The organism is Blautia hansenii, assembly GCF_013304445.1.
GTDB lineage: Bacteria > Bacillota > Clostridia > Lachnospirales > Lachnospiraceae > Blautia.
The window spans coordinates 1-115,343 of record NZ_JAAITA010000007.1; the positions used below are offsets into that span (position 1 = coordinate 1).

General features: G+C 44.1%; 100 protein-coding genes and 2 pseudogenes (1 of these 102 running past the window's edge). 82 read left to right on the plus strand and 20 right to left on the minus strand.

Annotation, left to right across the window (positions count from 1 at the left end; genetic code table 11):
* The first annotated feature begins 84 nt into the window (after nucleotides 1–84).
* From G5A70_RS07145 to G5A70_RS07205, 13 genes and pseudogenes are all read left to right on the plus strand, one after another.
* Complete coding sequence (locus G5A70_RS07145; protein WP_226853548.1) at nucleotides 85–2,013, plus strand: tyrosine-type recombinase/integrase; 1,929 nt, start codon at nucleotides 85–87, stop codon at nucleotides 2,011–2,013.
* On the plus strand, nucleotides 2,000–3,496 hold the full coding sequence (locus tag G5A70_RS07150) for a tyrosine-type recombinase/integrase (protein WP_004613099.1): 1,497 nt from the start codon (nucleotides 2,000–2,002) through the stop codon (nucleotides 3,494–3,496). The genes G5A70_RS07145 and G5A70_RS07150 overlap by 14 nt, the downstream gene beginning before the upstream one ends.
* Entirely contained in the window at nucleotides 3,486–3,908 is a 423-nt protein-coding gene (locus G5A70_RS07155; protein WP_118724014.1) for a DUF6262 family protein, read from the plus strand. Before G5A70_RS07150 ends, G5A70_RS07155 begins: the two co-directional genes overlap by 11 nt.
* Nucleotides 3,909–3,929: 21 nt before the next feature.
* Nucleotides 3,930–4,283 carry a DUF6262 family protein gene (locus tag G5A70_RS07160; protein ID WP_004613097.1) on the plus strand — a complete coding sequence of 118 codons (354 nt, stop codon included), beginning with the start codon at nucleotides 3,930–3,932 and terminating at the stop codon, nucleotides 4,281–4,283.
* Nucleotides 4,284–4,298: 15 nt separating this feature from the next.
* A complete protein-coding gene (locus G5A70_RS07165; protein ID WP_009244225.1) occupies nucleotides 4,299–4,706 on the plus strand; it encodes a DUF6262 family protein in 408 nt (135 codons plus the stop codon).
* Complete coding sequence (locus tag G5A70_RS07170) at nucleotides 4,678–5,055, plus strand: DUF6262 family protein (RefSeq protein ID WP_009244224.1); 378 nt, start codon at nucleotides 4,678–4,680, stop codon at nucleotides 5,053–5,055. The genes G5A70_RS07165 and G5A70_RS07170 overlap by 29 nt, the downstream gene beginning before the upstream one ends.
* Before the next feature lie 162 nt (nucleotides 5,056–5,217).
* Nucleotides 5,218–5,319 (plus strand): annotated as a pseudogene (locus G5A70_RS16115) (Flp1 family type IVb pilin); the annotation flags it as partial.
* 12 nt (nucleotides 5,320–5,331) lie between these two features.
* Nucleotides 5,332–6,702 (plus strand): DUF5702 domain-containing protein, encoded by a 1,371-nt coding sequence (locus tag G5A70_RS07180; protein WP_173748981.1) that lies wholly within the window; start codon nucleotides 5,332–5,334, stop codon nucleotides 6,700–6,702.
* Complete coding sequence (locus G5A70_RS07185) at nucleotides 6,692–7,558, plus strand: TadE/TadG family type IV pilus assembly protein (RefSeq protein ID WP_226853550.1); 867 nt, start codon at nucleotides 6,692–6,694, stop codon at nucleotides 7,556–7,558. Before G5A70_RS07180 ends, G5A70_RS07185 begins: the two co-directional genes overlap by 11 nt.
* On the plus strand, nucleotides 7,555–8,004 hold the full coding sequence (locus tag G5A70_RS07190; protein WP_173748982.1) for a prepilin peptidase: 450 nt from the start codon (nucleotides 7,555–7,557) through the stop codon (nucleotides 8,002–8,004). The genes G5A70_RS07185 and G5A70_RS07190 overlap by 4 nt, the downstream gene beginning before the upstream one ends.
* The gene (locus G5A70_RS07195) at nucleotides 7,989–8,411 is read left to right on the plus strand and encodes a hypothetical protein (RefSeq protein ID WP_226853552.1); all 423 of its coding nucleotides are present in this window, start codon (nucleotides 7,989–7,991) and stop codon (nucleotides 8,409–8,411) included. Before G5A70_RS07190 ends, G5A70_RS07195 begins: the two co-directional genes overlap by 16 nt.
* An 18-nt stretch (nucleotides 8,412–8,429) precedes the next feature.
* Nucleotides 8,430–9,710, plus strand: a complete 1,281-nt coding sequence (locus tag G5A70_RS07200) for a DUF6382 domain-containing protein (RefSeq protein ID WP_173748983.1) — start codon at nucleotides 8,430–8,432, stop codon at nucleotides 9,708–9,710.
* Nucleotides 9,711–9,806: 96 nt separating this feature from the next.
* Nucleotides 9,807–10,469: a rhomboid family intramembrane serine protease gene (locus G5A70_RS07205; protein WP_173748984.1), complete on the plus strand. Its 663-nt coding sequence runs from the start codon at nucleotides 9,807–9,809 to the stop codon at nucleotides 10,467–10,469.
* A gap of 6 nt (nucleotides 10,470–10,475) precedes the next feature.
* Here the strand turns inward: G5A70_RS07205 and G5A70_RS07210 are convergent, their stop codons facing one another.
* The gene (locus tag G5A70_RS07210) at nucleotides 10,476–11,174 is read right to left on the minus strand and encodes an ATP-binding protein (protein WP_173748985.1); all 699 of its coding nucleotides are present in this window, start codon (nucleotides 11,172–11,174) and stop codon (nucleotides 10,476–10,478) included.
* A 156-nt stretch (nucleotides 11,175–11,330) separates the two neighbouring features.
* Between G5A70_RS07210 and G5A70_RS07215 the strand changes: the two genes are divergently transcribed.
* Both G5A70_RS07215 and G5A70_RS07220 read left to right on the plus strand, forming a co-directional pair.
* A complete protein-coding gene (locus G5A70_RS07215) occupies nucleotides 11,331–11,738 on the plus strand; it encodes an HIT family protein (protein WP_173748986.1) in 408 nt (135 codons plus the stop codon).
* A gap of 16 nt (nucleotides 11,739–11,754) precedes the next feature.
* On the plus strand, nucleotides 11,755–12,315 hold the full coding sequence (locus G5A70_RS07220) for an RNA polymerase sigma factor (protein ID WP_173748987.1): 561 nt from the start codon (nucleotides 11,755–11,757) through the stop codon (nucleotides 12,313–12,315).
* Between the two features lies 1 nt (nucleotide 12,316).
* Here G5A70_RS07220 and G5A70_RS07225 read toward each other — a convergent pair whose 3' ends face one another.
* Nucleotides 12,317–13,384: an undecaprenyldiphospho-muramoylpentapeptide beta-N-acetylglucosaminyltransferase gene (locus G5A70_RS07225; protein ID WP_173748988.1), complete on the minus strand. Its 1,068-nt coding sequence runs from the start codon at nucleotides 13,382–13,384 to the stop codon at nucleotides 12,317–12,319.
* A gap of 86 nt (nucleotides 13,385–13,470) precedes the next feature.
* On the opposite strand from G5A70_RS07225, the gene G5A70_RS07230 reads away from it, so the two are divergent.
* From G5A70_RS07230 to G5A70_RS07240, 3 genes are all read left to right on the plus strand, one after another.
* On the plus strand, nucleotides 13,471–14,403 hold the full coding sequence (locus tag G5A70_RS07230; protein ID WP_173748989.1) for a DUF4367 domain-containing protein: 933 nt from the start codon (nucleotides 13,471–13,473) through the stop codon (nucleotides 14,401–14,403).
* A 15-nt stretch (nucleotides 14,404–14,418) separates the two neighbouring features.
* Complete coding sequence (locus G5A70_RS07235; protein WP_173748990.1) at nucleotides 14,419–14,892, plus strand: DUF6147 family protein; 474 nt, start codon at nucleotides 14,419–14,421, stop codon at nucleotides 14,890–14,892.
* 177 nt (nucleotides 14,893–15,069) lie between these two features.
* Nucleotides 15,070–16,677: an MBL fold metallo-hydrolase RNA specificity domain-containing protein gene (locus G5A70_RS07240; RefSeq protein ID WP_173748991.1), complete on the plus strand. Its 1,608-nt coding sequence runs from the start codon at nucleotides 15,070–15,072 to the stop codon at nucleotides 16,675–16,677.
* A gap of 72 nt (nucleotides 16,678–16,749) precedes the next feature.
* Here the strand turns inward: G5A70_RS07240 and G5A70_RS07245 are convergent, their stop codons facing one another.
* The gene (locus G5A70_RS07245) at nucleotides 16,750–18,111 is read right to left on the minus strand and encodes an MATE family efflux transporter (protein WP_173748992.1); all 1,362 of its coding nucleotides are present in this window, start codon (nucleotides 18,109–18,111) and stop codon (nucleotides 16,750–16,752) included.
* 91 nt (nucleotides 18,112–18,202) lie between these two features.
* On the opposite strand from G5A70_RS07245, the pseudogene G5A70_RS07250 reads away from it, so the two are divergent.
* Together G5A70_RS07250 and G5A70_RS07255 are read left to right on the plus strand one after the other, a co-directional pair.
* Nucleotides 18,203–19,423, plus strand: a pseudogene (locus G5A70_RS07250) (endonuclease Q family protein); the annotation flags it as partial.
* Nucleotides 19,424–19,493: 70 nt separating this feature from the next.
* Nucleotides 19,494–20,234 (plus strand): hypothetical protein, encoded by a 741-nt coding sequence (locus G5A70_RS07255; protein ID WP_173748994.1) that lies wholly within the window; start codon nucleotides 19,494–19,496, stop codon nucleotides 20,232–20,234.
* Nucleotides 20,235–20,284: 50 nt separating this feature from the next.
* Here G5A70_RS07255 and G5A70_RS07260 read toward each other — a convergent pair whose 3' ends face one another.
* Nucleotides 20,285–20,530 (minus strand): TIGR03905 family TSCPD domain-containing protein, encoded by a 246-nt coding sequence (locus G5A70_RS07260; protein WP_173748995.1) that lies wholly within the window; start codon nucleotides 20,528–20,530, stop codon nucleotides 20,285–20,287.
* A 145-nt stretch (nucleotides 20,531–20,675) separates the two neighbouring features.
* On the opposite strand from G5A70_RS07260, the gene G5A70_RS07265 reads away from it, so the two are divergent.
* The 13 genes from G5A70_RS07265 to G5A70_RS07325 all read left to right on the plus strand — a co-directional run bounded on the left by G5A70_RS07265 (nucleotide 20,676) and on the right by G5A70_RS07325 (nucleotide 32,033).
* The gene (locus tag G5A70_RS07265) at nucleotides 20,676–21,374 is read left to right on the plus strand and encodes a 5'-methylthioadenosine/adenosylhomocysteine nucleosidase (RefSeq protein WP_173748996.1); all 699 of its coding nucleotides are present in this window, start codon (nucleotides 20,676–20,678) and stop codon (nucleotides 21,372–21,374) included.
* A 199-nt stretch (nucleotides 21,375–21,573) separates the two neighbouring features.
* Complete coding sequence (locus tag G5A70_RS07270) at nucleotides 21,574–22,317, plus strand: hypothetical protein (RefSeq protein WP_173748997.1); 744 nt, start codon at nucleotides 21,574–21,576, stop codon at nucleotides 22,315–22,317.
* A gap of 60 nt (nucleotides 22,318–22,377) precedes the next feature.
* Nucleotides 22,378–23,727 carry a glucose-6-phosphate isomerase gene (locus G5A70_RS07275; protein ID WP_173748998.1) on the plus strand — a complete coding sequence of 450 codons (1,350 nt, stop codon included), beginning with the start codon at nucleotides 22,378–22,380 and terminating at the stop codon, nucleotides 23,725–23,727.
* A 120-nt stretch (nucleotides 23,728–23,847) separates the two neighbouring features.
* On the plus strand, nucleotides 23,848–24,546 hold the full coding sequence (locus G5A70_RS07280) for an N-acetylmuramoyl-L-alanine amidase (RefSeq protein WP_173748999.1): 699 nt from the start codon (nucleotides 23,848–23,850) through the stop codon (nucleotides 24,544–24,546).
* Nucleotides 24,547–24,608: 62 nt separating this feature from the next.
* On the plus strand, nucleotides 24,609–25,658 hold the full coding sequence (locus tag G5A70_RS07285) for an L-threonylcarbamoyladenylate synthase (protein WP_173749000.1): 1,050 nt from the start codon (nucleotides 24,609–24,611) through the stop codon (nucleotides 25,656–25,658).
* Nucleotides 25,659–25,669: 11 nt separating this feature from the next.
* Complete coding sequence (gene rpiB / locus G5A70_RS07290; protein ID WP_173749001.1) at nucleotides 25,670–26,098, plus strand: ribose 5-phosphate isomerase B; 429 nt, start codon at nucleotides 25,670–25,672, stop codon at nucleotides 26,096–26,098.
* Between the two features lie 42 nt (nucleotides 26,099–26,140).
* Nucleotides 26,141–26,770 (plus strand): uracil phosphoribosyltransferase, encoded by a 630-nt coding sequence (upp, locus tag G5A70_RS07295; RefSeq protein ID WP_173749002.1) that lies wholly within the window; start codon nucleotides 26,141–26,143, stop codon nucleotides 26,768–26,770.
* A 12-nt stretch (nucleotides 26,771–26,782) separates the two neighbouring features.
* Nucleotides 26,783–27,268: a deoxycytidylate deaminase gene (locus G5A70_RS07300; protein WP_173749003.1), complete on the plus strand. Its 486-nt coding sequence runs from the start codon at nucleotides 26,783–26,785 to the stop codon at nucleotides 27,266–27,268.
* A gap of 133 nt (nucleotides 27,269–27,401) precedes the next feature.
* Nucleotides 27,402–28,706: an O-acetylhomoserine aminocarboxypropyltransferase/cysteine synthase family protein gene (locus tag G5A70_RS07305; RefSeq protein ID WP_173749004.1), complete on the plus strand. Its 1,305-nt coding sequence runs from the start codon at nucleotides 27,402–27,404 to the stop codon at nucleotides 28,704–28,706.
* Between the two features lie 71 nt (nucleotides 28,707–28,777).
* Nucleotides 28,778–29,212 carry an RrF2 family transcriptional regulator gene (locus G5A70_RS07310; RefSeq protein ID WP_173749005.1) on the plus strand — a complete coding sequence of 145 codons (435 nt, stop codon included), beginning with the start codon at nucleotides 28,778–28,780 and terminating at the stop codon, nucleotides 29,210–29,212.
* Between the two features lies 1 nt (nucleotide 29,213).
* On the plus strand, nucleotides 29,214–30,041 hold the full coding sequence (locus tag G5A70_RS07315) for a DNA-3-methyladenine glycosylase family protein (protein ID WP_226853553.1): 828 nt from the start codon (nucleotides 29,214–29,216) through the stop codon (nucleotides 30,039–30,041).
* Nucleotides 30,038–30,964, plus strand: a complete 927-nt coding sequence (locus G5A70_RS07320; RefSeq protein ID WP_173749006.1) for a DUF2156 domain-containing protein — start codon at nucleotides 30,038–30,040, stop codon at nucleotides 30,962–30,964. The genes G5A70_RS07315 and G5A70_RS07320 overlap by 4 nt, the downstream gene beginning before the upstream one ends.
* Nucleotides 30,965–30,989: 25 nt before the next feature.
* On the plus strand, nucleotides 30,990–32,033 hold the full coding sequence (locus G5A70_RS07325) for a GNAT family N-acetyltransferase (RefSeq protein ID WP_173749007.1): 1,044 nt from the start codon (nucleotides 30,990–30,992) through the stop codon (nucleotides 32,031–32,033).
* A gap of 8 nt (nucleotides 32,034–32,041) precedes the next feature.
* On the opposite strand, the gene G5A70_RS07330 is transcribed toward G5A70_RS07325, so the two are convergent.
* On the minus strand, nucleotides 32,042–32,791 hold the full coding sequence (locus G5A70_RS07330) for a helix-turn-helix domain-containing protein (RefSeq protein ID WP_173749008.1): 750 nt from the start codon (nucleotides 32,789–32,791) through the stop codon (nucleotides 32,042–32,044).
* Between the two features lie 149 nt (nucleotides 32,792–32,940).
* Here G5A70_RS07330 and G5A70_RS07335 point away from each other — a divergent pair, with 149 nt between their 5' ends.
* Together G5A70_RS07335 and G5A70_RS07340 are read left to right on the plus strand one after the other, a co-directional pair.
* Nucleotides 32,941–35,223: a glycoside hydrolase family 3 C-terminal domain-containing protein gene (locus G5A70_RS07335; protein WP_173749009.1), complete on the plus strand. Its 2,283-nt coding sequence runs from the start codon at nucleotides 32,941–32,943 to the stop codon at nucleotides 35,221–35,223.
* A 157-nt stretch (nucleotides 35,224–35,380) separates the two neighbouring features.
* Complete coding sequence (locus tag G5A70_RS07340) at nucleotides 35,381–37,021, plus strand: Na/Pi cotransporter family protein (RefSeq protein WP_173749010.1); 1,641 nt, start codon at nucleotides 35,381–35,383, stop codon at nucleotides 37,019–37,021.
* Nucleotides 37,022–37,172: 151 nt separating this feature from the next.
* On the opposite strand, the gene G5A70_RS07345 is transcribed toward G5A70_RS07340, so the two are convergent.
* From G5A70_RS07345 to G5A70_RS07360, 4 genes are all read right to left on the minus strand, one after another.
* Entirely contained in the window at nucleotides 37,173–39,707 is a 2,535-nt protein-coding gene (locus tag G5A70_RS07345) for an ABC transporter permease (protein WP_173749011.1), read from the minus strand.
* Nucleotides 39,700–40,380 (minus strand): ABC transporter ATP-binding protein, encoded by a 681-nt coding sequence (locus tag G5A70_RS07350; RefSeq protein ID WP_173749012.1) that lies wholly within the window; start codon nucleotides 40,378–40,380, stop codon nucleotides 39,700–39,702. Before G5A70_RS07350 ends, G5A70_RS07345 begins: the two co-directional genes overlap by 8 nt.
* Before the next feature lie 97 nt (nucleotides 40,381–40,477).
* The gene (locus tag G5A70_RS07355) at nucleotides 40,478–41,413 is read right to left on the minus strand and encodes a sensor histidine kinase (protein WP_173749013.1); all 936 of its coding nucleotides are present in this window, start codon (nucleotides 41,411–41,413) and stop codon (nucleotides 40,478–40,480) included.
* The gene (locus G5A70_RS07360) at nucleotides 41,410–42,090 is read right to left on the minus strand and encodes a response regulator transcription factor (protein ID WP_173749014.1); all 681 of its coding nucleotides are present in this window, start codon (nucleotides 42,088–42,090) and stop codon (nucleotides 41,410–41,412) included. The genes G5A70_RS07355 and G5A70_RS07360 overlap by 4 nt, the downstream gene beginning before the upstream one ends.
* 158 nt (nucleotides 42,091–42,248) lie before the next feature.
* Here G5A70_RS07360 and G5A70_RS07365 point away from each other — a divergent pair, with 158 nt between their 5' ends.
* From G5A70_RS07365 to G5A70_RS07375, 3 genes are read left to right on the plus strand one after another with little or no spacing between them, the layout of a single operon-like run.
* Nucleotides 42,249–43,217, plus strand: a complete 969-nt coding sequence (locus G5A70_RS07365) for an alpha/beta hydrolase (RefSeq protein WP_173749015.1) — start codon at nucleotides 42,249–42,251, stop codon at nucleotides 43,215–43,217.
* Nucleotides 43,218–43,234: 17 nt separating this feature from the next.
* Nucleotides 43,235–44,515 (plus strand): alcohol acetyltransferase, encoded by a 1,281-nt coding sequence (locus tag G5A70_RS15980; RefSeq protein WP_173749016.1) that lies wholly within the window; start codon nucleotides 43,235–43,237, stop codon nucleotides 44,513–44,515.
* 2 nt (nucleotides 44,516–44,517) lie between these two features.
* Nucleotides 44,518–45,183: a DUF6320 domain-containing protein gene (locus G5A70_RS07375; RefSeq protein ID WP_173749017.1), complete on the plus strand. Its 666-nt coding sequence runs from the start codon at nucleotides 44,518–44,520 to the stop codon at nucleotides 45,181–45,183.
* 74 nt (nucleotides 45,184–45,257) lie between these two features.
* Here G5A70_RS07375 and G5A70_RS07380 read toward each other — a convergent pair whose 3' ends face one another.
* The 6 genes from G5A70_RS07380 to G5A70_RS07405 all read right to left on the minus strand — a co-directional run bounded on the left by G5A70_RS07380 (nucleotide 45,258) and on the right by G5A70_RS07405 (nucleotide 51,614).
* On the minus strand, nucleotides 45,258–47,480 hold the full coding sequence (locus G5A70_RS07380) for a sensor histidine kinase (protein WP_173749018.1): 2,223 nt from the start codon (nucleotides 47,478–47,480) through the stop codon (nucleotides 45,258–45,260).
* Nucleotides 47,452–48,165, minus strand: a complete 714-nt coding sequence (locus tag G5A70_RS07385) for a response regulator transcription factor (protein WP_173749019.1) — start codon at nucleotides 48,163–48,165, stop codon at nucleotides 47,452–47,454. Before G5A70_RS07385 ends, G5A70_RS07380 begins: the two co-directional genes overlap by 29 nt.
* Nucleotides 48,166–48,311: 146 nt before the next feature.
* Nucleotides 48,312–49,415: a chorismate synthase gene (gene aroC, locus G5A70_RS07390; protein WP_173749020.1), complete on the minus strand. Its 1,104-nt coding sequence runs from the start codon at nucleotides 49,413–49,415 to the stop codon at nucleotides 48,312–48,314.
* Nucleotides 49,416–49,436: 21 nt separating this feature from the next.
* Nucleotides 49,437–49,709: a DUF1294 domain-containing protein gene (locus G5A70_RS07395; RefSeq protein WP_330489572.1), complete on the minus strand. Its 273-nt coding sequence runs from the start codon at nucleotides 49,707–49,709 to the stop codon at nucleotides 49,437–49,439.
* Nucleotides 49,710–49,718: 9 nt separating this feature from the next.
* Nucleotides 49,719–50,747: an asparaginase gene (locus G5A70_RS07400; protein WP_173749021.1), complete on the minus strand. Its 1,029-nt coding sequence runs from the start codon at nucleotides 50,745–50,747 to the stop codon at nucleotides 49,719–49,721.
* Between the two features lie 3 nt (nucleotides 50,748–50,750).
* Entirely contained in the window at nucleotides 50,751–51,614 is an 864-nt protein-coding gene (locus G5A70_RS07405; protein ID WP_173749022.1) for a class I SAM-dependent methyltransferase, read from the minus strand.
* A 397-nt stretch (nucleotides 51,615–52,011) separates the two neighbouring features.
* On the opposite strand from G5A70_RS07405, the gene G5A70_RS07410 reads away from it, so the two are divergent.
* The 9 genes from G5A70_RS07410 (at nucleotide 52,012) to G5A70_RS07450 (ending at nucleotide 64,549) form a co-directional block, all read left to right on the plus strand.
* On the plus strand, nucleotides 52,012–52,626 hold the full coding sequence (locus G5A70_RS07410; RefSeq protein WP_173749023.1) for an anthranilate synthase component II: 615 nt from the start codon (nucleotides 52,012–52,014) through the stop codon (nucleotides 52,624–52,626).
* Nucleotides 52,607–53,965 (plus strand): aminodeoxychorismate synthase component I, encoded by a 1,359-nt coding sequence (gene pabB, locus G5A70_RS07415; protein ID WP_173749024.1) that lies wholly within the window; start codon nucleotides 52,607–52,609, stop codon nucleotides 53,963–53,965. Before G5A70_RS07410 ends, pabB begins: the two co-directional genes overlap by 20 nt.
* Nucleotides 53,966–54,697, plus strand: coding sequence for an aminotransferase class IV (locus G5A70_RS07420; RefSeq protein ID WP_173749025.1), 732 nt, complete (start codon nucleotides 53,966–53,968; stop codon nucleotides 54,695–54,697). It abuts the gene before it with no gap.
* Between the two features lie 78 nt (nucleotides 54,698–54,775).
* The gene (locus tag G5A70_RS07425; protein ID WP_173749026.1) at nucleotides 54,776–57,367 is read left to right on the plus strand and encodes a cation-translocating P-type ATPase; all 2,592 of its coding nucleotides are present in this window, start codon (nucleotides 54,776–54,778) and stop codon (nucleotides 57,365–57,367) included.
* A gap of 190 nt (nucleotides 57,368–57,557) precedes the next feature.
* Complete coding sequence (locus tag G5A70_RS07430; protein ID WP_173749027.1) at nucleotides 57,558–58,850, plus strand: aminotransferase class I/II-fold pyridoxal phosphate-dependent enzyme; 1,293 nt, start codon at nucleotides 57,558–57,560, stop codon at nucleotides 58,848–58,850.
* Nucleotides 58,851–59,050: 200 nt separating this feature from the next.
* Nucleotides 59,051–60,454 carry a L,D-transpeptidase family protein gene (locus G5A70_RS07435; protein ID WP_173749028.1) on the plus strand — a complete coding sequence of 468 codons (1,404 nt, stop codon included), beginning with the start codon at nucleotides 59,051–59,053 and terminating at the stop codon, nucleotides 60,452–60,454.
* A 46-nt stretch (nucleotides 60,455–60,500) separates the two neighbouring features.
* Nucleotides 60,501–61,529 (plus strand): D-alanine--D-alanine ligase family protein, encoded by a 1,029-nt coding sequence (locus tag G5A70_RS07440; protein WP_173749029.1) that lies wholly within the window; start codon nucleotides 60,501–60,503, stop codon nucleotides 61,527–61,529.
* A gap of 13 nt (nucleotides 61,530–61,542) precedes the next feature.
* Complete coding sequence (locus G5A70_RS07445) at nucleotides 61,543–62,919, plus strand: UDP-N-acetylmuramoyl-tripeptide--D-alanyl-D-alanine ligase (protein ID WP_173749030.1); 1,377 nt, start codon at nucleotides 61,543–61,545, stop codon at nucleotides 62,917–62,919.
* 229 nt (nucleotides 62,920–63,148) lie between these two features.
* Complete coding sequence (locus tag G5A70_RS07450) at nucleotides 63,149–64,549, plus strand: alanine/glycine:cation symporter family protein (protein ID WP_173749031.1); 1,401 nt, start codon at nucleotides 63,149–63,151, stop codon at nucleotides 64,547–64,549.
* Nucleotides 64,550–64,642: 93 nt separating this feature from the next.
* Here G5A70_RS07450 and G5A70_RS07455 read toward each other — a convergent pair whose 3' ends face one another.
* The gene (locus G5A70_RS07455; RefSeq protein WP_173749032.1) at nucleotides 64,643–65,386 is read right to left on the minus strand and encodes a lysophospholipid acyltransferase family protein; all 744 of its coding nucleotides are present in this window, start codon (nucleotides 65,384–65,386) and stop codon (nucleotides 64,643–64,645) included.
* A gap of 192 nt (nucleotides 65,387–65,578) precedes the next feature.
* On the opposite strand from G5A70_RS07455, the gene G5A70_RS07460 reads away from it, so the two are divergent.
* Both G5A70_RS07460 and G5A70_RS07465 read left to right on the plus strand, forming a co-directional pair.
* A complete protein-coding gene (locus G5A70_RS07460) occupies nucleotides 65,579–65,989 on the plus strand; it encodes a protease complex subunit PrcB family protein (RefSeq protein ID WP_173749033.1) in 411 nt (136 codons plus the stop codon).
* Nucleotides 65,990–66,004: 15 nt separating this feature from the next.
* The gene (locus G5A70_RS07465; protein ID WP_173749034.1) at nucleotides 66,005–67,564 is read left to right on the plus strand and encodes a DUF3794 and LysM peptidoglycan-binding domain-containing protein; all 1,560 of its coding nucleotides are present in this window, start codon (nucleotides 66,005–66,007) and stop codon (nucleotides 67,562–67,564) included.
* A 52-nt stretch (nucleotides 67,565–67,616) separates the two neighbouring features.
* Here G5A70_RS07465 and G5A70_RS07470 read toward each other — a convergent pair whose 3' ends face one another.
* Complete coding sequence (locus G5A70_RS07470) at nucleotides 67,617–68,111, minus strand: hypothetical protein (RefSeq protein ID WP_173749035.1); 495 nt, start codon at nucleotides 68,109–68,111, stop codon at nucleotides 67,617–67,619.
* Between the two features lie 519 nt (nucleotides 68,112–68,630).
* On the opposite strand from G5A70_RS07470, the gene G5A70_RS07475 reads away from it, so the two are divergent.
* The 10 genes from G5A70_RS07475 to G5A70_RS07520 all read left to right on the plus strand — a co-directional run bounded on the left by G5A70_RS07475 (nucleotide 68,631) and on the right by G5A70_RS07520 (nucleotide 78,657).
* Nucleotides 68,631–69,623 (plus strand): sensor histidine kinase, encoded by a 993-nt coding sequence (locus tag G5A70_RS07475; RefSeq protein WP_173749036.1) that lies wholly within the window; start codon nucleotides 68,631–68,633, stop codon nucleotides 69,621–69,623.
* Nucleotides 69,620–70,354 (plus strand): LytR/AlgR family response regulator transcription factor, encoded by a 735-nt coding sequence (locus tag G5A70_RS07480; protein WP_173749037.1) that lies wholly within the window; start codon nucleotides 69,620–69,622, stop codon nucleotides 70,352–70,354. Before G5A70_RS07475 ends, G5A70_RS07480 begins: the two co-directional genes overlap by 4 nt.
* A 276-nt stretch (nucleotides 70,355–70,630) precedes the next feature.
* Nucleotides 70,631–71,551 (plus strand): hypothetical protein, encoded by a 921-nt coding sequence (locus G5A70_RS07485; protein ID WP_173749038.1) that lies wholly within the window; start codon nucleotides 70,631–70,633, stop codon nucleotides 71,549–71,551.
* Between the two features lie 231 nt (nucleotides 71,552–71,782).
* Entirely contained in the window at nucleotides 71,783–72,655 is an 873-nt protein-coding gene (gene ispE, locus G5A70_RS07490) for a 4-(cytidine 5'-diphospho)-2-C-methyl-D-erythritol kinase (RefSeq protein WP_173749039.1), read from the plus strand.
* A 1-nt stretch (nucleotide 72,656) separates the two neighbouring features.
* The gene (locus G5A70_RS07495) at nucleotides 72,657–73,316 is read left to right on the plus strand and encodes a GntR family transcriptional regulator (RefSeq protein ID WP_173749040.1); all 660 of its coding nucleotides are present in this window, start codon (nucleotides 72,657–72,659) and stop codon (nucleotides 73,314–73,316) included.
* 122 nt (nucleotides 73,317–73,438) lie between these two features.
* Nucleotides 73,439–74,932, plus strand: coding sequence for a spore germination protein (locus G5A70_RS07500; protein ID WP_173749041.1), 1,494 nt, complete (start codon nucleotides 73,439–73,441; stop codon nucleotides 74,930–74,932).
* 1 nt (nucleotide 74,933) lies between these two features.
* Nucleotides 74,934–76,592, plus strand: coding sequence for a GerAB/ArcD/ProY family transporter (locus G5A70_RS07505; RefSeq protein WP_173749042.1), 1,659 nt, complete (start codon nucleotides 74,934–74,936; stop codon nucleotides 76,590–76,592).
* 26 nt (nucleotides 76,593–76,618) lie between these two features.
* The gene (gene spoIIR / locus G5A70_RS07510) at nucleotides 76,619–77,317 is read left to right on the plus strand and encodes a stage II sporulation protein R (RefSeq protein WP_173749043.1); all 699 of its coding nucleotides are present in this window, start codon (nucleotides 76,619–76,621) and stop codon (nucleotides 77,315–77,317) included.
* 63 nt (nucleotides 77,318–77,380) lie between these two features.
* Nucleotides 77,381–78,202 carry a glutamate racemase gene (gene murI, locus G5A70_RS07515; protein ID WP_173749044.1) on the plus strand — a complete coding sequence of 274 codons (822 nt, stop codon included), beginning with the start codon at nucleotides 77,381–77,383 and terminating at the stop codon, nucleotides 78,200–78,202.
* A gap of 2 nt (nucleotides 78,203–78,204) precedes the next feature.
* Entirely contained in the window at nucleotides 78,205–78,657 is a 453-nt protein-coding gene (locus G5A70_RS07520) for a DUF1934 domain-containing protein (protein ID WP_173749045.1), read from the plus strand.
* A gap of 56 nt (nucleotides 78,658–78,713) precedes the next feature.
* Here the strand turns inward: G5A70_RS07520 and G5A70_RS07525 are convergent, their stop codons facing one another.
* Nucleotides 78,714–79,172 carry a hypothetical protein gene (locus G5A70_RS07525; RefSeq protein ID WP_173749046.1) on the minus strand — a complete coding sequence of 153 codons (459 nt, stop codon included), beginning with the start codon at nucleotides 79,170–79,172 and terminating at the stop codon, nucleotides 78,714–78,716.
* A gap of 159 nt (nucleotides 79,173–79,331) precedes the next feature.
* Between G5A70_RS07525 and tig the strand changes: the two genes are divergently transcribed.
* From tig to G5A70_RS07570, 9 genes are all read left to right on the plus strand, one after another.
* The gene (gene tig / locus G5A70_RS07530) at nucleotides 79,332–80,477 is read left to right on the plus strand and encodes a trigger factor (protein ID WP_173749047.1); all 1,146 of its coding nucleotides are present in this window, start codon (nucleotides 79,332–79,334) and stop codon (nucleotides 80,475–80,477) included.
* A gap of 3 nt (nucleotides 80,478–80,480) precedes the next feature.
* On the plus strand, nucleotides 80,481–82,583 hold the full coding sequence (locus G5A70_RS07535) for a penicillin-binding transpeptidase domain-containing protein (RefSeq protein WP_173749048.1): 2,103 nt from the start codon (nucleotides 80,481–80,483) through the stop codon (nucleotides 82,581–82,583).
* Nucleotides 82,584–82,725: 142 nt separating this feature from the next.
* A complete protein-coding gene (locus G5A70_RS07540) occupies nucleotides 82,726–83,307 on the plus strand; it encodes a TetR/AcrR family transcriptional regulator (protein ID WP_173749049.1) in 582 nt (193 codons plus the stop codon).
* A 13-nt stretch (nucleotides 83,308–83,320) separates the two neighbouring features.
* A complete protein-coding gene (locus G5A70_RS07545) occupies nucleotides 83,321–84,685 on the plus strand; it encodes an alpha-amylase family glycosyl hydrolase (RefSeq protein ID WP_173749085.1) in 1,365 nt (454 codons plus the stop codon).
* A 28-nt stretch (nucleotides 84,686–84,713) separates the two neighbouring features.
* Nucleotides 84,714–86,618 carry a 1,4-alpha-glucan branching protein GlgB gene (gene glgB / locus G5A70_RS07550; RefSeq protein ID WP_173749050.1) on the plus strand — a complete coding sequence of 635 codons (1,905 nt, stop codon included), beginning with the start codon at nucleotides 84,714–84,716 and terminating at the stop codon, nucleotides 86,616–86,618.
* 291 nt (nucleotides 86,619–86,909) lie between these two features.
* Complete coding sequence (locus tag G5A70_RS07555; RefSeq protein WP_173749051.1) at nucleotides 86,910–87,677, plus strand: PP2C family protein-serine/threonine phosphatase; 768 nt, start codon at nucleotides 86,910–86,912, stop codon at nucleotides 87,675–87,677.
* Nucleotides 87,678–87,687: 10 nt separating this feature from the next.
* The gene (locus tag G5A70_RS07560; RefSeq protein WP_173749052.1) at nucleotides 87,688–89,484 is read left to right on the plus strand and encodes a serine/threonine protein kinase; all 1,797 of its coding nucleotides are present in this window, start codon (nucleotides 87,688–87,690) and stop codon (nucleotides 89,482–89,484) included.
* A gap of 133 nt (nucleotides 89,485–89,617) precedes the next feature.
* Nucleotides 89,618–89,884, plus strand: coding sequence for a hypothetical protein (locus tag G5A70_RS07565; protein WP_173749053.1), 267 nt, complete (start codon nucleotides 89,618–89,620; stop codon nucleotides 89,882–89,884).
* Nucleotides 89,881–96,204: a carboxypeptidase-like regulatory domain-containing protein gene (locus tag G5A70_RS07570; protein ID WP_173749054.1), complete on the plus strand. Its 6,324-nt coding sequence runs from the start codon at nucleotides 89,881–89,883 to the stop codon at nucleotides 96,202–96,204. Before G5A70_RS07565 ends, G5A70_RS07570 begins: the two co-directional genes overlap by 4 nt.
* Nucleotides 96,205–96,222: 18 nt before the next feature.
* Here the strand turns inward: G5A70_RS07570 and G5A70_RS07575 are convergent, their stop codons facing one another.
* Nucleotides 96,223–97,272 (minus strand): threonine aldolase family protein, encoded by a 1,050-nt coding sequence (locus tag G5A70_RS07575; RefSeq protein ID WP_173749055.1) that lies wholly within the window; start codon nucleotides 97,270–97,272, stop codon nucleotides 96,223–96,225.
* 53 nt (nucleotides 97,273–97,325) lie between these two features.
* Entirely contained in the window at nucleotides 97,326–98,189 is an 864-nt protein-coding gene (locus tag G5A70_RS07580; protein WP_173749056.1) for an AraC family transcriptional regulator, read from the minus strand.
* Between the two features lie 135 nt (nucleotides 98,190–98,324).
* Here G5A70_RS07580 and dapF point away from each other — a divergent pair, with 135 nt between their 5' ends.
* The 14 genes from dapF to G5A70_RS07650 all read left to right on the plus strand — a co-directional run.
* Nucleotides 98,325–99,164: a diaminopimelate epimerase gene (gene dapF, locus G5A70_RS07585; RefSeq protein WP_173749057.1), complete on the plus strand. Its 840-nt coding sequence runs from the start codon at nucleotides 98,325–98,327 to the stop codon at nucleotides 99,162–99,164.
* A gap of 171 nt (nucleotides 99,165–99,335) precedes the next feature.
* Nucleotides 99,336–100,484, plus strand: coding sequence for a GTP-binding protein (locus G5A70_RS07590; protein WP_173749058.1), 1,149 nt, complete (start codon nucleotides 99,336–99,338; stop codon nucleotides 100,482–100,484).
* Between the two features lie 36 nt (nucleotides 100,485–100,520).
* Complete coding sequence (locus tag G5A70_RS07595) at nucleotides 100,521–101,474, plus strand: GTP-binding protein (protein WP_173749059.1); 954 nt, start codon at nucleotides 100,521–100,523, stop codon at nucleotides 101,472–101,474.
* A gap of 10 nt (nucleotides 101,475–101,484) precedes the next feature.
* Complete coding sequence (pth, locus tag G5A70_RS07600) at nucleotides 101,485–102,075, plus strand: aminoacyl-tRNA hydrolase (RefSeq protein WP_173749060.1); 591 nt, start codon at nucleotides 101,485–101,487, stop codon at nucleotides 102,073–102,075.
* Nucleotides 102,076–102,079: 4 nt separating this feature from the next.
* Nucleotides 102,080–105,634: a transcription-repair coupling factor gene (gene mfd / locus G5A70_RS07605; RefSeq protein ID WP_173749061.1), complete on the plus strand. Its 3,555-nt coding sequence runs from the start codon at nucleotides 102,080–102,082 to the stop codon at nucleotides 105,632–105,634.
* Between the two features lie 86 nt (nucleotides 105,635–105,720).
* Nucleotides 105,721–106,830, plus strand: coding sequence for a peptidylprolyl isomerase (locus G5A70_RS07610; protein WP_173749062.1), 1,110 nt, complete (start codon nucleotides 105,721–105,723; stop codon nucleotides 106,828–106,830).
* Nucleotides 106,831–107,935: 1,105 nt separating this feature from the next.
* Complete coding sequence (locus G5A70_RS07615; protein ID WP_173749063.1) at nucleotides 107,936–108,610, plus strand: RluA family pseudouridine synthase; 675 nt, start codon at nucleotides 107,936–107,938, stop codon at nucleotides 108,608–108,610.
* Nucleotides 108,611–108,656: 46 nt separating this feature from the next.
* Nucleotides 108,657–109,709: an AI-2E family transporter gene (locus tag G5A70_RS07620; protein WP_226853554.1), complete on the plus strand. Its 1,053-nt coding sequence runs from the start codon at nucleotides 108,657–108,659 to the stop codon at nucleotides 109,707–109,709.
* 85 nt (nucleotides 109,710–109,794) lie between these two features.
* A complete protein-coding gene (locus tag G5A70_RS07625) occupies nucleotides 109,795–111,039 on the plus strand; it encodes an ABC transporter substrate-binding protein (protein WP_173749064.1) in 1,245 nt (414 codons plus the stop codon).
* 230 nt (nucleotides 111,040–111,269) lie between these two features.
* Nucleotides 111,270–111,578, plus strand: a complete 309-nt coding sequence (locus G5A70_RS07630) for a hypothetical protein (protein WP_226853556.1) — start codon at nucleotides 111,270–111,272, stop codon at nucleotides 111,576–111,578.
* Nucleotides 111,579–111,617: 39 nt separating this feature from the next.
* Complete coding sequence (locus G5A70_RS07635) at nucleotides 111,618–113,654, plus strand: V-type ATP synthase subunit I (RefSeq protein WP_173749065.1); 2,037 nt, start codon at nucleotides 111,618–111,620, stop codon at nucleotides 113,652–113,654.
* On the plus strand, nucleotides 113,651–114,127 hold the full coding sequence (locus tag G5A70_RS07640; RefSeq protein WP_173749066.1) for a V-type ATP synthase subunit K: 477 nt from the start codon (nucleotides 113,651–113,653) through the stop codon (nucleotides 114,125–114,127). Before G5A70_RS07635 ends, G5A70_RS07640 begins: the two co-directional genes overlap by 4 nt.
* A gap of 40 nt (nucleotides 114,128–114,167) precedes the next feature.
* Complete coding sequence (locus G5A70_RS07645) at nucleotides 114,168–114,767, plus strand: V-type ATP synthase subunit E (RefSeq protein ID WP_173749067.1); 600 nt, start codon at nucleotides 114,168–114,170, stop codon at nucleotides 114,765–114,767.
* A gap of 21 nt (nucleotides 114,768–114,788) precedes the next feature.
* Nucleotides 114,789–115,343, plus strand: partial view of a V0D/AC39 family V-type ATPase subunit gene (locus tag G5A70_RS07650; RefSeq protein ID WP_173749068.1) — the 5' portion only. 423 nt of this gene lie beyond the right edge of the window; only the first 555 of its 978 coding nucleotides appear in the window; the start codon lies at nucleotides 114,789–114,791; the stop codon falls past the right edge of the window.

The window sequence follows — 115,343 nt, forward strand, 5'->3', positions numbered from 1 at the left end:
GAAGAGGAAGCAGTATCAATTTAATATAGCAATTATTTAATATTCGTTATACTAGATACTGAGCATCAAACGGAATTGGCCTATTTGCATGAACAGCTTATAGAGGGAGAACCAGTACAAGACAAGTCATGGAGATATGCAGAAGAATATCTGATGCAGTTAGGAATTTATAATGTGATATTAGTAGAAGAAAATGATGTTCGAAATTATAAAAGGTTTCTGCTTGAGGACAGGGACTGTACGATCAGGGCAGCAAATAGTATGACATCATTTCTCAGAAACAAAAAAGCATACTGGATCGAACAAGAATATGGTGATCTACTGGAAGAAATTCGGCAGTGCGAAGGCATCGAAATGCCATTGACGGGTAATATCAAAAATTTTCTTATTCGGGAAGGGATACACCATATCCGAGAAATCGATTATTCTATCCGAGAAAAATATGAACAGTATCTTATGAAGGAAAAGAAGCCAGAACAGGTACTTCGGTATTTAAAGACATTGGATCGAATCAAGCAATATCATATCAGACAGGAAATGAAACAATTTGCAAACATAAAAAAATTTTATTTGAAATACGAACAGCAGATCCTTTTCCTGCCATATCTGCCAGATCAGAAACTGGCTATGGAATTTGATAAGGTACGTGATAAGACAGAATTGGTATGGGACTTTAGTGTCAAGGCTTCAGAAAAGATGAAACAGCAGATTTTTCAACTACTCATACATATTCTTGAGAATGTAAAGGATCCAAAGGATCGGAGAGTACGATTCCTGCTTCCTATGCAGTGGATGTATCAATATTGCATCAAGCAAGGGATAGTAGATATAGAAACCATAGAACAGGAAGAGATTGAAAAATTAGAAGAGATAGTAAAGCAGAAGGTGGTTAACTATAAAAACTCCATGCAGATTGTGGATAACAGTCGAAAAATTCTCTTTATGAGTGGAAAGCAGATCCACTGGCATGCAAATGTATGGTACATGGAAAGATTCCACCTTGCGCCAGAAAGAGTGAATCCATGTAATCCGGTGAATAGGTTATCTTTTTACCAAGTAGAAAATTTAAACAATAGAAAGCTGCTACAGGAATATGCAAGATATCAGATAGGAATCACAGGTCTGACCATTGGAAATATTCGAAGCCAGCAAAACTATGTGAAAAAATTTCTAAAGTATTTAGGGCCTGACGTATGTGCTCTTGATGTAACTGAAAAACAGATAGGTGCATATTTTAAGGAAATCCAGCAACAAGAAATTCAAGCAGAAACTGTGAACCGGCAGATACTGGATATCACAAAATTCTATGAGTACCTAAAGATAAAAAAACATATTAAGGCAATTCCGTTTCACCCGGAGTACTATGAGCAGAAAGTATATCCTATACATCATGACAGGAGCGTTGATGAAGATATTTATATGGAAATACTTCACAAACTGAATTTATTTCCAGAAGAATTGCGGTTGATCTTCCTGCATCTATGGGCAACAGGGTTAAGGATCAGCGAAGTATGTACGCTAAAAGGAGATGCATACTACTGGGATGGAGAGGATGCCTGGATCAAAGTGTATCAGATCAAAATGAAGGCAGATAAAATGATTCCTGTTCCATTTATGCTGTATGAGGTTATGCAACAATACATAAAGAAAAATCATATTCATGCAAACGATTATGTTTTTCAAGCTGAACAGGGAGGAGCATATAGAATAGGTTCATTTGTAAAACGTTTTCGAACGCAATGTAAAAAACACAAAATAGCAGATTGTGAGTATGTATTTAAAACACATGATTACAGACATACGCTGGCAACCCAATTTTATGATGATGGTGTACCGATACAAACAATTCGTGATTACCTTGGACATGTAGCAGAAGAAATGACTAAACAGTATGTGGACTATATGCCTAAGAAGATTGAAAAAGCAAATGACAATTACTTTGATAAACCAGAAAATAATATTGCTTTGACAATCACACCAAAGAAGCGGAGATATAGACATGAAAAAGGATAGGATACATATTTACGAAATGGAAAGCTATAAGCATGCCTCAGAAGAACAAAGAAATTCTATGAGAATATGTAAGATCCGTTATTTTGATCTGGAAGGGCTACCATCTAAGGAAGTGAAAGAAATCTTAGAAGCCTTTATATGGGAACGGGGGAAGACTTTAGCATTATCGAGCCTTGCTACTGAACTAACCACCTATAACAATATACGGAAGTTTTTGATAGAGAAGAATATAACAGTATTGCAGAATGCTGGTCCAGAAAAGACGGTCAGAATTTTAAAGGGGTGGATGTTAGAAAAGGGATTGGCCTTGTCCAGCATGAAATACCGGGCTGCTTACGATATAACAGCCAGAGAAACACCAGCATTGGAAAGAAAACTGCGTCAGATTCTAAAATTTGCTGAAGTGAAAGATGAACGGGAAGAACAGGAAAAAGATATATGGGAGTTGGAGAAATTTGAATTTCCAATCAGAAGAAATCCCATAAAAAATGTGAAGACCCTTAACTTCACCGATATTTTACAGCCGGATATCAGAGAAGAGGTAAAAAGAACCATATTCTTACATTTAAAATATTCCGCACTTGGCACAATACATTCAGAGATGACTGCAGTAAAGAGATTTAGCCGCTTTTTAAATGTAAGAAAGCCAGAGCTGGAATCATTACAGGAATTGAGTCGAGAAGATATTGAAGACTATTTGATATACTTACAGACGGAGACAACCGAAAGAAAGAACTATCGTTCCGATCTGTATGGCTTAAAACGTGTGATTGAAGATGTGGGGAATATATATGAGAGAAGGCATCTTCTGCAACTTTTCTTAAATAATGATTTTCCAAGTACACCACGATATCAGTTTAAATTTTATTCAGATGCTACAATTAAGCGATTGAATTCCCACATTTTTAATATGGACGAGCAGATAGCCAGGGCATTGATCGTTCACCAGCTTTTGGGAACACGCATTTCCGATACGCTTACTTTAAGAATGGATTGTCTTAGAGAGAAAGAAGGGAGATATTTTGTCCGGATTGATCAAGTGAAATCCATTACTTATGAAAAGGCAGTTAGTAATGAGGTGGGGCGCTTGATTTTAAAAGCCATGGAATATACCAAAGAGCGTTACGGGGAAACAGAATATGTTTTTGTAAAAAAAGATGATCCCACGAAACCATATCAATATGGAATGATCCAGGCACAAGTTATGAGGATGATCCGGCAGAAAGATATACGGGATGATAATGGGGAACTGCTGAAATTCGGGACACATATTTTTAGACACTGTTATGGGAAAAAATTGACCGAGCTTCATATCGAGGATTGGATGATAGCAAGACTACTTGGACATAAAACATTACAGAGTGTCCACCACTACCGGAGAATCGGGAATAAAGTTATGGCTGATGAAACGAGAAAAACCAGAGAAAAAATGGACCTTATATTAATGGACATAATAAAAGGATGGGATGGATATGAATTATGAAAAGATGATAGCCGTGAATCGGATCGAAAGTGAGCAGAAAATTAAGCTGGCCACGATGGCTATAGAACAGTTGATAGAAAGGGGGGAATATCCATCGGTAACTCTGCTGGTGAAAAAAACTGGCTTATCAAGAGGGTTCTTTTATAAAAATCCAGAAGTGAGAAGCAGGTTGGATGCAGCCGTGCAATCGCCCAATGTATCATGTCGAAGAATTTGGAGTGAGAGTAAAGATTCAAAGAATGACAACACCGAGGCACTGCAGATGGATATCATGGAATATAAGGTCAGAAACCGAAGTTTGTCTCAGGAAAACGAGGAATTGCGAGGTCAGATAGAGGAACTTAAGGTTCAAGTGGAGAAACTAAAAAGCAGGATTAAAAAGAAAGAGCTTTCCATGCTGAAAAAATTATAATTAAAGGAAAAGGTATCTGATATGAAGTACGATAAGATTGTAGAGATAAGTAAAGAAAGATCAAGACAGAATACGGAAGTGGCACTTAGGGCAATAGAGGAAATGCTGAGAGAAGGGGAATGGATTACCGTTGCCGAGCTTGCCAAGAGAACAAAATTATCAAGAGCAAATTTTTATGTGAATAAAGACATTAGAAAGTCACTTGATGATGCTAGATACAGGCAACAGCGTATGTTAAAAATAAACTTTGACAGCGTGATGGAAATCGAAGATTTGCAACAAAAATTGCGAAAACTTAATTTGGAAATGGTGAAACTGAGAGTTGAAAATCAAGAACTACAAGTAATCAACCGGAATCTTCAGAAAGAAATATAAGTGAGGATGGACGGCATGAAATACGATAAAGTAGTTGAAATGAATCAGAAAATTGGTAAGCAAAATGCCCGTATCGTGGAAAAAGAGATTGAAAGAATGATAGAAAATGGTGAAAGAGTTACGGTAGCAGCATTACAAAGATATACTGGATTTTCAAATTCATTCTTTTACAAAAATAAACTTGTTCGTGAAATTTTGTATGAAGCAATTCGAAAGCAGAATCAGTGTTATAAAAATAACCTTACTTCGATGTGTACTCAACAAGAGATAGAAGAAAAGATGATAAAACAACAAAAACAAATTTTACAGCTGGAGTTAGAGAAGAGGAAGTTGCTTGAGGAGAATCAAAGGTTGAGAGAGGTGTGTGGGATTTTAGGAAAGGAGAAAAGAGAAAATGAAATACGACAAAATAGTCGCTATTAGTCAAGAAAAAAGTAAGGTTAAAGCTGAGATTGCAAAGCAAGAAATTCAAAATATGCTGGATAGAAAAGAAAAAGTGACAATGGCTGCACTGATAAGAAAAACAGGATTTTCTAAAACACTTTTTTACAGAAATATAGAAGTTAGGACAGCACTAGATAAGGCATATAGGGAACAAGGTGCGTGTTATAATCCGAAGCAGATTATTGTTGATAAAGTTATGGAAGAAAAGTTAAATACATTGAAGATTGCAGTTACCAAGCTTAAGAAGGAAAATATAAAATTAACATTACAAAATGAAGAACTTTTAAAAGAGATTGAAAGATTAAAATTGCAGCTAGAAAAGAAATAAACATATAAAAATAAAATAGAAAATTATGGACAATACGGTGGCTTGATTGGGAAATTAAGGTTGCCGTATTTCTTTATTTAATAGATAAAATGACCAAGGTGCATGCAGGAGGCTGTGGTTACGCCCAGTATCCATGCGGTTTCCAGAGATGGGGCTAGATTTATAGTTATATTAATCGGTCTTGTCATCATCTTTAAAGAGCAGCTCAATAGTCTGGTAAAAAATATTCTTTCAAAAATCACAAAACAAAGCAATAGTATATAAGGCGGTGAAGGCATGAAGCAAAAAGGAAGTATGACAATCGCCATGAGCCTGATGCTTCTGGCCTTTCTGCCCTTGATAGCGGTGACTATCCGTGCGTCGCAGACAGCCTGTGCCAGAGTACAGTCTGTCAATGGAATAGATACAGCTTTGTACTCTCTTTTTTCAGAATACGATAAGGAACTTCTGGAAACGTACAATCTGTTCTTTCTTGACGCCGGATATGGCACCGGAAAACTGGATATCGGACAGATGATTAGTCAGGCAGAGCATTATGCCAAGCCGGTATTATCTTCCGGCATGACAAGGTGCAGTATACAGGCTTGTGGGGCGGAGGGCTTTCGCCTTGCCTCAGACAGAAAAGGCAAAGCGGTAGAACAGCAGATAATTCGGTATATGAAAGGCAATCTTGGAGCTGCAGGTATAGAAAAATTAAAAGATAAATTGGAAGAAAACAGAACAATCCTCCAGCAGCAGGAGGAGATTCAGGCACAGGGCATGGAAGAAACAGTTCCGGAAAATGCTGCACCCATGGAAGGGATTTCAGCAGAAAACAATCCTCTGGAGATTATAAAAAGTTTGAAAAACAATGGATTTCTGGGATTGGTGCTGCCTGCAGATACCCAGGTGTCAGAAAAAGTGCAGCCGCTGGGGGAAGTTCTTTCTCACAGAACCATAGAAACCGGTCAGGGAGATTTTGCTCAGATGGATGTGAAAAGTTCTGTGACGGATAAACTGCTGATACAGGAGTATGTGTTGGAAAAGCTGGGTACTTTTACAGAACCGGGAAAGGAAGGTGCCCTGGATTATCAGGCAGAGTATGTACTAGGTGGAAAAGCAAGTGATAAAGAAAATTTATCCTATGTAGTAAACAGGCTTTTACTCATTCGGGAACCGGCCAATCTGGCATTTTTGTATACGGATGCGCAGAAGCGGGCAGAACTGGAGGCTTGTGCAGCAGCTTTGTCGTTTCTTCTTTTGATACCGGAAGGCATGGAACTGGTGCAGGGTGTGCTGGCAGCAGGCTGGGCTTATGTGGAAAGTTTGTCAGATGTGAGGATTCTGCTGTCTGGCGGAAAAGTGCCATTGATAAAGGATAGCACAGCCTGGAAGACACAGTTGGAAAATCTGAATCAAAATACTTCCATTACAGGTGGAAGAGGGCAGGATTATGAGGAGTATCTTCGCATTTTGTTTACATTTGCACCAAAGGAAAAGAGCCTTATGAGAACTATGGATATGATAGAACAAAATATATGTAAAACAGAAGGACGGGAAAACTTCCGCTTTGATGTTTGTGTGGATGCGGTTTCCTTATCTTTTCTGATAAAAGGTCCAAACAATATGACCTGGCAGGCAGACAGATTTTATACATATGATATGTAAAAGTAAGAAAGAAGGGCAGAGTATGGTGCGGATACGCAGACAGATGAAAATATGGAATGAGGAGGAACGGTTTCTTTGGCGTAAAGGGAGCATCACTGTAGAAAGTGCTTTTATTCTGCCTCTTTTCTTTTTTGCCATAACGATGATTGCCGGAATGTTGGATTTATATCATACAACTGTTCTGGTGCAGACGGCCTTGTGTGAAGGGGCAAAGGAATTGGGTATGTATGCCTATTGTATTTCCGGGGACAGGGAATCTCCGGTAGGTGTGGTGGATGACGGGATTTGTATGGCTTATGGAACCAGAAAAGTCAGAGAAGTGCTGAAAAAGGAATCGTTGCCTCAAATAGCAGGAGGTATACAGGGTATCAGTCTTTTGGGCTCTGCTTATGAAGGGGATATAGTTTCTTTAGAAGCTGTTTTTCTGTATCATATGCCAGCAGATATTTTCAGAAGTTTTCCGGTAAGGATAAAGGCGGAAGGAGCGGCAAGAGCCTGGGTCGGTTACAACGGAGAGAAATATGGAACAGGTAAAAGTGAAGAGATGGTGTATGTGACGGAATGGGAGAGTGTATATCATGAAAGTCAGTCCTGCAGCTATCTGCACCTTTCTCTGGAGCAGGTGTCCAGCGACCGTTTGGAAGAGAGAAAAAATCAGTATGGAGAATCTTATCATAAATGTGACAAGTGCTGGGGCGGAGAACCTGTCCGCGGAAATGTTTATATCACGGAAAGCGGAAGTCACTATCACAGCAGCAGTCAATGCAGTGGGCTTACCAGACATGTAAAACTTATAAAAAAATCGGAGTTAAAAAATCTGAAAGTATGTACCAGATGTGGAGGGGGACATTCATGATGGAAAAATGGATACTGCATATGCTTATGTTGGGGCTGTGCAGCGCAGAGGATTATAGAGAAAAGAAAATTTCCATGTGGAAATTTATATTATATGCAGGAATTGCAGTGGGGTATGGAATATGGGAGTACAGCACTGCAGATAGTCAAAGAAGCGTATGGATGGTACAAAGTGTTTTGGGCAGTCTTCCAGGTCTTCTCATGCTTTGTATGGGGAAATTATCTCAGGAAGCGGTGGGATACGGGGATGGACTTCTGGTACTTATTATGGGAGTATCTATAGGATTTTGGGAAACGATGGGAATTCTTTTTACTGCCAGTATAGGAGCCGGTGCTGCAGCATTGTACACATTGTTGAGGCACAAAGGCGGAAGAAAGAAACAGATAGCTTTTGCGCCTTTTTTATTCCTGGGAATGGCAGGTGGAAGAGTATGGCTGGGAATTTAAAAAACTTTAAGCTGAGAGGAAGCTGCACGGTAGAAATGGCTATGATAAGTGGTGTATGGCTGTTGGTGATTTTTGCATCCCTGCTCTTGGTTGTGGGAAGCATGGAAAAGATAATAAATACAGCGGATGGCGTGGAAGCTGCTGTGTATGGGAGTGGGAAAGCGGTTAGCAGGATTTATGACGGTGTGGGAGAGGCGAAAAGAAAAGGGCAGAGCACAGGAAAGGCATACCGTGTGTCCGGCAGTAAACGGGAAATTACGGTATCGGCGGAAAACAGACTGCAGATACCTTTTCAAAATTTGGAATGGAAGCAGTCAGAGGTGATAAAAAGTAAAGTAGTTCGTCCTGTATTGTTTATAGAAAAAGTACAGAGAGCCAGAAAAATACGGGATACTTTTGAAGGATAGGGAGAGGAGGCAAAGTACGTGGAGGTTTCCTATAAGAGAAGCATGAGTTGCAGCTATCTTGTTCTGCAGGAACCAGATGAAGAATTTCAGAATACATATCAAACCCACATTTTATTGGAAAACCAGATAGTAGGTCTCTGTTCCTGTAAGATACAAAAAATAGACGGAAAGGAATTTTTTTATTATGAAATTACAGGGGGTCAGACCTTGTGTAATTTATTTGAAAATAAAAAGTTTAAGAGAAAGGATTTGGAGGAATTGTTTTTGGCGGTTGTCCGGGTAATGGAAAATCTGGATGAGTATTTAATGAACAGAGATTTTCTGCTGCTGCATCCTTCTTATATATATCGAAATCTGGACAGTGGAGCATATCTTTTTATTTGGTTTCCCCAAGGCAGCAGGATGGCGGATCTGGAATTTCAGAATTTGACAGAATACATTCTTCCGCGCATTGACCATCAGGATGAGGCGGCTGTAACCCTGGGATACGGGGTATATAAAGAATCTGTAGAAAGCGGACTGCGGACAGAAACGTTAAAAACATATATTTATACGGAAGTTCAGGAAAAAAAGGACGAATGGCGGGAAAATCCTGTGTATGAGGAGGAAACTGAGAAAGAAAAGGAACGACAGAAAATTCTGGATGATTTTTATAATACAGAAGAAGAGGAGGAACAGGGGATTTCCTTGAGAGAAAAGGTTCTTGCCTGTACCGGAATGATTCTTTTGATCGTTTTGTTTCTGGCAATACGGAACTTTACAAATATATCTGTGGGATATCTTTGTCTTGGAGCAGTTGCGCTCCTGGCGGTAATAGGAGGGGGAGCAGCAGTATGGTATTTGCTTCGAAAAGGTGTACGGGTGGAAAAGAAAAAAAGTATATCTTCCTGGGAAGGGGAACCGGCAGAAGATGAAGCGGAGAAAATAGAAATGCCGCTGCAGGAAAAAGAAGAGCAGGAAGAAGTGGGAAAAACGGTGGTACTGCATGGGGAAAATGCCGCAGTGCCTTATCTGCAGCAGGATGATAATGAATTTGGCAGACAGTATTTCCTGCAGAAAGAAGTGAACGTAATAGGAAAGAAAAAAGATTGTGTGGATATATGGCTGAATGTTGCCACTATCAGCCGCATTCATGCAAAAATTGTAAGAAAGACGGAAGGGGATTTTCTTATTGACTTAAACTCCAGAAATGGAACTCTTTTAAACGGCAGATATATTAATCCGGAAGAGGAATATCTTTTGGAAGATAAAAGTATCATTGTTTTTGCAGAAAGCCGCTTTTGCTATTATTGCTCATAGTATACTTTGGTATATCTTGCATTGAGAAATAAAAAGTTCTATAATGTTAATACATTAATACTGCAAATGTTTATATAAAACGAAAAGGCGGAAAAAATGGAACAAAATAACAGATACAGGCAGCCGCCTGCGTCAGGGACAGGAGAAGAAATCCGGCAGTTTCTCCGACAAAGAAAAAGAGTGCCGGTTAATACGGGACTTATTATTCTTAATTTGTTGGTATTTCTGGGAGTGGAAGTAACCGGATCAGCGTTAGATACCAATCATATGCTCCGTTGGGGCGCTATGTATGCCCCTGATATTTTTCAGCAGGGAGAATATTATCGTCTGATAACTTCTATGTTTCTGCATTTTGGAATACAGCATTTGGGAAATAATATGCTGGTCCTTCTCTTTTTGGGAGATTGTCTGGAACGTAATGTAGGAAAAGTGCGATATTTTCTGGTCTATTTGCTGGGAGGATTTGGAGCCAACTGTCTTTCTTTATGGTTGGAACTGCAGAATGGAGAATATTTCGTTTCTGCAGGAGCGTCAGGTGCAGTATTTGCCGTTATTGGCGCACTCATCTATGTGGTGCTTATCAATAAAGGAAAAATTGAAAATTTTACGACAAGGCAGCTTTTGCTTATGGCAGCGCTGAGTCTCTACTTCGGTGTTACCAGTACAGGAGTAGACAACGCTGCTCATTTTGGAGGATTTATCTGTGGATTTTTCCTGGGACTGCTGCTTTATCGGAGACCACGAAAACGAGTCTTTTGAGGGGTGTCAGGCAACCGGAAGAAGAATTTCAAACTCGGTTCCCTTGTGAGGCATAGAGGTATAGGAAATGGTGCCGTTATGGGCCAGGACAATACGCTTGCATATGGCTAATCCAAGCCCGGTTCCCTCCTGCTTATGGGTGATGAACGGTTCAAAGAGAGTATTTCGATAGTCATCGGGAATACCTTCACCGGTATCTTTCACGGATATATGTACATTCTTTTCATCGGACTGTAAGGTGCAGATGATGGAGCCCTTTGTACTCATTGCCTCCATAGAATTTCGGAGCAGATTTAAAATGAGCTGCTGGATTTTGGTTTTGTCTGCATATACTAAGGGAATAGGGGAAACTATTTCCAGGGAGATACAGATATCCTGTTTTTGGCAGGCAGGTGTAACAGAAGTAACGATTTCACGAAACAAGGATGTAAGTTCTAATTTCTGCATACGAAGCTTTCCCGAATTATTGAAAGAGGGAAATTCGTCCAGCAGGGTTTTTAAAAAGTCCATATTTTCCATGATTTTATTCCAACAGTAGTCCTGGGAAATTTCCGGATGATGACTTTCCAAAAGCTGCAGAAAACTGTTTATCAGTGCTACCGGGTTTCTGATTTCATGAGAAATTTGTGATAAAGTGAATTGGTGCTGTGCCTGAAGTTCCTGATATAATGTTTTATAATCAGGAGTAGTATTTGGTGAAGACATAAAGTAAAAACCCCTTTCTTTTTTTCAATAGTAGTGTATCACCGATAATTTTAAATAGCAACGAATTTCATGTAACAAAAAAAGTCAAAATTCGACAAAAGAGGAGTAATAATATCCGTTCCAAATTCGGATATATTAGTGAAAGGAGATATAAAAATGAAGGACTGTATTTTTTGCAAAATTGCAAACGGAGAAATTCCATCTGCCACTTTGTATGAGGATGAGGAGTTCAGAGTGATTCTGGACTTGGGGCCGGCCAATAAAGGTCATGCGCTTATCTTGCCCAAAGCTCATTATGAAAACTTATATGAATTACCGGATGAAACTGCAGGACATGCTATGATTCTTGCAAAAAAAGTAATTACGAAAATGAAGGAGGTTGTGGACTGCGACGGTTATAATGTGGTGCAGAACAATGGAGAAGCAGCGGGGCAGACTGTATTCCATTTTCATATGCACCTGATTCCCCGGTACAAGGGAGATAACGCAGGAATTACATGGAACGCAGGCACTTTAACTTCGGAAGATAGAGACGATATCTTGGCGAAGTTTTCTATGAAATAAAGTTGGATATACTGAGATGACAGAGGAAAAATTTCACGAAATCTATCATCAATATTATCAGCTGGTGAAAAAAGTTGTATATAACGTACTGCGGGATGAAGGCTTTTCGGAAGATGTTTGCCAGGAGGTATTTCTCGCTTTCTTGGATAAAGCGGATACCATGGAAGCGAAGTATTATAAACAGTGGCTGTTGGTAAACGGAAAAAGGAAGGCAATAGATTTTTGCAGGAAGTCGTATCAGGTACATGAAACAACAGCAGTACCTTCACAAGATGAAAATGGACTTCGGATAGAAAATGTTCCTTGGATTTCCGACAGAAATGGCATGTACAAGTCTGCGGAAGATGAGGTGACTCGTAGAATGGCATTGAACGAGCTTACAGGGAGACTATTTGAAGATTTGGCAAAAAAGAACAGCACCTGGTACGAAATTGTTATGCGAATGAATGTGGAAGGAGAAAGTGCAGAAGAAACAGCCCGTTCTCTTGGCATCTCTATAGAAAGTCTGAGAGCCAAGAGACACAGGATAAAAGTTTGGATAAACAAATATTACAGAGAACAATTTGAAAATCTCTAGATTATTTGTTCACTGCATTCTCAAATAATTGAACAATCTGCTCGATAGAGTTCTGTTGTTTGCTGGAAGACATGGCCATCATATAAGTTTCGCGGTTTTCATATAAATCGCGAACAGCGTCTAAAAGAGCTTCGTTTGTAAGTTCTTCTTCTTCCAGAACTTTACTGTAACCCAGATGTTCAAAGGAACGTGCATTTAGAATCTGGTCTCCGCGGCTTGCGCGGGCAGAAAGCGGAATCAAAAGATTTGGTTTATTCAATGCGCTGAGCTCGCAGATGGCGTTGGCGCCTGCGCGGGAAATTACAAGATCAGCCAGAGCGAATAAATCGGCCAGTTCTTTTTTGATGTATTCATATTGTACATATCCTTTGGTCTCTTTTAGGGATTCGTCCAGTTTGCCTTTTCCGCAAAGGTGAACAATCTGGAAATCTTTCAAAAGTTCAGGAAGGACAGTCCGTACAGCGTCATTGACAGCAGCGGCCCCTAGACTTCCTCCGATAATCATAATCACTGGTTTATCAGAGGTCAGTCCCGTGAATTTCCTTGCACGGTCAGGGTTTCCGGACAATAATTCCTGGCGGATAGGCGTACCGGTAAGGACAGCCTTGGAAGCCGGAAGGTGCTCTACAGTTTCAGGAAAATTACAGCAGACTTTGGTTGCAAAAGGAATGGAAAGTTTATTAGCAAGTCCCGGTGTCATGTCCGATTCATGAATAAAAGTAGGGATTTTTTTCCTGCTTGCGGCAATTACCACAGGGACAGTTACAAATCCCCCTTTGGAAAATACAACATCGGGTTTTAATTGTTTCATAAGTTTTTTTGCTTCAAGGAAACCTTTCATAACTTTGAACGGGTCAGTGAAGTTCTTTACATCAAAATAACGTCTCAGCTTACCTGAGGAAATGCCATAATAGGGAATTCCCAGTTCTTCGATGAGCTTTTTTTCGATTCCTTCATAAGAACCGATATAAGAAATTTGATATCCCAGTTCTTTTAAACGTGGAATCATAGCTATATTCGGGGTAACGTGTCCGGCAGTACCTCCACCGGTAAGTACGATATGTTTCATGGTGTGCCTCCTGATTGGTTCATAATAGTAACTATAAGATAATATGATACACTTGTCAGGAAAAGTCAAGGAAAGATAGGAGTTTCATGGGTAAATTAAAAGAAAATAAAAACGATAAAATATCTTCTTTACCCCGGGAATTAAGTGATGAGGAGTTTAACCAGTGGATTCATGGACGATTTCTGGAAGAGGCTGCAGATATTGAAAAAGAACTGGACAGTATTCCTGATTCCGAAGACTGGAAGCCGACAGAAGAAAAGTTCCAGCGGTTGATGAGCAAAGCCAGAGAGCAGGGATTTTTTACAGAGGCGGACAATTCTGCAAGCAATGTAAATGTAGATGATAGAGAAAAAAGTACAAAAGAAGAAAAATTAAGAGAAGAAAAACTGAATATGGAAAAGAAGAAAGACAGGAATGTCTACAGGAAAGAAAAAGGATATTGGAGAAGGAGAGTGATGAAATATGCGGCTTATGCGGCTGTGACGTTGATTGGAATTTTCGGCGTCAGCATGAGCAGCGAAGCGAACAGAACTTATGTTATGCAGGAAGTGAATAGGTTAGTTGGGAATGATGTGAGTACAAAAGTTAATAATAGCGATGTTGTTCAGTCTAATAGGACAGAGGCGGAAGCGTTTAAAAATATTGAGGATACTTTTGGTATAACATTGCCACAGTTGTTTTACAAACCTAGCGGATTGAAATACGAAATTTGTAGTATTGATGCGGAAGCTCAAATAGCTATTTTTCAATATAATTATAATGGTGAACTCATAAGCTGGTTGATTTACGCTAGTGATAAGCAATCAAGTAAGCTTTCATCAGGTGATAGTGGAAGGTATGTAGACAGTATCGTTAGTACTTTGACGCCAAATCTTGAGGTGAAGTTGTGGGAAATAGAAGAAAATGATGAGAAAAATACATATATGCTACAATGGAAATATAAAAATGTCTATTATGAGGTATTAGGGAAAATAAGTGTGGAAGAGATGAAAAAAATAGCTGAAAAAATTATGTATTAAGGAAAAGGAGTAAAAATGAAAAGAGTAAAAAAAATAGTAGCACTATTGACTATGGTATTAGTTATGACTAATATTAGTATGAAAGCAGATGTCGTGCAAGCAAAAAGTATAGATGATTCTAAATTGCTTGAAACTCCTAGTTCAACCGTTTCACTTGAAGGCATTACAAGGGGAAAGTTATTAAATAGAGGAACTGCTAGTGTGACAAATAATGGTGGAGGTAGTGTCAATGTATATGGAGCAGTTATAGGAAGTGTTGTTTGTGATAAAATGATTTTAGAGTTAACTTTACAGAGATATTCAAATGGTTCTTGGATAAATGTGAAGTCGTTTTCTAATACTGCATATAATACTTCATTATTAACAAAGAGTTATAATGTATCGGTAACAAAAGGATATTATTATCGAGTAAAGGCAGCATGTGTAGCGCAAAAGAATGGTGCTTCAGAAAGTCAAATGCCGGTTACTGATGGTATTTTAATTAACTAATGGACTTTGTATTTTTAGAGAAATCCACACCCTCTTCGCAAACTGTCTATTAATTCACAACAATTTTAAAACTCAGCTTATTTCTTTCTAAAAACTTAATAAATTTCTGTCAAAACCCTCTTTGTTGGGGTATAATGAGTATAGCAATATTCATTTTACCACAAAGGGGGTTTTCTTATGAGACTGACTTTTATAGGGGCTGCTCATGAGGTGACGGGAAGTTGTTATTACCTGGAAGCAGCGGGGAAGAAATTTATTGTTGACTGTGGTATGGAACAGGGGCCGGACCAGTATGAAAATCAGGATATTCCGGTAGCGTTTTCAGACTTGGATTTTGCACTGCTGACCCATGCGCATATTGACCACTCCGGTGATTTTCCTCTGGCTTATGCAAGAGGATTCAGGGGACCGATTTATGCAACGGCAGCGACCTGTGATTTGTGTGACATTATGCTTCGTGACAGTGCACATATTCAGATGTTTGAGGCAGAGTGGAGAAACCGAAAAGCCAGAAGAAACGGGCAGCCGGAATTTGTGCCGGCCTACACCATGGAAGATGCGTTAGGGGTGATTCAACAGTTCGTTCCATGCAATTACAGTACCGAGATTCAACTGGCAGAGGGAATTAAAGTGCGGTTTACAGATGCCGGGCATTTGCTTGGTTCTTCCAGCATTGAACTTTGGATTCAGGAAGAGGATGAAGAACGGAAACTGGTATTTTCCGGAGATATTGGAAATACAGAACAGCCTTTGATTAAAGACCCGGAATATCTGGAAAGTGCGGATTATGTGATTATGGAATCCACTTATGGAGACAGAAGTCATGGAGAAAAGCCGGATTATGTCAATGAACTGGTAAACATCTTGAGGAAAACGTTTGCAAGAGGCGGAAATGTAGTGATTCCTTCTTTTGCAGTAGGCAGAACGCAGGAAATGCTATACTTTTTCAGGAAAATCAAAGAAGATAACCTGCTCCCGGAGTACGCGGGATTTGAGGTTTATGTAGACAGTCCGCTGGCTGTTCAGGCTACCAGTATTTTTAAGGACCACTACAAAGAGTGTTATGACGAAGAAGCGATGGAGTTAATCAATAAGGGCATCAACCCTATAACATTTCCGGGCTTGAAGCTGTCCATTACCAGTGACGAATCCAGAGCCATTAACTTTAATGAACATCCTAAAGTCATTTTGTCTGCCAGTGGTATGTGTGATGCCGGACGTATCAAACATCACCTGAAACATAATCTCTGGAGACGGGAATCTACGATTTTATTTGTGGGATATCAGGCTATTAATACCCTGGGAAGGGCATTGGTAGAAGGGGCAAAGGATGTCCGTCTTTTTGGAGAAGATATTCATGTCAACGCAGAAATTGTCCGTTTGCCCGGCATCAGCGGTCATGCAGATAATGAAGGATTAATGAAATGGGCGGCGTCTTTTCAAGAGAAACCGCAGAGAGTGTTTGTGGCTCATGGAGATGACCAGGTATGTGACATTTTTGCACAGCGTCTGGAAAACGAACTGGGATATTCGGCTATGGCGCCTTACAGCGGAACGGAAGTAGACTTACTGACCAATGAGATTGTGAAGGAAACCGTGGGTGTTGTGGTAACGCATGCACGGGAGAAAGCCAAAACCAGGAAAGCAGCAGGAGTATTTGCCAGACTTGTGGCAGCAGGGCAGAGGCTTATGGCAGTTATTCGTCACAATGAAGGAGGAAGCAACAAGGATTTGGCGAAATTTGCCGACCAGATTAATACGCTTTGTGATAAATGGGATAGATGAGAAATATAGAGGGCAGCTGCATAAAATAACAGAAAGCAACTACCCTCTTTGTGACTGTTTTTTGGAAAAGATTTAGAAATCTGTCTGTTTTTCCAGTCCGTGAAGCCAGTCCGATTTTACAAAATACAGGATAAAGGCAATGGAGCTTAAAGTCCAGGTGAGGGGATAAGCCCAGAAGATGACTCTTATATCGGGAATAAATTTCACGGCAACGGAAATATAGGTTACGCGGATAATGCACCAGCACACCAGCATAACAAACATGGGAACAGTAGACTTTCCCGCACCTCGCAGAATTCCCGCCATACAGTGGGAAAAGGCAAGGAGAAAATAAAACAGTGTGACCACATGAGCCTGGGCTACACCGTAAGAAACCACCTGCGGTGTAGCGTTAAAGGCAGCAATAAAGTAAGGGGAGAAAAAGTAAATCAGCACACCTACCAGTTCTGCAATGCTGATAGAGCAGATGACGCCAAATACGGCGCCTTTTTTTGCCCGCTGGTATTCTTTTGCCCCAAGATTCTGGCTGATAAAAGTTGTTAAAGCCATGGCAAAGCAGGTAATGGGGAGAAAGCCGAATCCCTCAATCTTAGAATAAGAACCGCAGCCGGCCACGGCCATTTGTCCGAATTTGTTAATGTTGGACTGTACCACTACATTTGCCAGAGAAATGATAGAGTTCTGCAGCCCCGCAGGAAGACCATTGCTGATAATCTGTTTTAACATGAGCCAGTCTATGCGAATATTGGAAAGATGTACCCGGTATTCCCGGGGACTTTTCAAAAGCTGGCGCAGGCAGAGGAAAGCGCTGATAAACTGGGAAATAATCGTTGCCAGAGCAGCCGCGCCCACACCGAAATGAAAACCTGCCACCAGAACCAAATCCAGTACAATATTAATAATAGAAGAAATAATCAAATAAATCAGGGGGTGCTTGCTGTCGCCCACAGACTGTAAAATTCCCACCAGAAAATTGTACATGACAAAGGCCAGTGAGCCGCAGAAGTAAATGCGGAAGTAGGTCACCGAGTTTGGCAGTACGTCAGCCGGTGTTCCCATAAGCACCAGAATCTGAGGAGCGGCCAGAACACCTACGACCGTCAGCAAAAGACCGGATACAATGCCCAGAGCCACAATGGTATGTATGGCTCTCTGCACCATATCAAATTTTTTTGCACCGAAATATTTTGCTACCACGACTCCGGCGCCGATGGCGATACCGTTAAAGAATCCCACCATAAGAAAAATCAGGTTTCCGGAAGAACTGACCGCAGCCAGAGCGCTGCTTCCCAGGAAATTTCCTACAATCAGCGAATCCGCAGTGTTATAAAGCTGCTGAAACAGATTTCCGAAGAAAAGGGGAATGGCAAAGGCGATAATTCTTTTCCAGATAGGCCCGTTTGTCATAAGTGTAGCAGAAGAATTTTTATTCATAATTGTGAAGCCTCCGTTTTGATACTATAATATAGTATAAGAGCAGGAATGAAGAAAAGCAAGATTCAAACATCATAAGGAGAGCATATTCATGTTGATATCAGATTTACATATACATTCCCGGTTTTCCAGAGCCACCAGCAAGGAAAGTGACCTGGAGCATCTGGACCTTTGGGCCAGAAAAAAGGGGATTCACATTATCGGAACCGGAGATTTTACCCATCCCGTCTGGAGAGAAGAACTGAAAGAGAAGCTGGAACCAGCAGAAGAAGGGCTTTACAGGCTGAAAAAGGAATACCGGATACAGGATGAAAATACGCCGGACACCATAGATCCGCGATTTGTATTGTCCGGAGAAATCAGTTCTATCTACAAAAAGAAGGATAAGGTGCGAAAAGTACACAGCCTGCTTCTGCTTCCCGGGCTGGAAGCGGCGGACATGCTGTCTGCCAGATTGGAATTGATTGGAAATATTCACTCCGACGGGCGGCCCATTCTGGGTCTGGACTGCAGAGACCTTCTGGAAATTATGCTGGAAACCACGCCGGAGGGGATTTATGTACCGGCACACATCTGGACTCCGCATTTTGCCATGTTTGGAGCCTTTTCCGGTTTTGATTCCGTAGAGGAATGTTTTGGAGATTTGACGCCCTTTGTCCACGCGGTGGAAACCGGCTTGTCTTCTGACCCGCCTATGAACTGGAGAGTTTCTGGCCTGGATAACTATCAGCTGATTTCCAATTCTGATGCCCATTCTCCCGGTAAGCTGGGACGTGAGGCAAATCTGCTGGAAATAGAACCTTCTTATGCGAATTTGAAAAAAGCCATAGAAACAGGAGAAGGTTTATACGGAACCATTGAATTTTTCCCGGAGGAGGGAAAGTACCATTATGACGGACATCGAAAATGTCATCTCTGTCTGACTCCTGACCAGACAAAGGCTTATGGTGGAAAATGCCCCGTGTGCGGAAAAAAGATTACCATAGGTGTGGAACATCGGGTAGAAGTTCTTGCAGACCGTTCGGAAGGTTATTGGGACAGCAGCAGGAAACCTTTTGAGAATCTTATGCCTCTTCCGGAAGTCATTGCTGAGGCAATGGGATATTCTTCTCCTGGTGTAAAAGTGCAGAAAGAATTTCATCATATGCTCAGAACCCTGGGAACGGAATTTGAGATTCTCAGGAATGTTCCAATGGAGGATATCCAGAGTGCGGCAGGTACGAGGATTGCAGAAGGTATCAGCCGTCTGAGACGGGGGCAGGTGGAGCGTCACCCCGGCTTTGACGGAGAATACGGTACCATCCGCTTGTTTTAGAAGCATAAACTTGAAATGAGGCTGTTTGATTTTCTTTGAGATAATGGAATAAAGGAGAGAAAGAGACATGAAAAAACGGGAATGGACGAAGGTTTTTCTCATCTTATATGGTGTGTTGGCAGCAGCGGGAGTCACGGTTCTTTTCCTTTGCAAAAGCAGGGGGTATCCGTGCAGGCAAATGGCTTCCGCTTTTGGCTATCTTTTGCTGTGTCTGGCAGGGATTTATATAGGGGGTCTGGGTATCAGCAATCTGATTCGGTATAAGGTACGGTATCCGGATAAAAGTATTGCAGGCGGTTTTACGCTGCTGCTTTTTTACGGCATTGCGGCCGTGACGGCTTTGGGATTTACCATTCCCGGAAAAGCAGAGCTGCAGAATCTTCGGACAGAGATTTCCAATGCGGTGCTCTTGGCCGGAGAGGGCAGGAGTTTCACACAGGAAGAAGAGAAACCGAAAGAAGAGCCGAAGCAGGCGGTGCCTTATGAAAAGGTGGAAGATGCCTATGGGAAATTATATGAGGAGGTGCTTTCCATGTATTATCCCTCCTGCACAATGCAGTACAATGCAAAAGGGAATTTTTATGCCACGATGGAGGAAGGAATCGAGACGTACCAGGGAACCGCAGACGTTCCTTATGAGGTAACCGTGGTGTATGACAGGGTTTCTGACGACGGACAGAGCCATATGTTTATTCAGTACAAAATTTACAGTACCTCGGAAGGAACGGTTACGGATTTCGGGCTTCGCTATTATGTGAATATGTACACCGGTGAAGTTCGGGCAGAAGAGGTTCCATGGGGAAATTAGGCAAAAAGATACCGCAGAATGTACCGGGCGGTATCATTCTGCGGCAGCTATTACTGTGCCATTGCTTCTTCCAGCGCTCTGGCCAGCTGATCCGGACATGAAGTGCCTCTGCCGTTACAGTCTGTTCCTTTTAATCTGGTGATGACATCGTCTACTTTCATGCCTTTTACAAGGCTTGCGATTCCCTGGGTGTTGCCATTGCAGCCACCGTTAAATTTTACGGATTTTACCGTATCGTTTTCTATTTCAAATTCAATAGAGCGTGAACATACGCCTTTTGTTTTGTATACAGCCATGCTGATGTCCTCCTTTGTTTTCTTTCAAAAGTTTCCAAAAGCATTATAGCATGGCTGTTTTGAAAGGTAAAGGAAAGTGTAGCCAAAAAAAGAAAAACAGTGTACAATAAGGACATTATGAAATCCAGAAGATGAGGTAAAAGACATGAACAAAATTGGAATTATCGGAGCCATGGAAGAAGAAGTGGCGATTTTAAAAGACAAGATGACAGAAGTTTCCGTATTGGAAAGAGCAGGCATGGAGTTTTTCAGCGGAAAGTTAAGCGGACATGAGGTTGTAGTAGTTCGTTCCGGAATCGGAAAAGTCAATGCGGGTATCTGCACACAGATTCTGGCAGATAAATTTGAAGTGGAAGCAGTTATTAACACAGGTATTGCAGGTTCTCTGAAAGCAGAAATTAACATCGGGGATATTGTATTATCCACAGATACCATGCAGCATGATGTAGACGCAAGAGAATTTGGCTATGCCATCGGTCAGGTTCCGCGTATGGATACCCTGGCTTTCCAGGCAGATGAAGGACTTCGGAAACTGGCTGCAGAAGTATGCCGCAGAGTGAACCCGGAGATTCAGGTGTTTGAAGGAAGAGTGGCAAGCGGGGACCAGTTTGTGGCTGACCGTGAGACAAAAGAAAACATTATTCAGAATACAGAGGGCTTCTGTACAGAAATGGAAGGAGCAGCCATTGGGCAGGCCGCTTATTTAAACAAAATTCCATATCTGGTTATCCGCGCGATTTCGGATAAGGCAGACGACAGCGCGCATATGGATTATCCGGCTTTTGAAAAAGAAGCCATCCGCCACACGGTAAACCTGGTGGAAAATATGATGAAAGAACTGTAAAAAACAGGAGAGATGTCGCAGACACTATGGATTTGTCGACCGATTTTTGTTTTCAAACAGGAGAGGGTGCTATATAATAGTTTCATAGACAAGGGGGATATGGCGTTAAGTATGCAATGGGAAGCTTTTCGATTGCGGCTTAAAGCAAAGTCCCATGTCAGAAAAAGCAGGAAAAACCTGCTGAGAAAGAGGAGGAACTATGGAGCACCTGATTTTCTATTTTGGTGCCTGCCTTATGGGACTGGCAAGTTTCGTAAGTATGCTGGCGGTTTACAACAGTAACAAAAGAGTATTGGGAGATTTGAAAAATCCGTCGGAGACAAAAGATAAATGGTTAAGCGGCTTTGTACAGGAGTATCAGAAGCTGGCAAAAGACAATATAGAGATACATAACCCTTCTGTTTATGTAACGAAACGAATGAGAGGACGAAAGATAGCACTATGGAATATGCGCCAGATAAAGGGCATTTCCTGGGGAACTTTTATCCTCTCTTTTTTATTGATGGGAGTGGAGATTCTGCTTTTGCGGCAGCAGGGCGGCAAAGCGGACCAGTTTTTGGTTCTGGGAAGGGAACTGCCATTGATGAGTGTGGCGGTCTTTACGGGAATCGGCATGGGAATTGTCCTGCTTCTTTGCAGACTTTTGATTGGTACGGGCTATCAGGAGGAGGAACTGGAAACCAATCTTCTGGATTATGTGGAAAACTGCCGAAGTGGGACTGCAAAAATTATCTCTATGGAAAATGCCAGAACTTCCGGAAGCAGGGAAAACCGGGGCAGCAGAAAAAAGGAAAACCAGACAGGAGAGAAGAAAGAAAAAGCGGCCCGGCAGATAGAACAGGGAATCATGGAGGCTGCAGCCACAGACAGCCGTTACAGCCATCTGCTCAGTAAAGAGGAAGAGGAGATTGTAAAAGATGTGGTGAAAGAATTTCTAACTTGATAAACTATTATGAACCTGCTAAACTAAAGAAGAAATCTAAAAGTCAAAGGAGAAGAGAAAATGGGAAATAAAGTTACATTTGACTATTCAAAGGCAGCAAACGTTGTGGGCGCTGAAGAAGTAGCAGCAATGGAAAAAATGGTGGAGACAGCCAAAGAAGTGCTGGTATCCAGAACAGGACTTGGAAACGATTTTCTGGGGTGGATTGACCTTCCTGTAAATTATGATAAGGAAGAGTTTGACAGAATAAAAAAAGCAGCGGACAAAATTCAGAAGGATTCCGACGTACTTCTGGTAATCGGTATCGGCGGTTCCTATCTGGGAGCAAGAGCGGCCATTGACTTTCTGAATCATCCATTTTATAACAATCTGAGCAAAGAAAACCGTAAGACACCGGAAATTTATTATGTAGGAAACAACATCAGCGGTGCCTATGTAAAAGGACTGGCAGAGGTAATCGGCGACAGAGACTTCTCCATTAACGTAATTTCAAAATCCGGAACAACGACAGAACCGGCTATTGCCTTCCGTGTTTTCAAAGAAATGATGGAAGAAAAATACGGCAAAGAAGAGGCAGCAAAGAGAATTTACGCAACTACAGATAAAGAGAAGGGTGCATTGAAAACCCTTGCAACAGAAGAAGGCTATGAAACCTTCGTAGTGCCGGACGATGTTGGCGGACGTTTCTCTGTACTGACAGCGGTAGGTCTTCTGCCAATCGCAGTCAGCGGCGTATCCATTGACAAATTAATGGAAGGCGCAGCGTCCGGAAGAGAACTGGCTTTGCAGGCTCCATATGCAGAAAACGACGCTCTGCAGTATGCAGCAGTGCGCAACATTCTTCACAGCAAAGGAAAATCCGTGGAAATTCTGGCGGATTATGAACCGACTCTGCACTATGTAGCAGAATGGTGGAAACAGCTTTACGGAGAAAGTGAAGGAAAGGACCAGAAAGGTATTTATCCGGCGTCTGTAGACTTTACCACAGACCTGCATTCTCTGGGACAGTTTATCCAGGACGGTTCCAGAATTATGTTTGAGACAGTTCTGGCTATTGAAGAACCGAAAGAAGATGTTGTAATCAAAGCAGCAGAAAACGATTTGGACGGACTGAACTATCTGGCAGGCAAAGGTATGGACTTTGTAAATAAGAGCGCTATGAACGGAACCATTCTGGCGCACACAGACGGAAATACACCAAACCTTATGGTGAAAATTCCGGAGCAGAACGAATTCTATCTGGGACAGCTGTTTTATTTCTTTGAATTTGCATGCGGCGTCAGCGGATACCTTACCGGGGTAAATCCATTTAACCAGCCGGGTGTGGAAAGCTACAAGAAAAACATGTTCGCACTTCTTGGAAAACCGGGATACGAAGAGCAGAGAGAAGAATTGCTGAAAAGATTATAATAGAAAAGAGCAGAACATCGCCGTATGTGGGACAAGCCCTGTGCGGCGGTGTTCTTTTTGTGTTGAACCCTGCCCGGTCTGCATATATTCTATAGACAAGGGGAATTTTTCGGAGAAGTTATGCGGAGAAAGTGGCTGAAAAGAATCATGGCGCTGTGTATGCTCTGCGCCATATATATGCTGGGCAGGGAAGGGGCTGTGCTGGTGGATAAAACAGCGGAAAACAGCAAAGGCGTGATAGTCATTGACAGCGGACACGGGGGCATTGACCCCGGCGTAGTGGGAATCGGAAATCTGGAGGAGAAAGAGGTCAACTTAAAAATTGCCGGATACCTGGCAGAATATCTGGAAAAAGAAGGCTATGAAACCGTGCTCACCCGGAAAACGGACGCAGGGCTTTATGAGGAAAACAGCCGGAATAAAAAAGTGCAGGATATGCAGAAGCGCTGTGCCATTATAAAAGAAACAAAGCCGATTCTTACGGTGAGCATTCACCAGAACAGCTATCCGGATTCGTCGGTGTGCGGGCCTCAGGTATTTTACTATACCAATTCGGTGCAAGGCTCTAAGCTGGCAAACTGTATTCAGGGTGAGTTAAACACACAGTTGGAGGTAAGCAAGCCCAGAACCGAGAAGGCGAACCAGACCTATTATCTTTTAAAACGCAGCGAGGGAATTTTAAACATTGTAGAAACGGGATTTCTGACAAATCCCAGGGAAGCAGAACTTCTGGGAACGGAAAAGTACCAGAAAAAGTGCGCAAAAGCCATTTGCGACGGAATTTTAAATTTTCTAAAAACGGTAGAAAAGGACGCATAAAGTGTGTTATGATAGGAGAGCGTAAGAGAAACGAAACTTATGAAGGAAGAAGAGGGTGCGGATTGAATACAAGAGTAGTCAGGGTAGATAAAGACAACCCGGACAAAACAGTGCTTCAGGAAGTAGGAGAAGTTATAAAAAAGGGCGGTCTGGCTGCGTTTCCCACGGAAACCGTGTACGGTCTGGGCGGTGACGGACTGAATGCAGGTTCTTCACAGAAAATTTATGCCGCAAAGGGCAGGCCTTCCGACAATCCGCTGATTATACATATCGCGGATATGGAAAGTCTGGCGCAGATTACAGAGGACGTACCGGAAAAAGCAAAAAAACTGGCAGAAAAATTCTGGCCAGGGCCTCTGACCATGATTTTCAAAAAGAGTGACCGTGTACCTTATGAAACTACGGGAGGCTTGGAAAGTGTAGCTGTGCGTATGCCCAGTCACCAGACTGCGTTGGCGCTCATTCGGGCAGGCGGCGGTTTTATCGCAGCCCCCAGTGCCAATACCTCCGGACGGCCCAGCCCTACCAGCGCGGCTCATGTGGCTGAGGATTTGACCGGGAAGATAGAGGTGATTGTAGACGGCGGTGAAGTAGGTATCGGGCTGGAATCCACTATTGTGGATTTTACAGAGGAAGTGCCGGTGATTCTGCGTCCCGGTTACATCAACCAGTCCATGATAGAAGAAGTGATTGGTCCGGTTCGCATGGACAGAGGGCTTCTGATTACGGATGAGAAGGTGAAGCCCAAGGCGCCTGGCATGAAATACCGTCATTATGCGCCAAACGCCGAACTGACCATTGTGCAGGGAAGCACAGAAAAAGTGGTGCAGTATATTAATGAGCAGTGTCTTGCGCTGCAGGCTCAGGGAAAGAGAACCGGGGTTATCGGTACAGATGAAACCCGGAAATTCTATCAGGGAACTGTGGTGAAAAGCATTGGCACCAGACAGGATGAAGAGGGAATCGCAAGGCATCTTTTCGGTATTTTAAGAGCGTTTGATGAAGAGAAGGCGGACTGTATTTTTTCGGAATCTTTTGATACCCCCCGTATGGGACAGGCCATTATGAACAGGCTGTTAAAGGCAGCGGGACATCATATTATTTATCTTTAAGGAGGAAAAACATGATAGCATTAGGGTGTGACCACGGCGGTTACGAACTGAAACAGGAGATTATCAAGTATCTGGAAGAGCACCATTTGCCCTATAAGGATTTTGGGTGCGACAGTACAGAAGCAGTGGATTATCCTGTGTATGCAAGAAAAGTAGGAAAAGCCATTCAGGACGGAGCGTGCGATAAGGGAATCCTCATCTGTGGCACCGGAATCGGTATTTCCATTGCAGCAAATAAAATGAAGGGTATCCGTGCGGCGCTTTGTACAGACTGCTTCTGTGCAGAGGCAACCAGAGAGCATAATGATGCCAATGTACTGGCTTTGGGCGGCAGAGTGGTAGGCCCGGGGCTTGCGGTGAAAATCGTAGATACCTTTTTAAATACAGAATTCTCTCATGCAGAGAGACACCAAAAGAGAATTGACCTGATTGAAGAATAAGAAAGAAAACCAACGAGATACTAAACACAAAGGAGAAGAAAAATGGCAAAAACATTAGTTATGGAACATCCGCTGATTCAGCATAAGATTGGAATTATCCGCAGAAAGTCTACAAGCTCAAAAGAATTCCGGGAACTGGTCAGCGAAGTTGCCATGTTCATGGCTTATGAAGCAACCAGAGAATTAAAACTTGCAGATGTGGAAATTGAAACGCCCATTACGAAAACTACCGTAAAAGAACTGGCAGGAAAGAAAATGGCAGTTGTGCCCATTCTCCGTGCAGGTCTTGGTATGGTAGAAGGTATGCTGACCATGGTTCCGGCTGCAAAGGTAGGTCATATCGGACTTTACAGAGACCCGGAAACTTTAAAACCAGTGGAATACTACTGTAAACTCCCGGCTGACTGCGGGGAAAGAGAAGTCTTTGTCACAGACCCTATGCTGGCAACCGGCGGTTCCGCTGTGGCAGCGATTACCATGCTGAAGGAAAAAGGCGTAAAGAACATTCACTTTATGTGTATTCTGGCAGCGCCGGAAGGTGTAAAAGCTCTTTCTGAAGCACATCCGGACGTCGATATTTACATCGGTGCGCTGGATGACCACTTAAATGACCACGGCTACATTGTACCGGGTCTGGGAGACGCAGGAGACCGTATTTTCGGAACCAAGTAAGAGGTGAAGCTTATGAAAGGAAAACGAGACGGTTATATCTCCTGGGATGAGTATTTCATGGGAGTGGCAAAGCTTTCCGGCATGCGTTCCAAAGACCCTCATTCACAAGTGGGAGCCTGCATTGTCAGTCCGGATAATAAGATTTTGTCCATGGGATATAACGGATTTCCTATGGGGTGTTCAGACGATGAATTTCCCTGGGCCAGGGAAGGTGATGAGCTGGATACCAAGTATTTTTATGTGACACACAGCGAACTGAATGCGATTTTAAACTACAGGGGCGGCTCCCTGGAAGGCGCCAAGCTGTATGTGTCGCTGTTTCCCTGCAATGAATGTGCCAAAGCCATTATTCAGGCGGGAATTAAAACGATTGTCTATGAATGTGATAAATATGCGGATTCTCCGGCAGTGAAGGCGTCCAAGCGTATGCTGGATGCAGCGGGAGTTCGTTATTATCAGTACAATCACACAGGCAGAAAGCTAGAAGTAGAAGTATAGAAAAGGAAAGCCAGTTATAGGAAAAAACTATAACTGGCTCTTGTTATTTCATATTAGACAATTGCCTCTTGTCATATTAAAATAACCTTGTAAACAGATAGGAATTATAATGATATGAACCGGAGGTAAGGATATGAGCATAAAGACAAGAGAAGAAAGAAAATTCAGATTTGAGACACTGCAGCTGCATGTAGGACAGGAAAAACCAGACGTGGCAACAGGAGCCAGAGCAGTACCGATTTACCAGACATCCTCTTATGTATTTGAAAACTCCAAACAGGCTGCAGACAGATTCGGTTTATCAGACCCGGGAAACATCTATGGAAGACTGACAAATCCCACGGAAGATGTTTTTGAAAAGAGAATCGCAGCATTAGAGGGCGGTGTGGCTGCTTTGGCTGTAGCGTCAGGCGCAGCAGCGATTTCCTATACATTCCAGAATCTGACACAGGCAGGAGACCATATCGTTTCCGCAAAAAATATTTATGGAGGCACTTATAATCTGCTGGCCCATACACTTCCGCAGTATGGAATTTCATCTACCTTTGTAGACATTTTTAATAAGGAAGAGATACAAAAGGCCATTCAGGAGAATACAAAGGCTATTTTCATCGAAACTTTGGGAAATCCTAATTCAGAGGTAGTAGACATTGAGGAAATTGCAAAAATTGCCCATGCGAATAAAATTCCTCTGGTGGTGGACAATACCTTCGCAACTCCGTATCTGGTGCGTCCCATTGCCTACGGCGCAGATATTGTGGTACATTCTGCAACGAAGTTTATCGGGGGACATGGAACGGCCATTGGCGGTGTGATTGTAGACAGCGGAAACTTTGACTGGGAGGCATCCGGGAAATTCCCGTCTCTGACAGAGCCAAATCCAAGCTATCACGGAATCAGCTTTACAAAAGCAGTGGGAGCAGCCGCATTTGTGACAAAAATCCGGGCTATTTTGCTGAGAGATACAGGAGCAACCATTTCCCCGTTTCATTCTTTCCTGTTCCTGCAGGGGCTGGAAACACTTTCTCTGAGAGTAGAGCGTCATGTGGAAAATGCAGTGAAGACGGCAGAATTTTTAAATAACCATCCATTGGTGGAGCGTGTACATCATCCCAGTGTGACAGAAGAGGAAGAGCAGAAAAAACTCTATAAAAAATATTTCCCAAATGGCGGAGGTTCTATTTTTACCTTTGAAATAAAAGGAGACGCAGCGACTGCGCAGAAATTCATTGATCAGTTGCAGCTGTTTTCTCTGTTGGCCAATGTAGCGGATGTGAAATCTCTGGTCATTCATCCGGCTACCACAACACACAGCCAATGCACAGAGGAGGAACTGGAAAGCCAGGGCATAAAACCAAATACCATTCGTTTATCTGTGGGTACAGAGAATATTGCAGATATTCTGGAGGACTTGGAAGAGGCATTTGCAAACTTATAAGAAGCAATTCTATAAAACATATTGAAATAGTAGGTTAATTTGAGTATAATCAGACGTATGGAGGAAGAAATATGAGAATATCAACGAAAGGAAGATATGCAGTTCGCCTGATGTTGGATTTGGCAACCAATTATTCCGGGAGTCCCATACGTCTGAAGGATGCAGCAGGAAGACAGGGAATCTCTGAGAAGTATCTGGAGCAGATTATCAGCGTCCTGAACAAAGCAGGATATGTGAGAAGTATACGGGGACCTCAGGGAGGCTATGTACTGCAGCGGACACCGAAGGAATATACCGTGGGAATGATATTGAGACTTACAGAAGGAAGTCTGGCCCCGGTAGAGTGTGCAGAGCAGGAGTTCGCTGGCTGCAGCCGTGAAAATGATTGTGTGACGAGAATCCTGTGGAAAAAATTGAATGATGCCATAAACAGTGTAGTCGATGAGGTTACGCTGGAAGATTTAATCAGCTGGCAGGCGGCAAAAGCAGACGAATATATCATATAAGATGATAAAAAAGACATTAAAAAACTTTGATATGAGGCAGATATGCAATTCCGGCCAGTGTTTCCGTATGGAACTGCTGGAGAATGGAAATTATAAGGTTATTGCTGGAGACAAATATCTGGAAGTGGGACAAAAGGGGGAAGACTGCACCTTCTTTTGTCAGGAGGCAGATTTTGATTCGTTTTGGAAAACGTATTTTGATTTGGACAGAGATTATGCTTCCTGTATTTCGCAAATTGCAGTGGAAGATGTATATTTGATGAAAGCAGCCCGGTTCGGCAGCGGCATCAGAATTTTAAAACAGGATTTATGGGAAATGATTGTTTCTTTTTTGATTTCCCAACAAAATAATATTGTGAGAATACGCCGTTGTATTGCGAATATCTGCGAGAAATACGGAGACGAGAAGAGGGACATTCACGGAAATGTGTACTATGGATTTCCGAAAGCAGAGGTATTGGCAAAGCTGGAAGAGGATGCTTTAAAACCATGTAATCTGGGCTACCGCAGCAAATATGTGGTGCGGACAGCCAGAAGCATTGTAAACGGAGAGGTGAACCTGGAAGCCCTTGGAAGTATGAAGTATGAGGAAGCAAAGGCAGAACTTTTAAAGCTGTTTGGTGTAGGAGTAAAGGTGGCAGATTGTATCTGCCTGTTTGCATTGCATCAAATGGAGGCGTTTCCGGTAGATACCCATATCCGGCAGGCCCTGGATGCAAATTATGTGAAAGGATTTCCTATGGAGCAGTATCAGGGAATGCAGGGCATTATGCAGCAATATATTTTTTATTACGAGTTGGAAGGCAAGAAAGAACAGGAGAACACATGAATTTAGAATTTAAACCTATTGATGTTGAGGCCATTGAGGAATTAACCCCTTATTTTTGTAAAAGACCGAATAAAACATGCGACAGTGTGATTTTGGACAGCTATTTATGGAGAACGTATTATCAGGTGCGCTATGCAGTCAGTGACAACAAAGCTATACAGTGGCTGATGGAGCACGAAAATGTGGTGAGCAGTGCTATGCCTGTCTGTGAGGAGCAGGATTTGGAGCATTACTTTGAAGAACTGGTGACATATTTTAATGAAGTGCTTCATAAACCGCTGCTGATTCATCTGGCAGATGAAGAGGCTGTCAAGGCTTTGAAGCTGGAAGAGCACACAGACCGGTTTCTGGTGACAGAGCAGGAGGATTTAAAAGATTATTTGTACGAGGGCGATAAACTGCGGACGCTTTCCGGGAAAAAGCTTCACAAAAAGAAAAACAACCTGAACTACTTCATGAAAAATTATGAAGGCAGATTTGAGTACCGCAGCCTTTGCTGCTCGGACAGAGATGATGTTTGGAAGTTTCTGGACCGCTGGAGAGAGGCAAAAGGAGAGGAAACGGAAGAACATCTGGACTATGAGGTACATGGAATCCATGATATTCTGAAAAACTGTTCCAGTTTTCAGGTACGCATGGGTGGTGTGTATGTGGATGATAAACTGGAAGCGTTTACTATCGGAAGCTACAATTCTTTTGAGGATATGGCCGTGATTCATATTGAAAAGGCAAATCCGGAAATCAGGGGACTGTATCAGTTTATCAATCAGCAGTTTTTGCTTCATGAATTTCCGGAAGTACCGTTGATTAACCGGGAAGACGATTTAGGGATTGAAGGGCTGAGAAAGGCAAAAATGTCGTATTCTCCCCTGGATTTTGCCCGAAAATATGAAGTGAGACAGATTGATTTTCACGAAAGCTGACCTTTACAGGGAAAGGACGGAGAAGATGATACATTATCTGCAAGGAGAAGAGAAAGCGAGAAGCCGGAAACTGTGGGAAGAGGCCTTTCCGGAGGATTCTCAGGCGTTCCGGGATTATTATTATACAGAAAAAACAAAGGATAATGAAATACTGGTCCTGGAGGAGCAGGGAAAAGTGATGTCCATGCTTCATCGAAATCCCTATGACCTGGCCCTTGGAAAGCAGACGGCAAAATGTGATTATATCGTGGGAGTTGCCACAGATAAAGAACACAGAAGAAAAGGGTATATGCGGCAGTTAATGGAACGGGCTTTAAAAGATATGAACGCAGAAAAAATGCCGTTCTGCTTTCTCATGCCGGCCTTTGAAGCGCTTTACCTGCCCTTTGATTTTACCTATATTTATAAAAAGCAGAACCGGGTTCTTACGGATAAAGGTCTCTCTGCTTTTAAAAGCAGAGAAGCAACGCATGGGGAATTAAAGGAAGCTGCCGCTTACATGAACCAATGGCTTGCGAAAAGATATGAAGTGTATGCAAAGAGAGATTTTGCCTACATGGCCCGGCTGAAAAAAGAACTGGAAAGTGAAAACGGCTGCATGGAACTGCTTTACAGTGAAAATACCCTGGCAGGAATCAAAGCCCGATGGGGTATGGAAAAGCCGGAAGAAAGGATGCTGTTCTGTGAAGAAAGTTATGCAAGAAACACAGGAGAAGCAGTTCCCTGTATCATGGGCCGGATTGTAAATTTTGCAGAATTTGTTCGGTCCATCCGGCTGCAAAAGGGTGTGAAGGCAGGGCATGATACGATTCTTTTGGAACTGCAGGATGACATTCTGCAGGAAAATGCGGGACTCTGGCGCTGGACTTTAACCCAGGACGCCTCTGCGGCTGAAAAAATTTCCGGCACGGCCGTTGGGAAAAACGGAGAAAAGGCGGAACCGGATATGAGACTTACGGTTTCGGAACTGACGGCCTGGCTTTTGGGGTATGCCCTGCCGGGGGCAGCAGAAAAGTGGGCCCATGTGGTGCGCCCGCTTACCGGCGTGTTTTTAGACGAAATTGTATAAAGTGCTGCTTAGGCAGAAGTGTGACGATATTTTCCGGGAGACAAACCTGTTGTCTGCCGGAAAATTTTGATAAAGTGGCTTTCACTGGAAAAGCATAAAATGGTACTGATTTCAGAGACGGAATAATCGGTGTAAAGCAGCATATTTTTGGCAGTGTCGATTTTTTCCTGCCGGACATAAGCCATGGGGCTTAGACCTGTCTCCTCCCGGAACAGGTGGGAAAAGCGGCCCGTACTCAGCCCGGAAAGTTCCCCCAGTTCTTTTAACGTGATTTTGTCCTGGACATGGCTCTGAATATAGTTTATTGCTTTTCGGACAGAACGGGAAAAGGCAGGAGAGAGTTTCCGGTGCTTTACTGCATTGGCAAAGTCCCGTATGGCTCTGGTCTGGAGTTTTTGAATCTGTTCCACGCAGGTACAGGACTCAGAGGTCTGAATATAACTGTCACTCATGGCATAAGCCAAATTTTCGGGTACTCCGGCGTCCATAGCTGCCCGGGTAACCTGTGTAGTAAAGGAAATCATGATAATCTGCGCCTGACGCAGAGGGTTTTGGGACAAAGTTCCCGCTTTTCCTGTAGTTCCCATTAAGCGCAGGCGTTCTTCAGCCAAATCAGCGTCGCCCATACGGACGGCTTCCAGCATATTTTTTTCATATAAATAAGGCGTATGGGGGATAAAGGATTCCCTGCTCTCCAGCAATATTTTTCTTGTTTTCTTATCTAAAAAATCAAAAGAATCCGTATTGAAAATTTCCATAAAAAATCCACTCCTTTTTTGTACAGTATACCAGAGAATTATCAGCATGAATATGATAAAAATAGCAAAAAAATAATATTTTTATTTGCAGAAGTGTGTTAAGTTTATTTCATAAAATATCAGTTTATCATAAGGAGCGATGAGACAATATGAAACGTGATGTAAAAGCGATTGTAAAGGAAATGACTCTGGAAGAGAAAGCCGGAATGTGTTCCGGTAAGGATTTCTGGCACTTGAAAGGAGTAGAACGTCTGGGTATTCCGGAGGTCATGGTGAGCGACGGACCTCATGGGCTGAGAAAGCAGGCAGAGGAAGCGGACCATCTGGGATTAAATGAGAGCATTAAAGCCGTATGTTTTCCTACGGCCTGCGCAACGGCCTGCTCTTTTGACCGGGATTTGCTGCAGGAAATGGGAGAGAGACTGGGAGAAGAATGTCAGGCAGAAGACGTGTCTGTGATTTTAGGCCCGGCTGTCAATATCAAACGTTCCCCTCTGTGCGGAAGAAATTTTGAATATTTCTCAGAAGACCCCTATCTGGCTTCTCAGATGGCAGCTGCACATATTAAGGGTGTGCAGTCTAAGAATGTGGGAACTTCTATTAAGCACTTTGCCGCAAACAATCAGGAACACAGGAGGATGTCCTGTTCTTCAGAAATTGATGAGCGTACCTTTAGGGAAATTTACCTGGGCGCTTTTGAGACAGCCATTAAAGAAGCAAAGCCGGACACAGTGATGTGCTCTTACAACAAAATCAACGGAGAATTTGCCTCTGAAAACCATCGGCTTCTCACAGAAATTTTGAGAGACGAATGGGGATTTGAAGGTTATGTGATGTCTGACTGGGGCGCTGTCAATGAGCGGGTAAAAGGTTTAAAGGCGGGGCTGGATTTGGAAATGCCGGGAAGCGGCGGCTATACAGATAAAGAAATTGTGGAGGCTGTGAAAAACGGAACCATGGACGAATCCGTTCTGGATACAGCTGTGGAAAGAATTTTAAATGTGGTGTTCCATTATGTGGACAACCGCCAGGAAGGAACCTTTGACCGTGAGGAAGACCATAAGCTGGCAGCGAAAATCGCAGCAGAGTCCATGGTACTTTTGAAAAATGAGGGAATTCTGCCTTTGAAACCGGAAGGAAAGAAGATTGCCTTTATCGGAAAATTTGCAGAACAGCCAAGATTCCAGGGCGGCGGAAGTTCTCATATTAACTCTTTTAAAATCACCAGTGCATTAGACGCAGTAAAGGAAGTTACAGAAGTGACTTATGCCCAGGGATATGACATAAAGGAAGATAAAACAGATGAAAAGCTTCATAAGGAAGCCGTGCGGGCGGCGAAGGAGGCTGATGTTGCCGTGATTTTTGCAGGTCTTCCGGATGCGTTTGAGTCAGAAGGATATGACAGAACACATATGAGAATGCCCCAGTGCCAGAATACTTTAATTTCAGATATTACAAAAGTGCAGAAAAATGTAGTTGTAGTGCTGCATAACGGCTCTCCGGTAGAAATGCCCTGGGCGGATGACATTCAGGGGATTCTGGAAGCTTATCTGTGCGGAGAAGCCGTAGGACAGGCAGAAGTAGATTTGCTCTTTGGCAAGGCTAACCCGTGCGGTAAACTGGCTGAAACGGTTCCTTATAAGCTGTCAGACAACCCGTCTTACCTGTATTTCCCGGGAGACGGAAAGACGGTGGAATATAAGGAAGGCGTCTTTGTAGGCTACCGTTATTATGATACCAAGGAAATGCTGGTGCGCTATCCTTTTGGATATGGATTAAGCTATACAACGTTTGCATACAGCGATATGCAGATTTCCGCAGAGGAAATCAAAGATACGGATACGCTGAAGGTATCTCTGAAGGTGAAAAATACAGGAAATGTGGCAGGAAAAGAGATTGTACAGCTTTATGTAGCGGATAAGACAGGCGCAGCCAGCCGTCCGGTGAAAGAACTGAAAAACTTTGTGAAGGTAGAATTGCAGCCACAGGAAGAAAAAACCGTGGAAATGGAACTGGATAAGAGAAGTTTTGCGTGGTACTGCACGGAACTTCAGGACTGGTATGCGGCAACCGGAGAATATGAAATTCTGGCGGCAGCGTCTTCTCAGGATGTGCGTCTTAGAAAAACTGTCCGAGTGGTTTCTTCCCAGGAAATACCGCTGCATGTACACATGAACACTACCATCAGTGAACTGATGGAAAATCCAAAAACCAACAGTGTGATTCAGGAACTGGCCAGCAGCCTCATGGAACATATGGGCGGTTCTCAGGACGGAGAAGAAGGAACAGCAGCAGCAGAAGCGATTACCCCGGAAATGTCCATGAAAATGATGGAGAACGCGCCTCTTCGCGCTATGCGCAGTTTCATGGGAATGAATGGAGAGGAACTGGAGGCGTTGATTAAAAAATTGCAGGAAGCAGCGTCAATGTAGCAAAAACGTACTTTTCGTTGTGTCATAATGTTAAATCTATGTAAAATATGTTAAATCTCTGTATAAAATATTGCGGAATTTGCTCATAAAAGGTATAAAAGTAAGGAAGAGATTAATAAAACGTAAAAATTGCATGAATTGCAATGGGAGGAAAAACGTGAAGATTACAGATTTTTTCAGTCTTTTAGGAGGACTGGCATTATTCCTTTACGGAATGCAGATGATGAGCAACGGACTTGAGGCAGCAGCAGGAAACAAGATGAAACAGATTCTGGAAAAGCTGACTGCAAACCGTTTTCTGGGTGTTTTGGTAGGTGCCGGAATTACAGCCGTTATTCAGTCTTCATCAGCCACCACAGTTATGGTCGTGGGCTTTGTAAACTCAGGCATGATGACTTTAAAACAGGCCGTATGGATTATTATGGGTGCCAATATCGGTACCACAATTACCGGACAGTTAATTGCCCTTGATGTCGGTCAGCTGGCGCCGCTTTTTGCTTTTGCAGGTGTGGCTTTGATTGTGTTTGTGAAGAAACAAAAGGTACATCACTATGGTTTGATTGTAGCCGGACTCGGTATTCTGTTTATTGGTATGGAAATGATGAGCGGCGCAATGATGCCTCTTAGAGAGTCTGAGGCTTTCGTCTCTCTTATGACGAAATTCTCCAACCCGGTACTGGGCATTCTGGCAGGTATGATATTTACAGCTCTTATTCAGTCTTCTTCTGCGTCTGTAGGTATTCTGCAGGCCCTTGCATCCAGCGGACTGATTGGACTGCCAAATGCAGTATTCGTACTGTTCGGACAGAACATTGGTACTTGTATTACAGCAATTCTGGCTGCTATCGGCACAAACAGAAATGCAAAACGTACTACAGTGATTCACCTGATGTTCAACATTATCGGTACGACTATCTTTACCATCGTATGTATTCTGACTCCGCTGACCTCACTGGTGGAAAACTGGACACCGGGAAATGTTTCAGCACAGATTGCAAATATGCATACATTATTTAACATTGTAACAACACTGCTCCTTCTTCCATTTGGAACTTATCTGGCAAAACTTGCTGTCAAGATTCTTCCGGAGAAACAGGAAGAAATGGAAGGTGTTATGCACATGGAGTTCATTCATCCAATGGAAACCAAAAGAGATACTCAGATTGGTCTTTCCGCTATTGCGGTTACGGGTATTAAGAACGAACTTCACCGTATGATTGGCATGGCAAAAGAAAATGTAGAAAAGAGTTTTGTATGTGTGAAAGATGGAAAGAGAGAACTCTTAGAGGAAGTCAGAGAGCGAGAGGAATATATTGATTATCTGAACAAAGAGATTTCCAAATATATTTCCAAGGTGCTGGTAAATGAAAGCAATCCGGGAGATTCCCAGTACATCAGCGCGCTTTTTAAAGTGTGCGGAAACGTAGAGAGAATCGGCGACCACGCCATGAATATCTGCGAATATACCAAGATGATTGAAAAACAGGGAATTACCTTCTCTGCAGAAGTAAAAGAAGAAATGGATGAAATGCGTGAAATTTGTGGAAAAGCTTTAGATTTTCTGTCACAAATTGAGGATAACTCCGGAAAGAACATTCAGGCTATCGAAGACTTTGAGCAGAAAATTGACGATATGACAGAGGACTACAGACAGAAGCAGATGGTTCGTATGCAGAAAGGAACCTGCTCAGAGGAAGGCTGTATTATCTACTCTGAAATGCTGACAGATTTTGAACGTATTGGTGACCATATTCTGAACATTGGACAGGAAATGGGCATGGGAAAAGTCGGAGCATAAGAAAACATTTATGAATACCTTGTAAATTAGAGGCTGTGGCATTAAGCACACTATGTGTTTCTTGCCACAGCCTTCATTGCTGACACAAAGAAACCCCTAATTCCCTCAAGATTAAGGGAATTAGGGGAGTTGAATAGGCGAATCCTATTTTTTATTCGCTTGTTCTTATTCTGTCCACCAGACTGCCTGTTTGCATTCTCTTATAAAGCAGTGGTGGAATCAGAGCACAGATTCCAAAGGCTATCATAAAGAGCAGGAGATTTTTTAGGACAGGAACGCAGAACGTCATACCGTAAATGTTCATAAAATGAAAAATCACATATCCCAAAGGCACTCCCGCCAGAAGGGAAAGCAAGACGGAGATTACGCCGTATCCGAGACCTTCTGTCATAAGTACCCGTCTTATTTGCTTTTGCGTCATCCCCAGGCTTTCCAGTACAGCGAATTCTCTGGAACGCTCCTGCACGCTGGCAGTCATCATATTAAAATAATTCATGAGCGTCAGAAGCGCCAGAATCAGTCCCAGGCCATTTCCAAAGACTTTTATTTGAGTTTCCGTTTTTGACATATTTTTATAGGATTCCAGCTTGGATTGGAAACCAACGCGCTTTTCACCTGCGAAGATTTGCTTTATCTGTGCTTCTGTTTCTTTGGAAAAAGGTTTCTCATAATCTGCATAAACTACTTCAATGGGGAACTCGCCTGCAAGTTTTTCCGCAAATTTTTCACTGACTATAATCTGTGGGTTGTAGCCACCGGAAAAAGAGGCGGGAGAATTCGAAAGAGCAGCGATTTTTACAGAATACATCTGCTGGCTTTTTCCGGGAAAGTAAAAAGTCAGATTTTTTCCCACGGCTTCTTTTGGGGATACCCAGTAGTTCTTTTCCAAGAGGGCAATTTTTCCTTCAAGAAACAGGGTTTTATCCAGCGTATTTCCCAGTTCTTCGTTTAATACGTCAAATTCTGTTTCGCTGATACCCACCAGACGGCTTCCAAACATGTTATTCATAGTTTCCGTATCTTTTTTATAGGCGTCCATGGTTTCATTATAATTGCCGCCCGGTGTCATTCTGGACTCAAACAGCCGTTTCAGATACCCTCCCAGTGCCTCTTTCTGATAAGGAATACAGATATCTGTGGTTTTGACTGTTCGTATATTCTTTACACCGGGAACGGATTTTAGCTTCTGCAGTTTCTCAGAGGTAAAAAGCTGTGTTTCATCTTCGCGGAGCATGGTATTATTTTCCAATGCAATATCGCTGTCAGAAATAGTATTCAGTACGCGTTTGGAATCATATTCCATCAAAAGTATACTTACAATCAGAAAAAGCGAAAGCACAAGAAAGAACGAGGTTAAAATAGCAAAGGTCTGTTTTTTTCGACGGAACATATTTCGCCATGCCATGGCTCTTATGCTGTTGCTGCCTTTGGCTTTTGTTCTTTTGGACTGGAATTTTAAATCGGCTTCTGTATAACGTACAGCCTCCATAGGAGCACATTCCCCTACAATTTTTGCAGGTTTTCTGGCACTGATAAAGACAGTAAAAGCAGAGAAAATCCCTGCACACAGACAGATAATTCCATAGAGGAGAGGGGTATGTACGGCTTTTATCCCATCTCCGGGATCCAACAGGCGGATGGCCTGGGGCAGAATCTGATTTAACATAATCAGTCCCAGGAGAAGCCCCAGTGGAATTCCTCCTGCGGCATTCCAGAAGGCTTGAAGATAAACCAGGTGCCGAAGCTGGGGAGTCGTCATGCCAAGAGTCCGTAACTGCCCAAAGTAACGGATATCTTTGGCAATGGAAATATAAAGCGTATTGTAAATAAACAGATACCCTGCGCTGAAAATCATGAAAAGTAAAAAAATGATGCCTGCCGCTGTTTTCAGGTAGTAGAAAATTAAATCCGGGTCCGATTCCAGAATCTGGCGGTCGGACAGATTCAGCTGTTTTTCCAGGGCTGAAATATTTTTCTGGGTATACAGAGAATGTTTTAAGGAAAGGAACAGGTAACCTTGTCCATAGCTTGTCTGGTCAGCGCCCGTAGTTTCGTAAAAAGCTTTTGATACAAACCCTTTGGACTGTCCCGTATAATCTTTGAAATAGCCGGAAAGAGTAAAGGTTTCCGTAAAAATACTCTGGTCTGCTTCCTGGGCAGTCTTTGGCTCTTCTTCTGTAATATTGTAATAGGTGACAGGAATTTTCATGCCAAGGGTGGGATTCTGAATACCCAGTTCCTTCAGGGCGTCTAAAGAGAGCATGATTTCGTCCTTGTTCTTTGGAAAACATCCCTTTACAGATTCAAAAGCAGGAAGAAGCTGTTTTTTCCACCCTTCTTTGTCACTGTAAAACAGTTTCACCATACTGGAATATTGGCCGTTTCCCTGGGTAATCATGGCACACTTCACTTCCAGCCCCGAGGCGCGGATATAATCCAGTTGTTTTACTTTTTCTATCTGGTCAGGGCGGGGCTCTGTCAGGGCGATGTCGTAATCTCTGCCGGACATCATAAGGTTTCGCCTGGAAAGCGCCTGGGTGTACTGGATTCCGATTCCGATAACGGTTATCAACAGGAAGGAAGTCAGAATAATGGCAAGGATGGTAAGGAGGTTTCGCTTTCTGTTTGCCTGATAAGTGGTGCGGGCTATGCGGGAAATGGTCTTTTTATTGTTTACTTTAATCATAAATCCCACCTCCGCAGATTCGTCCGTCTTCCAGCCGGATTATCCGCTGGGACATCTGGGCAATTTCTTCATCATGGGTAATCATGACCACAGTCTGGTTCAATTGTTCCTGGCTGATTTTTAAAAGCCCCAGAACGTCCTGTCCGGTTCGGGTATCCAGATTACCGGTGGGTTCGTCGGCCAGTACAATGGCAGGTTTGGCCGCCAGAGCTCTGGCCAGAGCGGTTCTCTGTTGTTGGCCGCCGGAAAGCTGGCCGGGCATGGCATAGCGCTTTTCAGACAATCCCAGCATGTCCAGAATGTGGTTTACATAATCCTTGTCCGGCCGGATACCATCCAACTGAATGGGAAGCACCACATTTTCATACACATTCAGCAGGGGCAGGAGGTTGTAATTCTGAAAAACAAAACCGATTTTTCTGCGCCGGAAAATGGTCAGGGAATCTCTGTCCATCTGGGAAATATCCTGTCCGTCTGCCAGCACCCGTCCCGAAGTGGGGTTGTCCAGACCGCCCAGCATGTGCAGCAGCGTGGATTTGCCGCTGCCCGATTTACCTACAATAGAGAGAAATTCGCCTTTTTCTACGGAGAGATTGACGCCGTCCAGGGCTTTCACAACCGTGTTTCCCAGCGGATAATATTTTTTCAGATTTTCTGCTTTTAAGATAGTCATAGAAATACTCCTTTCGATTTCTGTATTTTGCATTACAGTAACTATAGCAGAATAATCTTTCCACATTCTGTCTCAAAAGTGACAGTTTTGACAGATTTCAAAAGTATACGGAATTCGAAAGAGCATGTCTGGAAAGAAACACCGAGAAGTCGCTGCCTTTGCCTGGGGAAGAATCCACTTTGATATACCCGCCCTCCTTCGCCAGAATTTCCCTGGCAAGATACAGCCCGATTCCCAGACCTTTTTCTTGAGACACAGAAGGGGAGCGGTAAAACCGCTGAAAAATCATGCCCTGTTCTTTCTCTGAAATTCCCGGTCCCTGGTCCCGGACATGAATACGGATAAAGGAATCGTAGCTTTCTGCAAAAAGCTGAATTTCAGAACCTTTGGGGGCATATTTTACAGCGTTGTTCAGTATATTTCCCAGGGCTTCTGCTGTCCACTTCATATCGAAAAATGCCTGGAAATCTTCGCTAGAAATCTGAAAGGAAATATGTTTTTTCATGGCCTGCAGCTCTTCCGCCTGGCAGACAAGCCCCAGAAGCTCTGCTGTACCGGAAAAGGCGGGATGAAGAGCAAGCATGTCACTTTCCAGATAAGAAGAATGTACCAGTTCTTTCATAAAGAAATCCAGTTTTTCTGTCTGTGCCTGTATTTTCTGCGTCAGGGCTCTGCTCTGGTCATCGATTTCCGCCTCGGCCAGAAGTCCGGTGTACAGCATGATATTGGTCAGGGGAGTACGTACCTGATGAGAGATGTCAGCAATCAGAGATTTTACCACATTGCGCTCTTCATCTGCCTTTCGATAACTGGCATTGGAAATATCTAAAAGACGGTTTATCCGCTCAGAAATGGCAGCATCTGCAGATTCATCAAAAACAGCCAAAGTCTTCTGGCCGTCCAGGGCTCTGTCCAGGATTTCCAGTATATGATTCATTTGTTTGTCCAGATTTTTCCGATACTGAACCATGGCGAACAGGCACACAGACAGCAGCAGAAGCAGAACAAGGATTCCCAAAAGCAATAGTTTCATTTCGCATTCTCCCACATATACCCTTTTCCGTAAATCGTTTTGATGTACTGGGGATTGGAAGGTTTTTCTTCCAGTTTATCCCGCAGTCTGCGGATACCTACAGACAGGGCGTTGTCCTCTACATATTCGGTTCCGTCTTCCCAGACCCATGCCAGAAGCCGCTCCCGGGTGAGGATTTTTCCCTGGTTAAATACGAGAAGATAGAGAATTTTCTGCTCAGTGCGGCTTAATTCTATGGCTTTTCCGTCCTTGTAAAATTCCATGGTGGAAAAGGAGAAGCGAAAAGGTTCCTGCATATACTCTGATTCCTGTTTGGGACTGATTCTGCGCAGCAGCGCCCGAATACGCGCCCGAAGTACCATGGTGCTGAAGGGTTTGGTGATATAGTCGTCTGCTCCGCATTCCAGCCCCCGTACAATGTCCAGTTCCATGTCACGGGCAGTCAGGAGGATAATGGGAACCTTGCTTTCTCTGCGGATGTCCTGGCAGAAGGCGAAGCCGCTGCCGTCAGGAAGATTGACGTCTAAAAGCAGCAGGTCAAAGGTCTGGCTTTTTAAGGCTGCCGCCGCGTCTTTGACTGTGCTGCATACGGTAAAGGAAAAATCTTTGTCTTTTAAAGCCATCTCCATGCCAAACGCCAGTTCCTCATCATCTTCCAGTATCATGATATAGTTCATAGTCCTGTTTTATCCTTTCCCATTGTTCTTGCAAAACGTTGCTCTATTGGGATTATTGTACCTGTCTTGTTGTACATTTTCAAGTGTGTGTGGTATGATTAAGAAACACAAAGCCAAATGCCAGGCTGGCAGACTGAGAAAAATGAGGACAAAAAGACATGAATAAAGCAAAACAGATACTTTTAAAAGCCCTTTCTTCGCCGGATTCCAGGCTGGATGTGGAGAAATCCAGAAAGCTGATGAATCTGAAAGCCTTAGACCCGTTAAAGCCTTTTTACCGGACTTTAGATACAAAGTTTTACCGGGAAGGACGGGAGATTCCCCTTCGGATTTATTTTCCGGACAGTGAATCTTATCAGACTGCAGAGGCAGTGCAAAAGGGCGACATGACGGATAACATTTACCCTGTGCTGCTGTATATTCACGGCGGTGGGTTTGTGACGGAAAGTGTGGATTCCTACAGCCGGGTATGCCGGAATCTTGCAAAGCACACCCGTCATGTAGTGGTAGCTATTGACTATCCCCTGGCGCCGGAACACCGGTTTCCTACACAGGTGGAGGACTGTTACGCTGTGGCAAAAGCGGTTTTTGCGGACAGGAATCTGCTGAATGCAGACCCGGACTCCATTACCATTATGGGAGACAGCGCAGGAGGAAATCTGACTGCGGCTGTGACCTTAATGGCAAGAGACAGAGGGGAGTTTGCGCCGCCCAGACAGATACTGATTTACCCCTGTGTCAACAACAATTACCGGGAGAACAACGGCTTTGCTTCCCTTATGGAGAACGGGCAGGATTACCTGTTGACACGGCAGAATATGGCGGATTATCTGGACTATTACCAGTCTTCAGAGAGGGACAGAGAAAACCCTTATTTTGCTCCCCTTCTGGCAGAGGATTTCACCAATCTGCCGAAAACTCTGATTATTACCGGGGAATTTGACCCGTTAAGAGACGAAGGAGAGGCCTTTGCTGCAAAACTGGCAAAAGGGGGAAACCAGGTGGAATGTCATAGAATTGCAGACGGGATTCATGGATTTTTTCTGCTGGAAACCTTTCATCCGGCAGTGAAGAAGACTTATGAATATATAAATGAATTTCTGGAAACAGAGGGGATACAGGATTAAAGAAGGGGGAAAAAATTGTGCCAGGAAGAGGAAGAAAATGGCGCTCACTGGAGAATACAGCCAAAATATTTCCGGCTACCAGCGGGAAAAAGGATGAGAGGGTGTTTCGGATTTCCTGCCAGATGAAGGAAGCTGTAGAGCCGGAAAAGCTGCAGAGGGCGCTGGATTTATGTGTGGAAGACTATGCGCTTTTTCTCTGTGTACTGCGGGGCGGACTCTTTTGGAACTATCTGGAGGAAACTCATTTAAGACCGGTGGTGAGGGAGGAATACAAGCCGCCCTGCAGTCAGATTTATGTCCGGGATCAGAAGAATCTGCTGTTTGAAGTGACTTACTACCGGAAGCGGATTAACTTTGAAACTTATCATGCCCTTACAGATGGAACCGGGGCTATGCAGTTTGTAAAATCTTTGCTTTATTATTATCTCAAAGAACTGCACCCGGATAAGGTGAGCGGTACGGCGGACCAGGTAAGGCCTGACGCCACAGCGGCAGAGATGTCGGAAGACAGTTTTGAGAAATACTATTCCGACCGGGGAAAAGAGGAAAAAATCCCGAAATACCGGGCGCATCAATTACATTACCGGAAGACGGAATACCACATGCTGCACCTGACAGAAGGAATCTTGTCAGTGAAGGAACTGCTGGAAACGGCTCGTTCTTACGGCACGACGCTGACTGTATATCTCACGGCTGTCTATTTGTGCGCCATTGCACAGGATATGAGTGAAAAGCAGAAGAAAAAGCCGGTGGCCTTAATGATTCCCGTGAACCTGAGAAACTATTTTCCCTCGGATTCGGTACGAAACTTTTTCGGGTGGATTGATATTGGATATGATTTTTCCAGCCAGAGTGAAAAGCTGGAAGATGTTATCGCGTTTACGGCAAAATTTTTTAAAGAAGAGCTGACGCCCCAGCGGATTGCGGCCAGAATGAACGGTTTTATGCGTATGGAGAAAAATCCTTTTATGCGGGCGCTTCCCCTGCCTTTGAAACTGTGGGGCATGCAGGCCGGAGCCAGACTGTCTTCTGCCAATGGAACCGCTGTGTTTTCCAATATCGGAAAGATTACGATGCCGAAAGAATGCAGGGAATATATAGACTGGTTTGATTTTTATACCACGACGCCCAAAATGGAAATTTGTATGTGTTCCTTTGAAGATAATCTGACTATCAGCTTTACTTCCCAGTTTGCAGAAAGCCATGTGGAGCGGAATTTCTTCCGTATGCTGACAGAACAGGGGACAGCGGTGCGTATTATTTCCTGGAATGAGGAAGACTGGAAAGGGGGAGAATGAGTATGCAGTACTGCAGTAAGTGCAAAGTTTCCATAGAGACGCCTCATAAGAGATGTCCCCTTTGCCAGGGAAAGCTGGAGGGAGAAGGTGAGGAGGAGAGCAAGCTGTTTCCCGACTTGTCGGGAGAGAAATCCAGAGTGTTTCTGGGATTTAAGGTGTTTACCTTTTGCTGTATAGCGATTCTTGTTCTGGGGTTGGTGGTCAATCTCATGTTTCCCGCACCGGTATTCTGGGCAGGCTTTCTGGCGGCGGCTGTTGTCTGTATGTGGATTCTCACGGCAGCGGCCTTTATCAAAAGACGGAATCTGCTGAAAAATACGTTGTGGCAGATGGTGCTTTTGTGTGTGGTGTTTCTGTTCTGGGATTTTCTGACCGGGTATCGGGGCTGGTCTTTAGAGTACGGAATTCCTGTGGTAATTCTTCTGGTATTTCCTGTGCTTACGGTCATTGTGAAGCTGATGAAGCTGCCGGCATCTTATTATATGATTTACTATCTGCTGGCCTGTGCAGCAGGGCTTTTGCAGCTTCTGTTCTGGCCTGCGGGACTGGTGCAGATGCATAGAGTCTGTGTGCTCTGCGGTGCGGTATCGGCCCTTGTTTTTGCGGGGCTTGGGATTTTCCAGGGGAAATATGTCTGGGAAGAAATGAGGAAAAAGACTCATATGTAAGAAAAAATAAGAATGTCATATCAAGCACAGGGAGAAAATTCCTGATATCAGCTTGATATGGCATTCTTTTTCGATTATTTTAGAAAAGTAATTTCAACGGTAAACAAGTCTGCGTCTGTCAGCACCTCCAGCCGTCCGCCCTGGAGCTCTGTGAAGCTCTTGGCAATAGCCAGGCCCAGTCCGCTGCCTTCTGTGTTTCTGGAAGAATCTCCCCGGACGAACCGCTCGGTAATCTCGCTGGGATTAAAGTTCAGCTCTGTTGCAGAAATATTCTTCATAATAATTTTTACATGATTTTCTGTGTTTTCCATGTTGACGTATACCCTGGTGCCGGGCATGGCGTACTTGGTAATGTTTACCAGAAGATTTTCAAAAACCCGGTAAGTGCGCTGGCTGTCCAGCGGGAGAATCACTTTTTCTTCCGGAAGCTGCCACCGGAATACCAAATCCGTAGCGTCAATTTTGTCCTGCAGTTCCAGTTTGACCTGACGCAGAAGACTGACAATATCAATGTCCATAATGTTTAAGGTAACGGTCTTGCTGGTGGCCTTGCTGATTTCAAACAAATCTTCAATCAGAATTTTCAGCCGGTTGGCTTTCTGGTCCAGAATCTGAATGTAGCGTTTCCGTTCTTCCTCCGGCAAATCCTCCTGTTTCAGCAAATCCACATAAGTGATAATGGCCGTCAGAGGGGTTTTTAAATCGTGGGAGACATTGGTAATCAAATCTGTTTTCATCTTTGTGCTTTTCACCTCTTCGTCAACAGCTTTGGAAAATCCTGTCTGAATCTTGGAGATTTCCTCACGGAAAGGCTCGAATACCCCTAAGTCCTCGGGAATGGTACCGTTTAAGTTTCCTTTTGCCAGTTCATTGGTGGCTTCCAGGAGAAGCTGGTACTGGTCCTGGATTCTTCGCAGGTACTTCCGCAGCAGGAAGAACAGGGCAATGGAATAGACCACCAGTGCGCCGATTCCGAAGAACCACATCAAGCTGATAAAGCCCAGGATAATAAAGTTAATCAGCACGATTTTCAGTAGAGCACGGTTGCTGTCATCCTTTAAGTTTATATGAAGGAGTCCGTCATAAGTATTCCGGCAGAGCTTGCACAGCCAGGGCCAGATACGGTAAATCAGTACCCGTTTTTTGATATAGCGTTTCAGTCCCATGGTAAGCATGGTACGCAGGCAGCCTACAGTCCAGTAAACTACAGCAAAGAGGGCAATCCAGCCAAAGAGTCCCCAGGTGTATTGCAGAATAGTTGCCGGAAGTTCCGGTGTGCCGATGCTGGTAAGCACATTGTAAATGGCCTGTGTATTCAGCGCAGAAGGGTCTGTGAGAATGGATTCTGCGATACTGATGGCACAGATACCTGTTACAAAGATAATTTCAAAAGGCGTATGGAAGATTTTTTCTTCTCCTGTCTGCAGCGGCTGAACAAAAGGAAGCAGAAGAGCGCCCAGAGCGACAAAACCGGCCAGAGCCAGGCACAGAACCAGCAAATCGCCATTGTAAGAGCCTGTTTCCAGATAATAAGAGTAATCGCTTTCCAGGAAATCGGGAAGCACGGCGTTGATCATAGCGAAGCAGTAAATGCGGCTCTGCGGTTTCTGGAAGGTACGGCGGAAATTGTAGTAATCGCTGAATTCCTCTGTGGGATTCTGTTTGGCAATCTCATTTAACATCTGAGATTCTGCGCCTTTTTGCTGAGACAGGAAGGAAGTAGACTTTACAGTGCCGTTTTCGTTGTATTCCACAATAGCGGCAAAGGCATATTCAGAATCCTCGTCTAAGACACCGCGCGTCCGCATATTGGAAAGCGCCGTATAGAGAGAATTTTTCTCCTCCGTGCTGCCACGGTTGGTGTCGATAATATCCTTGCTTTCTCCGTCCAGTACGTCGTATTCCAGATAAGTACGAAGATGAGAAAAATCAGACTGCCAATCGTTGTATTTTTCTTCCATGTCGTAAACTACAGAGTCGATGTCCGTGTAATCCTGAGAGTCCGTAGTCTCCGATGAGGTACTTTCTGCAGTCTTTGTCTCTCCGGTAGAGAAGAACATGTCGTAAGCGCTTAACGTATTGTTGTTTTTGCTCTGCAGTTCTTCCCCGTAGAGCACATAGCAGTTTTCTACCAGTTGGTTTAGCAGGCCGGACTCTGTAAAAGACAGGTTCTCCTGTTTGTTTTGCTGCCGAATATAATGGGGCCGTATAATCATCATGGCCAGAGACGGCAGCAGAATAACCAGCGCCACGATAACTTCTGTCAGTTTATGATAATTTTTCAATTTTGTATCCAACTCCCCACACCACCTTTAAATATTTTGGTTCCTTCGGATTAATCTCAATCTTTTCGCGGATATTCCGGACATGCACCATAACGGTTTCTGTGTTAATGGCTCTTTCATTCCATACCCGCTCATAAATTTCATCAGCTGAGAATACTCTTCCGGGATTTTTGATAAGCAACAGAAGAATTTTAAATTCCATGGGTGTCATCTTGACAGGCGCGTCATCCACACGGACTTCAAAGGTATTTTCATTGACCTCCAGACCGCCCATGGTGTAGACCGTTTCCGTGCGTTCCTGCTCTTTTGCCTGGAGTTTTTCCATAAACCGCCGGTAGCGGCGCATCTGGGAATTGACTCTGGCCATAAGCTCCATAGGAGTAAAGGGTTTGGTGACATAATCGTCTGCGCCGATGTTCAGCCCCATAACTTTATCTACTTCTTCAGATTTGGCAGAGAGCATAATCACCGGAAAATCGTGTTTTTCCCGCAGCTTCATAGTCATGGTAATACCGTCCATGCGGGGCATCATAATATCCACAATGGCCAGATGAATTTCTTCCTTTTCCAGTACTTCAAGACCTTTCATGCCGTCTTCTGCCATAAAGACCTCATATCCCTGGCTCTTTAAGTAAATGGCAACGCCCTCCCGTATGTCTTTGTCATCTTCTACAATTAAAATGTGATTCATATCCATGGTTTTCTCCTGTTCCTCTGTCTATGCTACAGATAATAAAGTACAAATTGAAAAAGTGGTGTGTAAAAAAGCAAAAGAATTTCTAAAGAAAACCCTCGCAGAAAACTCAAGAAAGAAGAGGAGTCTGCGAAGGCAAAAAAATACTGTTATTTGTCAAAAAACTCTTTGATTTTATCCAGGCGTGTGGTCATGCTTCCCAGCATGGCGTCCAAAATCACCAGTGCAGCCATGGATTCCACTACGACTACAGCTCTGGGAACAATAATGGGGTCATGGCGGCCTTTAATACGGATTTCGATTTCCTCCCCCTGGCGGTTGACGGTTTCCTGTGGTGCGGCAATGGAAGGGGTGGGTTTAAAAGCTGCCCTGAAAAGAATGGGGGCTCCGTCGCTGATACCTCCGGTAATGCCGCCGGAGTGGTTGGTTTTCTTCATAATCTGCCCCTCTGTGTCCATGCGGTAGGCATCGTTGTTTTCCAGTCCGGTCAGGCGGGCTGCTTCCATGCCTTCGCCGATTTCAAAGCCTTTCACAGCCCCGATGGAAAACATGGCTTTTGCAAGGGCAGCGTCCAGCTTTTCAAAGGCAGGTTCTCCGATTCCGGCAGGAACGCCGGTGATTTCACATTCCACCATACCGCCGGAGGAGTTGGTTTCCCGCATACATTTGTCCAGATACTCCTGTGCCGCCTGAGCTGCCTGTGTGTCCGGCATGTACAGGGCATTGTTTGAAATCTCTTCTTTGGAGAAATTGGCCCGGTTAATCTGTACGGGACCAATGGAATAGGTATAGGCGGAAACCGTGATTCCCAGTTCTTTTAACAGCTTTGCGGCAATGGCCCCTGCGGCCACACGTCCAATGGTTTCCCGGCCGGAGGAACGTCCGCCGCCTCTGTAATCCCGGAAACCGTATTTGCGGTCATAGTTTAAATCTGCATGACCGGGACGGTAGCAGTTGGCAATTTCGCTGTAGTCATGAGAGCGCTGGTCCGTGTTTGCCACCATAAGGGAAATGGGATGCCCTGTGGTTTTTCCCTCAAAGACGCCGGAAAGGATTTCCACCTGGTCGGCTTCCTTTCGCTTGGTGGTGAAACGGGACTGTCCAGGTTTTCTCCGGTCTAAAAAGGCCTGAATGTCCTCCTCGCAAAGAGAAAGTCCGGCAGGGCAGCCGTCTACCACAACACCGATACCTCTGCCGTGGGACTCCCCCCATGTTGTAATGCGGAAAATGTTTCCAAATGTTGAACCGTACATAACCTTACCTCCCATTTCCATTTATAAGTTGAATACCGTGTATGCAACAATCGCCGCAATGGCCTGAATCAGCAGAATTGCCGGCAGTCCTACGGCGAATTTTCTGTGCTGTGTCTTATGTCTGAAGATACGCATACCGCAGATGGCGCCCAGAGAACCGCCGCAGACGGCAATTCCCAGCAGGGTTTTCTCTGAAATTCGCCACTGATGAAGTTTGGCTTTCTGCTTGTCTATACCGAAGCAGAGAAAGGCCAGCAGATTCACAGCTATGAGATACATCACAATATTTTTCACAATCAAAAATTACACTCCTTTGTAACTGTTCCCCGCCACATCCGGAAGGGTGATTTCCCCTGCCAGATTGCGGTAGAACATTTCCTCTATTTTTTTGCGCTCCCAGTGTTTGCCCAGAATCCACATAACTTTGGTAACCACGGCTTCTGTGCTCATGTCATAAGCCTGGAACACACCGGCATCCAGCGCGATTTTTCCTGTTTCGTAGAGAGAAAGATTGCTGCCCTCGTAAGGACACTGGCTTTTCACTACTACAATCATTCCTTTCTGAATGACGTCTTTTAAGTCGTCAATGACCTCAGAAGACAGGGTGGGAATTCCGCCCATGCCAAAGGCCTCAATAATCAGCCCCCGGTAGCCCTGTTCATACAGAAGCTGAAAAATTTTTCCGTCAAAGCCGGGTACTAATTTAATAAGAAAGACTTTTTCTTCCAGTTTGGTTTCCAGAGTACATTTGCCTCTTGGTCCCGGTATATAAGAGCGCCGCAAATCCAGCCCCCAGGAATTTACCTCGCCCACATAGGGATAATTAATGCTTTCAAAGGCATGAAAACTGGTAGTGCGTACCTTTGAAGCCCTGGTTCCCAGAATCACCTTGCGGTTAAAGGCAAGGAAAATACCGGGCATGCCGCTTCCGGCCATGTGAATGGCGCAGCGGCAGTTTTCCACTGCGTCTGCCAGTGGATTTAAAATAGAAAGCTGGCTTCCGGTAATGACTATGGGAATGGGGATATTCGGCAGCATGAAGGACAGTGCGGAAGAGGTATATGCCATGGTATCCGTCCCGTGGAAAATCACAATGCCGTCATAAGTCATATACTGCTCGTAAATCGTTTTTGCCATGGCCTGCCAGTTGGAAGGCTGGATATTGGCGCTGTCCAACTGGAACAGTTCCAGAAAATCCACGTCGTACAAATCCGTAATATCGGAAATGTAGGAGAGGATATCCTTGCTGGAAAGTCCCGGCACCAGTCCTTTTTCGTCCTGCACACAGGCCAGGGTTCCGCCTGTGGTAATAATGAGAATTTTCTTTTTCATCCTTTATTTCCCTGCTTCCCACCGTCCCGAAGCGCCGCAGGGCAGTACCAGTCCGCTCTGGGTTACGGGAAGTCCGATTTCCTGTGAATCCACGGTTCCGTTGAATTTCTTTAATTCCGTTGCCAACATGTAGGTCAATACTGCAGGAGCAAGTCCTGTGGTGTAGGAGTTGACAAGGAAGAACAGCGGGTTGTCAGAGAGAATCTGGGTACACAGCTGAATGAGCGGGTGAATGGCATCTTCAATTTTCCAGATTTCTCCTTTTGGTCCTCTGCCGTAAGACGGCGGGTCCATGATAATGGCGTCGTATTTGTTTCCTCTGCGGATTTCCCGCTCTACAAATTTTACGCAGTCGTCCACCAGCCAGCGGATGGGGGCGTCTTTTAAGCCGGAAGACACGGCATTTTCCTTTGCCCAGGCAACCATTCCCTTGGAAGCGTCCACATGAGTGACAGAAGCGCCGGCTGCAGCCGCAGCCAGGGTGGCGCCTCCGGTGTAGGCAAAGAGGTTTAATACTTTGATGGGGCGTCCGGCTGTACGGATTTTTTCAGAAAACCAATCCCAGTTGGCTGCCTGTTCCGGGAAAAGTCCGGTGTGCTTGAAGCTGAAAGGCTTTAAGTTAAAGGTCAGACTTTTGTACTGGATGGTCCACTGTTCCGGTAAGTCGAAGAATTCCCATTCGCCGCCTCCCTTTTTGCTGCGGTGGTAGTGGCCGTTCATTTTTTTCCAGCCTTTGTGTGTCTTAGGAGTGTCCCAGATAACCTGAGGGTCCGGACGCACCAGAAGATAATCTCCCCAGCGTTCCAGTTTTTCCCCTTTTGAAGTATCTATAATTTCATAATCTTTCCATTGATTGGCAATCCACATATTAGAATCCTTTCTGCTGAACTATCGTTCGTTTATAGCCAGTATGTGATTTTTATTAAAATAAAGCATATTCAGTATAACAGAAGGAAGGAAAGCAGGCAACCGGGGAATGGTATTTTAGAGCGGTATTTTGGAGAGCGGAGCAGGGAAACAGAAAGATGGAATCTGGAAAACAAATTTCGGCAGAAAAGAAGAGGTCGTTGCGTATGGCATAGGGCTTCTTGTTTTTCTCGAAAAACAGTGGAAATGCGGGAATGCCTATGTTACAATGAGACAACGAAAATATCAGGTGTGCCCGATAATCGGAAGACTGCCGGAAAAGGTTCTTGAAGAAAGAGCCTTTTCGGCAGTCTTTTTCTGTTTTTAAGAAGGGGCTGCCAGGGAAATGGAGCACAGTATGTATTTAATGGTTGATAATTACGATTCTTTTGTGTATAACCTTGCCTGTTATCTGGAAGAATGTGGAGAACGGGTAGAATTGGTGCGAAATGATAAGATTTCAGCAAAAGAGATAGAAGGTATGCTGAAAACCGGGGCTTTGGAAGGGGTGGTAATTTCTCCCGGTCCCAAAAGTCCAAAGGATTGTGGAAACTGTAAGGAAATTGTGGAAAAGCTGGCTGGAAAAGTCCCCATTCTGGGGATATGTCTGGGGCACCAGATTATCGGTCACGTATTCGGGGCAGAAGTGGAGAAAGGGGAAAGGCCCATGCATGGAAAAGTCAGCACGATTGAGACGAACCAGAAAGGCTTGTTTGGGGGGCTTCCAAAGACCTATGAAGTCACCCGGTATCATTCTCTGGTAGTCAGCAGTGAAAACTTTCCGGCTGCTTTAGAGGTGGATGCCCGCACAGAGGACGGGGTGATTATGGGACTGCATCACCGGGAATTTCCAATCTACGGCGTACAGTTTCATCCGGAAGCCGTATTAACCCAATACGGTCATGAATTGTTGGAGAATTTTGTAAAAATAAGTAAGGAGTGGTGGGGAGCGCATGAAAACAAAGGTTTATAAGCTGAATTTTTACCGGAAGGCAGAGGATATTTTTGAGTGTTACAAGGAAGAAAATATGGCGATTTTTCTGGATTCTTCCCTGGAAAACCAACTGGGGCAGTATTCCGTTATCGGTCTGAATCCGTATCTGATTTTAAAAGAAGAAGACGGCACTTTTTATGAAAATGGGAAGCCTCAGAAGGGTACACTGGAGACTGCTTTAAAGGGATATCTGGAAAAATACCGGGAGGAAAATTCCACACATCTGCCGCTGGTTTCCGGGGCATTGGGGTATTTTTCCTATGATTACGGCAGGAAATTTGAGCAGATAGAAAGCCGCCACGAAAAGAAGCTGGATATCCCGGAGGCTTTGTTTGTGTTCTATGACTTCCTTATTATAGAGGACAAGCAGGAGAAAACTTTGTATCTCACGGCCAGAGGCGAGACAGAAGATGCAGATCAGGGCATTTGCCGTCTGGAGGCGGAAATACGAAGTTGTACTCCCGCCGTGAAACCGGCAAAACACAGTCAGCTTGCTGCCTTTTCTCCGAACTTTACAAAAGAAGACTATAAGCAGGCCATTGACCGAATGATTTCCTATATCATAGAGGGAGACATTTACATTGCCAATATGACCCAGCAGCTGACGGTGGACAGTCAAAAAGAGCCTTACGAAGTGTACCGCTATCTGCGGACGCACAATCCCGCACCCTTTGGGGGATTTTTTCAATGCGGGGATTTCCAGGTGGTCAGCGCTTCGCCGGAGCGGTTCATGCAGGTGAAAGACGGACAAATCGAAACACGTCCCATTAAGGGAACCAGAAAGCGGGGAGAGACGCCCCGGGAAGATGCCAGTCTGAAAGAAGAACTGAAAAATTCTGCCAAGGACCGCAGCGAACTGCTGATGATTGTGGACTTGGAGAGAAATGATTTGAACCATGTGTGCCAGTCGGGCAGCGTGCAGGTGACGGAACACTTTGCAGTGGAAACTTATGCCACAGTCTTTCATCTGGTTACAACCATTGTGGGAAAATTAAAGGAGGGACTCGGCGCGGCAGATTCTATTCCCGCAGCTTTTCCCGGCGGTTCCATTACCGGAGCGCCCAAAATCCGAGCCATGGAAATTATTGACGAACTGGAGCATGACCGACGCAACCTTTACACCGGTTCTATGGGATATTTTTCTTTTGACGGAAACTGCGATTTGAATATTGTCATCCGCACAGCTATTCATAAGGACAACCGATATTATCTGGGAGTGGGAGGCGGTATTACCTGCGAATCGGATTTGGAATTTGAATACGAAGAAACTTTGCAGAAAGCAAGGGCAGTATTGGAAGCACTTTGGGAGGAAGCATAGATGTTTACAGCAGATGAGGGATATTATTTTGGCCTGGGGGCATTTGAAACCATAGCCGTAGAAGAGGGAAAACCTGTTTTTCTGGAAGAGCATTACCAGCGTCTTTTGCAGGCTTTGCAGTTTTTTGAATTGCAGGTGGATTTTGAAAAAATTCAGCAAAAGGTGCAGGAAGCCCTTGGGGAAGAGCCGGTGAAAATCGGGAGAAAGGTGCTGAAAATCACGGTTTCCCAGAAAAATATAGTAGTGAGCACAAGGGAAAATACTTATAGGGAGGAGGACTACAGGCAGGGATTTACCGCAGCATACGCAAAAATCCGCAGAAATGAAACCTCCCCGCTGACGTATCACAAAACGCTAAATTACGGAGACTGTATTCTGGAAAAACGCAGGGCAAAAGCCCAGGGAATTCAGGAACCTGTCTTTTTGAATACCAGAGGCGAAATCGCAGAGGGGGCTGTCTCCAATGTGTTTTTCGTCAAAGACGGACAAATCATGGCGCCGCCCCTGTCCTGTGGTATGCTGCCGGGGATTCTGCGGCAGTATTTGTATCAGAACTACGAAATCCATGAGCGGATAATTTTGCCCGGGCAGGTGCCGGAGTTTCAGGAAATGTTTGTGACGAACTCTTTGCTTGGAATTATGCCCGTGAGACAGATGGAGGATTTTGTATTTCCAAGTATGGAGACGGGGCGGAGGTTGAGGGAAGAGTACCGCAGCCGCTATGTTCTCTAGGAACTGGGAAACCATGTATATCCCACATACCCCCTGCATACATTGAGTTAGAGATTTTGTCCTTGCAGGAGGTACGGCATGTACGAAACTTTAACGCCCAAAGAACTGTGCAAAGCCCTGCACACAGATGAAAAAAACGGTTTGTCCGGAGCGGAAGCAGAGAAGCGCCTCCAGCGGGATGGCCAAAATGTGCTGAAAAAAGCCAAAGAGCAGACCGTATGGGATATGATACAGGAACAGATAAACGACCCCATGATTTTCATTCTCTTCATTGCTGCTTCCATTTCCATACTGCTGCGGGAATTCAGCGATACGGGAATTATCCTGGCAGTCATTGCCTTAAATACCACGGTAGGAGTCATACAGGAAGGGAAAGCCAGGAAAGCCATGGAGGCGCTGAAAAAGATGACAGCGCCCTCTGCCATTGTCAAAAGAGACGGCGTGTATCAGAAAATTCCTGCCGCCCGGCTGGTAAAAGGAGACGTGGTACAGCTAAAAGCCGGAAATCAGGTGCCCGCAGACCTTCGCCTTTTGCAGGTACAAGGGCTCTCCGTGAATGAATCTGCCCTTACAGGAGAATCCCTGCCGGTTGCAAAGACAGCGGCAGCCATGAGACCGGACCTTCCGGCTGCAGAGAAGCGAAACATGGTTTATATGTCCTGTGAAATTATGAAAGGCAGTGGAGAAGGCATTGTGACGGCCACGGGCATGGACACGGAACTGGGCAAAATTGCGGGTATGATTAACGAGGTTACCGGAGAACTGACGCCGCTGCAGAAACGACTGGGTGACCTGGGGAAACTGCTGAGCATTGTGGCAGTGGTTCTGTGTGCGGCGCTGTTTCTTTTGGGGCTGGTGCAGCACAGAAATCTCCTGCAAATGCTTCTCCTTGCCATTTCCCTTGCTGTGGCGGCCATTCCTGAAGGTCTGCCTGCGGTGGTTACCATTGTTCTGGCGCTGGGAGTGGCCCGCATGGTAAAGGTGAATACCATTATCCGCAAGCTGCCCGCAGTGGAAACATTGGGTTCCGTAGGTGTGGTGTGTTCAGATAAAACAGGAACCCTGACGGAAAATAAGATGAAAGTTACGGCTCTTTATGCCAATGATATCATTCTGCCTTTGTCCAGAGTGCGGAAACGGGAATTTCCCAGACTGTTGGAAGGCTTTCTTCTATGTAATAACAGTATGCTGGGAGAACAGGAAATCGGTGATGCCACAGAACTGGCGCTTCTGCATATGGGGAAAGAACTGGGCTATGACCGGGAACGCCTTTTGCAGCAATATCCCCGAACTTTTGAAATCCCTTTTGATTCCGAAAAAAAATATATGGCAAGCGTACACAGAACGGGCGGCTATGAAACGGTTTATGTCAAAGGCGCCTGCGACTATATTCTGGAGAAATGCGCCTTTGTGGAACTGCGGGATGGGACAGAGCCAATGACCCAGGCAAGAAGAATGAAAATCCGTATGGCAATGGAAAGTATGGCAAGAGACGGACTTCGGGTGCTGGCTCTGGCCTATCGTGAACGGGTTTTGGAAAAGACAGAAAAAGGACTTGCCGGAAATCTGATTTTTGCAGGAATGGCAGGTATGATTGACCCGCCCAGAAAGGAAACGGCCCAGTCCGTGAAGACGTTGAAGCAGGCAGGAGTACAGGTCGCCATGATTACCGGAGATTACAAGGACACAGCCTTTGCCATAGCCCGGAAGACGGGAATTGCCCAATCTATGGACCAGTGCATTACGGGACAGGAACTGGATGAAATGACCGAAGAGGAATTTGCCGCAAAAATGAAAAATATCCGTGTCTTTGCCAGAGTAACCCCTGCCCATAAGGTAAAAATTGTACAGAGATTCCGAAGAGGAGGAGAAATCGTAGCCATGACCGGGGATGGCGTCAATGATGCGCCTTCTCTCCAGGCGGCGGATATCGGGATTGCCATGGGAAAAAGCGGCACGGACGTGGCAAAAAACGCCGCAGACATGATACTGACGGACGACAATTTTTCTACCATAGAAAAGGCCATGGAAGAGGGACGGAGCATTTATGTAAACATTAAAAAATCCATTCTCTTTCTGCTGTCCTCCAATTTTGGGGAAATTATTACCATGTTTGCCGCAGTTTGCCTGGGACTGCCTACGCCCCTGAAAGCCTGCCACATTCTCTGGGTCAATCTGATTACAGATTCGCTCCCGGCCCTGGCTCTTGGCGTGGACAAAAACGATGCCAAAGCCCTGATGGAAGAAAGTCCCCGAAATCCCCAGGAAGGGCTTTTTGCTCATGGCGGCTGGCTGTTTACTGTGTTTTACGGATTTCTCATAGCGGGCATTACCCTGTATGCCTTTTACAAAGGAGGGCAGACCTATGCCTTTACTGTGCTTGGAGTTTCCCAGCTTTTCCATGCCATTGGCATGAGAGATAAGAATAAATCCATTTTTTCCATGAATCATCTGGAAAATCCCTTTATGATTCTTGCATTCTGCCTGGGGCTGGCGCTCCAGCTTATGGTGACGGAAATTCCCTGCTTCGTGCAGGCCTTTGGAACCGTGCGCCTGTCCTGGGGGCAGTGGCAATTTCTTCTGGGACTCTCCGCAGTACCGCTTCTGATGCATGAACTTCTGCTGATTCCCGGGAAATGCCTTTCGGGGCGAAAAGCGGGCAAGGACTGAAAAACGTTGCTAATACTTTATTATCCTAAATAAAATGCAGGCGTAAGTACAAAAAATTGCATATATAAAAAGTTGGCAAGGCATTTATTGGGTGGAATACGACAAAAATGCAGGAAGTGCTTGACACAAAGTCATATATTGGCATACAATAGGAAGCAACGAATGAAAATAAAATGCCGGGAGGAGAGCCATGACATCTTACAGAGAACTTAGTCAGGAACAGTTGCAGGCCATGAAAGCCGATTTAGAAATGCAGTTTGAAGAAGTGAAAGCAAAAGGATTAAACCTTGATATGTCCAGAGGAAAACCGTCCAAGCAGCAGTTAGAGCTTGCCATGGATATGCTGGAAGAACTGAAAAGCACCGATAAGCTGAAATGCGAAGCAGGAATTGACTGCCGTAACTACGGACTTTTGGACGGAATACCGGAAGCAAGACGCCTGTTAGGTGAAATGACAGAAGTACCCCCCGAAAACATTATTATTTTCGGAAATTCCAGTCTGAACGTGATGTTTGACACCATTTCCCGCTCCATGACTCATGGTGTATGCGGAAGCACTCCTTGGTGCAAGCTGGATAAGGTGAAATTTCTCTGTCCGGTCCCTGGATATGACCGTCACTTCCGTATTACGGAATACTTTGGAATTGAAATGATTAACGTGCCTATGACACCGGAAGGTCCGGATATGGATATGGTAGAAGAACTGGTAAGCACAGACCCGGCTATTAAGGGAATCTGGTGTGTGCCGAAATATTCCAATCCGCAGGGATATACCTATTCCACAGACACAGTGAAGCGGTTTGCAAGGCTGAAACCGGCAGCAGAAGACTTCCGTATCTTCTGGGATAATGCATACTGTATTCACCATTTATATGACGACAAACAGGACTTCCTTCTGGAACTTCTGTATGAATGTGAAAAAGCAGGAAATCCGGATATGGTTTACAAATTTGTTTCCACATCCAAAGTCAGCTTCCCGGGTTCCGGTATTGCGGCGGTAGCTGCTTCTCAGAGAAACCTGGATGATTTCCGGAAACATATGTCTGTGCAGACCATTGGACACGACAAGATTAACCAGCTTCGTCATGTGCGCTTTTTCGGCGGCATTGTAGGTATGCACAAGCACATGAAAAAACATGCGGAAATTCTCCGTCCTAAATTTGAAATCGTAGAGCATACACTGGAGAAAGAACTGCAGGGAGCAGAAATCGGTACCTGGACCGCTCCGAGAGGCGGATATTTTATCTCCTTTGAGTCCATGGACGGCTGTGCGAAGAAGATTATTGCAAAGGCAGCGGAAGCAGGCGTGAAGATGACAGACGCAGGAGCTACGTATCCGTACGGAAACGACCCTCATGACAGCAATATTCGTATTGCGCCAAGTTTCCCGACTGTGGAAGAGTTGAAGCTGGCTACAGAAATTTTTGTGCTCAGCGTGAAACTGGTGAGCATTGAGAAGATTTTAGAAGAGATGGCGGCATAAAGAGAAGAGAGCAGCAGAGAAGAACCCCCCCGTGAGTTTGTACCTCATGGGGGCTTTTCCTTAACTCCAATGTATTGCACAGTCCACCAGATGATAAGTAATAATAAGACCAATCAGGAATTTCAGCACTCTTCATATTGGTATATCCGGAAAAATGTGTTATACTGAAACGCACAGAAAGAAATAAGGGGTAGATAAATATGGCAAAAAAGAAAACAAAGAAACGCAACTATAAAAAAGCCAAGAAAATCGTGCTGGGTATTCTGATTGCCTATATTGTAGTGCTGGCAGTTGTTTACGCAGGCGGAGTGTTCTATTATTCCGGGCACTTTTATCCCGGCTCTAAGATTAACGGGCTAGACAGCGCCGGAAAGACTGTAGAAGAGGTGGAACGTGATATAGAAGGCCAGATTGCCTCCTATGAATTGGTAATTCAGGAGCGGGAGGACAAGACGGAAAGTATTACAGCATCCCAAATCCGGATGAAATACGAAAATGACGGCACTGTGAAAAAATTGAAAAAGCAGCAGAATCCATTTACCTGGTTTTTGTCCTTTGCACATCAAAAGGATTATACCATGTCAGCAGCAACTTCTTACAGTGAAGAGGCGCTGAACCAGGCTGTAGAAGCTCTGGATTGCATGCAGGACGCCAATATGGTGAAGCCTGTGGACGCACATCTGGAAGTTACGGAAAACGGCTATGAAATCATTCCGGAAACCCAGGGTACAGAACTTGACAAGGATAAGGTGAAGGAAGCTGTCAAAAATGCCATTGAAAGCGGCGCACAGGAGGTTAATCTGGACGAAGCAGGCTGCTATACAAGCCCTTCTGTTCTAAGTACAGATGAAAACCTGGCAAAAGAGAGAAACCAGGGAAATGCATTCCTGAATGTAACGGTGACTGTGGATTTTGCAGACCGTCAGGAAGTTATCAATAAAGATGTAATGAAAGACTGGCTCACAACAGATGACAGCGGAAATGTAACATTAGATGAAGCCAAGGTGAAGGAATATGTGCAGCAGTTGAAATATAAGTACGATACCTTCGGAAGTTCCCGTCAGTTTAAGACAGCTACGGGAGAGACCATTACCGTATCGGGAGGGGATTACGGCTGGCTTATTGCACCTAATGACACTACTGCGAAAATTATCGAAGCAATCAAAAGCGGACAGTCCCAGACCATTGAGCCGGAATACACTTATACCGGCTACCACAGAGAGACAGATGAAATCGGCAATACCTATGTAGAAATCAGTCTCTCCAAGCAGCATATGTGGTTCTTTAAGGACGGACAGCTTCTGGTAGATACCGATGTGGTAACCGGAAATCACAACAAGGGATGGGATACCCATACCGGTGTATACGCCATTATGTACAAAGAGCGTGACGCAACTCTGGTAGGAGAAGACTACAGTTCTCCGGTAAAATACTGGATGCCGTTCTATGCCAATACGGGTATTCATGACGCAAGCTGGAGAAGCAGCTTCGGCGGTTCGGAGTATCTGAACAATGGTTCCCACGGTTGTGTGAATACACCGCCTGCCAATGCAGAAAAGATTTTCAATAACATTGAAAAAGGGGTTCCCGTAGTGGTATATTGAGATAGTATGCAAGCATAAGAAAAATCCAATCAAAGGAGTTTGAGATATGAAGATAGTAGTTTTAGCAGGAGGAAACAGTACAGAGAGAGAGGTTTCCATTGCATCGGGACAGGGAATCTGCAAAGCCTTGAGAGAGAGAAATCACCGTGCCATTATGATTGACCCGTATTTCGGCAGAGAGACGCTGGAGGAAGATTTATTTCCGGCAGAATATGACATAGAAAAAGAAGCAGAGCAAATGCGCAGAAACAGCGCCGGACTGGAAGCAACCATGAAATCCCGCAGAGGCTTTTTTGGCCCCAATGTACTGTCGGTATGTGAAAAAGCAGACATTGTATTTCTGGCTCTTCATGGTTCCAACGGAGAGGATGGAAAGGTGCAGTCTGTGTTGGACTTAATGGGTATTAAATACACAGGCTCGAATCCTTTAAGCAGCGGCATGGCCATGGACAAAGGCATTACGAAAATGGTATTTGAAGCCAAAGGTGTTCCTACACCAAAGGGAACCACTCTGGAAAAGGGAGACAACAGCCGTCTTACTGACTACGGCATGGAGTTTCCGGTGGTTGTGAAACCGTGCTGCGGTGGTTCCAGTGTAGGCGTATTTATTGTAAAGAATGAGTCAGAGTATGCCCAGGCTCTTTTAGAAGCTTTTTCCTATGAGGATAAGGTGGTTGTAGAGCAGTATATTACAGGAAGAGAATTTTCTGTGGCCGTTGTGGACGGCAAGGCCTATCCGGTTATCGAAATCGCACCTCTGCAGGGCTTTTACGATTATAAAAATAAATATCAGGCAGGCTCCTGCGTGGAAACCTGTCCGGCGGAAATTTCTGCGTCACTGACAAAGGAAATGCAGCGTTATGCGGAACAGGGCTATGAAGCACTGAAACTGCAGGCCTACGCCAGACTGGACTTTATTATGGACGAAGAGGGAAATATGTACTGTCTGGAAGCGAATACTCTGCCGGGGATGACACCTACCAGCCTGATTCCTCAGGAAGCGAAAGTCATTGGAATGAATTATCCTCAGTTGTGCGAAAAACTCATTGAGGTTTCTCTGAAAAAATATCAGTAAGGGGGCATAAGCCATGAAAAATCTCACGTTAGAGCACATCGCAGAAGCCTGCGGCGGCATTTACCGGGGAACAGAGGAGCAGAAAAAAGAGGAAGTTACCTGTATCTTTACGGACAGCAGAAAAGCAGAAAAGGGCGGTCTTTTCGTACCCATTAAAGGAGCCAGAGCGGACGGACACGCTTTCATTGAGCAGGTCATGAAGCAGGGAGCCCTGGCCACATTGTCAGAAAAGGATTTGGGAGAGCAGCCCTATCCCTATATTCAGGTGAAGTCTTCCCTTACCGCAGTGAAAGACATTGCAGAATATTATCTGAAACAGCTTTCTGTTCCCGTTGTGGGAATTACGGGAAGCGTGGGAAAGACCAGCACAAAGGAAATGATTGCAGCCGTTCTTTCTCAGAAATACAATACACTGAAGACCCAGGGGAATTTTAACAATGAGCTGGGACTTCCACTGACGGTATTCCGACTGCGGGATGAGCATGAAATGGCAGTGCTGGAAATGGGTATCAGCGATTTTGGAGAAATGCACCGGCTGGCGAAGATTGCCAGACCGGATACTTGCGTGATTACCAACATTGGTCTGTGTCATCTGGAATTTCTCAAATCCAGAGACGGTATTTTAAAGGCCAAGACGGAAATTTTTGATTATCTGCGGGAAGACGGTCACATTCTTTTAAACGGAGATGACGATAAACTGGTAACCGTACAGGAAGTAAAAGGGATTCAGCCGGTATTTTTCGGGATTGAGAATCACCAGGGTATCTGGGCAGATGAAATCAAGCCGGAAGGTTTGAAGGGCATTTCCTGCCGGATTCATGCAGGTGAGGACAGTTTTGCCGTGCTCATTCCGATTCCCGGTCATCATATGGTTTACAATGCCCTTGCAGGAACAGCCGTGGGTCTGACCTATGGTTTAACCTTGGAGGAAATCAAGGCAGGAATTGAAAGTCTGCAGCCGGTCAGCGGAAGATTTCACATTATGGAAACCGACCGTTATACAGTGATAGACGACTGTTATAATGCAAATCCGGTTTCCATGCGGGCGTCTCTGGATGTACTGGCAGACGCTTTGGGCAGGAAAGTGGCGCTGCTGGGCGACATGGGAGAACTGGGGGCTGATGAAGTGGAAATGCACCGGGAGGTAGGCGAATACGCGGTGTCCAAAGACATTGATGTGCTGCTTTGCGTAGGTGATTTGTCTGCCCATATGGCCAATGCGGCGAAGGCGAAAGCGCCGGATAAAGAAGTGCTGCACTTTGCAGATAAAGAAGCCTTGCTGGCGCAGCTTTTCCAGATTCTAAAAAAGGGAGATACCATTCTGGTAAAGGCATCTCATTTTATGGAATTCGGTAAGCTGGTGGAAGCGCTGTCAGAGAAAACGGTTTGAAAATTTCCCTGATACAAAGTTGGATAGAAGAATTTACAAGAAGAATATTTATGTCTTTTCCATGCAGTGGTATGTTGGAGGCATAGATATTCTTTTTTTATAAAAATACATTGCGTTATGATAAATACTTTGTAATTCTTGCGAAATGCTTTGTTTTCTGTTATAATTTCAGGAGCGTGCATGGCTGTATGGCTATGGAAGATACTATAATATAAGGAGGACATGATATATGCTGAATGATATTTTAAGTGCAGTAAATGACTTTATGTATACCTATCTGTTATTGTTTCTGTTGGTAGGAACGGGCATTTACTTTACGGTTCGTACGCGTTTTGTACAGGTAAGGCTTCTGAAGGAGTCCTTTCGTGTATTAAAGGAAAAGGCAGGAGAAGAAAATGGGAAGAAACAGGTTTCTTCTTTTCAGGCTCTGATGATTTCCACAGCTTCCCGGGTGGGAACGGGAAATATTGCCGGAATTGCTACTGCTATAGCAGCGGGAGGCGCAGGTGCAGTGTTCTGGATGTGGCTTATGGCTGTAATCGGAGGCGCGTCTGCATTTGTTGAAAGTACCCTGGCACAGGTTTATAAGGTAAAGGATAAAGATGAATTTCGAGGGGGCCCTTCTTACTACATGGAAAAGGCTCTGGGAAAACGGTGGGTTGGCATTCTGTTTTCCATCCTGTTGATTATCTGTTTTGCCTATGGATTTAATGGGCTGCAGTCCTTTAACATGTCATCCTCTCTGGAATATTACATTCCGGGATACAGCGATACCATTTATCCAATGATAGTAGGACTCGTTCTTGCAGCAGGTACAGCTTTTGTTATTTTCGGAGGCGTACACAGAATCGGCTTTATTACATCTGTGCTTGTGCCTATTATGGCAGGTACTTATCTGCTTATCGGACTTGTTACGATTTTAATGAATCTTACGGAACTGCCTCATGTGTTTTCCATGATTCTGTCTCAGGCCTTTGATTTGCAGGCTTTTGCAGGAGGAATGGCCGGAAGCGCAGTGGTTATCGGTATTAAGAGAGGTCTTTTTTCTAATGAAGCGGGTATGGGAAGTGCGCCCAATGCTTCTGCGAGCGCGTCTGTCAGCCATCCGGCGAAACAGGGAATGGTGCAGGTTCTGTCTGTTTTCATTGATACACTGCTGATTTGCTCTGCTACGGCTATGATGGTGATTCTTTCAGGTGTGCAGGGAGAACCTGGTGTATTGGATGGCATTCCTTTTGTACAGAAAGCCATTTCTGCAAATGTGGGAACCTGGGGCATTCATTTTATTACACTTTCTATTTTTGCCTTTGCCTTCAGCAGTTTGATTGGAAATTATTACTATGCAGAGTCCAATATTCTGTTTATTAAGAACAATAAGACTTTGCTTCTGATTTTCAGAATTAGCTGTCTGGTGGCAGTATTTCTGGGAGCCCAGGCAGATTTCTCCATGATGTGGAATATTGCGGATATTACTATGGGCTGCATGGCTACTGTGAATATTCTGGTAATACTGATTCTGGGAAATACGGCTGTGAAGGTATTAAAGGACTACGAGAAACAGAGAAAAGAAGGAAAAGAGCCTGTATTTAAGGCAAAAGATGTAGGGATTGAGCATACGGACTGCTGGTAAAAACCCTATTTTATAAAGAATGAGCAACTGCCCTGCAGCGGCATATTTTCAGGAAAAGCTTTGTTCTGAAATGTGCTGCTGCAGGGCAGTTTTTTATTCTGTCAAACCACGGTTCTTTTTCAGTGTTTCCAGAATGATATTCTGAGTATATGCACCCAGATGTTTTTTGTCTTCTTTGTCCAACTGGTCCGGATACACAGGATTGCAGTATTCCACGACGACCTTGCAAGGCTTGATTTTCGGGAAATGGGACTCGAAAATTTCTGCAGAATTGCTAATGGCAATGGGCACAATAGGACAACCTGCTTTGGTGGCAATTTTGAAACTTCCGTCATGAAAAGGCAGCAGTTCCAGTTCATCCTTTCCTTTGTTGCGGGTTCCTTCCGGGAAAATGCAGATGGAAATCCCGCTTTTTACTTTCTCAATAGCGGTAAGAATCGTTTTCATTCCGGCTTTAATGTCCTGTCTGTCCAGAAACAGGCAGTGCAGATAACGCATCCAGATAGAAAGCAGAGGGATAGGCTCCATTTCTTTTTTGGCCACATAGCCGGTCAAATCCGGGCAGAGCACATAGGTCAGCAGAATATCAAAGAAACTTCTGTGGTTTCCGATATAGAGTACCGCCTGGTCTTTCGGGATATTTTCGTGTCCGATAACGGTGATGTCAGCGCCGGTTACCTTTAAGATAAAGCGAAATACCGCCTGGATGATGCGCAGGGAACTGATGTCCTTGGCACGTTTGTTAAATTTTCCGATGACCCATTCCACCAGAAGGATAGGAATGGATAAAACCAGGTATCCGATGACACAGATACATACAAGAATAAATCGCAACATGATAAGTACCTTTTCCTTTTTGATAATGTAATGTTAAGAATATTTTGTGAAATACTTTTATTATAATGAATGCGCAAGGGATATGCAAGGGAAAACACCATATGTGGCAGCCTGTATTTGTTTTTTCTGTTATATTTTCTCTCTGCCCCGCATACATTTAGGATAAGGCTAGTAAAGTGAAGGCGGCAAATCATGGGAAAAAGGACAGCAGGGCTTTTGTTACTGGTGCTGTTTTCCTGCTTTTTGTATGGCTGCAGTATTGAAAAAGTAAGGGCAGGGGACGGAATAAAGCCGGAATATACGGTGATGAAAGAGGCGGATTTTCCGGAAAAGGTGAAGGAACTGATTGCCAAGAATCAGGAAACAGAATTTCAGATGACCTATCAGGACGCGGGCTATCTCTATCTGCTGAAGGGATACGGAAAGCAGGAAACCGGTGGATACAGTATACAGATTGAGGATTTGTCTCTCTGGGAAAATGCCATTCACCTGCAGACGGTGCTTATAGGCCCCAAGGACGGGGAAGAACTGAAAGAAGAGCCTTCGTATCCTTGTCTGGTGGTGAAGATGAAATACCGGGAAGAACCGGTCATATTTGAATAGAAAAGGGGTTAAGGTGTGGAACTGATAAAGAAAAAGGTAAGAATGTTAAAAAGAAAATGTGAAGCAGTCAGTCAGATTACGTTTGATGAAGATTTGAATGTGCCGGACGTGAAACCGGACATCGGCAGAATGATTCAAAAAAAGGGTGATATTCAAATTGAGGATATTCAGATTTCAGAGGGAAGAGCATATATTACCGGCGCTTTGGCGGTCTGCCTTTTGTATGTCAGTGACAGCCAGGAACGGAAAATACAAAGCCTTATGGGGACTCTGCGCATAGGAGAGACGTTGAATCTGGAAGGGCTGGAAAATGGAGACAAGGTACAGCTGAAATGGGATATTGAAGATTTGAGCGTGCAGCTGATTCATTCCCGAAAACTGAATATTAAGGCGTTGGTGACATTTACAGCCTATGTGGAAGAAATGCTGGAGACCGCCCTGCCCATCAGCGTGGAGGATGAGGAAATTTCTAAGAAAAAACAGGAGATTTCCGTTATGGGGGCGGCTGTACATAAAAAAGACACCATGCGGGTAAAAGAAGACATAGCTTTAAGTTCCAACAAGCCGGATATTTATGAACTGCTGTGGAATACGGTAGAAATTCGCGGGCTGGATATTCGGGCAGAAAATGACAAAATCGGAGTGAAGGGTGAACTTTTTGTTTTTGCCCTTTACAGCGGAAATGATGACAACAATTCTCTTCAGTGGCTGGAACATTCGGTGCCCTTTTATGAAGAGGTGGAATGTCCGGGCTGCAGCAGTGACATGATTCCCAACGTGGAAATTGCAGTGCCCCAAAGTGATTTAAAGGTGAAACAGGACGAGGACGGAGAAGAACGGATTATCAGCGTGGATACAGTGCTGGAGCTGGAAATGAAGATTTATGAGGAGGAAGAATTGTCTCTGCTTATGGACGTATACACCCCGGTACGGGACTGCCAGGCCATACGGGAAAAGCAGAAGCTGGAAAACCTGCTGGTGAAGAATTTTTCCAAATGTAAAGTCAATGACCGGATAAAGACGGAGAACAGCCAGGGGAAAATTCTGCAAATCTGCCACAGTGACGGCAATGTAAAGGTAGACAGTACCCGGATTGTGGAAAACGGCATAGAGACGGAAGGTGTAGTACGGGTGCGGATTCTGTACATTGTCAGCGATGATGAAATGCCTTTTTATGCCATGGAAACCATGATACCTTTTACTCATGTCATTGAGGCGAAAGGCATCAACGAGCAGTGTGTTTACCATTTGCGGACAGATTTGGAACAGCTTTCCACCACCATGATTGACAGCGACGAAATCGAAGTGAAGATTGTGATGAATCTTAATGCGCTGGTGATGAATCAGACGGAAATGGGGATTATCCGGGAAATTGAAGAGCGGGAGCTGGACCGGGAAAAGCTGAGAAGCATGCCCGGAATCGTGGGGTATCAGGTGCAGCAGGGCGATACCCTGTGGGATATTGCCAAGAAATTTTATACTACCATTGAGAATATTATGGAACTAAACGGGCTGGAGAGTGAGGAAGTGAAACCGGGGGACGGTCTGTTATTGATGAAAAAGGTGGAGAGATAGAGTGCAGGAAGCCGTCGGCTATTGAAGTAGCCGGCGGCTTCCTGCGTCATCTTTAAGGAGACTGGTTTTCGAGAATTTTTTGAAGTTCAAACATGTCGTTTATGTTTAAATAGGTTACCAGTCCATTGGTGTCCAGTTGTGCACTTGCCTCCACTTGCAGTATTTCTACATTTGCATGGATGTCTTTTACCTGTGTTGTCCAACAGAGCTCATAGTAATCGTTCTTATGGTCTATGGACAAATCTTTTATCTGAATAGTTTTGTCATTCATATAGGCCAATACAGCAACTTGATAGGTACCTGTGGACAAGAAATTTTCCAGTTCTTCTGAGGTCATATGTGTTTCAAAGCGTTCATATACCCAGTCGGGAACGGTTGATGGAATTTCTGTTTGTTCGTACTGTGAATCATCGATATTTTTAAAAGTATTTTCTATGACAGCAGTCAGATGTTTCGTAGAAAGTTCTTCTTTTTCCTTGCTGCAGCCAAACAGAACAGAGGACGTAAGGCAGAAGGAAGCGAGAAAACATAGTTTTGATTTATTCATTTTCAATCCCCCTTGATAGAAATTACGTTTGCCGGATTTCATTGCGATTCTTTTATCTGTTGTTATAATTGTATCATGAAATTTATAAAGGAAATATTTTAGGAATATTTTGCTGAGTTTTCATCGTAATTGTTTTGCACAGGGTATGAATCGTACAGTTTCGTATTCTTATTCGTAAGAGGGGAGAAAAATATGAATTATGTGCAGATGCTTTTTTATTATCTTTTTAGTACGTTAAACTTTTATATTGCCGGTACAGTGACTCAAGACAGAACATTTTCCAAGAGACGTAAGGTCTGTTTTTTCTGTTTTATTTTGATTTTGGTGTTTTTTACTGCCCCGTTTTTGAATCAGATTACAACCGTTTTTGGATTAATCGGTGCTATTTTTTTTATGATTTATAGAACACCCCAGAAGTTATCCAACCTTATTAGTTTTTTTACCGGATACTTGGTATTTGTCTGCATGGATTATTTAGCCGCGTGGGGCTGGCATCTGTTTTTGGGAGTTACATTACAAATGGTCAGGGATAGATACCTGTTTGTGCATATGCTCATATTTTTACCAAGTCTGTTTTTGACAGAAAAAGGAGTGCAATGGCTGCTGCACACGAAATTTCAGATTCAGCGTATTTCCGGTTTCCAACCTTTGTTATGGGGGATATTGGGAAACCTGGCAGTAAATGTGTTGATTTTTGCTGTACTGATTATTTTTGGAGAGCAGGTGGGGTATTCTCCGGAAATCATTACGTTTAACGGTATTCTGTTTCTGGCAGTATTTTTATTGAGCAGTGCACTTCTGACCGGAATTCTGCGGATAGAAAAAAGAGAACGTGAGTTAAATATGCAGCTTACACAGTATGAAAATCTTTCATCCTATACTCATGAGATAGAACAGTTATACCAGAATATGCGTTCCTTTAAGCATGATTATATTGATATGCTTTCTTCCATGAAGTTTTATATTGACGAAAAAAATACAGAACAGCTTTCTCAGTATTTTTATACGAATATTTTGCCAATGGGAAAAGAAATGACCGGGCATGACCAACAGCTGGGAAGATTGGCTTTTTTAAAGAATGATACAGTAAAAAGTTTGATATTTTCAAAGATACTTTTAGCTTCCCAAAAGGGAATTCATGTGGAAGTTGAAATAAGAGAAATGGTAGAGGAATTTCCGGTAAAAGAGATGGATTTACTTCGGGTTTTAGGGATTTTTTTGAATAATGCAATAGAAGCTGCACAGGAAACGGATAAAAAAGAGATTACTATAGCGGTTATTTCAGATTCTGAAAAAATTACAATTTTGCTTCGTAATTCTACAAATCTAATTTCCTTGCCTTTGAGCAGACTTTGTGAACGCGACATTTCGTCGAAGAAAAATCATAGTGGAATCGGATTGTATACGGCAGAAAATATTTTGAATTCATATGAAAATGTTCATTGGAATTTTTCTTGTGAAATGCCATACTTTTTAGTGGAATTGGTACTGTATAAAGGGGGAGAAAAATGATTCAGATTTATGTATGCGAGGATAATCCGCAGCAGTTACGGTATTTTACGGAAATCATTCAGAAGTATCTGCTTATGCATGATTTCAGTCAGAAATTTGTTTTCGGAGCGTTAAATCCGAAGGACTTGTTAGAAGAGTTGGAGAAAAAAATTCCGGAATTCGGATTATATTTTTTGGATATTTGTCTGGAAAATGATATGAATGGGCTGCAGTCGGCTAAGAAAATAAGAGAAAAAGACCCGTTAGGTGAAATTGTATTTGTTACTTCTAAGAGTGAACTATGTATGTTGACTTTTCAGTATCAAGTCAGAGCCTTGGATTTTATTGTGAAAGATGATATGGAATTGCTGCCGGAGAAAATTTTGAAATGTATGAAAAGCGCTGAAAAAGTGTATCGCCAAATTTTGAATAAATCGGCTAAAAGTTTTTCTATTAAGCAGGGAGGAGAACGTATTTTCCTTAACCCAGATGAAATTTTGTACATGGAAACTTCCGGCGACGCTTCGCACAAGATAGCAATTTATACACAGACAAAGGTTTATCATACATATGGGACAATTAAGGAATTTGCAGCAAGTTTTGAGAAATATCCTAATTTTTTCAGATGCCATCAGTCTGTGCTGGTAAATAAAAATTATGTTCAAAGGATAGACCGGGGGCGAAAGCAGATTATTCTTACAAACGGAAGTATTTGTCCGGTGTCGGTGAGATATCTTAGAACTTACAAATGAGCAGCTATCCAATTTGCAGAAAGTGATCCTGTTAACTGCGAAACTTCTTCAAGTAATTTTAAATAAATGGATATAGATTGGTGCATTGTTCCTGCCTGAAATAGCTTGTTTCCCACTTCCTCGTGATTTATAATATAATTAACAAGCAAACACAAACAATTTCGAATGCATACAAGGATGGTGGTAACGCAAAACGGATGTCATTTCACAGAAGATAAAATCAATCAAAGTACATGAGACAACACTACATAAGCAAGCATAAGTGAGGAATGTTTCATGGCCAGTACGAATAATACAATCTTTGATGATGTCTTCCGTACCTTAATAGAAAAGATGCCGGAACTGACGATACCCCTGATTAATGAAATCTTTGGTACCGCTTATCCGGAAGACATCGAAATCATACAGAGGAGAAATGAGCATCAGACGAAACAGGGGGAAATCATCACAGACTCCCACCTTCTGATAGCAGAGAAAATGTACCATTTAGAGTGCCAGAGCACGCAGGACAGCGGTATGGTGGTGCGTATGATAGAATACGATTTTTCTATCAGCCTGGAATCCATGGAAAAAGAGGAAGGGAGATACCGGATGTATTTTCCTCATTCCTGTATCCTGCATCTCCGTGGCAATGAAGAGACAAGGTTTTTGACCATAGAGGTTGTGATGCCGGACAAAAGCACCTGGGAGTACAAAGTCCCCGCAGTGTATGCGGGGCATTATACAAAAGAAGAAATCTTAGGGAAACGACTTTTCTTTCTCCTGCCTTTTTATATCATGCGTTATGAGAAAAAAGACCTCGACGGAGAGCATCAGGAACTGAAAAAAATGCTGGAAGCGTACGCAGAGATAGAAGCGCGCTTGGAAAAAGAATTTCTGGAAGAAGGAAAAGAGAAAGAATATCGTGACCTGATAGAGTTAATCATAAGGATAGCAGAATATATCCTGAAGGACAGGGAAAAAGCCAGGAAAGGATTTGGTAAAGTGATGGGCGGAAAAGTGTTGGAATTAGAGTCAGATAAGCTGATTCAAAAAGGGCTTGAGCAAGGCCGTACGCAGGGGTTGGAACAAGGTATAAAGAGCAGCGTATGGAAACTGCTGAAAAATGGGCTGTCTGTAGAAGAAACAGCAAAGCTGCTGGAATTGCCAAAAGAGCGGGTGTGTAAGATTCAGGAAGAAATGAACAATCCTGAATAGAAACTGCCATAACATAACGAGTTAAAAATGAAATCTCGCCACTACGGAAACAAATGGTGGTGAGATTTTTTATGCTATCTTCCGTACTCTCTGCATTATTTCCCCATTACCAGTTGAAAATTTCCACTTTTTCAGATAGAATAGAGTGTACTAAAACGGATACAATATACAATATCGTTATTTTGCTTCAGCATATTGTATACGAAATACAAGATTGCGGGAGGAACACACATGAGACTGAGAGCACTTGCAAAGATTAATCTTGGTCTGGACGTTCTGCGCAGAAGAGAAGACGGATACCACGAACTGCGCATGATTATGCAGACTATTAATATGTATGACCAGTTAGATATGGAAATCAGCCGGAAACCTGGCATCAAGATTACCACAAACCTGCCTTTTGTGCCGGTAAACGAAAACAATCTGGTGCACAAGGCGGCAAAGCTTTTGATGGATGAGTTTGACATTCAAGAGGGACTTACCGTAGATTTGCAGAAGTTTATTCCTGTAGCGGCAGGTATGGCAGGAGGAAGTTCCGATGCAGCGGCGGCTATGATTGGGGTCAACCGTCTGTTTCATCTGGGGCTGTCTGTAAAGGAATTAATGGAGCGAGGCGTAAAAATCGGGGCAGACGTACCGTATTGTCTGTTAAGAGGAACTGCACTGGCAGAAGGAATCGGAGATAAATTAAGGGCGCTTCCGGCCTGTCCGGACTGCTACGTTTTAATCGGAAAGCCGGGCATTAGCGTATCAACTAAATTTGTCTATGAAAATCTTCATGCAAACCAGCTGGAATATCATCCGCCTATTGACGAAATGCTGGAAGCAATTCAGTGGCACAATCTGAATAAAATCGCTGACCTCATGGGAAATGTACTGGAAACGGTTACCATTCCCCATTATCCTGTTATAGAGGAAATTAAAAACCATATGAAAGACCATGGAGCTTTAAATGCCATGATGAGCGGAAGCGGTCCTACGGTGTTTGGTCTGTTTGATGATAAGAAACTGGCGGAGCATGCCTGCGAGGCATTAAGAGAAAGCCATCTTGCACGAACTGTTTTTCTGACAACAGTGTTTAATAACGGCGGAAGGAGGAAATAAAATGGAATTGGAAATGCATATGGACGAATATCTCCCTTTGCGGGATGTTGTCTTTAATACACTGCGAAGAGCGATTTTAAAAGGCGAATTAAAGCCGGGGGAAAGGCTGATGGAAATTACCCTGGCAGACCAGTTGGGTGTCAGCCGCACCCCAATTCGGGAGGCCATTCGTAAGCTGGAACTGGAGGGGCTGGTGGTTATGGCACCCAGAAAAGGGGCGAAAGTGGCGTCCATTACAGAACGGGATTTAAATGATGTGCTGGAGGTGCGTAAAGGCATGGAGGTGCTTGCTATCTCTCTTGCCTGCGAGCGGATTACCAGAGAAGAGATGGAGAAACTGGAAGAAATTGAGAGCCGGTTTCAGAATCTGATTGAGGAAGGAAATCTGACAGAACTGGCGGAAGTGGATGTGGAATTTCACGACACTATTTACAATGCCACAAATAATAAAAGACTGGTGCAGCTTTTGAATAACCTGCGGGAACAGATGTATCGTTACCGCATGGAATACCTGAAGGATATTGCAGTAAGAAGAACCCTGGCAGAGGAGCACCGTTCTATCTGTGAGGCTTTAAGAGCACGGGACGAGAAAAAGGCTCTGGACTACATCAAAGTGCATATCGACAACCAGCAGAAAGCCATTATCCGCAGCCTGAATTAGGAATAGACAGAGAGACAGGCAGGAATAGAATAGAAAGATTGCGGGATACTAAAAGGGAGGTGAAAGCCTCTCTTTTTTGTTGCTTAAAAATTCGACAGAATATAATATTCAGGAGGAAGGGCATGGACTGCAAGATTTCGACTCATATAGAAGAAAATGAAACCTACGTCAGAAGCAGGCTGTACAATTGTGACGACTGTATTATACGTCCCATGATTTTGGGAGAGGAGAAAAAAATCAGGTGTCTGGTGGTTTATATAGAAGTGGCTGTCAGCAACATGATGCTGGAAGATTCCGTCATTGGAAAACTGGTGAACCATATGTGGGAAATGCCCGCGGAGGAGATTCTGCAGTTTGTGAAGGATAATGGAATGGGAATTTCTGACGTACAGCCATTGGATACCATGGACGCGGCGTTTGCTTCTATGCTGGCAGGTAATGCGGTTTTCTTTCTGGACGGGTATGCCAGAGCCATCAAGGTATCCAGCAAGGGGTATCCCAACCTGTCTGTGGCAGAGGCTTCCAGAGAAAAAGTTTTAAGGGGCTCTAAGGAAGGGTTTACAGATGCGGTGAAGACGAATTCCGCCCTGGTAAGGAAACGGATTCGGGATACCAGGTTAAAGGTGAAACAGAAAACACTTGGGGAAAGAAGTCAGACTTTGGTGCAGCTTTTGTACATGGAGGACTTGGTGCGGCCGGAACTTCTGCAGGATATAGAAGACAGGCTGGACTCTTTTGTCATTGACGGTGTGCTGGATTCCGGAGTGATTGAGCAGCTTACTGAGGAAAGCTGGATTTCGCCTTTTCCTCAGTTTCAAACCACAGAGCGGCCGGATAAGTGTGCAGCTGAAATTTTAAACGGAAGGATTCTGCTCTTGTGCGACCATTCCCCTATTGGTATGCTGCTTCCGGCGGCGTTTGGCGATTTCCTGCAGGTCAGCGAAGACCATTATAACCGCTTTGAAATCGTATCTCTGCAGCGGCTTATCCGGTATGCGGCAGTGTTTTTTACCCTGCTGTTTTCCGGCACTTATCTGGCTGTGACGAATTTTCATACTCAGGTGCTGCCAGCCAGCCTGATTCTGTCTTTTTCAGAGGCGCGGCAGGGAGTTCCCTTTCCCGGTGTACTGGAAATTTTGTTTATGGAAATTGCTTTTGAGACCATTCGTGAGGCGGGGGTGCGTATGCCGGGTCCTCTGGGAGGAACCATTGGCATTGTCGGCGGTCTGATTGTGGGGCAGGCGGCAGTGGAGGCTAATCTGGTCAGCCCCATTGTAGTGGTCGTGGTGGCTGTGACGGCGCTTTGTTCTCTGGCTATTCCCAACGAGGAATTTTCTGCGCCATTCAGACTTTTGAAGTTTGGCTTTATTTTGCTGGGAGGAATGCTGGGAGTGTTTGGAATCCTTCTGGGGCTGTATCTTACTGCCAGTCATCTGGCCGGGTTAAAAAGCTTTGGAATTCCGTATCTGACGCCTTTTGCAGCACAGACAAAGGCAGGATACAGAGGAGAAGGAGACAGCGTGATTCGTGCGCCTTTCCGCTTTTTGACCAGAAGGCCCCTTTACGCACAGAGAAATCAGAAGGTACGGCTTCGCATGGAGAAAGGGGGAAAATGAGATGTTTGCAGACAATGCGCAGATTTCCCACAGACAGCTTTTCAGACAGATTCTTTTAGGACTTTCGGGAATTTATTTTCTGACAGTTCCGGTTTGCGGGGAATTAAGGGGAAGACAGGGAATGCTCTCCCTTCTTGGGGGTATGGTTCTGTATTTGTTTTTATGCATTTATTTTATCCGTCTTAAGACCGTCTTTCGCAGCCCTCTGCAGTATATGGGGAAAACAGCAGGTCGTATTTTTATTCTTCTGTATTTGTCCTGGATGTGGTTTGCAGGGGTGTATCTTCTGCTTCTGATTGCCCGGATTACGGATCGTTTTCTTATAGAAGGGAGCGTACCCTGGGTTGTGATTGGACTGGCCGGGGCTGCAGCGTATCTGGGAAGTCATCAGGGGCTGGAGAGGCGGGGGAGAATGGCAGAAGTGTGTTTTCCCGTTGTTATGGTCATTTTAGTGGGGATGCTGCTTTTGGGAATTCTCCGCATGAAACCGGAGTATTTAAGAGAAATGGGACCTTTGAGTCTGAAAGGCTGGCTGAAAGGAACGTATGAGGTGTGCTGTCTGTTTCTGCCTTTTGTTTTTTTGCCGGTGGCTTTGGGAAATGTGAAAAAACCGGGGGAGACCGGACGGGTTATGGGCAGTGCAGTCATGATAATTACAGGCCTGCAGATACTGGGACTTCTGCTTTTGCAGGGCAGTTTTGGACTGGGGGGATATGAGCATAAGGAATATCCGGTGATTGATTTTATGTCCGGTATCCGTATACCTGGTGACTTTCTGGAGAGAGTGGATATTTTCTGGCTGGCAGCTGTACTGTTCAGCGTACTTTTCGCTTTGGGCAGTGTATTTTTCTATAATCATGAACTGCTGGTACGGGTAAAAATGGAAAAGACGGCATGGATTGCAGCAGGAGGCATTGTTTTTGCCGCTCTGGTATGTCAGAAAGAAGAAGTTTCTCCGGACTTTTTTTGGAATGTGACAGCCGGAATTTACGGCCCTCTGTTTCTGCTCCTGCTTTTGTTCGGTGCAGGTTCCGCCCGGAAGAAGAAAGCGCTGGCTGCCTTGCTGGCCCTTATCTTTTTGCCCCTGACTGCCTGTGGTGTCTCTCTGGAAAGCAGGGTGTTTCCCCTTGCCATAAGTGCAGATTATCAAAAGGGACAGTATGAACTTATTTACGGAATTCCCGGTCTTACCCAGATAACCGGGCAGGATAAGAAATCCACAGAGGACAGTCAGGCACAGGCAGTTGCCTATAAGGGAAAAGAGCCAAAAGAAGCAGAGAAAAATTTTAATAAAAATCAGGAAAACTATCTGGACATGGGACATTTGAAAGTGCTGATTCTGGGGAAAGGGATTCTGCAGGAGAAGGAAGCGTTGGAGGAATTTTTGCAGTATTTGGAAGAAAAACCGGCTGTGGCGGGAAATCTTTACGTCTTTGCCTGTGACAAGCCGGAAGAGCTGATGAGTCTGGACAGTCAGAACACAGATTCCGTGGGTGAATATCTTACAGGAATTCTGGAAAACAATCTGGAGGGAAAACCAAAGGATGCAGTTACTTTACAGGATTTGTATAATGCATGGCACAGAGAAGAGGAATTCCCCCGGCTCCCCATTGCAGAGGTGGTGAATAAAAGGCCGCAAATCCGTCAATACTCCTGGTGAAATCAAAACCGGGAGGTACATAGAACATGGACGGGAAAAAAGACTGGAAAGATAGATGGACAGACAGACTGGCAAACCGGAAAGCCGTGCTGAATGCAGTGTTGGTTAGTCTGGCGGGTGTGTTGTTTCTGACGGGAATTTACCTGGTGCACTTAAAACGGGAAAACAGAGAAATACGCCAGCGGTTGGAGCGGGAAATTCAGCAGGGCATTGCAGGAGAGGTGTTCCGCTTTCATGTGGTGGCCAACAGCGACCGGGAGGAAGACCAGGAAGTAAAATTAAAGGTAAAAACAGAAATTACGGAATATCTGGAGGAATTGCTTCCGGAGGAGACGAATCTGGAAAAGACAAAAGAAGCAGTTCTGACCCATTTGCCGGAAATAGAAGACAGAGCAGAGAAGGTGATGAACCGTGAGGGCTTTGATTATGAGGCCCAGGCTGTGGTGGAGAAAACCTGGTTTCCGGAGAAAACTTATGGGGACTGTACCTTTCCTGCCGGAGAATATGAAGCTTTGAATCTGCGGCTTGGAAAGGCTCAGGGGCATAACTGGTGGTGTATTCTGTATCCGTCTCTTTGCTTTATTGATGAGACTTACGGTGTGGTAACAGAAGATAAGAAGGAAGAGCTGAAGGACGTGCTGACAGAGGAAGAATTCCTGGAAATTTTAAAAGACCCGGAGAAAAAAGAAAAGGTGCGCATTGGATTTCGGTGGTTTTCATCTTGAAATCTGTCTCTGTAAAGGGTACAATGGAAACTAAACGAGAAAATGACAGGTAAGAGGTATCCTATGAATCAGAGAAAAGATGCGCCCATTGGTGTTTTCGACTCCGGTGTGGGCGGATTAACAGTGGCAAGGGAGATTATGCGAAATCTTCCCCACGAAAGAATTGTATATTTCGGAGATACGGCAAGAGTACCTTACGGCAGCAAGTCCAGGGAGACGGTTATCCGCTATTCCAGACAGATTGTCCGTTTTTTAAAGACACAGGAAGTAAAAGCCATTGTAGTGGCGTGTAATACCGCAAGTGCATTGGCACTGGAAACTATTCAGCAGGAAACAGATATTCCCATGCTGGGGGTGGTAGAGCCGGGAGCCAGAGTAGCAGCGAAAACCACAAGAAATAAGAAAATCGGACTTATCGGCACCCGGGCAACAGTGAAGTCCGATTTATATCGTACCATGATTCAGAAGACAGATCCGCAGATTCAGGTTATTGGTCAGGCATGTCCCCTGTTTGTGCCTCTGGTAGAGGAGGGGTGGCTGAAAGATTCCGTGACCATAGAGGTAGCCAGACGGTATTTGAAGCCTTTGCTGGAGCAGGATATTGATACCCTGATTTTGGGCTGTACCCATTATCCCCTTCTGCGTTCCATGTTAAGGGGTCTGGTAGGAGATAAGGTAACACTGGTAAATCCTGCATATGAAACAGCCAGAGAACTGGGACGGCTTCTAGAGGAAAAGGGACTGGAAAATGAAGGACGGGCAGAGGAAGAATTTCCTTATCGTTTCTTTGTAAGCGATGAAGAAGCGTATTTTCAGGAATTTGCCAATTCCATTCTGCCTTATGATGTAAAAATGACAAAGCAGATAAATATTGAGGAGTATTAATCATGACAAAAGATGTGTTGGTTACGGTAAAGGGACTGCAGAGCATAGAGGCAGGAGAACCGGAAGAAGTAGAAATGATATCCAGAGGAGATTATTACTACAAGAACGGACATCATTATATTTTCTTTGATGAAGTAGTAGAAGGCTTTACGGAAAGTACGCGAAACAGTATAAAAGTATCAGACAACAGTGTAGAGGTTAAGAAAAAGGGACTGACCAATGTGCAGATGATTTTTGAAGAAAACAAGAAGAACCTTACCTATTATGCCACACCTTTCGGAAATCTGCAGATGGGCATTGCTGCCACAAAGATTGATGTGAAAGAACAGGAAAAAAGTCTGGATATTTCTATTGATTATGCATTGGAAATTAATGCAGAGCATGCGGCGGACTGCCGGATTTGTGTGAATGTGAGACAAAAGGACGCGGGAGAGTTTTCGCTTTGCGGGAATTAAAAAATATCCCACCAAACCAGATGAAAGTTTGCTCCGGTTTGGTGGGATATTTTTTATTATTTGCCTTTGCTCATATTCACAGCTTTGTCCTTCATGCGGGCGAACCAGCCTTTTTTCTTAGCCGGCGGTGTCAGTGCGCCGCGCAGACCTCTGACGCCAATGATGTAAATACCGCTTACATCTGCCTTGACTTCTTTCTTTACAGGAATTAAATCATAAATAGACTCGTCTGCAACTAAAGTCATAATCTTTGGTCCGATTTTCGCCTTTACAATCGGCAATTTGGAACGTCTCATCAGCTTCGGCGTCTGGTCAATGACCATCTGCGGAAGACCGGATTGTTTAATAGGCAGCCGCTTTTTGTCGATAATCAGCATAGAGATTGTCTGCTTTGCCGCCTCCATCTGTTCCTGCTGTGCTTCCTGTTTCTTCTGTGCTTTCTTTCCCAGAAAATATAGAACAACAAGCCCAATGACTAAAATGATTAAAATAATCAGCAATATTGTTCCAGCCATTTGCGTTGACCCTCCTACTGTTTCTATTTCAATAAATTCACACTTTAGTTATTCTATCATTCTTTCAGGGAAAAGGCAACTGAAAAGTTGACGCACGCAGGGACTTTGTGGCATAATTGCTTTTGTAGAGAGAAACAGAACAGAGAGGAAAATATAAATATGAAGAAAAAAATGGTAATCCTTCTGCTTACCCTTGGTATTCTGGGAATGGCAGCCGGTTGTGGAGACAAAAAAGCCGATACAGACAAGAAAGAAGAGACAGCAGAAGAATTTGTTCTGACAAATGACGACGGAAAAGTAGTGGCTGTAGATGTGGAAAATCTGGAAGACTATATCACATTAGGAGAATACAAGAATCTGACCGTGGAGGAGAGGCCCAAGACAGAAATCTCGGACGAAGATGTGGATTCCAGCATTCATTATATGCTGCTGAACCAGTATGAACAGGTGGAAGTTACGGAGGACAGAGCTGTACAGAAGGAAGACACGGTAAATATCGACTATACCGGCTATATGGACGGCGAAGAGTTTGAAGGCGGTTCTGCAACCGGAGACGACTTGCTGATTGGTTCCGGCTCTTTTATCAGCGGTTTTGAGGACGGGCTTATCGGACACAAAAAGGGCGAAGAAGTTACTCTGGATTTGACTTTCCCAGAGGATTATCAAAACGAGGAAATGCAGGGAAAAGCCGTACAGTTTAAGGTAAAAATCAATAAAATTTCCCAGGCCCCGGAACTGATCGACGAATGGGTGGCGGCAAACACGGATTATAAGACTGTGGAAGAATATAAGGCAGCCCAGAAGGAACTGATGCAGAAGAGTGCAGATGCAGATTATGAAAGTCAGGTGAAATCCGACTTGTTCTCCCTTGTTGTGGACGACACAGAGTTTAAAGACTATCCGGAAGATTTGTTGAAGGACACAAAAGAGAAAGTGAGAGAGCAGTTGGATTCCATGTATCAGGCCCAGGTTGGCATCAGTCTGGACGATTACATCAAACAGCAGGGTATTTCTGAGGAAGATGAGGACAAAGCCCTGACTGAGCAGGCACAGAATTATCTGAAACAGAATCTGGTGGTGCAGGGGATCCTCAATGCAGAAGGCATTGAAATGACGGAAAAAGACTATGAGGAAGAAGTGGAAAAATTTGCACAACTCAGCGGTTTTCCGGATGCCAAAACCATGCAGAGTTATTATTCTGACCAGAGTGTAATTAAGGAAAGTGTACTTTGGAATCGTGCGTGTGATGTTCTGATGGAAACGGCTACTGTAAATGTAAAGGAAGCAGAAACAGGAGATGAGTAATCTATGGCAAAGAAAAAGGGTTCAAAGGTCAGAAAGAAAAGACACCTGCTGATACTGGAAATCGGGGGAGTTGCCGTACTGGCGGCTCTTGTGGCGGGTCTTGTTCTGTACAGAAACGTTTTTTCGGATACAAGAGATGCAGTTTTGGAAGAGTATATGGGGCTGATTGAAAAGAAGGAATACGAAAAAATGTATGACCTTCTGGATACGGCTTCACAGGAAAGTGTGCACAAAGAGGATTTTATCACCAGAAACAAGAATATTTACGAAGGTATTGAGGCAAAAGATATTACGCTGGACATTGCAGAAGAACAGGACACCAGCCAGCCTTTATCCTATCGCGTTACTATGGAAACCCTGGCTGGGGAAGTGACTTATGACGGAAATACCTTTTTTGAAAAAGAAAAGGGAACATGGCGTATTGTATGGGACGATTCCATGATTTTCCCGGATTTGGGAAAAGAGGATAAAGTCAGTGTGACTTCCCTGGAAGCAAAGCGGGGCAGTATTTATGACCGCAATGGCGTACTTCTGGCCGGACAGGGAACGGTGCAGTCAGTTGGTCTGGTGCCGGGGAAAATGAATGTGCAGGCAGAGGAAGATATCCAGGGAATTGCCGCTATTTTGGGCACGACGCAGGAAAATATAGAAACGCAGCTTGCAGCTTCCTGGGTGAAAGAAGACAGCTTTGTGCCGTTAAAGGAAATGACACAAACCCAGCTTGACGAGCCTTACACCAGTCCGGAAGGAATTGCCACAGGCGCCAGTATACAGGATAAGCTGCTGGAGTATCCGGGCGTATTGATTACAGAGGCGGAAAGCAGAGTGTATCCTTACGGGGAAAGCACGTCCCATCTGTTGGGGTATGTGCAGCAGATTAATGCAGAAGAACTGGAAGAGATGAAAGACAAAGGCTATGATGAACAGAGTGTCGTTGGCAAGAGCGGTCTGGAAAAACTCTATGAGGACCGTTTGAGAGCAAAAGAGGGGTACAAAATTTCCATTCTGGATTCTCAGGGGAATGAGAAGACGGCTCTGGCTATGAAACCGGCCGAAGATGGCGAGGAAATCCATCTGACCATTGACATTCAGTGGCAGCAGAAGCTGTATGACGCATACAAAGAGGACAAAAGCTGTTCCGTGGTTATGAATCCCAAGTCCGGCGAGGTGCTGGCATTGGTTTCCACGCCATCTTTTAACAGCATGGATTTTGTGCTGGGCATTTCTCAGACGAAATGGGATGAACTGAACAACAATCCGGACAAACCTATGTACAACAGGGTCAGGGAAACCTGGGCGCCGGGTTCCTCTTTTAAACCGGTGACAGGAGCCGTGGGACTTACCACCGGGGCGTTTACGGCAGAGGAAGATTTCGGCGCCAGCGGATTATCCTGGCAGAAAGATGAAAGCTGGGGAAATTATAAGGTGACAACCCTGCACGAATACAATGGCGCGGTGCTGAAAAATGCACTGATTTATTCGGATAATATTTATTTTGCCAAGGCGGCTCTGAAAATCGGGGCAGATACCTTTGCAAAACAGCTGGATAAACTGGGATTCGGACAGGATATTCCTTTCGATATCGGCATGACATCCTCTCAGTATTCCAACGGGGATACTTTTGAGACAGAGGTGCAGCTGGCGGACAGCGGCTATGGACAGGGTCAGGTGCTGGTAAATCCCCTTCATCTGGCTTGTATCTATTCGGCATTTTTTAATGAGGGAAATATGATTTCGCCTTATCTGGAATACCAGGAAGGCAAGAACCCTTCTTACTGGGTGGAAAATGCGTTTACACCGGAAGCGGCGGCTACTATTTATGAGGACTTAAAAGAAGTGGTAAGCAATCCGGAGGGAACCGGACACAGCGCTGCACAGGTGGCAGGCGTGGCTCTTGCAGGAAAAACAGGAACTGCAGAAATCAAGGAATCCCAGGAGGATAAAGACGGAACAGAACTGGGCTGGTTCGCTGTGTATAACACAGAAGGTCTGGACGGTCAAACTGTGCTGATGCTGAACATGGTAGAAGACGTGAAAGGCAGAGGCGGCAGCGGCTATGTGGTAAACAAAGACGTGGAGGTCTGGAACCAGGTTCTGGCAGAATAGAAAGCAAGTAAATGAAAGAAGCAGTTATATGAGGCCGGGAGAAATCCCGGCCTTTTAAAATGAACAGTTGATTTCTATTATACCGATTGGTATAATAAAGGCAGAGGCTTTAAGAATACGGAGTACAAAGGTGGTGACCATTATGGACAACAGGGCGGAAATCCTGAATGCAGCTCTGGATTTATTTCATGCCAGGGGCTATGACGCTGTGGGAGTACAGGAGATTGTAGAGCGGGCAGGCGTTACCAAACCGACCCTCTACTATTATTTCGGAAGTAAGCTGGGACTGTTGAAAAGTCTGTTGGAAACCGGCTACCAGATATTAGAGGCCGGTGTGCTGGAAGCGTCCAGGACAAAGGCGGGACTGCCGGAGGTCTTATATCAGGTGGCGAGAGTCTTTTTTGACTTTGCGGCTGCACATGAGAAATTTTACCTGTTTATGCTGTCGCTGTTTTATTCGGGAAGAGAGAACGAGGCCTTTCAGGCTGTTTCTCCTTTTATTGAAAGCTATTATAAAATTATTGTCGGCATTTTTGAAAATGCATCTTCCCAGCTGGGAAATATGCGGGGAAGGCAGCGGCTGTTTGCGGTGGGCTTTACAGGAATTTTGAATCACCATATTATGACTGTAAGTTATGGACTTTCAGAAGAGGAAAAGTTTGAAATATCCAACGAAACCACTTATGAGATTGTGCGCCAGTTCTTATACGGAATTTATTCATAGGCAGGAGGGAGTTATTATGGCATGGTATGAAGATGCGGTGTTTTATCATATGTATCCAATCGGGATGACAGGTGCACCGAGAGAAAACAGAGAAGAAGGGGTGGTGCACCGGTTTGAAGAACTGGACAAATGGATTCCCCATGTGGCAGATATGGGATGTACAGCTATTTATATAGGACCGCTGTTTGAGTCCAGTACCCATGGCTATGATACCAGAGATTACAAAACAGTGGACCGCAGACTGGGGGACAATGAGGATTTCAAACGCTTTGTAAAGAAAGCCCATGAGGCCGGAATCAAGGTTGTTGTAGACGGCGTGTTCAATCACACGGGAAGAGAATTCTTTGCTTTTCAGGATATACAGAAAAACAGAGAAAATTCCCCTTACTGCAGCTGGTATAAGGGTGTAAACTTTGGATGGAACAGCCCTTATAATGACGGTTTTGGCTATGAAGCCTGGAGAAACTGTTTTGAACTGGTGAACTTGAATCTATGGGAACCGGCTGTGCGGGAATACCTGTTGGGAGTCATTGATTTCTGGATCGATACGTTTGACATTGACGGTATTCGTCTGGATTGTGCAGACTGTCTGGAGTTCTCTTTTATGGAAGAAATGCGGAGAAGAACGCAGGCAAAGAAAGGGGATTTCTGGCTTATGGGCGAGGTGATTCACGGAGATTACAGCCGTTATATCCGGGACGGACAGAGTATGCTCCACAGTGTTACCAATTACGAATTGCACAAGGGCCTTTATTCCGGACACAATGACCACAATTACTTTGAAATTGCCCACACCATCCGGCGGGAATTTGACGAAAACGGGGGCATTTATAAGGGGATGAAATTGTATTCTTTTGTGGATAACCACGATGTAGACCGAATCATCAGTAAGATAAACGTAAAAGAACATATTTATCCCATTTATACCCTGCTGTTTACCCTTCCGGGAATTCCGTCTGTTTATTACGGCTCGGAGTGGGGGATTGAGGGGCGTAAAGAGGGCGGCAATGACAATCCCTTGCGGCCTGCGGCAGAGATTGAAAAAGTTCTGGAGGGGCAGAAAGATTCCCCTATTATGCATTGGTTCAAATGGCTGGGTGAGATGCACAAAACGTATCGGGAGTGTCTGGCCTACGGCAGATACCGAGAATTGCTGCTGACCAACCGGCAGTATGCGTTTGCCAGGTTTACAGACAACCAGGCACTTCTGGTTGCTGTGAATAATGATGAGCAGGAAACAGAAGTCAGTATTCCGGTTCCATTTGCGGATAAGGTTTACATAAATTTAGAGACAAAAGAGAAGGTTCCAGTGGAGAACGGAAGAGTACAGCTTAGGATAAAGCCAGCGGGAAGTATCCTGTTGGGAATCAATATTTAGAGAAAAGGTATGAAAAGGGGAAGCGTTTATGGGAAACAACATGAAGATTACAGAGCTGGACCGCTACTTGTTCGGTCAGGGAACACATTATGAAATTTATAAGCTGCTGGGGGCACATCCGGGTACGCAGAGGAAGAAAGAGGGTGTTTTCTTTGCTGTATGGGCGCCTCATGCAAAGACTGTCTCTGTTGTAGGAGATTTTAACGGCTGGAATCCGGAAGTAAATGTGATGAAATGCGATAATGATATGGGAATTTATCAGCTGTTTATTCCTAAGGTGCGGGAAGGCGATATGTATAAATACTGCATTACTACGCAGAAAGGTGAATTCTTATACAAATCCGACCCTTACGGTAATTTTTCGGAAATGCGTCCGGGCAATGCCTCTAAAGTTGTGAATCTGGAGGGATTCAAATGGGGAGACACTGCATGGATGAAAAAACGGCAGCAGTTTGACCCCCAAAAAGACGCCATGTCCATCTATGAAGTGCATCCTGGTTCCTGGAAAAAGCACCCGGGCAGACAGGAAGAGGACCCGGGCTTTTACAATTACCGGGAACTGGCTCACGCACTGGCCGATTATGTGAAAGATATGGGCTACACCCATGTAGAACTTATGGGAATTGCAGAGCACCCCTTTGACGGTTCCTGGGGATACCAGGTTACTGGATATTATGCGCCTACCTCCCGTTACGGAACGCCGGAAGATTTCCGCTATTTCGTGAATTATATGCATAAACATAAAATCGGTGTCATTCTGGACTGGGTGCCGGCACATTTCCCAAAAGATGCCCATGGACTGGCAGAATTTGACGGAATGCCGACTTATGAATACGCAGACCCCAGAAAGGGAGAGCACCCGGATTGGGGAACCAAGGTGTTCGACTATGGGAAAAATGAGGTGAAGAATTTCCTCATTGCCAATGCCTTGTTCTGGATTCAGGAATTCCATATTGACGGACTCCGGGTAGACGCAGTGGCTTCTATGCTGTATCTGGACTATGGAAGAGAAAACGGACAGTGGGTGCCAAATCAGTATGGGGAAAATAAGAATCTGGAGGCCATTGAATTTTTCCGGCACTTAAATTCAGTGGTTCTGGGAAAACACAAGGGAACCGTCATGATTGCAGAGGAATCTACGGCATGGCCTATGGTGACAGGAAAGCCGGAGGACGGCGGCCTGGGATTCAGCCTGAAATGGAACATGGGCTGGATGCACGATTTCCTGGAATACATGAAATTGGACCCGTATTTCCGCAAATATAATCATCACAAGATGACCTTTTCTACGTCCTATGCTTACAGCGAAAATTATGTGCTGGTGTTGTCTCATGATGAGGTGGTACATCTGAAATGCTCTATGATTAGCAAGATGCCGGGACTGGGACAGGACAAGTTTGAAAACCTGAAAGCAGGCTATTCTTATATGATTGGCCACCCGGGAAAAAAACTGCTGTTTATGGGACAGGACTTCGGCCAGTATCAGGAATGGAGTGAGGCCAGGGAGTTAGACTGGTATCTGCTGGGGGAAGAAAGTCACCGGAAACTTCAGAATTATGTGAAGGCTCTTCTTACCATGTATAAAAAATATCCGGCGCTGTATGCCAATGACCACAATCCACAGGGACTGGAATGGGTAAATGCCGATGACGCTTCAAGAAGTATTTACAGCTTTATCCGCTGGTCTCCTACAGGAAGAAATAACCTGTTGTTCGTGCTGAATTATACCCCTGTGGCAAGGGATGATTACCGGGTAGGTGTGCCGAAGAAAAAGCAGTATAAGCTGATTCTAAACAGCAAGGAACCGGAGTTTGGCGGAGATATCCATAAAGAACAGGTGGTGTATCGGGCTGTGAAAAAGGAATGTGACGGAAGAGAATTTTCCTTTGCGTATTCCCTGCCGGCTTATGGAGTGGCTGTATTCCAGTTCTGATTTTCCTTGGAAAATTGGAGAAAAATACAGGCTGTCGCACGAAACAGCAATCAGGAATGTATAAAGATTCTTGATATGCACTTAGTGCGACAGCCTATAAAAAATTAGCAATCCAGATAAATTGGATAAAATTACCAGTTGAAAAAAATCTGTGAGTGTGCTACGTTAGATATTACAAAGAACAAGTTCTATTGCAAGTTTGCATTGATTCTTATCAGACGGTCTGTCTGAAAAATTCCTTATTTATTTTATGAAAACATGGATTTGTGCTACAGAGAAAAGAGAGTGAAAATGAAGTATTTAACAGCGGTTCACACAGATGCGGGAGTGGGAAAGTGTACAAATCAGGACTCTGTGTTAATGGAAACAGCGGATACAGAGTATGGACAGGTCTTGTTAGGCGCAGTCTGTGACGGTATGGGGGGCCTGGCAAAAGGGGAGGTCGCCAGCGCTATCCTGGTAAAGGCATTTTCCGGTTGGTTTCACAAAGAATTTCCGGAGATTCTTTATAAGGGAATGGAAGCTGATGCCATAAGAAACAGTTGGACAAGCCTGATTTTAGAACAGAATCAGAAGATAAGCGAATATGGATTGAATTGTAATGTGAGTTTGGGAACAACCGTGGCAGTCATGCTGCTTGTGGACAACATTTATTACATTATGAATGTGGGAGATTCCAGAGTCTATTATCTGAAGGAGGGAATTACCCAGATGACCGTTGACCAGACTTTTGTACAGAGGGAAATGGATTTGGGGAGGATGACTTTGGAAGAGGCCAGAAATCATCCGAAGAGAAATGTGCTGCTGCAGTGTGTGGGAGCGAGCAGTGTCATAGAGCCTGATTTTTATGTGGGTGAGTTTGAGCGGAATTCCGTGTTCATGATGTGTTCAGATGGATTTCGCCGTGTGATTCATCCGGAGGAATTCTATGAAAGGCTAAATCCGGCGTCCATGGCCACAGAAGAGAAGATGAAAGAAAAAGCGGTGTACTTCACAGAATTAAACAAAGCAAGAAGAGAAGATGACAACATTTCTGTGGTTTTGATTCGGGCATATTAGGGGGATGACCATGCTTGAAATAGGTTCATTAGTAGATGGAAAATACAAAATACTGAATAAAATCGGTCAGGGCGGCATGAGTGTCGTTTATCTGGCCATGAATGAACGGGCAAATAAGCAGTGGGCCATTAAAGAGGTTCGTAAGGATGGGGTGAAAAACTTTGATGTGGTTAAGCAGGGGCTGACGGTAGAGACAGACCTGCTGAAAAAGCTGCATCACCCAAACCTCCCCAGTATTATTGATGTCATTGACGGGGACGGAACCTTTCTGATTGTTATGGACTATATTGAAGGGCGCCATCTGGAAAGTGTGATTCAGGAATACGGAGCTCAGAATCAGGAAGACGTTATTGAATGGGCAAAACAGCTTTGTGATGTGCTGGCTTACCTGCATTCCAGAATACAGCCTGTTATCTACAGAGATATGAAGCCCTCGAATATTATGTTGAAGCCGGATGGGAAGGTTATGCTCATTGATTTCGGAACAGCCAGGGAATTTAAGGAAACCAGTGTGGCGGATACCACCTGTCTGGGAACGCAGGGTTATGCGGCGCCGGAACAGTACGGCGGACAGGGGCAGACAGATGCCCGCACAGACATATACTGTCTGGGCGCTACGCTTTATCATCTGCTTACCGGGCACAATCCCGGTGAGCCGCCATATGAAATGTATCCCATACGGTACTGGAATCAGGATTTGTCCTCTGGCCTGGAAGAAATTATTTTGAAATGTACCCAGAAGAATCCGGAAGACCGATATCAGTCCTGTGGGGAATTGCTTTATGCCCTGGAACATTATAAGGAACTGGATGCTGCATATAAAAGAAAACAGACTTTAAAATGGAGGAGTTTTTGGTGTGTGTTTGCGCTGGCTGTTCTGGCAGGAGCAGGAGCCATGGGATTTTATCTGGCAGAAAAGAATGTGACAGCAAATACCTATGATGCATATTTAAAGGAAGCCGAAACGCTGGCCACTACAAATCCGGAAGAATGTATCGGATATTATCAGAGGGCTATTGCGTTGAACCCTATGGAAGGAAAGGCGTATGAAGAACTTTTGCATTTCTTCCTTTGGCAGAAGAATGAAGAGAGCGGCAGCAGTTCCGGCCGGGCAGTTTGTGTGTTTTCTGATACGGAAGAACAGATGATTCGGAAAGCTCTGGGTATTACCGGAGACAGAAGACGGAGCAATGAGGAATATCTGAAGGAAAACGGCGCTGCGTATAGTAAGCTTGCCTATGATTTGGGAATTGCCTATTTTTATTCCTATGACGGCACAGGAAATAAGGCGGCATCGCGGAAATGGCTGGGCATTGCTGCAGAAGCAGAACCTACGGAGAAATTAAATGAAAAGAATATTACCAGAGCGCAGAATCTCTACAAGATTGCAGAGTATTACGACAGCCTGGGTGTGCAGAATCAGGCAGGAGATTCTATGGTATCATACGCTGACTACTGGAAGGATTTGGTGAAAATTTTGGAAACAGATACCGCTTCCGGGGATAACCATGTGAATATTTTGTTGTCTTATAAAGAACTGGCTGCCTGCCTTGTTTCCAAAGCCACAGATTTTGAGAAAGCAGGGGTTACCCGAAAACAAATGGAAATCCAATTGAATAAAGCAGTTGCAATTTTAAAGGATATGGAAATTGTAAAGGGCGCGGCCAATGCGGATTATGAACAGGAAATGAAAGAGGAACTGCTGAACCATATTGCGGCAGCCGGAGAAATCGTGGAAGCTACATTTAACACATCTAATATTGCCACAGCAGAACAGGGAGGTGGAGAAGATACAGCAGCAGATTAATCTGTTTCACGGTTTGTTTTCTGTGTGTTTGGCTATCTGTATTTTCTGTTTTGCGCTGAGTATCATATTTTTCTTTCAATTTGATATTAGAAACATTTTCAATGTCCGGACTGGGCGTTCGGTGAAAAAAACGGTGCAGGAAGTACATGAAAGAAATGCCCAAACCATAAGCTGTTCCGGTTATCTGGGAAAAAGCAGGAAACCGGGAAGTGTGCGAAAGGCCAGGATAGAGGAAATCGTAGAGCCGCCCGGTTGTCCTACCGAGCCGCTGGCAGGAATGCAGATACAGGAAACGGATGAGCGTTTTGGTATGTTCAGGATTCAAAAGTGTATTTTGCTTATTCATACAGATGAAGGCAGTGACGTAGTGAATAAAGGAAAAGGAGTTAAGAGAGCATGAAAGGAAAACGAAGAGAAAGGCTGATGGCTTTGGCGCTGATTTTTGCAATGACAGCCGGGATGATAGCAGAACCGGTGCGGATTAGCGCCGCACAGGAGTACAGTAGCAAGGTTTCTGAACAAAATGGAGTGACAGAGGCGTATACTGTAAGCGGACAGATTCTGTCCGGTGGCACTGCTGTTTCTGGTGCAGCCGTGCAGTTGGGAGATTTTGCACCCCAGGTTACAGATAAAAGCGGTGCATATTCTGTGCGTGAGGTGCCAAATGGTACATACAATTTGACTGTAAGCAGAAATGGCTTTGAAAGATATGAGAGTTCTGTAACGGTAAGTGGTACGGAAGTCACAAACGCTGACGCAGTATTGTGCTTAACTGCCGGAAGTGTCGGTATTGCAAATAGCGATATCGTAGTAGGAGAGAGGACAGAGGTATCTTATAGATGTGACTTGTCAGAAGGTGAAATTCAGTCTGTTTTATGGCAATCCGGTGATGCGGCAACGGCTACGGTTGAAAATGGAATTGTAACAGGTGTAAAAGCCGGAAAAACAACGATTACACCAACAATCACATCTGTTTATGGTGACGTACCAATGACGGAAACAGAGATTACAGTCGGGGAATGCGGCACAGAAATGGAAAAGATGGAAATCAATAAGGCAGGGATTTTTAAAAATAAATTAAATATTGATGTGACTGTTAAAGCACTTGCCGGGGAGTCAACACCTACAGGCGGAGATGTGGAATTTAAAATTAAGCAAATGGGCGTAAAGGATGACATCGCTGAAGAGGCCTATACAAAACCTCTTGAAAACGGTAAAGCGCAGTTGCAATTAGCAAAAAAGAACTTTGATTTTTCAGGAGAATACCTGATAACAGCTGCTTATAAAGGACATGCAGGATATTATGCAGAAAGTGGAGCTAAAACCGAAAGCTACAATTACGAAATCAGCGGCTTAGAGTACGAAGATGAAACCGGCAAGATTACTTCTCATAAAGAAAGGCCATTGACACTTACCTATGGAGAGCAAAAGACTATCTGGGTTTCGGAAGAAAATAGCGCAGCAAATGAAGTTTTTTCTAATGTTTCTGATAAGGTTAATATTGTAAAACAGGAGCAGTCCGGCAAAGCCGGATATACAGAATTCACTATTACAGCAAAGAATACCGGGAAGTGTGATATTGTCTTTAAAAGAACTGCAGATGGAGAAAAAATATATCCGTATTTATATGTAGAAGTTAAGCCGAAAGAATTGAATATTGACACGGATAAAGAAAAGTCCTATATGGTTTATTCTAAAATCTACGATGATAATAAGGATGTATTTGTAAATGCAGACACCAAGGATATAATTACATTAGAACGCATGAATTTTGACTTAGGAGTAATTGGCGGAGATACGGTAAGCGTAGACTTAGCCGCTGCAGCGGATATTAAGGGGATCCTGTCAGGTGAATTTGACGGAAATGTGACGGATGGAAGGGAAACACAAATAACATTCAATCAAAATCAGTTGAAACTTCAGAATGATAATGGAAACTATGTTTTGGCAGATAAAGAAATTCAAATATCTGCAAAGGCTGTTATACTGAAAAGACCTGTTACTGTGAAGGTCAGCGATGCGGAAAGGTCTTTCGGACATGCATATCATAACGGAATCGGCAACGGACCGGATTATATCTTTCATTCCGATGATTGGGTGGATGTGCAGACCGGAACAGGGGAAGGGATAGAAGGTATCATCGAAAAAGGATATCGGGATCCTTCCAGCGAGACGGCACTGACCGAGGAACAGGCCGATGGGAATACAGCGAAGCCGGATACTTATGAGAAAGTATTGTCTATAGATACAGCGAAGATGGATGGGATTCAGGCTGAAAATTATGATTTTCGTATTGAAAAAGGTACCTTGACAGTGAAAGAGGAAGAAATTAATGATATTTTTTCTTACATCAATTTTGAAAATTTTAAGGAAAATCCGACCATATACATGAATGACAAAAAAGAACTCTGGGTAAAGGCAGATAAAGGAAAATTAGAGCTGAACACTTGCACAGAAAAATTGTATGACGAGGTTCTTTTAACGAAAGTCGGAGAGACAGCACTCAGCCCGTCTGTGTCACTGACTGGAGAAGGATATGTATTTGACAGAGCAGATGTTGAGGAATCAGAGGAAATTTCTCTGACCTTGCGGTTTAAAAATCAGCAGGGTGTATACTCAAAGGAGTTTTCTTATCACATATATCTGGATAATACCATTCCAGAGGTGTTTATCAGTGAGGCGGAAGGTTCTGAAACTCCGTTGGGAGATTTTGTAAATAAGATATCTTTTGGTTTGTTTGGAAAGACAGAATACAAGGTGAAGGTAAAGGTAACAGAAACGGATACTTCCGGATTAAAAGAGTGGACTTACATGGTGCTGCCTCTGAAAAAAGACATGGTAAATGGTACAGACAAGGTTTCCGATGCAGACAATCTAACGGAAGAGGAGATAACGAAAAGCCGGCTTTTGCAGTATATTGAAACTTTAAAGGACAGTGGGGAATATGTATGGCAGCCTGCGAATCCGTCCGGCGACCTTACAGAGATTATCATTGACAGAAAAGACACAGGAGAAGACTTTGCTGCCAATCATTATGTAGTATTGGTAAAACCATATGATAATGTAAAAAACAGCAAAATTTATACATCATTGGGAATTATTCTGGATAATAATGAGCCTTATGTAGACTTAGGGTTAGATTACGAGGGAGGACAGGTTTACAGAGAAGTTTACAATGATGATGTAAAACTGCATGTATCTGTTACGGATAATAACCATCCGGCCGATAAAACTGTTTCAGGTCTGAGGGAAATTTACTATCAGGTGGCTGTAGGCAGAGAAAATCTGGAAAAAGCAGAAAGAGTTTCTTTGTACAATGCAGAGAAAGGAAAGAAATATACGCTGGAAGAACTTCAAAATGAAGTGCTTCAGAGAAATATCACCATTAGTAAAAAATGGAACTCTAATGACATATGGGTGGGTGTAACAGCCGTGGACAACTCGGGGAATGAATATCAGGCCTTTCAGCATCTGAAAATTGACATGACGAAACCGGAAGTATCCGTGAAATATGAAACAAAAGCTACAGAGGATTATGCTCCGTATTATAACCGGGACAGGACAGTCCTTGTAGCAGTAAGAGAAAGAAATGTAGATGTAAATAGCATCAAAGAACTTTGGTTTGACCTGCAAAGAGAAGGGGAACAGAAGTCTGCACAGTATACGCTTTCTTCGATGGGGGCAATTGAGGGCATTACCGTTGAGTCTGTAAAAGACTCTCAGGAAGGACAGAATGCAGCCCAATATACAGATGACAGAATCATTGAAATGAGAATCCGTTTTCATGGGGATAACAAATACGATTTTGACGTTCACTGCGCAGACAAGGGTGATTGGGAGGAAGAACAGGACAACAGTACGTATTTTGTTATTGATAAAACTGCGCCGGAACTTAGTGTTGCATATGGCAATGCGGATGGCACAGCAGGCGTGGCAGAAAGTGAACAAAGCCGTTTCTACAGTGGAAAACCAATGACAGCCAAGGTAGAAATCAAAGAACATAACTTTGCCTATGCAGATAAAGACGTGCCTATTGAGGTAAAGGTTACGGCAGATAAAGTAGGTGAGGGCGAAGAAATACCGGATTATACAGCATTGGAGAAAACGAACAGCCTGGATGTATGGAACAAGAATGTAGATACTTACACCAGTATGTATGTTTTTCGTTCTGATGCCAACTATATCCACAGCATCGTCTATACAGACCTTGCCGGAAATGCTGTTTCCTATGGGCCGGGCTGCTTTACCGTAGACAAGACGAATCCGACCGGTACTGTGAAAATCAAAGGCTTGGGATTCTGGGAAAGCTTACTGGAGAAAATTACTTTTGGTCTCTTCAGTCCGTCTGCGGTAGATACAGAGGTAACTGGTGCAGACCATACGTCCCCGGTTGCTCCTGTACAGTACACAAGGGTACAGGACCAGATGACCAGAGACGAACTGGAAGCTTACAATGGCTGGTCTTCTGCATCGGAAGACAGACCGGATTATGCAGGATTTTCCGTAAATCCGGATGAGCAGTTTATTGTGTACACTAAGGTAACGGACTATGCAGGCAACTACCAGTTCTTTAGTTCCGATGGTATGATTGCGGACGGCACTAAACCGGGTCCGGTCGTTGCCATTACGAATCTGAGCCAGTCGCAGAATGGTATCTTTCATGAAGACGTGACCCTTCAGATTGACGTAGAAGACCCAACAGTGGGAGATACTTATTCTGGTCTGGAAAAAGTCTGGTATACCGTCAGCGCTGCAGGCAATGTAAATACCAGTGAAACAATTGAGCTTCTGGACAACAGCAGAAACAGGATACAGGGCAACAAAACCTTTAGTCAGGTGATTACAGTTCCTGCAAGTGAGTATAACAGCAATGATGTAAAGGTACAGGCTTTTGCACAGGATTTCTCCGGCAACAAGGGAAACAGTGATATTACAGAACTGAAAATTGACGTAACGAATCCAACGGTTTCTGTTGCATGGGATTTGAATAATCCCTCCAACGGCAAATATTATAAAGATACCAGAACTGCGACTGTTACGGTCACGGACAGAAACTTTGATGCAAACAATGTAAGATTCAATATTACCAATACAGATGGAACAGAGGCAAACATCAGCGGCTGGAGCAGCAGCAGTGATATGGGGATTTCCGACAGCGCTGCAAGCACCTGCCAGGTATCTTTCCCTGCCGATGGTGATTATACCTTTACTCTTGGCTGTACGGATTTGGCAGGAAACGGCGGAGAATACGGAAAGACAGATGCGTTTACCATTGATAAGACCAATCCGGTGCTTACGGTTTCCTATGACAATAGCAGTGCAAGAAATGGCAGATACTTTAAGGAAACCCGCACTGCGACTGTGACGGTTCGAGAACATAATTTTAATCCTGCAGATGTCCGCACAGCAGTAACAGCCGCATTACAGGGATGTGGAATTTCCCCGCCGTCCATCAGCGGCTTTTCAGACAGCGGAGATATACATACGGCAACTGTACGCTATGCAGCCGACGGCGATTATACCTTTGACATAGATTATACGGATATGGCAGGAAATCAGGCAGCAGATTACACACCGGACTGTTTTACAGTGGATTTAACAAAACCGGAGGTTGAGATTACAGATATCAAAGATAAATCGGCCAATAACGATGTAGTTGCGCCGGGAGTGAAGGCTACAGATGCAAACTACGATGCCGGGAATGTAACAATCACCGTAACAGGAGCTAATAACGGCAAGGTAGATATTGGAAAGGTTGTCAGTGCCGTTGAAAACGGACAGAGTATTAAAATGAACGATTTTGCAAGAGAAGAAAAGATGGATGACCTCTATACACTCACTGCGAAATCTGTGGATAAGGCGGGAAATGAAACCGAAAAATCAGTGCTGTTCTCTGTCAACCGCTACGGCTCTGTTTATGTCTTAGATGATGCGACCCGGGAAGACAAAGGCGGCTGGCTCAGCACAAAAAATCACACTTACATTAGGAAAGAACAGGAACTTGGTGTAATGGAATACAATATAGACACCATTGAGTCCGGCAAGATTACCGTTGATAGGGACGGGAAACTGACAATTTTGAAGGAAAATCAGGATTATACCGTAAAAAGTACCGGAAGCGATACACAATGGAAAGAAAACCATTATATCCTTTCAGCAGCCAATTTTTCACAGGAAGGTAATTACAACGTTATCTTCAATACCCGTGACCGGGCCAACAATACTATGAACAATACCAGTGTGAAGAAGAGCAATAAAAATCTTCCAATCGAATTTACGGTAGATAAGACGGCACCTACGGTTGTGGTATCCGGCGTGGAAGATGGCGGGCAGTACCGCCAGGCAGAGAAGCATATGACAGCAGATGTCAAAGATAATCTGGCTCTTGCCAGAGTTAATGTCTGCATTGACGGCGAGAGAACTGTATATAGCGCAGATGAATTAAGAGAGGTAAACGGTATTATCAAAACCACTGTTCCCAGCGCAAACAGCTGGCAGGAGATTGAAATTACCTCGGAAGACGAAGCAGGCAACCAGCTGGGAGAAACCAAAGAAAAGGACAAGGCACAGTCGGTAGTTATGAAAATTTTGGTGACTCCAAACCTGCTGATTCAGTATTATATGAACAAACCGCTGTTCTACGGTTCTATTGCAACTGTAGTAATGATAGCAGGTGTCATTGGATTTCTTGCAAGGAGAAAGAAAAAAGAGACCGCATGAAGCAGTCTCCTTATCTTCTCATTTATTTGGACGATACATCTTTACCATTTCTTCAAAATCCTTCACAAAATCCTTGACGGCCTCTTCGCTGGTGGCCCAGGAAGTGCAGAAGCGCAGGCAGGTGTGTGACTTATCCGGTTTGCACTGGAAGGTCGTCAGATATTTTTTGCTGATTTGTTCTGCCAGTTCGTCAGGGAAGACAGGAAAAATCTGGTTTGTAGGCGCTTCGCACAGAAGAGGAATCCCCGCTTTTTCAAAAGCGGCTTTTATTGGATGCATTTGCGCAATGCTTCTCTGTCCAAGGCGGATATAAAGACTGTCTTTGAATAATTCCTCAAACTGTACGCCAATCATCCAGCCCTTTGCAAGAATGGCGCCGTGCTGTTTCATATTAAACCGGAAATGTTCTTTAAAATCTTCGTTTACCAATACAAGAGCTTCTCCGAACATGGCTCCGACTTTTGTCCCGCCTATATAGAAGGCATCGCAGAGTTTGGGCATGTCAGGGAAAGTCAGATGAGTGATTTCTTCTGCAGCCAGGGCCGCAGCAAGACGTGCGCCGTCAATATAGAAATAAAGCTGATGGCGTTTGCAGAAAGCGTATAATTCTTCCAGTTCGTCTTTGGTATACACAGTCCCTACTTCGGTGGGGTTGGACACATAAACCAGACGCGGTTCTACCCAGTGCTCGTTTTCATGTAAATCCAGAACCGGACGGATTAAATCAGGGGTCAGCTTTCCGTCTTTTGTGAGAACGGGATAAACCTTATGTCCTGTTGCCTCGATGGCGCCTGTCTCATGGGTATTGATGTGACCGGTTTCTGCACTGATAACGGCTTCATAAGGGCGCAGAATGTGGGAAATAAAGGTCAGGTTAGTCAAAGTTCCTCCGGCAATAAAGTGAATATCGGTGCTGTAATCTTCCAACGCTTCCTGAATTAGGTCACGGGCAGCATCGGAGTGTGCGTCCAGACCGTAGGAATGGTTCTGGTGATAATTAATCGTCTCTAAGGCCCGGAGAATATTTGGGTGTGCGCCTTCACTGTAATCATTCTGAAAACTATACATAATAAAATCCTCTCTTCCTGCGTGAAACTTTATCCTTATTCTAACACAGAAAATCACTTATGGACAGAAAAAGTACAGTCGGAAAGATACTTTTTCGCACTTACCTGAAACTGCTTCTTGTAAGCCCGGGCAAAAGTAGAGTAGTTTTGAAATCCGCTGGCATAGCAGGCGTCTGTGACCGAGATGCCGCTGCGAATCAGAGAGCGGGCATAAAGCAGCCGTTTGGTGCTGATATAATTTCCTATGGTGTACCCCGTAGAGGCTTTAAACAAATGCATGAGATGATAGCGGCTGATAAAGAAACGGGAAGCAAGGTCATCAATGGATAAAGGAGAGGCCAGATGGCTGTTAATATAATCCAGAATCCATGTGATTTTTTCATTTTTGCAGGTGTTTTCAGGATAAATGCTACAGTGATTCAGGGAGGCTCTGTTCAGCAGAATCAGAAGCTCTGCAGCCAGATATTCTCTGCGGAGTTGTCCGGCGAATAGAGGGGGAGCCGCCAGTTCCTCTTCCAGTCGGGCGCACACAGAGGTCAGGTCATTTTGCCAGGCGGGAAGAATCCGCATGACGTTTGCGGGATGTCCGTTTACCTGATGAAAACAGCGGTTTAAGTCCGCCTCCCCTTTGCCGGCAGAGGTGAGAAATTCCGGCGAAAGGTATAAAATAATGCGTTCATAAATCTGTGCGCTGTTCAGCACGGGCTTATGAATTTCCCCTGCGGGTATCAGCACTACATCACCAGGAAGCAGCCGGAACATCCGGCCTTCAATGTGGTAGGTTACATCTCCCCGAAGAAAGAAAAGTACCTTGTGAAAATCGTGATAATGGTATTGAAACTCCTGCATTTTTCGGGTATGCAGATGGAAATATTGAAAATTTTCTTTGAGATAACCGGATTTTTCATAAGTATCCATAAATTCCTCCTGTGAAACAGCACTATTTGCAATGTTTATAACACTATACGGATATTATAACACAAAAGTGTCTGATACACTAAAATTATATAGAGAAGATATACTAATAGAAGGAGAAGGTATCCGGAGGTAACTATGGAATTTTATAAATATCACAGTTTGGGGAATGATTATCTGGTTTTTGACTGCCAGAAAAATAAAGAAACGTTGAATCAGGAAAAAATATCCAAAATCTGTAATCGAAATTTTGGTATTGGTGCAGATGGAATTGTTGCGGGCCCATATATGGATGGAGAAAAGATGTATGTGAAGGTTTACAATGCAGATGGTTCAGAGGCAGAGCAGGGCGGCAATGCCATCCGTATTTTTGCCCATTATCTAAAAGTGACCGGTGCTATGCAGAAAGAACGTTTTTTGTTATATACAAAAAGCGGTGAAGTGGAACTTCGCTATCTGAACAGGGAAGGAAACCGAATTCAGATGAGTATGGGACAGCTTTCCTTCAGCAGCCGCAGACTGGGGCTTACCGGACCGGAAAGGGAGGCTGTGCATGAATACTTTAACTTTGGTGGGGAAGAATATGACTGCACCTGTGTATCCATTGGCAACCCCCACTGTGTTATGATTACGGACGAAATTTCCAGAGAAAAGGTGTGCCGTATAGGGAAGTATTCCGAAGGTGCGGATTATTTTCCGGAGAGAACAAACACCCAGATTGTCAAAATTTTGGATAAAAATAACATTCAGATAGAAATTTTTGAACGCGGCGTAGGTTATACACTTTCTTCCGCTACCTGCAGCTGTGCGGCTGCAGGCGCAGCATTGAAGCTGGGGCTTATCAGTTCGGATGTTATGGTGCACACACCGGGAGGAAAACTCTGGACCCAGATTGATGAGAACTGGAATGTGAAAATGATAGGAAGTGTGAAAAGAGTCTGCAAAATAGAACTTTTTGAAGATTTCTTTACCATGTAAAAACATGGAAAGAATAAAGGGAACTTTGCGGAATTTATTTGCTATTTTTGCTAGACCTGTGTTATACTAACCACCGAGAGGTTTTATATTAATCGGTATCAAGGGGCGGAAACGGATTTTCGTCCCCTTTTGCAATGTTTTATCTATAAAAACAGAAGGGAGAAATGGAACATGACAAAAATTGATATTTTTTCCGGTTTTCTCGGAGCAGGAAAAACAACTTTAATTAAAAAACTGCTCAGCGAGGCATACAAAGGCGAACAGGTCGTGTTGATTGAAAATGAATTTGGAGAAATCGGTATTGACGGCGGTTTCTTAAAAGAAGCGGGAATTGAAATCCGTGAGATGAATTCCGGCTGTATCTGCTGTTCTCTGGTAGGAGATTTCGGGGTGGCTTTGAAAGAAGTGATTCAGAAATACAGCCCGGACAGAATCATTATTGAACCTTCCGGTGTAGGAAAACTTTCGGATGTTATCAAAGCCGTTCAGAAGGTAGAAAATGAAGTTGACATAAAATTAAACAGCTTTACAACCGTTGTAGATGTGACAAAGTGCAAAATGTACATGAAGAATTTCGGCGAGTTCTTCAGCAATCAGATTGAATATGCGGGTACTGTAATTTTAAGCCGTACCGATACATCAAAAGCTACAGATGACAAGGTAAAGACAGCCGTAGAAATGATTCGTTCTCTGAATCAGACTGCAGCGGTTATCACTACTCCAATCCAACAGCTTTCCGGTACAAAGATTCTGGACACCATGGAAAACAACCGCTCTCTGGAGAAAGAGTTGCTGGAAGAGGAAGTTTGCCCGGTTTGCGGCGGTCATCATGAACACCACCATGACCATGAAGAATGTGAATGTGGCCATGACCATGCTCACCATGACCATGCTCACCATGAGCATGAGCATCACCACACCCACGGAGAATGCGGCTGTGGTCATAACCATGACCATGACCACCATGAGCATGCTCACGCCCATGAAGAGTGTGGCTGCGGCCATGACCACCATCATGACCATCACCACGGACATCATCATGCGGATGAGGTCTTCACAAGCTGGGGCAGAGAAACAGTAAAAGCCTTTAGCCGTGAAGAAATCGAAAAAATTCTGGATACACTTTCTAATGATGCTTCCTATGGTATGATTTTAAGAGCCAAAGGTATGGTTGCCGGACAGGACGGCGCCTGGATTTACTTCGATATGGTACCGGGAGAAGCAGATATCCGTACAGGTTCCCCGGATTACACAGGCAGACTTTGTGTGATTGGTTCTAAAATTGATGAAGCCAAGCTGGCCGAATTATTCGGAATCTGATATTTAGAAGACAGTAACAACAGAAAGGACAGGAAAATGGAAGACGAAATCAGAGTTCCCATATATTTTATGGCAGGGTTCCTGGAAAGCGGCAAATCCACATTTCTGGATTTTACCATAGCGCAGGACTATTTCCAGATAGACGGCCCAACCCTTCTGATACTCTGCGAAGAGGGAGAAGTGGAATTTGATGAGAAGCAGCTGAAAAAAAGCAGAACTTCTGTGGAAGTGCTGAACAGTCTGGAAGAGCTGACCCCGGAAAGGCTGGTGGCCTACGATGCCTTTTACAGCCCGGAACGTGTCATCATTGAGTACAACGGTATGTGGCAGGTCAGCAAATTTGAAGAAATGCAGCTTCCAAAAGACTGGGGTATTGTACAGCACATCGTTACAGTAGATGCCAGTACATTCCAGGTATATATGAATAACATGAAATCTCTTTTCGTGGAAATGGTGCGGAATGCAGACATGGTATTGTTTAATCGCGCCTCCATGGACATGCCGCTGGCTTCCTTCAGAAGAAGCGTGAAAGTGGTAAACCAGGGTGCAGAGATTATTTTTGAAGATGAGGAAGGCGAAATCGAAGACATTTTTGCAGAAAAAATGCCCTTTGACGTGGACGCAGACGTTATCGAAATTATGGATGAGGATTACGGTATCTGGTTTGTTGACGCCATGGATCACCCGGAAACTTACGAAGGAAAAACCGTATCCTTTACCGCAATGGTACTGAAATCCAGAGAATTTGCAAAAGATGTGTTTGTGCCGGGAAGAATGGCCATGACCTGCTGTGCCGATGACACCAGTTTTATCGGTTATGTGTGTAAAAGCCCGGAGGCCAGACATCTGAAAACAGGAAAATGGGTAAAGGTTACAGCCGTTGTGGACTACGAATACGTAGAATCTTATCACAAAGAAGGACCTGTTTTGACCGCCTTGTCTGTGGAACCGGTAGAACCTCTGAAACAGGAACTGGTATATTTTAACTAAGGAGTCTCATATGTTTTTAATAGCAGGGCTTGGGAACCCAGGCAGACAGTACGAAAAAACCCGTCACAACATGGGGTTTGACACCATAGACGAACTTGTAGAGCGTCACAATATTCCGGAAAGCGGCATTGCTCATAAAGGTATGTACGGAAAGGGAAGAATTGCGGGAGAAAAGGTTCTTGCAGTCAAACCCCTGACCTACATGAATTTAAGCGGGGATTCCATTGCGGAATTTGTGAATTATTATAAACTGGACCCGGAGACGGAACTCATTGTCATTTACGATGACATTGATTTAGAGCCGGGGCAGATTCGCATTCGTAAAAAAGGCAGCGCAGGCGGACATAATGGAATCAAAAGTATGATTGCCCGGCTGGGCACACAGAATTTCTACCGTGTAAAGGTAGGCGTAGGCGCCAAGCCCAAGGGTTGGGATTTGGCAGACCATGTGCTGGGCAGATTCTCTGAAAAGGACAGAGAAGTGGTAGATGCGGCGATAAAAGAAGCTGCCGATGCCGTGGAAATGATTCTGGAACAGGGGATAGAAGCGGCCATGAATCATTATAACGGCGCAGGAAAAAAGAAAAAGACACAGGAGTAAGCAAATGCAAGTATTCATGCAGCCCTTGGAAAAACTCAGCGAATACGGGGAACTGAAAGCGCGGATTCCCCAACATAAAGGTATCCTCCAGCTTTCGGGCTGCGTGGAATCCCAGAAAGCCCATATGATATATGGGCTTTTAGAAGGTTTAAGAAAAGATGGCAGGCCGTGCGCGAAGAACTGTCTTATCGTCGCTGAGAATGATTTAAAGGCAAAAGAATTATATGAGGATTACCGTCTCTATGACAGGGACGTATATTTGTATCCGGCAAAAGATTTGATTTTCTTTCAGGCAGATATTCACGGCAATCTGCTGACCAGAGAGCGGATGAAGGTTTTGGCGGCTCTTTTGCAAAAAAAAGGAGTGACGGTTATTACCAGCATGGGCGGCTGTATGGATTATCTGCTGCCGCTTTCCGTCCTGGAGGAACACACGCTGCACTTTGGCGCTGACAGCCCTCTGGATATGGAAAATCTGAAGAAAAAGCTGCTTGGTATGGGGTATGAGCGCTGCGCCCAGGCAGAGGCCCCCGGACAATTTTGTTTTCGGGGAGGAATCATTGATATTTTTCCGCTTACAGAGGATAATCCCGTGCGTATTGAACTGTGGGGAGACGAGATTGACTCTATTCGTAGTTTTGACGCAGAAAGTCAGCGTTCCATAGAGAATCTGGAGGAAATTACGATTTATCCCGCTTCAGAAATTGTATTAAGTCCCCAGGTGCTGAAAGAGGGACTGGAGCGGATTGAAAAAGAGAAAACCGCCGCAGTGAAAAAGTTTCGAGATGCCTTTTTAACAGAAGAGGGAGCCAGACTGAAACAGAGCGTGGACGAGGCTGTGGACTGTCTGAAGGAATTTGAAGATTTTTCTGTGGCAGAGCATTTTTTGCGGTATTTTTATAAAGATGCGGTGACATTTACTGACTATTTTACAACAGAGGAAACGCTGGTAATTCTGGACGAAACCAATCGTCTGGCTGAGCAGGGAAACGCTGTGGAAACGGAATTTCGGGAGAGCATGGAGCACAGGCTGGAAAAGGGCTATCTATTGTCCGGACAGGCGGATTTGCTCATTAGCTGTAAAGAGACCATTCATAAGCTGAACAAGAAAAACGGTGTGTCTCTCTGTACCATTGAGCAAAAAAAGGGAGAATGGGATATTCAGGAGCAGTTTCATATTTCCGCCCAGTCGGTAAGCCCCTATAATAACAGTTTTGAACTTCTGGTAAAGGACTTGAAACAATTTGGGAAAAACGGCTATCAGGTTCTGCTGCTTTCCGGTTCCCGTACCAGAGCGGCTCGTCTGGCAGAAGACTTGCGGGAACAGGGATTAAACAGCTTCTTTACAGAGGATATGAACCGGGTCATTGCCCCCGGAGAGATTATGACAGCTTTTGGACGTATGCGCCGGGGCTTTGAATACCCCCTTGTAAAATTTGTTATGATTACAGAGTCCGATATTTTCGGTCAGGCAAAGAAAAAGCGGCGGAAAAAGACGGAGTACAGCGGTAAAAAAATTCAGAACTTTGCAGAATTGAGCATTGGCGACTATGTGGTGCACGAAAATCACGGACTTGGGGTCTATAAGGGTATTGAAAAGATTACCGTAGACCGGGTAACCAAGGATTATATTAAAATCGAGTATGCCGGAGATACGACTTTGTACATTCTTCCCAACCAGCTGGACGTGCTGCAGAAATATGCCGGAGCAGACGCAAAAGTACCCAAGCTCAACCGTCTGGGAGGACAGGAGTGGAAGAAAACCAAGACCAAGGTCCGGGGTGCGGTGAAAAATATTGCCAAAGATTTGGTGAAACTGTATGCTGCCCGACAGGCCCAGACAGGATTTCAGTATGAACCGGATACCGTCTGGCAGCGGGAATTTGAAGAAATGTTTCCCTATGAAGAAACCGAAGACCAGCTGCTGGCCATTGAAGCTGCAAAAAAAGATATGGAAAGTCCAAAGATTATGGACCGTCTAATCTGCGGAGACGTGGGATACGGAAAAACGGAAGTGGCCATCCGTATTGCCTTCAAAGCAGTTCAGGAGGGCAAGCAGGTAGTCTATCTGGTACCCACCACCATTCTGGCTCAGCAGCATTACAATACCTTTGTTCAGAGAATGAAGGATTTTCCTGTGCGGGTGGATTTGCTTTGCCGGTTTAAAACTCCGGCCCAGCAAAAGAAAACCATTACAGATTTGCAGAAAGGTCTGGTGGATATTCTGATTGGAACCCACAGGGTGCTTTCCAAGGATATTAAATTCAAAGATTTAGGACTTTTAATCATTGACGAGGAACAGCGTTTCGGTGTCACCCACAAAGAAAAAATCAAGAAAATGAAAGAAAATGTGGACGTGCTCACCCTGACGGCAACGCCCATTCCCAGGACGCTGCATATGAGTCTTATTGGAATCCGGGACATGAGTGTGTTGGAAGAGGCTCCCATGGACCGTATGCCGATTCAGACTTTTGTCATGGAGTATAATGAGGAAATGGTGCGGGAGGCTATCAGCAGGGAAATGGCCAGAGGCGGTCAGGTGTATTATGTATACAACCGCGTCAATGACATTGACGAAGTGACAAACCGGGTGGCAAAGCTGGTACCGGAAGCCAATGTGGCTTTTGCCCACGGGCAGATGCATGAGCATCAGCTGGAAAAAATCATGTATGGATTTATCAACGGAGAGATTGACGTTCTGGTTTCCACCACTATTATCGAAACAGGTCTGGATATTTCCAATGCCAACACCATGATTATTCACGACGCGGATCAGATGGGGCTTTCCCAGCTTTATCAGCTGCGGGGGCGTGTGGGGCGTTCCAACAAGACGGCTTATGCCTTTTTGATGTATCGGAAGAATAAAATGCTCAAAGAAGTAGCAGAGAAGCGCCTTCATGCTATCCGGGAATTTACAGATTTGGGCAGCGGCTTTAAAATTGCCATGCGGGATCTGGAAATCCGCGGCGCCGGAAACCTTCTGGGAGCAGAGCAGCATGGACATATGCAGGCTGTGGGATATGACTTGTACTGCAAAATGCTGGAAGAAGCAGTGCGGGAAGAGAAAGGCCTGAAAAAGCAGGAAGACTTTGAAACTGCCATTGACCTGGAATTAAATGCTTATATTCCCCCTTCTTATATTCCAAATGAATATCAGAAGCTGGATATTTACAAGCGGATTGCGGGGATTGAATCTGAGGAAGAGTACGAGGATATGCTGGAAGAACTCATGGACCGTTTTGGAGAGCCGCCCAAAGCAGTGCAGAATCTGCTTTCCATTGCAAGCCTGAAAGCGTTGGCTCATAGGGTTTACATTAAGGAAATCAAGCAGACCGGAAAAGAAGTAAAGATTTCCATGTTTGAGAGGGCCAAAATCAATCCGGCAGGATTCCCGCCTATTCTGCAAAAATACAAGAATAACCTCAAGATGAAACTGGAGGAAACGCCATATTTTCTGGTTTCTTTAAAAGGACGCAGACCCAAGGAAACGCTGGATGTGCTGGAACTTTTGGGCAGTATTTTAAAAGATTTCCAATCCGTGGCAGAGGAGACAGAGTAAATTCACATTTTTCCGTGAAAATTCCCTTGCTCCCTACGAAAAAAGCGTCTATAATGGAAAAAGATATTGCACACAGGGAGGAACATATGAATAGATTTTCAAAAAGAGTTGCATGTGCAGTTCTGGCGGGCGCTATGAGTATGACAGCGCTTGCAGGCTGCGGCAGTGATAAAATAGATGGAACAAAACCGCTGATTACCGGAGGAGAGGACACTGTAACCATAGGAACTGCGAACCTGATGCTTCGTATGAATCAGGCGCAGATGATATCCTACTATGCTATGATGGGCGGAAGTACAACAGGAATGTGGGAGCAGGATGCAGGCGATGGAAAGACATATGCAGATACCACAAAGGAAAGTGTGGTAGACCAGTTAGAGAGTATGATTCTTTTGAAGCAGCATGCAAAAGACTATAATGTGACTGTTTCCGAAGAGGAGCAGGAAGAAATCGAAACAGCGGCAAAGGCTTTTACAGAAGCCAATGATAAGGCAACGTTGGAAAAACTGGCAGTTACACAGTCTGATGTGGAAACACTTCTGGAACTGTATACTTACCAGAACCGTATGTATGAGCCAATGACGGCAGATGTGGATACGAATGTGGAAGATTCCGAGGCTGCACAGAGCAAAATTACCTACTGTAAAGTGGATATCAGTGATACCCTGAATGAGGATGGAACCACTACCCCTATTACCGATGAGGAAAAACAGGCGAAGAAAGCCCAGGCCCAGGCTGTTCTTGATAAGGTCAAAGCCTCCGGGGATGTGGCTTCTGCGGATATGGATGCACTGGCTAAAGAGGTGGATGAAAACCTCAGCGCTGTGGATACTACTTTCGGTGAGGATGACAGTCTTTTGGATGATAAGGTGAAAGAGGCTGCAAAGACCCTGACAGACGGCACTCTTTATGGAGAAGTGGTAGAAGGCGAGAGCGGTTATTATGTGGTAAGGATGGACAGTGTTTTGGATCGTGAAGCTACAGACCAGGAAAAAGAGAGTATTGTAAACCAGCGGAAACAGGAAACTTATAGTGACTTACTGGAAGACTGGAAAAAAGAGACCAAGTTCACTGTGGATAAGAAAGAGTGGAAAAAAGTAAAGCTCACAGACAATGATCAGTATACTATTAAGCAGCCTGAGACAACCGACAGCACAAATGAGGACGGAGAAACAAATACAGAGGCAGCAGAGTAGCATAAACGGTTGTCTGATGCAGAGGACTTATAGGAAAAGGGAAGCTGTTGTACACAGAAATGTGTATAACGGCTTCTTTTGCAGTTACTGTCATGAAAAAATAAAATTGAATATACAATTCTGAAAAATATAATTAATTTACAGCTTAAATAAAATGCATTAGTAAATAATAAAAAAATAAAACTTTTTACAAAAAATATATTGACAAATACAGGCGAGTGGTGTATTATAAAATCAACAAAAAACAAAACACCTTACAAACACTACTTCATATCCAATTTAAAATTTGAAACGAGAAATCAATTTTAAAGTTGGCTACAAGGTACAAAAGAAGAATCATTATTCAAAAAACTTTAGGTGTACGGAGAATACAAAATAAGTGATAAAAATAATGAAAAAGTACCAAGGACAAAAGTAATGGAAAGGTGAAAGGGTTTTTGAATACGGTAAGGAGGTTCAGTCCAATGGGATGTGAAGAATCTAATTATCAATATGAGAGTGGTAAGGCATAACTCCCCTAAGAAAGACCTGAAAAGATGATAAAAAGAAAAAATCCTTACATATCTGTATATAGATAAAGGAAAAGGTTTCAGGTAAATATCAAAGGTGTCCTCATATTGAATGTTTACCACAAAAATAATAAGAAGGTTTTAAAATATATGTAAAGAAATATATTTTAAAAGAGAAAAGTATTTATACATCATTTAAAAGTATAGCGAAAAAGTAGTATAATGAGTTGTATTCGTTGAAATAAACCTGTTGTATTCCGTGAATCTGAAAAGATACGTTATATTCAAAAGAAATGTATAAAGAAAATCTTTGAAAACAAATAGCCCGAACTATTTGTTCAGAAACTTTTTATTATCCGCATAGATAGATTGATAGAAAACTTTCAGTAAATTCATATAGAATTTATAGACAGGGGAAAGGGAAAAACGTAAATTCTTAACTTGTAAATGTCAATTTAGAAGTTTGGAGAGAAAGGAATAAAAAATTGAATAACGCAGAACATTAGAACAACCGTTATATCTGAAAAGATGAAGATATAGCGGTTGTTCGATTTCTGTGGTAAAATAGAAAGAAAAAACAAAATTACGGGGTTATGATGAATACTATAAAAATAGAAGAAAATATATTATATGAAGATAAAGATGTGGTTGTATGCTGTAAACCGGCCGGTTTTCCGGTACAGACCAGAAAGCCGGGCTGCATGGATATGGAGAGCGCTTTAAGAAATTATCTTGCAGGCAAAGGGCAGGGAACCTATCTGGCGGTTATCCACCGTCTGGACCAGCCGGTACAGGGAATCCTTGTATTTGCAAAAAATAAAGGAAGCGCAGCAGACCTCAGTCAGCAGATACAGCAGGGGAAAATGGAGAAGAAATATCTGGCTTATGTGCAGGGAAAGCCGGAAGAAAAAAAAGGTCGTCTGGTAAATGAAATGGAAAAAGACTCCAGAACAAATACCTCCAGAGTTGTGGAAAAGAAAACTTCGTCCAGCAAAAGGGCGGAACTGGATTATTGCGTTTTAAAGGAAACGGAAGAGGGAAGCCTTGTGGAAATTCATCTTCACACAGGGCGGCATCATCAGATTCGTGTACAGATGGCTTACGCAGGAATGCCTCTGTTTGGAGATACGAAATATAACCTTGAAGAAAAGGAAAAGGACCAGTGGCAGCAGATTGCGCTGTGCGCGTATAAGCTTTCTTTTTTTCATCCGGCAACAAAGAAAAAAATGGAATTTCAGGTAACACCGGTTGGAAATTTTCCTATAGTATAGGAAGGTTCTGTTTTCTCATACTATTCATAACAGGATAAATGAAAGTATGGGGGAACCGAAGATGAACCGGAAAAAATTTTTAATGACAGTGGGAGTAATTGCGGGCGTATTTCTGGGAATGAAATATGTTTTTCCTGTTATGCTCCCCTTTTTTTGTGGCTTTCTTCTGGCTGAGATAATACATCCGGTGGCTTATGGTATGGCAAAAACTAAATTTGGAAAAACTCTGCATTTGACAGAAAGCGGCATTGGCGGAGTGTTGATTTTGTTGGCTGTATGTACGGGAGTATGGGGACTTTTGGCAGGGGCGGATTATCTTACCGGGAAAATCGGGGACTGTCTGCGGTATTATCCCGTGATAAAAAATTACGCAGAGGATTTGCTGGAGCAGTGCTGCAAAGGTGTGGAACACATGACGGGGATTTCAGCAGAGAAAAGCAGCGCGTATCTTTGCGGACAAATAGAAAATATAGGGAATTATTTTCTCCGGGACGGAAAAGGAATGGACACGGCCATGGAATCTGTCCGCTGCTGTGTGATAATCGTGGGGATGTTGATGGTGGCTGTTGTGTCCTCAATTTTATTCCTTCAGGAACGGGAGAAAATCAGGGGGTTCTTGGAAAAACAGGCCTTTTTCAGGAACATGAAGCGCCTGGTGCAGGAAGTATTTCGGGGAGTAGGGCAGTATCTGCACGCGCAGTTGAAGATTATGGCTGTTATCTGTCTGTTATGTATCGGTGGTCTTTGGATTTTAAAAGTCAGACACTTTTTGGGTTATGGACTGGTCTTGGGGATTCTCGATGCATTTCCGGTTTTGGGGACGGGATTGTTTCTGGTTCCGGCGGGGATTTTTCAGATGCTTCTGGGGGACAGTTTCCAGGGGGTAGGATTTCTGGTTTTATATGGGGTGACAGCGGTGGTAAGACAGATTCTGGAACCCAGGCTCATTGGGAATCATATGGGAGTTTCGCCCCTGCTGGTACTGCTGTCCGTATATTTGGGGATTTTTTTGTACGGTGGTTTCGGTTTTCTTCTGGGACCTCTGTCTGCGCTTCTTATCTACGGAATTTCAAAAAATTTTATAAACAAAAAGCAATAGCTATGGACTAATAATGGCTTTCGTGTATAATGGAAACGTAGTTTTTAAATCCAAAGATAAATTGTTGTAAAAGGCGGGTAAAGTCATGAAAAAAGTAGTGGTAATGTTTTTATGTGCCATGCTGACTATGGGAAGCATCAGTGCATGCGGCAAATCTGAATCCGATAAAAATGGGAAAAATACCGTTCAGGCACAGACGGAGGATAAGACGACAGAAGAAAATAAGACAGAAGATAAAGCAGAAGACAGCGATACAGAGGCAAAAGAAGAAGCGGATAAGAATTCGGAAAGCAGTGAAATGGAAAACCCGACAGAGGAAGAAGGCCAGGATGCTGCAGGCGAAGAGAGTGATATGGCAGAAGATATGACAATGAAAGTGCTGAAAGAAAGCGCCGGGACCATAGACTATACGGCTCTGGAAGAATTAAATCCCGAACCGGGAAGTCATATTGCAGTCGTGGTAAAAAATACCAAATCCAATTTCTGGGCGACTGTGAAAAAGGGAATGACAGCTGCAGTCAAAGATTTGAATGAAAAAATGGGATACAAAGGAGATGATAAGGTTAAACTATCCTTTGAAGGACCTGCAGATGAGCTGGATGTGGAAAGCCAGATTAATACCATTGACGCAGTTCTGGCGGAAAATCCTACGGTTTTATGTCTGTCAGCCATAGATATGGAATCCTGCGGCGCACAGCTGGAAGAGGCTATGGGAAATGAAATCCCCGTGGTGATTTTGGACTCAGGTGTGGAAAGTGAACTGGTAAATACAGTGTGCGCTACAGATAATTACGCGGCAGGGGCAGAAGCAGCCAAAAAGATGGCGGAAGCTATTGGAAATAAAGGGCAGGTAGCGATTATGGCTCATGCAGAAACTTCCAAGAGCAGTCAGGATAGGGAAAAGGGATTTACAGAAGAAATTGCAAAGAACTATCCCGAGATTGAGATTGTGAATATTTCTCATGAAAACGAAGAAAACAGTATGTCGGAAATGGCAGAGGCTGTTCTGGTTTTGTATCCGGAAGTGAAGGGCTATTATTGTACAAATGAGTATGCAGCCAATGACGTTCTGGATGTCGTAGCAGCTTCCGGGAAAGAAATCACCGTGTTGGGATTTGATGCAGGTAAAAAGCAGGTGAATGCAGTGAAAAACGGAACAGAGCTTGGAACCTTTGTGCAGAACGCTTATGGAATGGGATATGCTACGATTATTGCCGGTATCCGGGCTGATATGGGGCTGCCAAATGATAAGTTTATCAATACGGGCTATCAGTGGATAGACAGTTCCAATGTGGATTCAAAAGAATACGCTAATTATTTATATGAATAAAGCGCTGATGTGAAAGTGAATAAAAGAAGTGAATTGCTAACAAGATAATTTGTTAAAACACACAAAAGACAAAAGGAGAGATTGTACAAAATCAACACAATCTCTCCTTTTGTCTTTTGGAAACAGGGATGAAACTTATAATATTGGCGATTGAGACGACAAAATTCGTTATTAAATTGACAAAATGCATAATTCATAGTAATATCAAACTATGTGAAGGTGGTGATACTGTGGTAGAAGAAACAATCAAAGAAATCCGGAAAACTGAACAGGAAGCGGAGGAGATTGCAGCTAATGCCAAAAGTCAGGGCGCGCAGATTCTCCAGCAGGCGAAACAGGAAACGGAGCGGGCGAAGGCCACTATGATTGAGAATGCGCAGGAGAAGGCGAAAGCAAATAGAGAAGCTGCGCAGGCTGCCGGAGAGAGAAGGCTTGCAGAAGCTTTGAAATCGGCAGAAAAGGAAATTGCAGGAATAAAAAGGACTGCAAAAGAAAAAGAAAAGCAGGCAGTACAGGCTGTTATTGAAAGTCTGATATAAGACTGCCAACAAAAACAGGAAATAAGGAGTGATGCGAATATGGCAGTATTGCAGATGCAAAAAGTCAGTATCTGCGCGCTGAAAAAGGACAGAAAAGCCATTTTGGAGAAAATTCAGTCCATGGGTGTTATGGAAATCTCCAGATTTGAAAGTGAAGAAGAAGGTTTTCAGACAGTAAATACTCAGGAAGATCGGAGCGCATTTGAGAAAAATGCAGCTTTGGCGGACACGGCGCTGAATATTCTTCAGGAGTATGTACCGGAAAAGGTATCCATGTTTGCCAGTCTGGAAGGCAAAGACCTGATAGAAAAGAGCAAATATCTTGAAACTGCCCATAGGGAAAAGGAAGTTCTGGATATGGCGGCGCAAGTGGTCAAACTGCATAAGCAGACGGCAGAGTGCAAAGCCAATGTGCAGAAGCTGGAAAATCAGATAGAGACCCTGCGTCCGTGGATGAATCTGGATATTCCCGGAGATTTCCAGGGAACGGAAACTGCGGCAGTGCTCATTGGTTCGATGTCAGGAAGCTTGACACTGGAAGATATTTACAGTCTGATTTTAGAGCAGGCGCCGGAGGTGTCCGGAGTGGATATTTCTATTTTATCTTCGGAAAGAGATACGGTGTATCTTGCGGTGGTCTGCCTGAAAAAAGATGTGGAAAAAGTGGAAGAAATTCTTCGGCAGAGTGGATTTGCCAGGCCGTCTCAGAGTATGAGCAAGATTCCGGCCAGGGAAAAAGAAGACCTGCAGCAGCAAATTACAGTTTTGCAGCAGGAGATGGAAGAATGTGGCAATAAAATTGCTTCCTATGCTTCTGAACGGGAGAAATTCAAACTGATTTCAGATTATTTCCGGGCAAGAGCCGAGAAATATCAGATACTGGGACAACTTCCCCAGTCAAAGAAAACGTTTCTGGCAGAAGGTTATGTACCAGCAAAGGCAGTACCCGCGCTGGAAAAAGCATTAAATGCGGACTTTGATTTAAGCTTTGAGACAGAGGAAATCCCGGAAGAGGAAGAGATGCCGGTGCTTCTGGAAAACAATGGATTTTCAGAATCCGTGGAAGGTGTTCTGGAGTCCTATGGTCTTCCAAAAAAGGGAGAAATAGACCCCACAATGCTGATGTCCTTCTTCTATGTGTTTTTCTTTGGATTGATGCTGTCCGATGCAGCGTATGGGCTGGTGATGTTCCTGGGCTGTTTTGTGATACTGAAGAAGTTCCCGCGTATGGAACAGTCTTTGAAAAAATCCATTAAGATGTTTATGTACTGCGGGGTTTCTACTTTAATATGGGGTATCCTTTTTGGTGGATATTTTGGAGATGCCATAGATGTAGTGGCACGAACCTTTTTCCATGTGGAGGTTCCGGAAGGCGGTCTTGTAAAGGCGCTTTGGTTTGTTCCTTTAAATGAGCCCATGCGTATGCTGATGTATTCCATGGCATTTGGTCTGATTCATTTGTTTGTGGGACTGGGCATTAAGGGGTATATGCTTTTAAGAGACAAGAAAGTTCTGGACTTTTTCTGCGATGTGGTGTTGTGGTATGTATTCCTTATCGGATTACTGCTCCTGTTGCTGCCCAGTTCTATTTTTGCCTCTATTGCGCAGGTAGACCCCAGCATTTTCCCACCGTTTGTGGGAAGCGCAGGAAAGATTCTTGCTATTGCAGGTGCGTTGGGACTTCTGTTTATGTCAGGACGTTCCAGTAAGAACTTCGGGCTTCGTCTGGCCCTTGGTGCTTACGATATTTATAATGTAACAGGCTGGCTTAGCGATGTGCTTTCTTATTCCCGTCTTCTGGCGCTGGGACTGGCAACCGGTGTAATTGCTTCGGTTATTAACCAGATGGGCAGTATGATGGGAGACGGCGTTTTAGGTGTAGTTGTGTTCCTGGTAGTCTTTGTATTCGGACATACCTTTAACATGGCCATTAATATTTTAGGCGCCTACGTTCATACGAACCGTCTGCAGTTTGTTGAATTTTTCGGCAAATTTTATGAGGGTGGAGGAAAAGCCTTTCACCCGTTTAAGTTCAATACAAAGTATGTGGATATTAAGGAGGAAAAAAGTTTATGAGTCATTTAGGAATTGTTTATGCATTATTAGGTGCAGCATTGGCAGTATTTTTAGCAGGTGCGGGTTCTGCAATCGGAGTTGGTATTGCAGGTCAGGCTGCGTCAGGGGTTGTTTCAGAAGACCCAAGCAAGTTTGCAAAAGTATTGATTATGCAGCTTCTGCCGGGTACACAGGGTATTTATGGTCTTCTGGTTGGATTTATTACACTGTCTAAAATCGGACTTTTAGGCGGCGGAATGTTGGAATTAACACCACAGCAGGGGCTTCTGGTACTGGCAGCGTGTCTTCCTATCGGTATTGTTGGATTGATTTCCGGAAAATCTCAGGGCAAGACATCTGCAGCAGCCATCGGAATTGTTGCTAAGAAACCGGAACAGTTCGGTAAAGCTATGCTTTTCCCTGCAATGGTTGAGACTTATGCAATCCTGGCGCTTCTGATTTCCATTCTGGCTGTAACAAATCTTCAGTTTTAATTGAGTTTTTATTGCAGAAATCGTAAAGGAGAGCAGAAGAATGACTGGATTAGAAAAAATGAAAAGCCAGATTCTTGAAGAAGCAAAAGCCGCTGCCGGAGAAATCCTTGCAGATGCTGAAAAACAGGCAAATGCAGTGAAGGAAAAGGGAAAAGAAGAGGCAGAAGCTGCGTGCAGAGAAATCTCCCAAAAGTCAGAAGAAGAGGTGAAAGCGGTTGAGGAACGTGCTGTTTCTTCCTGTGATTTACAGAGAAGAAAAGCACTCCTTACAGCAAAACAGGAAATCATCAAAGAGGTGCTGGACAGTGCATATCAAACCTTGCTGAACGCAGATGATGAAACCTATTTTGCCCTTCTCAGAAAAATGCTGCATAAGTTTGTGCTGGCACAGGAAGGGGAAATTTGTTTTTCTGACACAGATTTAAAGAGACTGCCTCAGGGCTTTGAAGAAGAGATTCAGGCGATAGCAAGAGAGAAAGGCGGCGTACTGACACTTTCAAAGGAAAGCAGAAAGGTATGCGGCGGATTTGTTCTTATATATGGAGGAATTGAAGAAAACTGTACCTTTGAGGCTATGTTCAGTTCCAAAAGAGACGAACTTTCTGACAAAGTTCACCGTTTATTATTTTTAGAAGCATAACCGCAAAAAGGAGGAATGGACTTGTCTAGTACGAAATATACCTATGCGGTTGCGCGAATCCGGGCGTTGGAAATAGCGTTGTTTGACGCTTCAGTGATTGAACAGCTTCTGGCCTGCAGTACAGAGCAGCAATGTATTCAGCTTTTGCAGGAAAAGGGCTGGGGAGACGCAGATACGCCTGCAAAGGCAGAGGCAATTTTAGACCGTGAGCAGGAAAAGGCGTGGGAGACTATTCGGGATTTGCATGTGGATATGTCTGTGTTTGACGTTTTTTCCTATCCCAATCTGTTTCACAACTTAAAGGCAGCCGTTAAAGAAGCCTGCACTTCCCAGAATGGAAGGAACCGGAAAATTTACTATGAGGATACCAATATTTCACCGGATGAAATGCTGGATATTATCCGCAGCAAAGAATTTTCCAGACTTCCTGAATATATGGCGAGCGCGGCAAAGGAAGCTTATGAAACCCTTCTTCATACAGGAGACGGGCAGTTGTGTGATGTGATTGTGGATAAGGCGGCTCTTGAGGCTGTGTACCATGCAGGAGAGCGGGCTACAGACAGCATTATCCGGGAT

Excerpts from the sequence above, each read along its gene's own strand:
- G5A70_RS07150 (WP_004613099.1), top strand. The coding sequence starts at position 2,000 with ATGAAAAAGGATAGGATACATATTTACGAAATGGAAAGCTATAAGCAT.
- G5A70_RS07155 (WP_118724014.1), top strand. The coding sequence starts at position 3,486 with ATGAATTATGAAAAGATGATAGCCGTGAATCGGATCGAAAGTGAGCAG.
- G5A70_RS07160 (WP_004613097.1), top strand. The coding sequence starts at position 3,930 with ATGAAGTACGATAAGATTGTAGAGATAAGTAAAGAAAGATCAAGACAG.
- G5A70_RS07165 (WP_009244225.1), top strand. The coding sequence starts at position 4,299 with ATGAAATACGATAAAGTAGTTGAAATGAATCAGAAAATTGGTAAGCAA.
- G5A70_RS07170 (WP_009244224.1), top strand. The coding sequence starts at position 4,678 with ATGAAATACGACAAAATAGTCGCTATTAGTCAAGAAAAAAGTAAGGTT.
- G5A70_RS07180 (WP_173748981.1), top strand. The coding sequence starts at position 5,332 with ATGAAGCAAAAAGGAAGTATGACAATCGCCATGAGCCTGATGCTTCTG.
- G5A70_RS07185 (WP_226853550.1), top strand. The coding sequence starts at position 6,692 with ATGATATGTAAAAGTAAGAAAGAAGGGCAGAGTATGGTGCGGATACGC.
- G5A70_RS07190 (WP_173748982.1), top strand. The coding sequence starts at position 7,555 with ATGATGGAAAAATGGATACTGCATATGCTTATGTTGGGGCTGTGCAGC.
- G5A70_RS07195 (WP_226853552.1), top strand. The coding sequence starts at position 7,989 with ATGGCTGGGAATTTAAAAAACTTTAAGCTGAGAGGAAGCTGCACGGTA.
- G5A70_RS07205 (WP_173748984.1), top strand. The coding sequence starts at position 9,807 with ATGGAACAAAATAACAGATACAGGCAGCCGCCTGCGTCAGGGACAGGA.
- G5A70_RS07210 (WP_173748985.1), bottom strand. The coding sequence starts at position 11,174 with ATGTCTTCACCAAATACTACTCCTGATTATAAAACATTATATCAGGAA.
- G5A70_RS07215 (WP_173748986.1), top strand. The coding sequence starts at position 11,331 with ATGAAGGACTGTATTTTTTGCAAAATTGCAAACGGAGAAATTCCATCT.
- G5A70_RS07220 (WP_173748987.1), top strand. The coding sequence starts at position 11,755 with ATGACAGAGGAAAAATTTCACGAAATCTATCATCAATATTATCAGCTG.
- G5A70_RS07225 (WP_173748988.1), bottom strand. The coding sequence starts at position 13,384 with ATGAAACATATCGTACTTACCGGTGGAGGTACTGCCGGACACGTTACC.
- G5A70_RS07230 (WP_173748989.1), top strand. The coding sequence starts at position 13,471 with ATGGGTAAATTAAAAGAAAATAAAAACGATAAAATATCTTCTTTACCC.
- G5A70_RS07235 (WP_173748990.1), top strand. The coding sequence starts at position 14,419 with ATGAAAAGAGTAAAAAAAATAGTAGCACTATTGACTATGGTATTAGTT.
- G5A70_RS07240 (WP_173748991.1), top strand. The coding sequence starts at position 15,070 with ATGAGACTGACTTTTATAGGGGCTGCTCATGAGGTGACGGGAAGTTGT.
- G5A70_RS07245 (WP_173748992.1), bottom strand. The coding sequence starts at position 18,111 with ATGAATAAAAATTCTTCTGCTACACTTATGACAAACGGGCCTATCTGG.
- G5A70_RS07255 (WP_173748994.1), top strand. The coding sequence starts at position 19,494 with ATGAAAAAACGGGAATGGACGAAGGTTTTTCTCATCTTATATGGTGTG.
- G5A70_RS07260 (WP_173748995.1), bottom strand. The coding sequence starts at position 20,530 with ATGGCTGTATACAAAACAAAAGGCGTATGTTCACGCTCTATTGAATTT.
- G5A70_RS07265 (WP_173748996.1), top strand. The coding sequence starts at position 20,676 with ATGAACAAAATTGGAATTATCGGAGCCATGGAAGAAGAAGTGGCGATT.
- G5A70_RS07270 (WP_173748997.1), top strand. The coding sequence starts at position 21,574 with ATGGAGCACCTGATTTTCTATTTTGGTGCCTGCCTTATGGGACTGGCA.
- G5A70_RS07275 (WP_173748998.1), top strand. The coding sequence starts at position 22,378 with ATGGGAAATAAAGTTACATTTGACTATTCAAAGGCAGCAAACGTTGTG.
- G5A70_RS07280 (WP_173748999.1), top strand. The coding sequence starts at position 23,848 with ATGCGGAGAAAGTGGCTGAAAAGAATCATGGCGCTGTGTATGCTCTGC.
- rpiB (WP_173749001.1), top strand. The coding sequence starts at position 25,670 with ATGATAGCATTAGGGTGTGACCACGGCGGTTACGAACTGAAACAGGAG.
- upp (WP_173749002.1), top strand. The coding sequence starts at position 26,141 with ATGGCAAAAACATTAGTTATGGAACATCCGCTGATTCAGCATAAGATT.
- G5A70_RS07300 (WP_173749003.1), top strand. The coding sequence starts at position 26,783 with ATGAAAGGAAAACGAGACGGTTATATCTCCTGGGATGAGTATTTCATG.
- G5A70_RS07305 (WP_173749004.1), top strand. The coding sequence starts at position 27,402 with ATGAGCATAAAGACAAGAGAAGAAAGAAAATTCAGATTTGAGACACTG.
- G5A70_RS07310 (WP_173749005.1), top strand. The coding sequence starts at position 28,778 with ATGAGAATATCAACGAAAGGAAGATATGCAGTTCGCCTGATGTTGGAT.
- G5A70_RS07315 (WP_226853553.1), top strand. The coding sequence starts at position 29,214 with ATGATAAAAAAGACATTAAAAAACTTTGATATGAGGCAGATATGCAAT.
- G5A70_RS07320 (WP_173749006.1), top strand. The coding sequence starts at position 30,038 with ATGAATTTAGAATTTAAACCTATTGATGTTGAGGCCATTGAGGAATTA.
- G5A70_RS07325 (WP_173749007.1), top strand. The coding sequence starts at position 30,990 with ATGATACATTATCTGCAAGGAGAAGAGAAAGCGAGAAGCCGGAAACTG.
- G5A70_RS07330 (WP_173749008.1), bottom strand. The coding sequence starts at position 32,791 with ATGGAAATTTTCAATACGGATTCTTTTGATTTTTTAGATAAGAAAACA.
- G5A70_RS07335 (WP_173749009.1), top strand. The coding sequence starts at position 32,941 with ATGAAACGTGATGTAAAAGCGATTGTAAAGGAAATGACTCTGGAAGAG.
- G5A70_RS07345 (WP_173749011.1), bottom strand. The coding sequence starts at position 39,707 with ATGATTAAAGTAAACAATAAAAAGACCATTTCCCGCATAGCCCGCACC.
- G5A70_RS07350 (WP_173749012.1), bottom strand. The coding sequence starts at position 40,380 with ATGACTATCTTAAAAGCAGAAAATCTGAAAAAATATTATCCGCTGGGA.
- G5A70_RS07355 (WP_173749013.1), bottom strand. The coding sequence starts at position 41,413 with ATGAAACTATTGCTTTTGGGAATCCTTGTTCTGCTTCTGCTGCTGTCT.
- G5A70_RS07360 (WP_173749014.1), bottom strand. The coding sequence starts at position 42,090 with ATGAACTATATCATGATACTGGAAGATGATGAGGAACTGGCGTTTGGC.
- G5A70_RS07365 (WP_173749015.1), top strand. The coding sequence starts at position 42,249 with ATGAATAAAGCAAAACAGATACTTTTAAAAGCCCTTTCTTCGCCGGAT.
- G5A70_RS07375 (WP_173749017.1), top strand. The coding sequence starts at position 44,518 with ATGCAGTACTGCAGTAAGTGCAAAGTTTCCATAGAGACGCCTCATAAG.
- G5A70_RS07385 (WP_173749019.1), bottom strand. The coding sequence starts at position 48,165 with ATGGATATGAATCACATTTTAATTGTAGAAGATGACAAAGACATACGG.
- aroC (WP_173749020.1), bottom strand. The coding sequence starts at position 49,415 with ATGTACGGTTCAACATTTGGAAACATTTTCCGCATTACAACATGGGGG.
- G5A70_RS07400 (WP_173749021.1), bottom strand. The coding sequence starts at position 50,747 with ATGAAAAAGAAAATTCTCATTATTACCACAGGCGGAACCCTGGCCTGT.
- G5A70_RS07405 (WP_173749022.1), bottom strand. The coding sequence starts at position 51,614 with ATGTGGATTGCCAATCAATGGAAAGATTATGAAATTATAGATACTTCA.
- G5A70_RS07410 (WP_173749023.1), top strand. The coding sequence starts at position 52,012 with ATGTATTTAATGGTTGATAATTACGATTCTTTTGTGTATAACCTTGCC.
- pabB (WP_173749024.1), top strand. The coding sequence starts at position 52,607 with ATGAAAACAAAGGTTTATAAGCTGAATTTTTACCGGAAGGCAGAGGAT.
- G5A70_RS07420 (WP_173749025.1), top strand. The coding sequence starts at position 53,966 with ATGTTTACAGCAGATGAGGGATATTATTTTGGCCTGGGGGCATTTGAA.
- G5A70_RS07425 (WP_173749026.1), top strand. The coding sequence starts at position 54,776 with ATGTACGAAACTTTAACGCCCAAAGAACTGTGCAAAGCCCTGCACACA.
- G5A70_RS07430 (WP_173749027.1), top strand. The coding sequence starts at position 57,558 with ATGACATCTTACAGAGAACTTAGTCAGGAACAGTTGCAGGCCATGAAA.
- G5A70_RS07435 (WP_173749028.1), top strand. The coding sequence starts at position 59,051 with ATGGCAAAAAAGAAAACAAAGAAACGCAACTATAAAAAAGCCAAGAAA.
- G5A70_RS07440 (WP_173749029.1), top strand. The coding sequence starts at position 60,501 with ATGAAGATAGTAGTTTTAGCAGGAGGAAACAGTACAGAGAGAGAGGTT.
- G5A70_RS07445 (WP_173749030.1), top strand. The coding sequence starts at position 61,543 with ATGAAAAATCTCACGTTAGAGCACATCGCAGAAGCCTGCGGCGGCATT.
- G5A70_RS07450 (WP_173749031.1), top strand. The coding sequence starts at position 63,149 with ATGCTGAATGATATTTTAAGTGCAGTAAATGACTTTATGTATACCTAT.
- G5A70_RS07455 (WP_173749032.1), bottom strand. The coding sequence starts at position 65,386 with ATGTTGCGATTTATTCTTGTATGTATCTGTGTCATCGGATACCTGGTT.
- G5A70_RS07460 (WP_173749033.1), top strand. The coding sequence starts at position 65,579 with ATGGGAAAAAGGACAGCAGGGCTTTTGTTACTGGTGCTGTTTTCCTGC.
- G5A70_RS07470 (WP_173749035.1), bottom strand. The coding sequence starts at position 68,111 with ATGAATAAATCAAAACTATGTTTTCTCGCTTCCTTCTGCCTTACGTCC.
- G5A70_RS07475 (WP_173749036.1), top strand. The coding sequence starts at position 68,631 with ATGGTCAGGGATAGATACCTGTTTGTGCATATGCTCATATTTTTACCA.
- G5A70_RS07480 (WP_173749037.1), top strand. The coding sequence starts at position 69,620 with ATGATTCAGATTTATGTATGCGAGGATAATCCGCAGCAGTTACGGTAT.
- G5A70_RS07485 (WP_173749038.1), top strand. The coding sequence starts at position 70,631 with ATGGCCAGTACGAATAATACAATCTTTGATGATGTCTTCCGTACCTTA.
- ispE (WP_173749039.1), top strand. The coding sequence starts at position 71,783 with ATGAGACTGAGAGCACTTGCAAAGATTAATCTTGGTCTGGACGTTCTG.
- G5A70_RS07495 (WP_173749040.1), top strand. The coding sequence starts at position 72,657 with ATGGAATTGGAAATGCATATGGACGAATATCTCCCTTTGCGGGATGTT.
- G5A70_RS07500 (WP_173749041.1), top strand. The coding sequence starts at position 73,439 with ATGGACTGCAAGATTTCGACTCATATAGAAGAAAATGAAACCTACGTC.
- G5A70_RS07505 (WP_173749042.1), top strand. The coding sequence starts at position 74,934 with ATGTTTGCAGACAATGCGCAGATTTCCCACAGACAGCTTTTCAGACAG.
- spoIIR (WP_173749043.1), top strand. The coding sequence starts at position 76,619 with ATGGACGGGAAAAAAGACTGGAAAGATAGATGGACAGACAGACTGGCA.
- murI (WP_173749044.1), top strand. The coding sequence starts at position 77,381 with ATGAATCAGAGAAAAGATGCGCCCATTGGTGTTTTCGACTCCGGTGTG.
- G5A70_RS07520 (WP_173749045.1), top strand. The coding sequence starts at position 78,205 with ATGACAAAAGATGTGTTGGTTACGGTAAAGGGACTGCAGAGCATAGAG.
- G5A70_RS07525 (WP_173749046.1), bottom strand. The coding sequence starts at position 79,172 with ATGGCTGGAACAATATTGCTGATTATTTTAATCATTTTAGTCATTGGG.
- tig (WP_173749047.1), top strand. The coding sequence starts at position 79,332 with ATGAAGAAAAAAATGGTAATCCTTCTGCTTACCCTTGGTATTCTGGGA.
- G5A70_RS07535 (WP_173749048.1), top strand. The coding sequence starts at position 80,481 with ATGGCAAAGAAAAAGGGTTCAAAGGTCAGAAAGAAAAGACACCTGCTG.
- G5A70_RS07540 (WP_173749049.1), top strand. The coding sequence starts at position 82,726 with ATGGACAACAGGGCGGAAATCCTGAATGCAGCTCTGGATTTATTTCAT.
- glgB (WP_173749050.1), top strand. The coding sequence starts at position 84,714 with ATGGGAAACAACATGAAGATTACAGAGCTGGACCGCTACTTGTTCGGT.
- G5A70_RS07555 (WP_173749051.1), top strand. The coding sequence starts at position 86,910 with ATGAAGTATTTAACAGCGGTTCACACAGATGCGGGAGTGGGAAAGTGT.
- G5A70_RS07560 (WP_173749052.1), top strand. The coding sequence starts at position 87,688 with ATGCTTGAAATAGGTTCATTAGTAGATGGAAAATACAAAATACTGAAT.
- G5A70_RS07570 (WP_173749054.1), top strand. The coding sequence starts at position 89,881 with ATGAAAGGAAAACGAAGAGAAAGGCTGATGGCTTTGGCGCTGATTTTT.
- G5A70_RS07575 (WP_173749055.1), bottom strand. The coding sequence starts at position 97,272 with ATGTATAGTTTTCAGAATGATTACAGTGAAGGCGCACACCCAAATATT.
- G5A70_RS07580 (WP_173749056.1), bottom strand. The coding sequence starts at position 98,189 with ATGGATACTTATGAAAAATCCGGTTATCTCAAAGAAAATTTTCAATAT.
- dapF (WP_173749057.1), top strand. The coding sequence starts at position 98,325 with ATGGAATTTTATAAATATCACAGTTTGGGGAATGATTATCTGGTTTTT.
- G5A70_RS07590 (WP_173749058.1), top strand. The coding sequence starts at position 99,336 with ATGACAAAAATTGATATTTTTTCCGGTTTTCTCGGAGCAGGAAAAACA.
- G5A70_RS07595 (WP_173749059.1), top strand. The coding sequence starts at position 100,521 with ATGGAAGACGAAATCAGAGTTCCCATATATTTTATGGCAGGGTTCCTG.
- pth (WP_173749060.1), top strand. The coding sequence starts at position 101,485 with ATGTTTTTAATAGCAGGGCTTGGGAACCCAGGCAGACAGTACGAAAAA.
- mfd (WP_173749061.1), top strand. The coding sequence starts at position 102,080 with ATGCAAGTATTCATGCAGCCCTTGGAAAAACTCAGCGAATACGGGGAA.
- G5A70_RS07610 (WP_173749062.1), top strand. The coding sequence starts at position 105,721 with ATGAATAGATTTTCAAAAAGAGTTGCATGTGCAGTTCTGGCGGGCGCT.
- G5A70_RS07615 (WP_173749063.1), top strand. The coding sequence starts at position 107,936 with ATGAATACTATAAAAATAGAAGAAAATATATTATATGAAGATAAAGAT.
- G5A70_RS07620 (WP_226853554.1), top strand. The coding sequence starts at position 108,657 with ATGGGGGAACCGAAGATGAACCGGAAAAAATTTTTAATGACAGTGGGA.
- G5A70_RS07625 (WP_173749064.1), top strand. The coding sequence starts at position 109,795 with ATGAAAAAAGTAGTGGTAATGTTTTTATGTGCCATGCTGACTATGGGA.
- G5A70_RS07635 (WP_173749065.1), top strand. The coding sequence starts at position 111,618 with ATGGCAGTATTGCAGATGCAAAAAGTCAGTATCTGCGCGCTGAAAAAG.
- G5A70_RS07640 (WP_173749066.1), top strand. The coding sequence starts at position 113,651 with ATGAGTCATTTAGGAATTGTTTATGCATTATTAGGTGCAGCATTGGCA.
- G5A70_RS07645 (WP_173749067.1), top strand. The coding sequence starts at position 114,168 with ATGACTGGATTAGAAAAAATGAAAAGCCAGATTCTTGAAGAAGCAAAA.